Here is a 106,557-nt window from a genome sequence, read left to right as displayed (position 1 = left end):
CTCGACGGGGCGGAGTTCGGCACCTTCGACGCGCTGCTCGCGGCGCTCGCGTTCAACTACTCGCGGAAGATCTACGAGGGGAAGCGCCTCCTGTACGGGACCGGCGACCGCCTCCCCGAGCCCGCCCGCGAGGAGCTGGACGAGCTGGTGACGCTCCTCGAGCTGTTCGGCCCCGCCCGCGAGCACGTCAAGACGCTCTACTTCCAGTGGGAGCTGTCGAACCTCTCGCGCGTGCTGCTGGCGGCTTCGGTCCCGGCGCTGTCGGTCGCCATCGCGACGCTGGCGTTCGTCGACCCGGGGGACTTCACCGCGACGACGCTCGGGGTCTCCGACGCGCTGTGGCTCGTCGCGGGCGCCGCGACGGTCTCGATCGCGCCGTTCGCGCTGCTTCTGTCCTACATCCTCCGGATCGTCACCGTGACGAAGCGCACGCTCTCCATCGGCCCGTTCGTGTTGCGGGAGACCGACGGTGAATCGGAGTAGGTCGGCGGTGACCTACTCCGACCGGCGCCGCGCCCCGGTCCCGGGCGCGGCCCGGTCCGCGAGCCGAATCGTCCCCCCCGAGAGGTCCACGCCCTCGTAGGGGTCCTCGGCGAGCAGCAGCGAGCCGTCCAGGTCCGCGTAGTCGAGCAGGGGCGAGAGCTGCGCGCCCGCCGCGATGGCCGCGTTCGACTCGATCATGCAGCCGAGCATGACCTCCAGTCCGTGCGCGCGGGCGGTGGCGATCATCCGGCGCGCCTCCAGCAGTCCGCCGGTCTTCATCAGCTTCAGGTTCGCGATGTCGCACCGGTCCGCGATGGCGGGGACGTCCTCGAGCGTCACGCACGACTCGTCGGCCGCGATGGGGAGCGCGGCGCGCTCGTAGGCGAACCGGAGCCCCTCGGGGTCCTCGGCGGGGACGGGCTGTTCGATGAACTCCACGCCGTGGTCGGCGAGCCACTCGCTCTTCCGAACCGTCTCGCGGGGCGTCCACGCCTCGTTGGCGTCCACGCGGAGGCGGGCGTCCGGGGCCGCCTCGCGGACCGCCTCGATCAGCTCGCGGTCGCGGTCGGTGCCGAGCTTGATCTTGAGGACCGGATAGCCCGCCTCGACCGCGGCGGCCGCCTTCTCCCGCACGCGCTCGGTCTCCGCGAGGCCGACCGTGTAGGAGGTCTTCGGCGCCTCGCTCGGGTCCAGTCCCCACATGCGGTGGAGGGGCACCCCGAGGCGCTTGGCCGCGAGGTCGTGGACCGCGATGGAGACCGCCGTGCGGGCCGCGGGGTTCCCGCGGACGACCTCGCGCATGCGCGCCTCGATCTCGTGGAGCGCGTGGGGGTCGCCGACCTCCTCCACGACCGCGAGCAGGTCCGGGAGGACGGCCGCGACCGTGTCGGCGGTCTCGCCGTAGTGGCCCGAGGGCGCGGCCGCGCCGACCCCGGTCATCCCGCCGTCATCCGCGATTCGGACGACCAGGTTCTCGGCCTCGGTCTGGGTCCCTCGCGCGATGGAGAACGGCCGGTCGAGTTCGAGCGTGACGCGCTCGAAGGACGCGTCGAGACCCATCAGTCCAGCACCTCGCGCTCGACCGCGTCGACGATGACGTCCGCGCCGTCGCGGACGGGGTCGGTCGCGGGCACGCCAATGGCGTTCGCGTAGTCGCTCACGCGCTCGGCGGCGGTCCCGTCGTCGGCCACGTCCTTCGTGTTGAGCGCGCCCGCGACGACCGGCGCTTCGTGGACCGGCGCGGCGAGGCGCTCGTAGAGGCCGACGTACTCGTGAAGCGGCGGCAGCGGGAAGGACTCGTACCCGCGGACCGCCTCCCGGCCGTCCTTGTGACACAGCACGAGCCCGTCGGCCATCGCGCCGTGGAGGATGCCGCAGGTGACCGCGGAGTAGGCGGGGTGGACGATGGAGCCCTGCCCCTCGACGACGAGCAGGTCGTGGTCGTCGCCCGTCTCCAGGATCATCTCCTCGACGGCGCCCGCGGTGAAGTCGGAGACGACGCGGTCGATCGGGTTCCCCCAGCCGGCGATCATGATCCCGGTCTGTCCGGTCGGGACGAACGCGGCGTCGATCCCGCGTTCGCGGGCGGCGGCGACGATCTCCAGCGAGGCGGTCATCTTGCCCACGCCGCAGTCGGTGCCGACCGTGAGCAGCACGTCCGCGTCGACCTCGGCCGAGCGCCCCTCGGCGACGGAGATCCCCTCGTGGGGTTCGCGCACGTCACGGAGGTCGACGCCGTGCTCGGCCGCGAGCCGCGCGAACTCCTCGTCCTCGTTGAGGAAGTAGTGGAGGCCGGCGACCACGTCACAGCCCGCCTCGATGGCCGCGCGCACGTCCGGGCGCCACGACTCGTCGAAGCCGCCGCCGATGGGCGCGATGCCGATCAGGAGCGCGTCCACGTCGCCGTCCGCGGCCGCGAGCGCGTCCGCGAACGACTCCACGACCGGCGCGTCGGCCGGGAGCGTGTCGTCGTGGTCGTGGACGCGGCTGCCGGCCTTCTCGCGGTCGAGCACGGCGGCGACCTCCTGGTCGCCGTAGCGCATGACGCCGAGCGCCGTCTTCGCGTGGTCGGGGAACTTCTCGTGGGCGAGGATGACGATGCGGTCGTCGCTCATGATCGGTGGGTGCTCGCCGGCGGGCATAAATGAGGCGGGGACGGCCCGGGCTGCCGGTGGTCGGACGTCGCGGTCGGGGGCGCTGCTCCGACGCCCCTCAGTAGAGCAACTCGTCGTCGTTGTCGATCATGTACAGCGAGCGCGCGGCGATGTTGACCGCGTGGTCGCCCACGCGCTCGAGGTCGCGGATCGTCAACAGGAGCCGCTGGACCTCGCGCATCGTCGTCTCGGCGTTGGCGTCCTCGCCGATCTCCTCCTGCTGGATCAGGTCGCGAACGACGACTTCGCTGGCGGCCGCACAGAGGTCGTCGACCTCGTTGTCGCGCTCGGCGACCGCGTAACAGCGGTCCTCGTCGCGGTCGGCGTACGCCTCCATCGCGGACTCCAGCATCTCCAGCGTCTCGTCGCCGATGCGCTGGACGTCCACGTCCGGGAACAGCTCCCGCTCCGCCTGCCCGGCGTACTCGCCGAGGTTGGTCGCCAGGTCCGCGATGCGTTCGAGGTCCGTGATGATCTTGAACGACGCGGCGATAAAGCGGAGGTCGCCCGCGACCGGCTGCTGGAGCGCGATGAGGTCGGTACACTGCTTCTCAAGCTCGAGGTACATCTCGTTGACCTCGTGGTCGCGGTCGATGACCTCCTGACCGAGGTCGTCGTCCTGTCGTTCGAGTGCGTCGAGCGACATCCGCAGTCGCTCCGCGACGACCTCGCTCATGTAGAGCACGTCGTCGCGCAGTTCGTCGAGTTTGGCCTGATATTCCTTTCGTACCATTGTCAGGGGGATTGTCCGGTCCGGGCCGATGGCCGACTCGGATGCGTCTACCGGAACGACTGAACGGACCGACATAAAGGTAAACCACCTGCGACGGCACGGCGGGCCACGGGTCTCGACGTCCGCACCGACCGTCCGCCACCGCCCGCGTCCGCGGGACGGTCGGCTATCCGAACTTGCCCGTGATGTAGTCCTCGACGCGCTGGTTGTCGGGGTTCTCGAAGATGCGGTCGGTGTCGCCGAACTCCACGAGCTGGCCGCCCGTCAGGAACACGGCGGTCTTGTCCGAGATGCGGGCCGCCTGCTGCATGTTGTGCGTGACGATGACGACGGTGTACTCCTCGGCGAGTTCGTCGATGAGGTCCTCGACCTTCGCGGTCGCGACCGGGTCGAGCGCGGAGGCCGGCTCGTCCATCAGGATGACCTCCGGGTCCGGCGCGATGGCGCGCGCGATACAGAGGCGCTGCTGTTGTCCGCCGGAGAGGTCCAGCCCCGAGGAGTCGAGCTGCTCGTTCACCTCGTCCCACAGCGCCGCGCCCTTCAGCGCGCGCTCGACCGCCTCGTCGGTGACCTCCTTGCCCTGCACCTTCAGCCCGTAGGCGACGTTGTCGTAGATGGACTTCGGGAACGGGTTCGGCTTCTGGAACACCATCCCGATGCGTCGCCGGAGCGCGACCGGGTCCACGTCGTCGTCGTAGACGTTCTTCCCCTGGAACCGGAGTTCGCCGTCGACCCGGCAGCTGTCGATCATGTCGTTCATGCGGTTGATACACCGCAGGAACGTCGACTTGCCACACCCCGAGGGACCGATGATCGCCGTGACCTCGTTCTCGGGGATGCCGACGCTCGTGGGCTGGAGCGCCTGCTCCTCGCCGTAGTGAACGGTGAGTTCGTCGGCGGTCAGCGCGGTTTCGCGCTCGGGGATCCGCTCGACCGACGGGGTCGCCTCCGTCGTCTCGGCCGGCGCGGTCGTCGGCTGGTCGTCGGACTGGTCGTCTGCCGTCGCGTTGTAGCTGTCACTCATGGCGGAAAGGAGACGTCGATGTTCGCGACGAGAGCGGCGCGACCGCGGACGGGCCGGCCTCGCCGCGCGCGCCGGCCGTTGCCCCTTCGGCCCCGGCAGAGCCGACCGGGTCACCTGGGGTCCACTCCTCCGCTACGGAGGCGTCACTGGTCATCAATACGGGATTGAGCGGCAGGGACCTAAATACGCTGCTATCACGTCTATTTATGGATATATATTAATACGTATTTTGATCGGTATCTTGGCCGATATCGAATTCGATCCGAGAGTACCAGGGACGTTGAGATGCTTATACCCCACACAATAGGTGTGTTTGGACCACCGGTGTAGAAAATATATACTTGATCAAGTTTATCAGTAGCGTCGGCGTATGGGATCGCATGGAGACCCGCAAGGTCCAGGTCACCGGGGGGTCGACGTACACCGTCTCGATCCCGAAGGAGTGGGCGACGGAAAACGACGTGAGCGCGGGCACCGAGGTGGAGTTCTATCCCGAGGGCGACTCGCTGTTCCTCACGCCCCACTCGGAGGAGGAGCGCACGCGGGGCACGCTCGACATCACGGATCTGGAGGGGCAGGAACTGACGCGCGCGGTGATGACGATGTACGTCAGCGGCTTCGACGTGATCGCCCTCGAAGGGGGGCGCATCTCCACCGAGCAGCGGGCAACCATCCGCGAGGCCACCCAGAGCCTCGTCGGACTGGAGGTGCTCGAGGAGACCCGCGACCGCGTGGTCGTCCGCGACCTGCTCGACTCCTCGGAGCTGTCGATCCACAACGCCGTCACGCGGATGCGGCTCATCTCCACCTCGATGCTGGAGGACGCGCTCGCCGCGCTGCGGGACCTCGACGCCGACCTCGCGCGGGACGTGATCAACCGCGACGACGACCTCGACCGGCTCTGGATGGTCGTCTCGCGGATCTTCCGGGCCACGCTCCGGACGCCGAAGGCCGCGGAGGAGCTGGGCGTCCCCCGCGAGGTCTGCTTCGACTACCACTCCAGCGCCCGACAGCTGGAGCGGATCGGCGACCACGCGACCAAGATCGCCCACCTCACGCTCAACATCGACGAGGCGATCCCGGAGGAGGTGCTCGACGCCATCGACGAGCTTCACGCCGACGCAGTCGAGGTGATAGACACCGCCATGGACGCGCTGTTCGAGGAGGAGAGCGAGGCGGCGACCCGGAAGGCGAACGACGCGCGCGAGCAGGTCCGCGAGATCGACGAGCGCGTCCGCCAGATCGACGAGCTCCTTCGCGACCTCGACCCCACTCGCGCACAGCTGCTCGGACTCGTCGTGGACTCCGTGCTCCGGAGCGCGGACTACGGCGGCAACGTGGCCGAGACCGCGCTCCAGAAGGCGGCGCCGACGCCGTAGCCGGTACACGCTCCGGCTCCACACCGCCCGGCTCCCGGAGGTTTATGACCCGCGCGTCCGATGTGCGACGCATGGTTACGCTACTCGAAACCGTGCTCACGGTCGTCACCGTGCTCGTCGCGATCGGCGGGCTCGCGGGGGTCGTCGCCCTCTCGACCAACTACGAGGGCATCATGAACCGGACGGACAAGCTCACCGTGGCTGTCGCGGCGGTCCTGATCGCGTTGACGACCTACACCGCGCTGTTCTGATCGCTTCGGTGCGGCACCGATCGGCGACTCCGATCGGCGGGGGGCGGCCGCGAGCCCTCGTCGCCTCGCCACCGGTCGGCGGGACGTTTTTCTTTCGCCCCCGAGACCGACCCGTATGGACGAGGTCGAACTCGGCGTCCCGCGGGGCGTCATCGAGTCGCTGCCGGAGGAGTCCGAATCGGTCGAACAGGACATGCGCCGCGCCATCGTCGGCGTCCAGTCCGGGATCAACGAGGCGGTCGCGGAGGCCGACGACCCTGGCGAGGCGGCCGCGGCCGCGGTCGACGCCATCGAGTACATGGAGGCGCGCATGGAGCGCTTCGACGAGTTCGTCCCCGAGCTCCGGGCGTGGGGGCAGTCGCCCATCTACGCGATCGCGTGGCGCAACCTCTACGCCGAGCTGATCGCCCAGCTGTACGACCACGACTGGCTCGCCGCCGAGTTGGACCGCGAGCGGAACTACCGACTCGTCGAGGACGGGATCCGGTTCGGCGGTCAGTAGCGGCTTGCTTCACGCCTCCCCTCGCCCCCGGCCGCCTGTCCGCGTGCGGCGCGCTCGCGACGCGGGTTTAAGTCGACGCCGGCCGAGGGGCCTCCATGGAGCTGGAACTTCGGTTCTTCGCCACGTTCCGGGAGGCGGCCGGGGGCAAAACGGTCGCCTACGAGGTCGACGACGACGCGACCGTCGGCGACGTGCTCGCGGCGCTGGAGGCCGACTACGAGGGGCTGGCGGGCAACCTGCTCGTCGACGGCGACCTCGCCCCGCAGATAAACGTCCTCAAGAACGGTCGGGAGGTGCTCCACATCGACGGCGTGGACACCGCGCTCTCGGAGGGCGACACGCTCTCCGTGTTCCCGCCGGTCGCGGGTGGCCATGTCTGATCCCGTCCCTGCGGACGGCGAGGAGGAGCGCGAACGGTCGTACCGCGGGATCTCCCGCCGGCTCGCCGCCCACTACCTCCGCAACCTCGGCGGCGACCTCGTGGGGACCGACGACCCCGCGGAGGCGACGCGGGTGGAGGGCGACGGCTGGCGCGTCGAGTTGAGCGCCGCCAAAGTGAACCCCGCCGGCTCGCTGGAGCTGACGGAGGTGACCGTCCGCTTCGTGGGCGACCCCGACGCGCTCGACGAGTTGGTGGACGCCTTCGGGCAGAAGGCGATGCGCGCCGGCGGATGAGGGAGGCGAGCGCGACGTGACTCCCGACCCGGACGAGTCGGCGGCCGAGATTCCCTTCGACGGGACGGTGTTGCTTCAGACGGGCGCGCTCGCGAGCGTCGCGCCGACGCGGCTCGGGCCCCTGCTCCGGCGGGTGCAGTCGGACCTCGCTCCGCGGCTCGGCGACTACCGCCGCGAGTACGAGCGCGCCGTCGCCGAGGCGGACCGCGAGGCGTTCCTCGTCGAGCCGGCCCACTGGGACGCGGTCGCGGAGCGGCTCGGTCTCACGGACCGCGAGCGCGACGCGGTCGAGCGGGCCCACGAGGCGCAACTGGAGCGGCTGGGCAGCGTCCACGGCCGGCGTGCGGAGCTCGAGTCGGCACTGGAGATCCGGAGCGCGGTCGTGATCGCGACGGGCGACTGACAAAACCGGCTTTATCCGGCGCGATCCGGGTTCGGCGTCGCCCCCGTTTTTCTCCGTCGGCTTCCGAGGCGGGAGCGATGGCACCAATCGAGTTCGTCGTCGGCGTGCTGATCGGCGGGGGCGCCCTCGCCGTCGGCGCGCACGTCGGCGCCTATCGGGACCGGGACGGCAGCAGCGATCTGGGTCACGCGGTGGTCACCGCGCTGCTCGGTGCGCTCGTGTGGGCGCTCCTCGCGTGGGTCCCCCTGATCGGGACGCTGCTCGCGCTGCTCGGTTGGCTCGCGGTCGTAAAGCGGCGGTACCCCGTCGGCTGGGTCCGTGCGGCCGTCGTCGGCGCGGTCGCGTGGGCCGTCGCCGTGGTCGCGCTCGCGGCGCTCGAGCTCGTCGGCGTCGGCGGGCTCTCGGCGGTCGGCGTCCCGGGGACCTAATCCGGAAGTCGGCGGGCCGCGGCGCGCCGGTCCGACACCGCTTTCACGGCCGCCGGGGTTCGATCCGGTATGCACGAGGACCTCCGTGCGGGCGTTCGGGACTCGGTCCCCATCCTGCTGGGGATCGCGCCGTTCGCGCTCGTGGCGGGGATCGCCGCGGTCGACGCCGGCCTGACGCCCGCACAGGCGGTCGGGATGTCGGTGTTCGTCTACGCCGGGGCGTCCCAGCTCGCCGCGCTGGAACTGCTCGGGGAGAACGCGCCGCTGGCGGTCGTCGTCGCGACGGCCGTCGTGATCAACCTCCGGATGGTGATGTACTCCGCCTCCATCGCGCCGCACTTCGCGCGGTACCGCCGCCGGACGCGGGCCCTGCTCGCGTACTTCCTGACCGACCAGGCGTACGCGCTGTCGATCGCCGAATACGCGGACGACGAGTCGCGCGAGCGGGACCGCCGCTACTACTACCTCGGCGTCGGCACGCCGATCTGGGTCGTCTGGGTCGTCGGCACGGTGCTCGGGATCGCGCTCGGGGCCGGCATCCCGGACTCGTGGGGGCTCTCCTTCGCCGTCCCGCTGGTGTTTCTGGCACTGCTCGTTCCCGCGATGAAGGACCGCCCGACGACGGTCGCGGGCGGCGTCGGCGGCGCGGCCGCGGTCGTCGCCGCGGGGCTCCCGTTCAACCTCGGGCTGCTCGTCGGGGCGGCCGTGGGCATCCTCGCCGGACTGCTCACCGAGGGGGTGCGAAACCGATGACCGACTACGGCCCGGTCGCGGTCTGGGGCGTCATCGCGGTCATCGGCCTCGCGACCTACGGGCTCCGGCTCTCCGTGATCCACCTGTTCGGGCGCATCGACGAGGTGCCGTCCCGGGCCGAGCAGGTGCTCCGGTTCGTCCCGCCCGCGGTACTGGCGGCGCTGGTCGCCCCCTCGCTGGTGACGGTCGCGCCGACCCTGCCGGAGACGGTCCTCGACGAGCAACTGCTCGCGGGTCTCGCGGCCGGCGTCGTGGCGTGGCGTACCGAGAACGTGTTCGCGACGATCGGCGTCGGGATGGGGGCGCTGTGGCTGCTGCGGTTCGTCGTGTTCGCGTAGCGTACGACGTGTTTGCTGTTGCTCCTGTTGATCGGGATTCCCACACCCAGAAAGCCCCAGCCGGCTTTCCCGCATACTGCTCTGGATCTGCTGTTGATCCTGCTGCTTGGAACAGCAACACCGAGAAAGCCCCAGCCGGCTCGACCGGCCGCGGCACGCGCTGCGCTCCTCGCTCTCCGCAACGCCCGCTGCGGTGCTTGCGGCGCCGGGGCCGGATCGAGCCGGCTGCCCCTTTCAGTCCCGCCCTGCACAGCACCGCCACCGCACCGCGACCGCCCCGCACAGCAGCCTCGCACCTCCCCAGCCTCGGCGGCGGCGCGGCCGCGAAACCGCAGCGCGGGACAACCCGCGTCCCGCTGGCCTCCAGCGTGCAGTAGCGCGCTGGAGACACCGCAATGCGGCCGCGCCGCCGCCTCCACCGAAAATCGGAGATTTTCGAGCAGCCAGCGTGCAGTAGCGCGCTGGCGACCTCGCGCGGTCGCGGCGACACAGGGTCGCCGCGGCGCGCGCCGACCGCACCGCCCCGCACAGCACCGCACCGCCGGCGGACGAACGTTTTTCGCAAATGAGGCGGAACTCCCGCCGTGAGTCCAGCCTGATCAGTCCGGTTACAGTGCATCGCTCTGCTGGCTGTCAAACGTTCGGCGCGCGCGAGAAACGCGCGCGAGGGAGCCCGCAGCGGCGGTCGCGAGCGGTACGTTGCGGTCGCGCGACCGCGGCTGCGGCGAGGATGGGGAGGTCTGAGGCCACGCTTGACTCGACAGCCGGTGTGGAGACTCACCGAGCAACGGGGTACAACGACTTATCGGACAGAAAACGTCCTGGCGGACTGAAAGGGCGAGCCGGTCGCGGGCGCTCAGACGACCCCTATCGGCGCCGGGCTGTGCGGAGAGGCGCCGATATGTCGCTGAGCGCCCGAGGGCTTTCTAGATGTTGGTGACAAACGCAGCAGGGAGCTTGACCACGTGATCCCCAACATCACCACCAACACCCACGCCCACCCACACGTACGGATCGACCGGCAGCGTTTACGCGGTCGCGTTCGAACGGCCGCGCATGCCCAGACCGAAAGCGGAGTTCGCGGAGACGTACCCCTGCGACTTCTACACGGCGGCGGAGCTGCTGGAGTCGGAGCAGATGTACACGGTGCCGGAGATCGCCCGACTGCTACAGGGGCTGGAGCCTGACGCCGAGATCGACGAGGGGACCGAGGCCGTGCTCGTCGACTGGGCGATCCCGTGGGTGATGACCAACGCCGAGGACCTCGTGGTCGCGGAGCCGCCGGAGCCCGACGCGCCGGGGTACTACGGGCTCGCGGAGCACGCGGCGGATACCGCCGACGCGGAGGACGCGACCGGCTCCGACGACGCCTGATCCGAGTTCCGGCGACCGACGGCACACTCCGGGGGGCTTTAGGTGGCCGGCCGCGTTCCCACCGACAGACCACCCGGGCCGGCCGCGGCCGCGGGAACTTCCACCCATGCAACAGTACCTCGACCTCGTCGACGAGACCCTCTCGACGGGCACGTACAAGCCGAACCGCACGGGGGTCGACACCGTCGCGACGTTCAACGGCGGCTACACGATCGACCTCTCGGAGGGTTTCCCCCTGCTGACGACCAAGAAACTCGACGGCTACCGTTGGAACTCGCTGATCCACGAGGTGCTGTGGTACCTCTCCGGCGAGGAGCACGTCCGGAACCTCCGCGAACACACGAAGATCTGGGACGCCTGGGCCGACGAGGAGGGCCGGCTCGACACCGCTTACGGGCGCTTCTGGCGCCGCTACCCCGTCCCCGAGGGCGGGCTGGAGGGCGAGACGTGGCCCGATGAGAGCCAGCGCTGGGTCACCGTCGAGGAGGACGCGGAGGGGAAGCAGGTCCGCACGTTCGACCAGATACAGTACGTCCTCGACACCCTCGAGGAGAACCCGCACTCGCGGCGCATGGTCGTGAACGCGTGGCACCCCGCGAACGCGGCCGTCTCGACGCTCCCCCCCTGTCACTACACGTTCGTCGTCAACGTGCAGGGCGGCAAGCTCAACCTGCACCTCACGCAGCGCTCCGGCGACGTGGCCCTCGGCGTCCCCTTCAACATCGCGGCGTACGCGCTGCTGGCGAAGGCCATCGCGCAGCGCACGGAGTTCGAGGTCGGCGAGTTCGGCCACACCATTGTCGACGCGCACGTCTACTGCGGCACCGGCGACCGCGGGGCGTGGTACGGCGACAACCTCGACCGCCTGCAGGACCGGCTCGCGGGCGTCGAGGAGAAAGCCGGCTACCGCGACGTGCGCGCGTGGCTGGAGGACGAGGCGCCCGCGGAGGCGGCGGGCGAGGAGAACTACGACCACGTCCCCGGCCTGCTCGAACAGCTCTCCCGCGAGCCCCGCGAGCGCCCCCGGATCGAGATCGCCGACAAGCCGCTCGACGAGTTGACCTACGACGACGTCGAACTGGTCGACTACGACTCCGCGGAGGGGCTCTCCTTCGCGGTCGCGGAGTGAGGACATGGGCGAGGTGAACGAGGGAGGAGACCCGGGCACGCCGCCGGAGCCGCCAGCGGACCTCACTCTCACGCTGATCGCCGCGGTGGCGGAGAACGGCGTCATCGGCGCGGACGGCGGGATGCCGTGGCACTACCCGGCCGACCTCGCGCACTTCAAGGAGACCACGACGGGCCACCCCGTGATCCTCGGCCGGGCGACCTACGAGAGCATCGCGGGCCAGATCGGCGGGCCGCTGCCGGACCGGACGAACGTGGTCCTCTCGCGGCGCGACCTCGACCTCCCCGAGGGCGCGGTGCAGGCCGGGAGCCTCGACGAGGCGCTCGCCGTCGCCGCGGCGGACGCCCGCGAGCGCGGCGTCGACGAGGTGTTCGTCGCCGGCGGCGCCCGCGTCTACGAGCAGTTCCTCCCGGTCGCGGACCGACTCCGGATCACGGAGATCGAGGACGCTCACGAGGGCGACACGCGGTTCCCGGAGCGGGACCCCGCGGCGTGGACCGAAGTTTCCCGCGACGAACGCGAGGACCTCGCGTTCGTCGTTTACGAGCGCCGGGGCGAGTCCGGGAATCCCCCCGCCGAGTGAGAGGGAAGGGCCCCTACGGTTCGTCGAGCCACGGGAACGAGAGGTCCTCACGGCGCCCGTTCAGCACCGGGAACCGCTCGCCGCGGCGGCGCTCCAGCCAGCCGAGGAGCCGAGCGGCCCAGTCGAGTTTCCGCGCCTTCGCCTCGGCGACGCGCGGGTCGTCGAACTCCCACCCGACGAACCGGAGTTCCGCGGCGCCGAAGTGGTCGGCGAGGAACGCCGCGCGGTCGCCGTCGGTGAAGCCGCCGAAGTTCTCGACGGCGCCGCGCGGTTCCGCCTGCGTCGTCACGAGCGTCGCGTCGGCTTCGAACGCCGGGAGCCACTCGCGGACCGCGGGGACGTTGTCGCCGTGTGCGTGGGCCGCGACGGGCGTCCCGTCCGCCGTCAGGTCGCGTGCCGTCTCCGGGTTCTTGTCGAGGTCGGTCACCATCAGGTCGACGGTCACGCCCTCCTCCCGGAGCGCGTCCGCGGCCGTCGAGGCGGCGACGACGGCGTCCGCGGCCCTCGCCGCGGCAATGTCGCTCCGCGTGGTCAGCGACGGCGCGGCGCCCGCGACCGCGACCGTCGCGTCCTCCAGGAACGCGAGCCGGCCGTGGTCGAACGGGGTCGCCAGTTCCGCCGCCACGTCGCGGGCGCGCTCGTCGGCCGCCCGGTCGTACCCGAAGTCGGCGAGCACGGCCTCGTAGGCGGGTTCCCACTCGGTGAAGTTCACGCGGCATCCCCCCCTGATCCGGTCGCGTCGCCGGCCGCAGAACCACGCCGGACCAACGGACGGCGCCGCCGCTGGCGAGCGTAACTGTATGGGCCGGAGTGGCACAGAGTACCCCTACCCACGTGCCCTTCCGGCGTCCGGTCGAACCGTTGTTGGCAAAGGGGCATAAACTTTCTCTTAGCTGAAGGACCGCCTTATTCTCCGCAGAACATCGCCGAGAGCATCCGACTGGCCGGAATACCCCTCCTCGACCGCGGCGAGCGCGGCGGGGGTGCCGATGAGCAGCCCGCTGGCCGGTTCGGGGGCGGGATCCCCGCCGTCGGTCGAGGGCGACGCCGTCGATGCTCCCTCGGTCTCGGTCGCGGCTGCTCCGGCGGGCGCGAAGGCGGCGTCGGTCTCAGCGACGGCCGCCCGCAGGGCCCCGCGCTCCTCCGGCGAAAGCCCCCCGAGTTCGTAGGTCCGGACGACGCTCCGGTCGGCGATATCGGGGCCGTCGGGGCTCTCGCGTCCCGCCGTCGCGTTCAGCCTGTCGAGGTGGCGCTCGGCCTCACGCGGCGTCGTCACGTCCAGCTCCTCGACGGTCACCTCGGCGTCCGGGCCCGTCTCGCGGAGGCGGTCGCGGGCGAACTCCTTGCCGATCAGCGCCGCGTCGCGGGTCTCCGCCACGTCGTGGGTCCGGATCACGTGGGCGCCGCGCTCGACCGCCATCGAGGTGGCCGCCAGCGAGACGGGCAGGGCGTCCTCGGTGTCGCGGTCGGCGACGGACCGGAGGAAGTTCTTGCGGTTGATCGAGACCAGCAGGGGGCGGCCGTAGCCGCGGAACTCCCGCAGGCGCCGGAACGTCTCGCGGTCGTGTTCGAGCGTCTTCGCCTCCGACCAGCCGCCGAAGGCCGGGTCGAGGATGGTCTTGTCGGTGAAGCCGTTCTGCGCCAGCGCCTCGTAGATGTCGTCGACCTCCTCGACCGCGCCCGGACGCTCCAGGTCCGGCGGCGAGGCCATCTTCGCCACCGCGGCGTCGCGGGCCGCACAGACCTCGGGCATCTTCGGGTCGGCGAAGCCGCAGATGTCGTTGACCATGTCGAACCCCCGGTCGAGGGCCGCCTCGGCGACCTCGTGGTAGCGCGTCTCGATGGACCACACGGCGTCGCCGGCGGTCGACGCCAGCGTCTCGACCGCGGTGTCGAGCCGGTCCAGTTCCTGTTCCGCGGAGAGCACCTCGAAGCGCTTGTTGGCTGACTCGAGTCCCACGTCGACGATGTCGGCGCCCTCGTCGATCAGCTCCTCGTCCACGTACTCGGCCGCCTCCCCAGGGTCGTCGAAGACGCTCGGCGAGTACGGCGACTCCTTCGAGACGTTGAGCACCCCCATGATGCGCGGGGGGTGATCGTCGCCGATCCCCAACCCCGCGGCGTCCACGTTTCGCATGGGCGGATCGTGGGGCGCGCGGACCATAGGTCGTCCGGAAGCGGCGGGGGAGGTGGCCCCCTCGCGGACCGGCGGGACCGCGACCGCGAACCCCGGAAGGACGCGTTTTTAACCGCCCGCACCCGACGTTCGGACATGTCTAAGGTGAGCGTCGGCCTCCGCGGATGGCGGTTCGAGGAGTCCGAGATATTCACCCCCGAGGGGGAGTTCAAACCCCTCGACGAGATCCCCGAGGAGCCGCGCGAGCGCCTCCTCCGGCTGACGAAGCTCGTCGAGGAGCCCTGTGACGCCTGCTACCTCGAGTACGGCGAAGAGGAGATCCAGAAGGCCCGACAGGCCGAGATCGTCTACGGCGAACCGCTCGGCGAGGTGCTGCTGTGTCCCGCCCACGAGGCGGACTTCCTCTACTGGTTCCGCGAGGCGGGCGGCGACGCCTACCGCGGCGACCCGGAGCTGTCCGACGCCTTCCACGAGTGGTACGCGGCCGGCAACCGCGCGCCGGAGGGCTACGAGGGGATCGATCACGTCGACGACGACCCCGAGGGGGTCCCGGAACCGCCGGACCAGAAAGAGGTACAGCGCCGGCTCGAGGAGGAGTTCGAGGGGCGTCGGATCGACCTCCACGAGTACGGCCCCGACGAGGGCGACGCGGTCGACCCCGAGGACCGGCTGACCGCCGAGGACCTCTCCGAGTCTGACCTGGACCTCTCGACCGACTACCCCTCGGACCAATGAGCGGGGGAGAGAACGCGGCGGCGGACGGCGCCGATGGGCCGACCGCGAACGCCGGCGAGGATGACGCAGCCGCCGACAGCAACGCAGCCGCCGGCAAAAGCGCCGCCGCCGCGGTCGAGCGCGCCGAGGCCGCGGACGCGCCGACGGGCCCCCGCACGCAGAAGCCGGTCGTGGTCGTCGTCGAGCCTGAGACGCCGGGCAACGTCGGCTCCATCGCCCGGGCGATGAAGAACTTCGGGCTCTCGGAGCTGAAGCTGGTGGACCCGCCGGAGATCGACCGCGACAGCGAGGCGTACGGCTTCGCGGGCCACGCCCGCGAGGACGTGCTCCCCAACGCCGAGGAGGTGACCTTCGATGAGGTCGTCGAGAACTACCACACCGTCGGGACCACCGCCATCACCGGCGAGGACTCCCGCAGCGGCGTCCGGTTCCCGTTCAAGACGCCGGTCGAGCTGAAGGAGTCGCTGAAGACCGTCGAGACGCGGACGGCGCTGGTGTTCGGCCGCGAGAGCCGCGGGCTGAACAACGAGGAACTCCGACAGCTCGACGAGGTCTGCTCGATCCCCGCGGATTCGGAGTACCCCGTGCTCAACCTCGCGCAGGCGGCCAACATCGTGTTCTACGAACTCCGCGAGCTGAACGTCGGAGCGTACCAGCTCCCGGACGTGGAGCGCGAGCGCGCCGACGCCGCGGACGTGGAGCGGTTCCATGACTACTTCGCGGAGTTCCTCGACCGGGCGGGCCAGAAGGAGCACCAGCGCGACAAGGCCGCGGTGCTGATGCGCCGCCTGCTCGGGCGCGCGCACCCGACCGACCGCGAGGTCCACACGCTGCTGGGCGCGTTCCGCAAGGCGAACAAGAAGCTCGACCACCTCACGGAGCTGGCCGCGAAGTACGACGAGCCGGTCTACCCCAGCGGCCCCTCGGGCGACGAGGTCGTCGAGGAGTAGCGGTCGAGCGGCGGCGATAGCGGTCGGCCTTTTCGCGTTCCGCTCGCCCGCCACCCAAGAGCGTCGGCTTCAAGCCCCGCCCGGCCGATCCGGGAGTATGTTCGTCGAAGGGACGGTCCTCCGCGGCCGCGATTTCGAACCGGTGGAGGGACGCGTGGTCGTCAGGGACGGCGAGATCGCCGCGATCGAGGAACGGGAGACCGACAGCGACGACCTGATCTGCCCGGCGTTCGTCAATGCCCACACGCACATCGGCGACTCCGTGGCGAAAGAGGCCGGCGGGGGACTCTCGCTGGACGAGCTCGTCGCCCCGCCGGACGGGCTCAAACACCGCATCCTGCGCGCGACCGACCGCGCCGAGAAGGTCGAGGCGATGGCGCGGTCGCTGCGCTACATGGAGGCGACCGGCACCGGGACGTTCCTGGAGTTCCGCGAGGGCGGCGTCGAGGGCGTCGAGGCGCTCCGGGACGCGCTGGCGGGCCGCGACGGCGCCGAGGCGGTCGGGGAGCGCGACGTCGACGCGGTGATCCTCGGTCGCGAGGAGGAAGCGGTCCTGGAGGTGGCCGACGGCTTCGGCGCCTCCGGCGCGCGCGACGCCCACTTCGAGAGCGAGCGAACCGCGACCCGCGAGGCCGACAAGCTGTTCGGCATCCACGCCGGCGAGCGCGACGACCTCGACATCAACCCCGCGATGGACCTCAGGCCCGACTTCCTCGTCCACATGGTCCACGCCGGCGAGGAGCACTTGGACCGGCTCGCCGACCGCGCGACGCCCGTGGTCGTCTGTCCGCGCTCGAACCTCGTCACGAACGTCGGCATGCCGCCGATCCGGGAGCTGGCCGAGCACACGACCGTCGCGCTCGGGACGGACAACGTGATGCTCAACTCGCCGTCGATGTTCCGCGAGATGGAGTTCACGAACAAGCTCGCGGACGTCTCCGCGGCCGAGGTGCTCCGGATGGCGACGGTCAACGGCGCCGAGATCGCAGGCCTGAACAGGGGCGTCATCGAGGAGGGAGCTGACGGCAAACTGCTGGTGCTCGACGGCGACTCCGACAACCTCGCCGGCGCGCGCGACCCCGTGCGGGCGGTCGTCCGCCGCGCGGGCGAGGGCGACGTGAAGCAGGTCGTGCTGTAGCGCCGCGGAGCGCGAAGTCGACCGCGGGACAGTAACCGTTTTGCCGCTCCCCGGTCGCCGATAGTCCATGCACGCGATCACTCGGTCCGGCTGGATCGAGGTCATCTCCGGGTCGATGTTCTCCGGCAAGACGGAGGAGCTCATCCGCCGGCTCCGGCGCTCGGAGATCGCCGACCAGTCGGTTGCGGCGTTCACGCCCGCGATCGACGACCGCTACGGCGAGACGACCATCGGCTCGCACAACGGCCGACAGTGGGCGGCGACCGTGGTGGACAACGAGGGCGAGGGGCCTCGGGAGATCCTCGACCGGTACGACGGCGAGGCCGTGGTCGCGGTCGACGAGGCGAACTTCTTCTCGAACGCGCTGGTCGACGTCTGCTCGGAGTTGGCCGACCGCGGCGCCCGCGTCATCGTCTCCGGCACGGACCAGACGTTCCGCGGCGAGCCGTTCGACCCGCTCCCGCAGCTGATGGCGGTCGCGGAGTACGTCGACAAGCTCCAGGCGATCTGCACGCAGTGCGGCGAGCCCGCCACGCGCAACCAGCGCCTCATCGAGGGCGAGCCGGCCCACGTCGACGACCCGACCATCCTGGTCGGCGCTGAGGAGTCCTACGAGGCGCGCTGCCGGAACTGTCACACCCTGCTGACCGGCGAGCGCCCCGATGGACGCCCGGCCGGTGGCGACTGAGACACGCCAGCCGACGCGGCCGACCCCGATCCGAGCGACAAACGAGACCGATACGGAGTGATGCAGACCGATTCAGGCACCTCGATTTTCTGAAACTCGTGTCGGTGCGGTGCTGTGCGGTCGCGGAGCGGTGCGGTTGCGGTGCGGCGGGCGCGCGCCGCGGCGACCCTGTGTCGCCGCGACCGCGCGAGGGAGGCGGCGGCGCGGCCGCCTGCTGTGCGGTTCCGCGGCCGCGCCGCCGCCGAGGCTGGGGAGGTGCGAGGCCTGCGGTGCGGTCGCGGGGCGGTGGGTGGGACTGAAAGGGGCAGTCGGCTCGGTCCGGCCCCGACGACGTAAGCACCGCAGCGGGCTGTGCGGAGAGCGAGGAGCGCAGCGAGGCGCGGCCGGGCGAGCCGGCTGGGGCTTTCTAGACGTTGCTGTCTAGAGCAGCAGGCTCAACAGCAGTTATGGAAGCATAATCTGACAGAAAAACAGGACAATCACCGTACTCTACTCAGTATCGGGCTGATGTACACCGGTACGGCGCGTCCTTTAACCCGCTCGGCCGAGAAGCACCGGTGCGTGCCTTTAGTCCTCGCCCGAGTACTCCCGGACGGGAGCGATGACGGAGCGACGAACCCGGGCACGCGACACGACCGTCGTCACGTCACGACGACCGCCCGCCACGAGGGTTTCCCGGTCGACACGGCACGCCGCCAGAGATGAGACCGGTCGTTAGTGTCGCGGGCGATATCGATCAATCCCGCAGCCGCGGCTCCAACACGGGCGATGTCCGCCGAGGATCCGCAACGCAGTCGGCAGTCGGCAGTCGCGCCGCCGGAACCGCGCCTGTCTGGTCCCGCCGTGCGGTCGGGTCGAAGCACGCCCCCGGAGTGGCGACCTCGAAACACGAACGGCCGACTCGTCACCGGGTATAAGCCTCGCCCCCCACTTCGTCCGGCCATGTACGTCACGTTTCTGGGTACCGGGAGCGCGATGCCCGTCCCCGGGCGCGCACAGAGCGGGATCCTGCTGGAGACCGGCGACCGTGCGCTGCTCGTCGACTGCGGCAGCGGCGTGCTGGGCCGGCTCACCGGCACCGACGTCGGCTACGAGGGGGTCGGCACCGTCCTGCTCACGCATCACCACCTCGACCACGTCGCGGACCTCCTCCCGCTGCTGAAAGCGCGCTGGCTCGCGGGCGAGGAGCACCTCGAGGTGGTCGGCCCGGCCGGGACGAAGGACCTGCTCGACGACCTGCTGGAGGTGCACGACTACCTCCTGGACCGGATCGACCTTTCGATCCGCGAGGTGAGCGACGACCGACCCTTCGAGGCGGGCGGGTTCGCGGCCGCGGCTCGCGAGACGCGCCACTCCAAGCCGGGGTTCGCGTATCGGTTCGCGCCCGTGGACGCCGACGTGGCGCCGGGGTCTGGCCCGTTCGTCTTCTCCGGCGACACGGAGGCCTTCGAGGGGATGGCGCGGTTCGCGGACGGCGCGCGCGCCCTCGCGCACGACTGTTCGTTCCCGGACGACATCGACGTGTCGAACCACCCGACGCCGACGCAACTCGGCAGCGCACTGGCGGGCGCGGCGGTCGAGCACCTGTTTCTGACGCACCTCTACCCCCACACGCAGGGCAAGGAGGACGAGATGGCGGAGAGCGTCCGCGCGGCCGGGTTCGACGGGGAGATCCGGTTCGCGGAGGACGGACTGCGCCTCGAACTGTAGCTCCGACCGCCGGCGGAGAACCCGACGCCGGAACGGACCGACAGGCTTGTATGACTCGGTTGTATTATCTGGTAATATGGTGTTCAGCGACGAACTCCTCGACGCCGGAAGCGAGCTGTGGGCGGCACAGAAGCGGCACCCCTTCGTGGTCGAACTGGCGGAGGGGACGCTCGACGAGGCCGCGTTCCTGACGTGGGTGCGGCAGGACTACCGCTACCTGCTCGACTACGCGCGGACGTTCGCGGTCGGGGGCGCGGGCGTCCGCGACGAGGAGACGATGGCGCACCTGTTCGGCGTCGCCCACCGCGTGCTCGACGACGAGCTCGACCTCCACCGGTCGTTCGCCGCGGAGTACGGCATCGACCGCGCGGAGCTGGAGCGCGTCGAGAAGGCGCCCACCTGCGTCGCCTACACGAACTACCTGCTGCGGACCGCCGAGTCGCGGTCGGTCCCGGAGTTCGCGGCCGCGATCTACCCCTGCGGACAGGGTTACCTCGACGTGGCCGAGCACATGGCCGAGATCGCCGACGGCGAGCACCGGTACACGCCCTTCATCGAGAAGTACACGAGCGACGCCTTCCGCGAGGCCGTCGACTGGATGCGCGCGTTCGTCGACCGCTGCGGCGCGGCCTACCCCGGCTATCACGACGCGATGCGCGAGGCGTTCCTGACGAGCGCACGGCTCGAACACGCGTTCTGGGAGATGGCCTACACCGAGGAGGACTGGGGGACGCCGAGGCCCGCGGCCGTCGACGCCGGCACGCCGGGATCGACGTAACCCTCGGCGGTTGCGCGAGCGCCGCCGCGACCCCGTTGCTTAAGCGCACCTGGACACACCCTCCCTACATGAGCGGCCCACTCGCGGACGAGTTCGGGCGGGAGGTCACCGGGGTGCGGGTATCGCTGACCGACCGCTGTAACTTCGACTGCGTCTACTGTCACAACGAGGGGCTCGGGGACACGCGGGGTCCGATGGAGCCGAGCGAGGACGAGATGAGCGCCGACGACGTGGTGCGTTTCCTCGAGGTCGTCGAGGAGTACGGCGTCGACTCGGTGAAGTTCACCGGCGGCGAGCCCATGCTTCGGCAGGACTTGGAGGAGATCATCCGCCGCACGCCCGACTCGATGGAGGTCTCGATGACCACCAACGGCACCTTCCTCCCCGGACGCGCCGAGGCGCTGAAGGAGGCGGGCCTCGACCGCGTCAACGTCTCGCAGGACGCGCTCGACCCCGAGGAGTTCGCGGCCGTCACCAAGTCCGGTGCCTACGAGCAGGTGCTGGAGGGCGTCGAGGCCGCCCTCGACGCCGGGCTCGCGCCCGTGAAGCTCAACATGGTCGTCTTCGAGCACACCGCGGGCTACGTCGAGGGCATGGTCGACCACGTCGCGCGGAACGACGGCCTCCAGCTCCAGCTCATCGAGTACATGCCGGAGCTGACCGGCAAGCCGGAGTGGAACATCGACATCCAGCGCGTCCACGACTGGCTCGCCGACATCGCCGACCGCGTCGAGCACCGCGAGATGCACGACCGCAAGCGCTACTTCATCAACGACGCGGCCGCGCCCGAGGTCGACCTCGACGGCGGCGCGGTCGACGCCGACCACCCCGACGCCGCCGGCACCGGCATGGTCGAGATCGTCGACCCGGTCGAGAACGAGTCCTTCTGTGCCAACTGCGGCCGCGTCCGCGTCACCCACGAGGGCTACCTCAAGGGCTGTCTGAACCGCAACGACGACCTCCGGTCGATGGGCGAGATGTCCCGCGCCGAGATCGCCGAGACCTTCGAGGCGGTCGTCGCCAACCGCGTCCCCTACTACGGCGAGTACCTGGTTGAGAACGACGACGGTGAGTACGAGTTCAACGAGAAATACCTCGGCACGACGCCCGCCTCCGACTCCTCCCAGTCGTCCTCATCGTCGTCTTCTTCGTCCCCACAGTCCTCGTCGTCCTCGTCCGCGGACTGACCCTCGACCTTTTTCTGCGTCGGGTTCGCGCGGCGCAAGCGCCGCGCTCACCGCTCCTTGAAAAATGTCGATCAAAAAGGGCCGCGGGCGGCGCTGCGGGCGCTTCGCGCCCTCGCGCCGCCGCGGTCCCACAAACCTCGACAACCGTACCGCCACAAACCTCGACAACCGTACCGCCACAAACCTCGACAACCGTACCGCCACAAACCTCGACAACCGTACCGCCACAAACCTCGACAACCGTACCGCCACAAACCTCGACAACCGTACCGCCACAGCACCGCAACCGCACAACACCGCATCGGTTTCGCGTGAAGTGTTGGACGCTTCGCCACTACCCACGTTCAGTTTCGCCGCGGTGTGACTCCTTATGTATGTGGTGTGAGAACTACCAACAATGCCTGTTCGGGAGTCGGGCCCCGAGCGAGTCAACGCCTTTCTGATCGGCGACCGCTATCTCTTTCGGCATTACTTCGACGGCGACGCGGTCTTCGATCGGCTGAAGCCCTACTACGAACACGACGAGTATCGGTTCGCGGTCCCGCCGCGGCGCTTCGAGCAGATCCAGGCGTTTCTGGCCGACAGGGACTACGACCTGCGTGTCGTCGACGACCCCGCGCCGTTCGTCGTGGTGGTCCGCAAGTACCGCTCCCACCCGGAAAACGTCTTCAAAGCGGCCGTCCACCGATGGTCGACGCCCAACCACAACTGCTTCCTCCTCCGCGACGAGGGGTCGGTCGAGACGGCGGTCCGGTCCGGGGCGACGCGGCTTCCGGAGACATCCCTGTCGGTGTCGTTCGCGGACGGAGGGTGAGCCGGTCGCGGTACGACGCGCCGTGGGAACGCGCGTCACGGGGCGCGGCTTCCGTGATGTTTAAGTGCGGATACCGGGTTGATCGGAACGCACGTACTGTAGGGGCGGCGGGTCCCGAGTCCGAGAGGGCGACGTTACAAACGCGGGTTGCGGTAGCCAAGTCTGGCCCAAGGCGCAGGGTTGCTAACTCTGTGGCGTCTACGCCTCCGGGGTTCGAATCCCCGCCGCAACGCTCGAACCGACCCGAGTCCAGTATCGGACTCACAGACCTCAAGACATGAGTGCAGAAGAACCAGAGGACGACTTGACCGAAGAGGAGGCCGAGAACCTCCAGTACTTCGTTCGGATCGGGGGCGCGGACCTCGACGGGACGAAGACGGTCGAGCGAAGCCTCTCCGAACTCAACGGAATCGGCACGCGGACGGCGCGTCTCGTCGCCGAGAAGGCCGACGTGGACCGCAAGGCCACGTTCGGGCTGCTCGACGAGGACGACATCGACGCCGTCGTCGACGTCGTGGAGAACTTCGAGGACCACGTCCCCGAGTGGATGGTTAACCGGCAGAAGGACTTCTTCACCGGCGAGACCTCCCACAAGATCGGGACGGATCTCTCGGAGCAGCGGCGCCACGACATCAACCGCATGAAACAGATCAGCTCCTACAAGGGGCTCCGACACAAGCGCGGACAGAAGGTCCGCGGACAGCGCACGAAGTCCACCGGTCGTACCGAGGGGACCATCGGCGTCAACGTCGAGGAGATCCGCGAGGAGCAGGCGGAAGAGGAAGCGGCAGGTGAGGAAGAATGAGTACCGGCAAAAACACCAAGGGCTACGAGACCCCGAACCACCCGTTCCAGGGCGAGCGAATCGCCGAGGAGTCCGACCTCGTCGACCGCTACGGCCTGAAGAACAAAGAGGAGTTCTGGCGCGCCCAGTCCGAGCTGCGCAACATGCGCCGCGAGGCGCGGAGCCTGCTCGGCGACGCACAGGGTGACGTCGAGGCGGCCCAGGAGGCCGGCTCGGAGTTCGTCGCGCGACTTCGCCGACTCGACATCCTCGGCGAGAACGACGACATCTCCGCGGTCCTGTCGCTGGACGTGACGGACCTGCTCGAGCGCCGTCTCCAGACGGTCGTCTACCGCGAGGGCCTCGCGTCCTCGACCAGCCAGGCACGGCAGTTCATCGTCCACGGGCACGTCACCGTCGACGGCGCCCGCGTCACGCGGCCGTCGAAGAAGGTCGAGGTGTCCGAGGAGGACGCCGTGGCCTTCGACGAGAACAGCCCGCTGGCAGACGACCTCCACCCCGAGCGGGCGGAGGGTCAGGAGTAACCACCAATGAGCGAGACAGAAGAGAGCAAGTGGGGCATCGCCCACGTGTACGCGTCGTTCAACAACACGCTCATCACGGTCACCGACGAGACCGGCGCCGAGACGATCGCCAAGTCCTCCGGCGGGACCGTCGTGAAGCAGAACCGCGACGAGGCCTCGCCGTACGCGGCCATGCAGATGGCCGAGGTCATCGCGGAGGAGATCAAGGCGGCCGGTCTGGAGGGCGTGCACGTTCGCGTGCGCGGCCCCGGCGGCAACCTGAACAAGTCCTCGGGGCCCGGCGCGCAGGCGACGATCAGCGCGCTGGCGCGGGCCGGCATCGAGATCGGCCGCATCGAGGACGTGACGCCCATCCCGCACGACGGGACGAAGGCGCCGAAGAACAAGCGAGTCTAACATGAGCGACGCCGACTTCGACGTCCAGTACATCGAACGCGACGACCGCAGCGCGCGGGTGCTGATCCGCGGGCTCACGCCGGCGTTCGCGAACGGCATCCGCCGCGCGATGATCGCCGACGTGCCGACGTTCTCGATCGACACCGTTCGGTTCGTCGAGAACTCCTCGGTCATGTTCGACGAGATGATCGGCCTCCGTCTGGGCCTCGTGCCGCTGACGACGCCGCTCGACGAGTTCGAGGTCGGCGACGAGGTCACCCTCGCGCTCGACGTCGAGGGACCGGCGACCGCCTACTCCGGGGACATCGAGACCTCGGAGCCGATGGTGGAGCCGGCCGACGACAACGTTCCGATCATCGAGCTGAAGGAGGGCCAGCGGATCGAGCTGGAAGCCGACGCGGTGCTCGACACCGGCAAGGAGCACGCCAAACATCAGGGCGGCGTCTCCGTCGGCTACCGCCACCTCCAGCGCGTCACGGTCGAGGGCGACCGCGGCGAGTTCGACGAGGACGAGACGAACGTGCTCCGCGGGGTCATCGAGACCGAGGACGGCGACATCGTCCCGACCGCGGCGTTCGACCACGACCTCTCCGAGAAGTACCCCGGAAAGGAACTGACCGTCGAGGACGTCCCCGGCGCGTTCGTCTTCCACATCGAGACCGACGGCTCGCTGTCCGTCGAGGAACTGCTGCTCCGCGCGATCGACACCATCGAGGAGCGCGCGGACGAACTGCACACGAAAGTTAGCGTCTAACGACGTATGACCACCCGAATCACCACTTCCCGACCGACGCTCGCCGCCCCGTCGACCACCGCGGTCGACGGCGGCGGCACCGCCGCGAGCGGCGCCGACGGTACGTGCCGTCAGCCGTTCGCACGCGTGCGTCGGACCGAAAGTGGTTTTACGGGTGGTCGACTACCGTGGAGTGCACGCAGGGATAGCCAAGTCAGGCCAACGGCGCAGCGTTCAGGGCGCTGTCCTGTAGAGGTCCGCAGGTTCAAATCCTGCTCCCTGCACTCCACTTCTTTCAGACCCTCACACACGGAGGGACACCTATGAGTAGCAAGACGAACCCGAGACTACAGAACCTCATCGCCGAGCTGAAGTCGGTCTCGCGCGAGTCCGGAGCCAACGTTTGGCAGGACATCGCGGACCGGCTGGAGAAGCCCCGGCGCACGCACGCGGAGGTCAACCTGGGCCGCATCGAGCGGTACGCCCAGGAAGACGAGACCGTGATCGTTCCCGGCAAGGTGCTGGGAAGCGGTGCGCTGGAGAAGAACGTCACCGTCGCGGCCGTCGACTTCTCCGGGAGCGCCCGGACGAAGATCGAGCAGGCCGGCGAGACGCTGACGCTCGAACAGGCTGTCGAACAGAACCCCGACGGAAACAACGTGAGGATCCTCCGATGAGTCTGGCAGAGTTCAACGCCGACCTCGTCGTGGACGCCCGCGACTGCATCCTCGGACGCGTCTCCTCGAACGTGGCACAGGCCGCGCTCGACGGCGACCGCGTCGCCGTGGTGAACGCCGAGCACGCGGTCATCACCGGCAACACCGAGGACACGATGGACACCTACGAGACCCGGGCCGACCTCGGCTCGGACAGCGGGCCGTACTTCCCGAAGCGCCCGGACCGCATCTTCAAGCGAACGATCCGCGGCATGGTCCCGTACAAGACGGACCGTGGCCGCGAGGCGTTCTCGAACGTGCGCGTCTACGTGGGCAACCCCTACGAGCGCGACGACGACCACGAGGCGGTCGTCCTCGACGGCACCTCGCTGGACCGACTGTCCAACATCAAGTTCACCACGCTCGGAGAGGTCTCCGAGAAACTGGGAGCTAACGTCACATGGTAACGAACACTTCAGGCAAGAAGAAGACGGCCGTCGCCCGCGCCACCGTGAGCGACGGTGACGGCCGCGTTCGCATCGACTCCCAGCCCGTCGAGCTGGTCGAACCCGAGCAGGCGCGCCTCAAGATGCTGGAGCCGTTCCGCATCGCGGGCGAGGACCTCCGCGAGGACGTCGACATCGACATCGACGTCTCCGGCGGCGGCTTCAGCGGGCAGGCCGACGCGGCCCGCACCGCCATCGCCCGCGGCCTCGTGCAGCACTTCGGCGACGCCGAACTGCGCGACGCCTACATGGACTTCGACCGCACGCTGCTGGTCAACGACGTGCGCCAGGCCGAGCCCAAGAAGTGGGGCGGTCCCGGTGCCCGCGCGCGCTACCAGAAGTCCTACCGCTAGGTGATCCATCCATGATGATTCCCGTCCGGTGTTTCACGTGCGGCAACGTCATCGGCGAACACTGGGAGGAGTTCAAGGCCCGCGCCCGCGAGGGTGACGAGGACCCCGGCGAGGTGCTCGACGAGCTGGGCGTCGACCGGCACTGCTGTCGCCGGATGATGGTCAGCCACCGCGACCTCGTCGACGTGGTCTCCCCCTACCAGTAACCATGACGACACAACACCACAATCGGTACGAGAAGGCCCGCATCCTCGGCGCGCGAGCGCTGCAGGTGTCACACGGCGCGCCCGTGTTGACGGAGACCGACCGGACCGAACCGATCCTCGTCGCGGCCGAGGAGTACGACGCGGGCGTCCTGCCCTTCACGGTGCGCCGGGAGGAGCAGTAGTGACCCGCATCCAGTCGGTGTCGCTCCGGCGCGTGCTCGACTCTCGTGGCAACCCCACGGTCGAGGCGGACGTGCTGACGGAGTCCGGCGGCTTCGGCCGCGCCGCGGCGCCCTCCGGGGCGTCGACCGGCGAGTACGAGGCCATCGAACTCCCGCCGCAGGAGGCCATCGCGTCGGCCCGAGAGCTGGCGGTCCCCCGACTGACGGGGCTGTACGCCGGCGACCAGCGAGAGGTCGACGCCGCGCTGCGCGGCGCCGACGGCACCGAGGACTTCTCGGAGATCGGCGCCAACAGCGCGGTCGCGATCTCGATGGCGGCCGCGAAGGCCGCCGCCGACGTGCTCGGTGCGCCGCTGTACCAGCACCTCGGCGGCGCGTTCCGCGGCGACAACTTCCCGGTTCCGCTCGGCAACGTCGTCGGCGGCGGGGAACACGCCAAGGAGGCGACCCACATCCAGGAGTTCCTCGCGGCCCCCGTCGGCGCGCCGAGCGTCGAGGAGGCCGTCTTCGCCAACGCGGCGGTCCACGCGGCCGTCGGCGACGTGCTCGACGAGCGCGGCGTTCCCGCGGCGAAGGGCGACGAGGGCGCGTGGGCGCCCGCGGTCACGGACGCGGAGGCGTTCGAGATCGTCGACGAGGCGACCGACCGCGTCGAGTCGGAGGTCGGCTTCGAGATCCGCTTCGGCCTCGATATGGCCGCCGCGGAGCTGTACGACGCCGACGCCGGTTCGGACGGCGCCTACGTCTACGGCGACGAGGAGAAGTCGCCGGCCGAGCAGGTCGACTACGTGGCCGACCTCGTCGACGAGTACGACCTCGCCTACGTCGAGGACCCGCTCGACGAGAACGACTACGAGCGGTTCGCCGAGCTGACCGACCGGGTCGGCGACCGCACGCTGGTCTGCGGTGACGACCTATTCGTCACGAACGTCGACCGGCTCCGGACGGGCATCGAGCAGGGCGCAGCCAACAGCATCCTGATCAAGCCCAACCAGATCGGCACGCTCTCGGACACCGTCGACGCCGTCGAGCTTGCGGCGCGCAACGGCTACGAGACCGTCATCTCCCACCGTTCGGGGGAGACGGAGGACACCACCATCGCACACCTCGCCGTGGCGACCGACGCCGGCTACATCAAGACCGGCACGGTCGGGGGCGAGCGAACCGCCAAGCTCAACGAACTGATCCGCATCGCGGACGACGCAGTATGACCGAGGACAACGACGCGGTCGAACTCGAGGAGGATGCCGAGCCCGAGGAGGCCGGCGAGCCCGTCGAGGAGGAGACCGCCACGACAGACGAACAGCCCGCCGAGGCGGCCGACGAGGCCGCCGCGGAGGAAGACGACGCGTCCCCGTTCGACGAGGACGTCATGCCCGACGAGGAGGCCGACCTCCTCATCCCCGTCGAGGACTACCTCGGTGCCGGTGTCCACATCGGTACCCAGCAGAAGACGAAGGACATGGCGCGGTTCATCCACCGCGTCCGTGACGACGGGCTCTACGTGCTCGACGTGAGCCAGACGGACGGCCGCATCCGCACGGCCGCCGACTTCCTGGCCAACTACAACCCCGAGCAGATCCTCGTCACCAGCTCCCGGCAGTACGGCCGCTTCCCGGCCGAGAAGTTCGCGGACGCCATCGGCGCCCGCGCCCGCACCGGGCGGTTCATCCCGGGCACGCTGACGAACCCCGACTACGCCGGCTACATCGAGCCGGACGTGCTCGTGGTGACTGACCCCATCGGCGACGCGCAGGCGGTCAAGGAGGCCATCACGGTCGGCATCCCCGTCATCGCCATGTGCGACTCGAACAACCAGGTCTCGAACGTCGACCTCGTCATCCCGACGAACAACAAGGGCCGTCGCGCCCTGTCGGTCGTCTACTGGCTGCTCGCCAACGAGACGCTCGACCGCCGCGGCGCCGACACGGTCTACGCCCTCGAGGACTTCGAGGCCGAGCTGTAAGCCGGTTTTCCTCCTTCGATCCGACCTTCAGTTTCCGCTTTCCGTTCCCGCCAGCGGCCGCTCCCGGTCGCGAGTGCGTACTGATACCGATACTTAGTGTTGCAGACCGATTCGGAAATCTCGCTTTTCTGAAACTCCCGGCGGTGCGGTGCCGTGCGGTCGGCGCGCGCCGCGGCGACCCTGTGTCGCCGCGACCGCGCGAGGTCGCCAGCGCGCCACTGCACGCTGGCTGCTCGAAAATCTCCGATTTTCGGTGGAGGCGGTGGCGCGGCCGCATTGCGGTGTCTCCGGCGCGCCACTGCACGCCGGAGGCCAGCGGGACGCGGTTTGTCCCGCGCTGCGGTTCCGCGGCCGCGCCGCCGCCGAGGCTGGGGAGGTGTGAGGCCGCCGTGCGGTTGCGGGGCGGTTGCGGTGGGTGGGGCTGAAAGGGGCAGTCGGCTCGATCCGGCCACGACGACGCAAGCACCGCAGCGGGCTGTGTCTCCAGCGTCGCCGTGAGCGCGGTGCGGAGCGAACGGCGGCTCGAAAATCTCCGATTTTCGGCGCGCCACTGCACGCTGGAGGCTAGCGAGACGCGGGTTGTCTCGCCAAGCGGAGAGCGAGGAGCGCAGCGAGGGTCCCGCGAGGAACGAGCGGGACGACGGCAGTCGCAGCCCGGACCCGTCCGTCGGGTGGTGCTGAGAGACGCAACGGAACGCCCGGACCGCCTGCCGGAACGCGGCCGGATCGAGCCGACTGGGGCTTTCTGGGTGGTGCCGTCCCGATCAGCAGGACCTGCAACAGACACAGAAACACCATCTTCTGACAGAAAAACAGAACAACTACCGTACTCTACTCAGTATCGGTCCCTTTCGGGACGCTCACACGCTTCGTCCGGCGCGAGGTCGGGCGCCTACTCCGCGAAGTCGCGCCGCATCGCGATCTCGAACCACGGGCAGAGTCGGAGCTGGCGGTACCACTCGGGGTGTTCGTGGAGGTGCTCGTAGTCGACCCACAGCATGCCGGCGATCTCGTCCTCGTCAGGGTCCAGCGAGGCGTCGTCGAGGGTGACCTTCAGCACCGCACAGACCTCCCACTCCAGCCCGGCGTTCTCGTAGTAGCGCTTGTACTCGAACTTGTCCGTCACGCGGAGGTCGTTGTACTGGTCGGGGGTGATCCCGAGTTCCTCCTCCAGTCGCTGGCGGGTCGCCTCCTTCTGTGACTGCCCTTCGACGGGGTGGGAGGCGACCGTCCCGTCCCAGTGGGTGTCCCACAGGCGCTTGTCGGGCGCGCGCTGGGCCAGCAGGAGGTGGCCGTCGCCGTCGAAGATCAGGCAGGTGAACGCGCGGTGGCGGATCCCGTCGCCCGTGTGAGCGTCGAGGCGGTTCGCGAGCCCCTGCTCGTTGTCCTCGGCGTCGACTCGGATAACGTCCTGCGCGGCGTTCTCGTGCTCGAGGTCCCCCTCGTCGGCGGCGCCCGACGCGTCCACGTCGGTTCCCTCGGCGGCGTCCGTGGTGCTCATACGGGGAGTCACGGAGACCGGGACTAATAAGCGTTCGATAGTGCGCGGTCCGCGCGGCCCGCGCGGCTCGCGCGCTCCACGGGGCGTGTGCGCCCGACCCCGGTCCCGCCGTCCCGACGCTCCCGTCGGAGCACGGGCAGGAACGGCCGCGACTGCAACGTATATCCGTGGTAGTTCCTACCGTGACGTATGAGGGATACTCACAAGACATCGAGCGGTGGCGGCGACCCCGACGGCGTCGGGAGGCGGCGGTTCCTCGCGTACGCGGGCAGCGGCGCGACCGCGACGCTTCTGGCCGGCTGTTCCGGCGAGGACATCGACGACATCACGCCGACCGAGGGCGGTGACGGCACCGACTCCGGTGGCGGGAGCGGCACCGACGACGACGCGGACGGCGACGGCGAGAACGCGAACGCCATCACCATCGTGCAGGACTCGCTGCCGACGACGCTCGACCCACACGACCACCGCGAGGCGGTGACGACGCGGTCGCTCGCACAGGCGTACGAGGGGCTCATCAGGCGGAACGCGGACACCGAGATAATCGCCCAGCTCGCGACCGACTACGAGCGCCTGGACGACGAAACCGTTCGGTTCCACCTCCGGGAGGGCGTGCAGTTCCACAGCGGCAACGAGATGACCGCCGAGGACGTGGCCTACAGCATCAACCGCACGGTCGACCCCGACGTGGGGATCGCCAGTCCGCAGGCCGACCAGCTGACCGGCGTGGCGGGCGCGGAGCCGTCGATGGACGGCGCGGCCGTGGACGTGAACCTCACCAGCGTCAACCCCGCGGTGTTCGCGCTGTTCGCGGCGTACCTCACCGTGATGGAGCGGGAGTGGACCGAGAGCCGCGATGACGGCGAAGTCGGCCGGCAGATGAACGGCACCGGTCCCTACGAGGTCGGGGCGTACGAGGAGGACGTGGAGCTCGTCTACGAGCGCTTCGACGACTACTGGGGCGATCAGCCGGACGTGGCGCAGGCGACGTTCCGGGGGTCGACGGAGTCCAGCTCCCGGTGGAGCGCGCTGGCCTCGGGCGAGGCGGACCTGATCACCGACCTCAACCCTAACGACGCGCCGCAGGTCGAGGAGAACGAGGACACGCGCATCGACTCCTCGCCCGCGACGCGGCTCGTCTTCGTCGCGATGAAGTACAACGTCGAGCCGTTCGACTCGGTGCCGTTCCGGCAGGCGATGAACTACGCCATCGACCTCGACGCGATCATCGAGAACGTGCTGTCGGGGTTCGGCATCGCGCTCGGTCAGCCCACGCTCCCGGACTTCTTCGGCTACAACCCGGACGTGGACCCGTACCCGTACGACCCCGAACGGGCTCAGGAGCTCGTCGACGAGAGCCCGTACGACGACGTGAGCCTGACGCTCGACTCGCCGGTCGGCGACGTGTTCGGCGACGTGCAGGTCGCGCAGGCGGTCGCGGGCTACATCAGCGACCTCGACGGGGTCTCCTGTCAGGTGCAACAGCGCGAGTTCGCGTCGCTCGCGAGCGAGCTGACCGACGGGAACATGGAGACCTCGCCGGACATGTACCTCATCAGCTGGGGGAACGCCTCCTTCGACACCAGCGCCATCGCCATCCCGGTGCTGGCGAGCTACGGGTCGCTCACGACCTACGCCAACGACGACCTCGACGAGCTGTTCCGCGCCGCGGAGGACGAGCCGGACGTGGAGGCCCGCCGCGACCTCTATCACGAGGCGATGGCGCTGGCTCACGACGAGGCGCCGTGGATCTACCTGCACCAGCACCACAACCTCTACGGGATCAGCGAACGCCTCGACTGGGAGGCGCGCGCTGACGAGCAGATCTACGTGAAGGACATCGGGCTGTAGACCCCCCGAACGCGATTTTTGGTCCCGATCCCCGAGATGCCGACCGCGCTCAGGGATGCCGCTGGAGGTCCATCTTCCGGAACCCGTCGTCCCACTCCTCGCCCTGTTCTTTCGCCACCTCGTAGACACGCCGGAGCTCCGGGACGGGGTCCTCGTGGTCGTCGACGCGCACGTCGTGTTCGAGCCGCGGCTCGTCGGGGTCATAAACCCGCAGCGCGGCGCTCTGGGCGTTCTCCGCGCGCTTGTCGCCGCCCGCGTCCTCGCCGGCGGTGACGGCGGCGAGCAGCCGCTCGGGCAGCGGCTCGTCCGCGGCCGCCTCGTACGCCTCCGCGGCCGCCTCCACCACGTGCTCGCCGTCGAGCATGTTGCCCGCGACGGTGTAGCCGTCCCCCTCGATCCCGCCGAACCAGTCGACGCAGTTCTCGCCGGAGTGGTGGAACGTCGTTCCGTGGACGTCGACGCCGTGGACCTGGCGCTCGTCGGCGTGCTCGTCGCGGTCGATCAGCGTCCGGACCGCGGCCGCCACGTCCGCGCCCTCGTCCATCAGTCGGGCGGCGCGTCTGCCGAGCGGGATCGAGACGGTCGCCTGCGAGGAGAGCGCGCCGTGGTACGAGAGGTTGGGCGCGAGCGATCCAACCGTGGGCGCCTTCGTCGCGATGACCACGCCGTGTCGAGTGCCGTCCGTCGCGCAGATCGAGTACGTCATGCGATCCGATCGCACACGGTAGATAAAGGAATGCCGGAGACGGCAGCCCGCACCGGGGACGGCGCTCCGTCGGGGACCGAAGTCCGCTCGCTACTCCAGGACGACAAGCACGTCGCCCATGTCGACGCTGTCGCCCTCACCGACGTGAACGCTCGCCACGGTGCCCCCGCGCTCGGCGACGACGTCGTTCTCCATCTTCATCGCCTCCAGCACGCAGACCACGTCACCGGCGCCCACCTCGTCGCCCTCCTCGACGTCGACCGAGAGGATGGTTCCCTGCATCTCCGCCTCGATGGCCTCGCCGCCCTCCGCGACCTCGACCGCGGCGCCGTCGTCGTCGCCCTCCTGCGCCTGCGGCGGCCGTTCCGCACCGCCGGTGCCGCCCGCCTCCGGCGTCGGGATGGCGGGGGCACCGCGCTCCTCCAGCGAGACGTCGAAGCGCTTGCCGTTCACCTCGACGGTGAAGTCGCGCTCGGTGACCTCCTCGTCGCCGTCCTCGTCCGCGGTCGCGTCGCCGGTGCCCCACTTCTCCTGGGCCTCCGTGACGCGGTCGCGGTCGAGCTCCTCGTCGAGGTACTTCGTCGTGTGCGTGCCGCCGACGAAGCGGTCGTCCTCCAGCATGAGGCGGTGGAACGGGACGATGGTGACGACGCCCTCGATGTCGTACTCGGCGAGCGCGCGCCGGGAGCGGGCCAGACACTCCTCGCGGTCCTCGCCCCAGACGATCAGCTTCGCGATCATCGAGTCGTAGTCGGTCACCAGTTCGTCGCCCTGCCGGAGCGCGTCGTCGAGGCGGACGCCGATACCGCCCGGCGGGTCGTACGTCTCGAGGCTGCCCTCGTTGGCCGGCTGGAACTCCTGAGCGGCGTTCTCCGCGTTGATGCGGAACTCGATGGCGTGGCCGTCAAGCGTCACGTCGGACTGCTCGACCGAAAGCGCCTCGCCGGCCGCGACCCGGAGCTGCTCTTTCACGATGTCGATGCCGGTGAGCTCCTCCGTGACGGTGTGCTCGACCTGAATGCGGGTGTTCACCTCGAGGAAGTAGAAGTTCGCGTCCGGGCCGAGGAGCTCGCCCGGCTCGCGGTCGCCGTCCTCCTCGACGAGGAACTCGACCGTGCCGGCGTTGTAGTAGTCGGCCGCGGCGACGCCGCGGCGGGCCGCCTCGCCGATCTGCTCGCGGAGCTCCTCGGAGAGCGCGGGGGACGGCCCCTCCTCGATGACCTTCTGATGACGGCGCTGGAGCGAGCAGTCGCGCTCGCCGAGGTGGACGACGTTGCCGTGTTCGTCGCCGACGATCTGCACCTCGATGTGGCGGGGGTTCTCGAGGTAGCGCTCGAGGTAGACGGAGTCGTTCGAGAAGTACGCCTCGCCCTCCCGCTTGGCCGACTCCAGCTGGTCGGCCGCCTCGTCCGCGCTCTCGACGACCTTCATGCCGCGGCCGCCGCCGCCGCCTTCCGCCTTGATCGCCACGGGATAGCCGTGTTCGTCGCCGAACGCCGTGACCGCCTCGACGTCGTCGACCGGTTCGGTCGTGCCGGGGACGATGGGCACGTCCGCCTCCTCCATCACGCGGCGGGCGTGGGTCTTCTCGCCCAGCCGCTCCATCGCCTCGCTGGAGGGGCCGACCCAGGCGATCCCCTCGGCGTCCTCGACGCGAGCGGCGAACTCGGCGTTCTCCGCGAGGAAGCCGTATCCTGGATGGATCGCGTCCGCGTCCGCCTTGCGCGCGGCCTCGACGATCGCCTCCTGGTCGAGGTAGGAGTCGGCCGCGCGCGCCGGGCCGACGTTGTACGCCTCGTCCGCGTACCGGACGTGCCCGCCGTGCTTGTCCGCCTCGCTGTAGACGGCGACGGTGTCGATCCCCAGCTCCGCGCAGGCGCGCATCACGCGCACCGCGATCTCGCCTCGGTTGGCGACCAGAACCTTGTCGAACATTCTTGCAGGGTCTTCCACGAACGACCACCTCATTCTGTCGGTCTTTCCCGAGCGAGTCAACGGAGCGCATCGCCCCGGTCGACCGAGAATTGGTGTCGATGCGCAGCCGCCGACAGCGCCCGCGGACGCGCCGCGTTCTCACCGGGGATATTCCGGGGGATAGACATTTATACTCCCGCTCGAAAGGAACGCTGTCACCGGGATTCGGGGGAAGACCGGGGTCACATCCGGGGCGCGACCGACACAAGGGAAGTCGGGGGAATGCGCCGCCGGCCGACGAACATCGGCCGTTCGTTTCGTCCGCACACGCAGACGACGCCGAGCGCCGGCGCCATTTCTCACCGCCGTCAGACCCTCCCGCCGTCAAACCCCACCGCCGTCAGAACCGGTCCGCGCGCCCGGCCGCGCTCCACGCGTCCCGCGGGGCGTCGCGAGGGACGCGGACGGTCCGCCGGCTCGTCGACTCCAGCCGGCCCGCGAACGTCCAGCGGTCGCCGTCCCACGTCTCCTCGGCTCCGTCGGCTGCCGCGGCCGCGGCGGCCGCCTCCTGGTCGCGAAGGTGGGCCGCGACCGCCGCGACGATGGCCGCCGCTTCGCCCTCGTCGGCGTCGTCCGGGATCGCGAGCGCGGCGGGATCGAGCGCCGGCGCGGCGTCGCGTTCGCCCTCTCCCTCCCGCGGACCCGTGCCGTCCGGCGCGGTGTCGTCGGTCGCCATCAGATCGGGATGTTGCCGTGTTTCTTGTCCGGGAGGCTCTCGCGCTTGCCGGTGAGCATCTCCAGGTCGTCGATGAGGCGCGCGCGGGTCTCCTGCGGCTCGATCACGTCGTCGATGAAGCCGCGGTCCGCGGCCGTGTAGGGGTTCGCGAACTCCTCGCGGTACTCGTCGATGAGCTCCTGTCTGCGCGCGTCGGGGTCGTCCGCGGCCGCCAGCTCCTCGCGGTAGAGCACGTTGACGGCGCCCTTCGGGCCCATCACCGCGATCTCCGCGGTCGGCCACGCGTAGTTCACGTCGCCGCCGATGTGCTTCGAGGACATCACGCAGTAGGCGCCGCCGTACGCCTTCCGGGTGATGACCGTCAGCAGGGGGACGGTCGCCTCGGAGAAGGCGTACAGCAGCTTCGCGCCGTGGCGGATGATGCCGTTGTGCTCCTGGTCGGTGCCGGGCATGAACCCGGGCACGTCCTCGAAGGTGACGATCGGGACGTTGAACGCGTCACAGAAGCGGACGAACCGGGCGCCCTTCTGACTCGACTCGATGTCGAGCGTCCCCGCGTTGACGCGGGGGTTGTTCGCCACGATCCCGACGGAGCGGCCGTCGAGGCGGGCGAAGCCGACGACGATGTTCTTCGCGAAGTTCTCCTGGACCTCGAAGAAGGAGCCCTCGTCGACGACGCGGCCGATCACGTCCTTCATGTCGTAGGGCTTGCGCGGCGCGTCCGGAACGATGTCGTTGAGCTCGTCGTCCGCTCGCTCGGGGTCGTCCCACGGCTCGACGCGCGGCGGGTCCTCGACGTTGTTCTGCGGGAGGTACGACAGCAGTCGGGCGATGTCGTCGAGGGCGTCCTCCTCGCTCTCCTCCGCGAAGTGCGCGACGCCGGAGGTGGAGGTGTGGGTCACCGCCCCGCCGAGTTCCTCGAAGGTGACCTCCTCGCCGGTCACCGTCTCGATCACGTCCGGTCCGGTGATGAACATGTGCGACGTGTCCTTCACCATGAAGGTGAAGTCCGTGATGGCGGGGGAGTAGACCGCGCCGCCCGCGCACGGGCCCATGATCGCCGAGATCTGCGGGATGACGCCGGAGGCCTCGGTGTTGCGGCGGAAGATCTCCGCGAAGCCGCCGAGCGAGGCGACGCCCTCCTGGATGCGGGCGCCCGCGGAGTCGTTGAGCCCGATGACGGGCGCGCCCACGTCCATCGCCTTGTCCATCACCTTACAGACCTTCTCGGCGAAGACCTCGCCGAGCGACCCGCCGAAGACGGTGAAGTCGTGCGCGAAGACGAACGTCTTCCGACCGTTCACCTCGCCGTAGCCCGTCACCACGCCGTCGCCCGGGATCTGGTTCTCCTCCATCCCGAACGTGTGGTTCCGGTGCGTCCGGAACTGGTCGAACTCGTGGAAGGTGCCGTCGTCGAGGAAGTAGTCGATCCGCTCGCGCGCGGTCATCTTCCCCTTCTCGTGTTGGGACTCGATGCGGTCCTCGCCGCCGCCCTTCTCGGCCTCGGCGCGGCGTTCTCGCAGGTCCTCGATACGGTCGTCCATCGTCACGCGGGACCACCTTCAGTCATTACGTCGTGAGTCTCCGAGCGTCGGCAAAAGGGTTCTGCTACACGACGATATTGTGGTTCGACGTCCGTCGTACCCGCTCGTGTCCCGTCCCCCGTCTCGGTGACGATAGCCGAAACACGCGGGATAGCGATACTTAGTGGAGCACGGTAGTTGTTCTGTTTTTCTGTCAGCTAGTGGTTTTTCTGTTTCTGTTGCAGATCCTGCTGCGCTCGACAACAACGCCCAGAAAGCCCCAGTCGGCTCGACCAGCCGCGTTCCGGCAGGCGGTCCGGGCGTTCCGTTGCGTCTCTCAGCACCACCCGACGGACGGGTCCGGGCTGCGACTGCCGTCGTCCCGCTCGTTCCTCGCGGGACCCTCGCTGCGCTCCTCGCTCTCCGCTTGGCGAGACAACCCGCGTCTCGCTAGCCTCCAGCGTGCGGTAGCGCGCCGAAAATCGGAGATTTTCGAGCCGCCGTTCGCTCCGCACCGCGCTCACGGCGACGCTGGAGACACAGCCCGCTGCGGTGCTTGCGTCGTCGTGGCCGGATCGAGCCGACTGCCCCTTTCAGCCCCACCCACCGCAACCGCCCCGCAACCGCACGGCGGCCTCACACCTCCCCAGCCTCGGCGGCGGCGCGGCCGCGGAACCGCAGCGCGGGACAAACCGCGTCCCGCTGGCCTCCGGCGTGCAGTGGCGCGCCGGAGACACCGCAATGCGGCCGCGCCACCGCCTCCACCGAAAATCGGAGATTTTCGAGCAGCCAGCGTGCAGTGGCGCGCTGGCGACCTCGCGCGGTCGCGGCGACACAGGGTCGCCGCGGCGCGCGCCGACCGCACGGCACCGCACCGCCGGGAGTTTCAGAAAATCGAGGTGTCTGAATCGGTCTGCAACAGTAAGTATCGCGGTTCGGTAGTTCGGCTTATCCGCCGTGCGTGTAGCCCCGGTCGGGAAGGGGCTCGCCGTCGGCGGTCACGCCGGCTTCGGCCGGCTCGACCGTCCCGATCCGGGCGATCCGGGTCGGTGAGCGCTCTCGGATCGCGTCGAGCGCGCGCTCGGGTGCGGTGAAGACGAGTTCGAAGTCCTCGCCGAAGTGGGCCGCGAGTTCGAAGCGTTCCGTCGCGTCCGAGGCGACCTCCTCCACCGCGGAGTGGACCGGGACCCTCTCGCGGTCGACCGCGAACCCAACGTCGCTCGCCGCTGCGATCTGGTGGAGCGAGCGGGCCAGTCCGTCGGAGGAGTCCATCATCGCGCTCGCGCGGCCGGCGAGCACGCGACCGGCCGCCACGCGCGGGGCGAACCGGAACAGGTCGTTCGCGCGCTCCGTCTCCCCGGCTTCGAACAGCCGGAGGGCGGCCGCGGTCCGGCCCCACTCGCCCGTGACACAGACCGCCTCGCCGGGTTCGGCGCCGGTGCGGCGGACCGGCCCCGCACGCTCGTCCACCTCGCCGAACGCGGTCGTGGCGACGGTGAACTCCGAGTGTTCGTCGAGGTCGCCGCCGACGTATTCGGCCTCGACGGCCGCGCACACGTCCCGGGCGCCCTCGAGGAACGCCGTCAGCTCCTCCGGATCGAAGCGCTCGTCGGCGTACACCGCGACCGCGGCGGTCGCGGCCGCGCCCATCGCCGCCACGTCCGACAGCGAGGCGCCGACCGCGCGCCAGCCCGCGGTGTAGCGCGTCGTCCCGGCCGGGAAGTCCGTGCGCTCGTGGAGCATGTCGGTGGTGACGACGGTGTCGCCCACGACCGCCGCGTCGTCGCCCGCGTGTGGGAGGGTGGCGCCGATCCGCGCCAGCGCCTCGCGTTCGTCCATCGGGCCGGGGTTCGGCGGCGGCGGACTAAAAGGGGTCGGCACGCGGCCGGAATCCCGACGCTCCGGCCCTGTAAACCGTTCCCACGGTGCCTCCCGAATACGATGACTTTAAACGGCATGCGACGGAATTTGGCCTCAATGGTAACCATCTACGACGTCCCGGCGGAGGACCTCATCGAGGAGGCCGCCGCGCGACTGGAGGACCGCATCGAGGAGCCCGCGTGGGCCGAGTTCGCGAAGGCCGGCACCGCCAACGAACTCCCCCCCGAGCAGGAGGACTTCTGGTACGTCCGCTCCGCGAGCCTGCTCCGCAAGATCTCCAAGAGCGGCCCGGTCGGCGTCGAGCGCCTCGCCACCGAGTACGGCGGCAAGAAGCGCGGCTCCAACCGCTACATCGTCCGCCCCGGCGAGCACGCGGCCGGCTCCCGCAACGTCATCCGCACCGCGCTCCAGCAGCTCGAGGAGGAGGGCCTCGTCGAGACCGCGCAGGGCGAGGGCCGCCGCCTCACCGGCGAGGGCACCGCCTTCCTCGCCGAGGTCGCCGAGGACGTCTTCGAGGACCTCGACCGCCCCGAACTCGAACGCTACGCGTAGAGCGTTTTTCGCTTTTTCCGCAGGCTCGCAGTCGTGAGCGGCAGCGCCGTGTCGCGGTCGGGCCCGCACCGGCGTGGCCACTGGGAGTGGGAGCGCGTACAGAACCGTCGCGGTGACCGGTGCCCGGGCCGGGTCGTTACGAACCCGCGCGGAACTCGCCGTGCTTCATCCCGAGCAGGAAGGCGACGACGGAGAAGACGACCATCGAGGGCAGGACCATCATGAACACCGTCGAGGGCATCATCACGGCCGTGAGCGCGACGGACGCGACCGCGACGATCACGACGAGCGGAGCCACCGAGCGGGTGAAGTCGAACTCCATGGTCGCCGTTGGAACCGGACGGACAAAAACGGTCGAGTGGGTGACGGGCTCGAGAAGAATTGTTCTCGACTACTTCCCTCAGAAGCCAACGAACCGTGTATACAAACGTCAACACAACTAACGGGGGGGGGGGGGATAGCAAGGCGGTGGCAGGAGGTCAAAGCGCCGTGGAGCGGGCGCGCGGATTTTGCTGGCAAACGAGGTGGGGCCACGAATAGGGGGATCATCTCAGTTTATCCCGTCAAAACTGAGGTTTTGAGGACTCAGACGCCCGAATCGGCGTAACAGTATTAAGTGGCTCTGTTGAAATCCTATCTTCTCGACACCTTTCTTGCCAGAATAGTCCTTAGGCAGGTGGGACTGGTAGTTAGAGAAATCATCAGTTTCGATGGACAATTTATTCGAGCGTGCTGCATACAGGGCGCGAGTCGGTCAGGGTTGAGTGTGCGAACCAGGCGGTAGTCACACCCCTAATTATCCTTTTGGACGGTAGAACCGGAGCTGTTGGCTCTGATTGACCGATTAGCCAACGAGTTCTATATAGGGTTCTGAGCAACTTTTACACTCGGTGCGCGATCAGCGAAACCTAATGAGGTCTTCCTCGACGCCCTCCGTTTCGCGTCGGAACACGCTCGCCGCTAGTACCGCCCTCCTCGCGTCGCTTGCCGGCTGTGCGTCACTCTTCGATGATAGCTCATCGACAACGCCTGACGACTCACCGACAGCGGGGACGGTCACAATGAATGCACGAGACGAAGCGACCACCACGCCGCTGCACGTCCAGTCAGGATCGGAGTTCCACCGAGTGCTGCATGAAGCGGCTATCACGTGGAATCTGAACCCGAAAGTGTCGGACAGAAGTTGGGTAGCAGAACTCGACATCGCCTCGGACATACGACTAGCTGACTATTTCTGTCGACAGGAGGGACTGGAACCCACCGGTGAGCGGTCAACTCCACCGGTTCCGACTGTCATATCTCATTCTGATCCAACGGCTGTGGTCCGAGACCTCGCTGCTGACCGGGTTGATCTCGGTGCCACTGGGTACAAAACGACCGGAGCAATCAGCGAATCGCTTGCAATCGAGGACCAGTCGGTCAGTCATCCGGTTGCAACCGCCGGGAGTGCGTTCGTCGTCAGCCCTCCGATCATCGACAGCGGCGTGACATCGTTGCGGGCAGAGGAGTTGCGGGACATCTACGCGGGCAAGATAACGAACTGGAAGGAGGTGGGCGGTCCAGACAGAGAAATCAGGGTCATTGCTGGTCCCGATGCGAACCCCCCGCGCTGGCTTATGGACACGTTTTTTAACGGCGTTCCCGAGGCTGGCGTTGACGAACGCAGGGGGAGGGAGGCCACGCGGGTCAACAGAATAGAATCCCGGAACGACGCAGTCGGTGAGGTCCCCGTCGGTTTCGCCGTCTACGACACTCCCGTTTTGGACATCAGTGTTGATGGCACGCGTTTCAGCGTGAACGAGACGGGATATCCGGCGACGGTTGACCTCGCGTGTTATTCGTGGGGGGAGCCGAACCCGCAAGAGCGTGCGTTCGTCTCGTACCTCCAGTCGCCCGCCGGACAACGGTACGTCGACAGGTACAGGGACTTTCTCCCGCTCAATTGGCAAGCCGACTCTTGACTGATCCTGCCAATTTGACGATCGCTGTAACGTTGGACTCGACCCTGGCCATAGAACGAAAACTCAGAAGATAATCGCTAGAGTGGTTGCTGCATATCCCCTCTGAGCCGGTCACGACTCTTTTGACGAGAATCAGAAGGGTTCGACCCACTTGCTGTCTTGTTCATCGATATCCGCTGTTCAGAGTGACTTGTCGATGTTGTGAGTGAGACAGCCGACAACGAGTTCACGGAACTGCTTCCACCAGTATCGTGAGCGGACGAATGCGCCATATTTCCGTTTGAGGCTGGAGTTCACTGTCTCGTTCTGACTCCGTTGGCCGTAGAGGTCGGCGTCCAGCCGTGCATTCCACGCCTTGTGGAGCGACGAAAACTCTCGGTGCTTGATGAGGGGGCGAACATCAGCGTCACGGGCGAACGCGCGAACCTTCTGGTCGTCGTATCCCTTGTCACCGAGGAGAATCGCTACTTCATCGGTATTCCGCTTGATGAGCGACGGTGCAATTTGTGAGTCGTGTTTTCGTGTCGTCGTCACGTGTAAGTCGATTATGGCGTTTACTCTCGTGTCCACGAGAAGCGTAACTTTCAACTGCTGAATTGTCAACTTAGTTCGCTTCGTGTAGTGCTTCGAGGCATGACTGCGGTCGAACCCGGAAGCGTCTATCCCGACGACGCCGTTAGTAGGGAGAAGCGTGACCGAGAGGTTGAGAAGAACCCGCCACACAGCCATTTCAAGGCGGTTGAACGCCTTACACAACGTCGAAGGAGACGGGATTTCCTGAAGATTGAGGACGCTCCGAACCCGAGGCATTTCAATAAGTTCGTCAAGGAGCGTCCGGTACGTCGTATTCTTCCGAACCTTGAGACAGAGGAGGACGATGTGTTGATGAAGTGTGTACCGCCGTTTCGAGAATTTCGATGAGTAACGAGCGATAGCTCGCCGAGCCACGTGCATCGCTTGCTCAACGAACCGGAGTAACTGTGACTTCGGGAGGGCTTCCATGCGGTCAGACTACCGGGCGAACCTGTAACTCTCTGAGGATTTCAACAGAGCCTATTAAGTCATCACCCGCTCATACCAAGTGTATGACAGTACATTGGGGGAAGATAGCTGCGTTCGGGTCATTGCTCACAGTCCTTGCCGTGGCTCCGTTCCTGCTCGAGATGGGGAGTATACTGTCTAACGCGAGTATTCAGAGCGAAGATATTGAGAGTACGTATCGGATGATGAATCTCGCAGTGGGCGCGCTCAAGGCGTTGGTCCCGCTCACCCTTGGGGGCGTTCTCGTGTTCGCCTTCTTTTAATTTGCAGGGGAGATGGCATAGATGTCAGACTGGAACGACGCAGACGACTTGGTGACTGCCGTAGCCGTCTTAGTTGTGGGAGGCCCACTTCTCTATCTCACTCTGAATATTGGCGAATTGTCTTTCTCTGAAGCGTGGGCGGTAGGCGAGTACGTGATTCGGACGATCGCGGTCCCCACCTTCGGTTTGATTATCCTATTCTGGGCTCTTCTCAAGATGGGTCCGCTGGTGGATGTTTTCGCAGATTGGTGATGGTTCGCAACGATTAGTCGGCTCCACTTCCACCCCGCTAAGTCAAGATTTTTGAATTATCAATTTGTCGTTTGGAACATGGGAGGACTTGATATTGGGGGTGTGGCAAGTTGGTTACTTGCCGCAGGATTAGGATTAGGAATCCTGTGGGCAGTTAATGAGGGTATGCTGAGAACTCAATACAGTTTGGGGTCCACGTCGGTCCCGATGGAGAACCTTGGACTGATTATTTTCCTCGCGGCGATTGGACTGGGAGCGTTCTATTTCCTGAAAGACGTTGGGCGGAAATTGTAGCGACGTTTCGTCCGCGCATATTCACTCCTACCCCTACGCGAGTAGGGACCCGTCCGCTCTGTGATCTTGACGGGGGACCTTTTGGGGTGGTGTCGATCGGGTTCGATTGACGCGCAAGAAGTGGCGAAGCGGCTACCTATCAGGTTGGTAGAGTAGTCTGGCGGGTTTGACACCAACTATCGGCTAAAGCGCCCGAATCTGTGTAGACTACACAAAATCTCTACTTCCCCCAGAAGGGGTCCCGCTTGCGCCGCGTGTCGAGGTAGCTCGTCAGTGCCTCCAACTCGTCGGCGGTAATCTCGTCTTTCAGCTCCTGTTCGAGGATCTTCGCGTGCTTCTCGGGGACCTCGGTCCAGAGGGTGTCGCCCTCCTCGATGCCGCGGCCGACGGTCGGGCCGTCGATGGCGACGCTGACGCGCTCGCCCGCGCGGGCTTCGTCGACGTCCTCGCCCTGCTTCTGGATGCCGGAGAGCTGGCCGACGCGGTCGAACTCGTTGCCCTCGAACTTCCCAACGTTGCGGTTGTTCTGGAGGGTGCCCGAGAGGACCTCGACGCCGACGACCGCGGGGTCGTTCTGCCGGAAGGTGTGGTCCGGGAGGATCCGGACGCGCGCGGGGCGGACGATCTTGTCGAGGACCGTCTCCTGCTGGGCGCGCTTGCGCTCCTCGACGAACGTCTCGTAGTCCTCGATCAGCTGGTAGATCACGTCGTCGGTGAACAGCTTCACGTCCGCGGCCTCCAACTCGTCGCGGGCGTTCGACAGCAGGTCGACGTTGAACCCGAGGATGGCCTTGTGCTCGTCCTGGTTGGCGGTCTCCGCGATGGCCACGTCCCGCGGCGCGATGTCGCCGACCTCCGCGCGGAGGATGGGGACCTCGGCCTCCTCGAGGGCGTTCGCCATCGCCTCGAGGCTGCCGAGCGTGTCGGCCTTCACGACGACGCCGTCCTCCTCGGTCTCGACCTCGATCTCCGCGAGCTCGGCTTTCACCTCCTTGATCACCTCGGCCTCGGTGCGGTCGCGGACGACGCGGACGGGCGCGCCCGCCATCGCGTCGTCGAGGTCCGGCGCGGCGATCTTCACGCCGGCCGCGGCGCCGACCTCCTCGACCGTCTCGAACTGCTTCTCCGTGCGGATCTCCGCGAGCGGCTGGGGCTGGAGCAGCGCGCGCACCTCCGTCACGATGGGGTCGCCCTGCCCGCCGACGACGACCGTGTCGCCGGTGCGGATCACGCCGTCGTACATCACGGCGTCGACGGTGGCGCCGAAGCCGCGCTCGTCTTTCACCTCCAGGACGGTCCCCTTGCCGGGACCCGCCACGTCGATGGCCATCTCCTCCTTCATGAACCGCTGGGAGAGGCCCATCAGGACGGTCAGCAGGTCCGGGACGCCCTCGCCGGTGATCGCGGAGACCGGGACGACGCCGATGTTCTTCTGGAAGTCCTGCACGCGCCAGTAGAGGTCCGCGGAGAAGCCGTTGTCCGACAGCTGGCCGATGATCTGGTAGAGGTTCTCGTCGAGCATCGACTGCGCGCGGTCGGACTGGGCCTCGTAGGTGGGCTGGATCGGCTCGCCCTCGTTGGGGTTCCAGCCGGGCGTGGTGTCGATCTTGTTGGCGGCGACGACGAAGGGGGTCCCCGTCCGCCGGAGGATGTCCAGCGCCTCTTCGGTCTGGGGCTGGAAGCCGTCGTTGACGTCGACGACGAGCACCGCGATGTCCGCGAGCGCGCCGCCGCGGGCCCGCAGCGTGGAGAAGGAGTGGTGGCCCGGCGTATCGATGAACAGCAGGCCGGGGAGGTCGAAGTCCTCCGGCTGGACGAGTTCGCCCGCCATCGAAGAGATGGTCGCGAGGGGGATGTCCGTCGCCCCGATGTGCTGCGTGATCGCGCCCGCCTCGCCCTCCGAGACGGCGGAGCCGCGTATCTTGTCGAGTAGACTGGTCTTGCCGTGGTCGACGTGCCCGAGCACGGCGACGATTGGCGTTCGTAGCGTGTCCGCGTGTGTGTCTGCCATCGAAGGTCACCCCGAGAAATCGGTCGTTACCGGGAGGAATCGCGGGCGGCAGTTAAGCCTTTCAGAACGGCGGTCGCGCAGCGATCGGACCGATCCCGGGTGCGGCGGCCGGCTTCCGCGCTCCCGGTCGGTCCGCCCCCGCGCGGCGTGTGCCGCCCGTCGGACGCCCCCGTGGCGTTTAAGACGGTCGGCCGGGTTCGTTCGGACATGGCAGACATCCTCGCGGAGAACCTCTCCGGCAAGGCCGTGATGGGCGCGGACGGTACCGAACTCGGCGACCTGTACAACATCACGATGAACCTCAAGTCGGGCGAGCTCCACCACCTGCTCGTCACCCCGAACGACCAGTTCGACCCCGCGCGGTCGAGCTTTCAGGTCGACGAGCGGGGGCGGATGCTCGTCCCCGTCGGCAACGTGCAGGCGGTGAAGGACTACATCGTCGTCGGCCGCTGATGCGGGTCCTCGACGCCTCCGCGTTCATCCACGGCCACGACCCGGACGGACCGACGGCCTCCATCCCGGCGGTGAAGGAGGAACTGGAGGGGGGGCACGCGCTGCGGTTCGACGCCATGGAGGGGGGCGGCATGACCGTCCACATCCCCGACGAGGCCTCGCTCCGCCGGATCACCCGCGCCGCCGAGGAGTCCGGCGACGCGGACGTGCTCTCGGAGACGGACCGCCGCCTCGTCGCCGCCGCCTTCGAGCTCGACGCGACGCTCGTCACGGACGACTACGCGATGCAGAACGTCGCGGAGCGGCTCGACCTCGACGTGGAAGTGATCGCCCGCGACGGCATCACGGAGGAGCGCGAGTGGCAGTGGCAGTGTTTCGGCTGCGGTCGCGTCTTCGACGAGGAGAAGGACCGGTGTCCGATCTGCGGCAGCGAACTTACGCGCAAGAACCCCTCGTGAGCGGCGCGGTTCCCGGCCCTCGTCCGCGGACCTTTTTCTGACCCCTGAGGGCTCGGTCGCGGACCGCGGACGACGGGTTGAAGCGGCCGGCGCGCGGACGTGCGGACGAACATGGGCTACGCGTGTCCGGTCTGTGACCTGCCGCAGCGCGACGGCGAGCACCTCGCGCACCACCTCGCGTTCACGGCGATGCTGCACGGCGACGACCACGAGACGTGGCTCGACGAGCACGCCGACGCGTGGAGCGACAGCACCCCGGCCGAACTCGCGGGCGAAGTGACGCCGCACGCCGAGGAGGTCGAGACCGAGGACGGGGACGGTCACGACCATCAGCACGGCCACGGGCAGGGTCACGGGCAGGAACCGGGTCGCCCCGACGTCGGCCCCCTCGGCGGCGGAGCGGGCGGGCTCGGCGCCGGCGGCACCGGGCGCGGCGCGGGGGCCGCGTCGGGGGGCCCCGGCCGCGACGACCCCGAGGTCCAGCAGGTCCTGCGGGAAGCGCGCGAGTTGACCGAGCGGATGCTCGACGACGGCGACGGGGCGGACGACGACGCTTCCGGGAGCGAAGACGACGCCTGACTGTCCGCTTCGGAGCGGAAACCCCTTCCCGCCGCCGGTCGGATCCGGGGACATGGAGACGAATGGTTCGTTCGCTCCGGCGACCGTGGAGGAGGCGCGCGACCGCTACGCGGAGGCCGGCGAGGCGGCGCAGGTGGTCGTCCGAGAGACGGCGAAGGCGATGGGCTTCGACGGCGAGGAGTACGACGAGCGCGTCACCGGCGAGGTTATCGAGACCGCCCGCGACGCGCTGTTCGCGTCGCTTCTGACCGTCCACGTCGCCGACCGCGAGACGTTCGAGGCGTGGCTCGACGAGCGGCCGTTCACCGAGGGGGACGTGACGGTGCTCGGCTCCGAACACGTCGACAACGTGGTCTGGCACGCCGCGCCGTTCGCCGACGCGGTCGTCGCCGCCACCTTCCAGAACGAACCGGACGCGGCCGCCGGTACGCTCCGGCGGAACGCCTTCGGGCGGATCTACCGGGACGCGCTGTAGCGCTCGGTCGGCGGACTGACGGCCCGTCGGACGACGCGTTTCGACGCACTTCGACGACGGGGACGGCGTCTCGGCGGGACGCTTACGGCGCTTCGCCCCCAACGGAGACCGTGCTCTCGAACGAGCGGGTGGTCGTGGGGCTCGCGGCGACGTTCGCGGGGCTGACGGCGGTGCTTCTGGTCGGCGGGCTCGCGATCAGCCCGGTGATGCTGGCGGTCGCGGTCCCGTTCGCGCTCGCGACCTACTTCCTCTGGTACCACGCCAGCGGCCGGCTTCGGGCCCGGGTCCGGCGGCAGGCGACGGGCGCATCCGCGCGGGATCGCGCGCGAGCCCGGCAGCGAGCCAGGGCCGCCGAGAACCGTCGCGCGGCGTTCACCGGCAGCCGGGCGGACCCGCGCGGGCGACAGTCCCGCGAGCGCCGACGGGACGGGCAACGCCGGAGCGGCCGTCGCGACGGACGCCGCGACCGGGCCCCGCCGGCCGACGGCGGTCCGACGGTCCGCGAGGCGTACGCCACGCTCGACCTCTCGGCCGACGCGGACGAGGCGGCCGTCAAGCGCGCGTACCGCGAGAAGGCGAAGGAGCTGCACCCCGACGCCGCGGGCGGCGACGAGGAGGCGTTCAAGGAGCTCAACGCCGCCTACGAGCGCTTACAGGAACGGTCGCGGGCGTAGCGCGGTCAGGGCGTCCTCCGGGAACACGCCCGACGCGAGAGCGCTCCCTGCCGCTCCCGATCGGTCCGGAGCGTTCCTCACCACTTTCGACCGATCCGGACTGCCCCCGTGCCGTGGGGACACACCCCACGAAAACCGTTATACGTGGTCCTCGCCTACGAGCGCCCATGAGCGCTGACCGGTCCGCCATACGGGGGGCCATCGAGCGCGGGGAGCAGGACGGCGGCGCCGTCGAGTTCAAGGAGCGGCTCTCCCGCGAGGTTCACCTCGCGGACGGGCGGATGGAGTCGCTCGTGGCACAACTCCGCCACCGCGTCCTCTCCGGGGACGGGGAGGCGACGTACGTGCTCGGCGTCACCGACGACGGCGGGATCGCCGGCGTCCCGCCGGAGACCTTCTCGGAGACGATGGACGTGCTCTCGGTGCTGGCCGAGGAGGCCGACGCGCACATCCACGACGTCGACACGTGGAGCGTCGGCGACGTGCGCGAGGGCGGTGACGGCGGCGAGAGCCCGACGGAGGGGATCGTCGGGCTCGCCACGGTTCGCGAGGGCGGCGTGCTGGAGACGGACGAGGACCACCTCGTCGTCGGCACCGCTGGCCACGTCGACCACGGCAAGTCGACGCTCGTGGGGTCGCTCGTCACCGGAGACGCGGACGACGGCGACGGCGCGACGCGCGGCTTCCTCGACGTGCAGCCCCACGAGATCGAGCGCGGGCTCTCCGCGGACCTGTCGTACGCCGTCTACGGCTTCGAGGACGGCGAGGACGGCGGGAACGCGGAGTCTGCGGGGGAGTCCGCGGGGGTGCCCGCCGCTGACCCCGTGCCGGTCCGCATGGACAACCCGCACCGCAAGACCGACCGCGCGGGCGTCGTCGAGCGGGCCGACCGGCTCGTCTCGTTCGTGGACACCGTGGGCCACGAACCGTGGCTCCGCACGACGATCCGCGGGCTGGTAGGCCAGAAGCTCGACTACGGCCTGCTGGTCGTCGCGGCCGACGACGGGCCCACCAAGACGACGCGCGAGCACCTCGGCATCCTGCTGGCGACCGAGCTTCCGACCGTGGTCGCGGTCACCAAGACCGACGCCGTGAGCGGCGAGCGCGTCGACGCGGTCGAGCGTGAGGTCGAGTCGATGCTACGGGAGGTCGGGCGCACGCCGCTCCCGGTCGAGCGCCACGGCGTCGCGGCCGCGGCCGACGAGATCGGTGAGTCGGTGGTCCCCGTCTTCCGGACGAGCGCGGTGACCCGGGAGGGACTGGACGACCTCGACCGGCTGTTCGCGGCGCTCCCCAAGCGCGCGACGCCCGAGCGCGCGTCGTTCCGGATGTACATCGACCGGACCTACAGCGTGACCGGCGTCGGCGCGGTCGCGTCTGGCACCGTGAACTCCGGCGCCGTCGAGGCGGGCGACGAACTGCTGTGCGGCCCCATGCCCGACGGGAGCTTCCGGGAGGTGGAGGTCCGCTCGATCGAGATGCACTACCACCGCGTCGACCGCGCGGCGGCCGGCCGGATCGTCGGGATCGCGCTGAAGGGCGTCGACGAGGCGGAACTGGAGCGCGGCATGGTGCTCGTCCCGCGGGAGGAGAACCCGCCCGCAGTCCGGGAGTTCGAGGCCGAGGTGATGGTGCTCAACCATCCGACCCGGATCCGCGACGGCTACGAGCCGGTGGTCCACCTGGAGACGATGAGCGAAGCGGCCGAGTTCTCCCCCGAAGGCGGTCGACTGCTGCCGGGCGACACCGGCCAGGCCACGGTCCGGTTCAAGTTCCGACCCTACCTCGTGGAGGAGGGACAGCGGTTCGTCTTCCGTGAGGGGTCGAGCAAGGGCGTCGGCACCGTCACGTCCGTCACTCCGCGGTCCGGTCCCGTGAACGCGGACGACTGAGGGGGCGGCCCGTCCCGCGACGGCCCCACGGCGATCGACAGGAGTGTACATTTCTGATCTTTTTCCACCGTTAGATCGCCGACCTCGGATGGAGATCCATGAACGATTTGCGAAATCCTTATTATATAGAAAGGAAACCGGCATAACATGCGGAAGTCACGCATGGACAACGTTACGAGGCGGAAGTTGCTCGCGAGCGGAGCCGCGCTGTCGTCGACGGCGCTGCTTGCGGGTTGTACCGGTGGAGACGACGGCGGTTCCGGCGGCGGAACCGGCACCGAGGACGGCTCGGGCGGCGGGAACGGCGGGAGCGACCTGCCCCAGCAGGAGCTCTACTTCGGTCAGGTGAAGGGCGCGCTGGACATGGACCCCATCGTCATCAACGACGTGCCGTCCGCGCAGATCGCGGGCCAGATCTTCGACGGCCTCTACGAGTACGGCGAGGGCGTCAACATCGAGCCGAAGATCGCGGCCGAGCAGCCGACCGTCGAGCGCGACGGGACGCGATACATCGTTCCGCTCCGCGAGAACGCGGAGTTCCAGAACGGTGACGCGGTCACCGCGGAAGACGTCATCCACACGATGACGGCACCGGTCGAGGAGGAGACCGAGAACGCCTCCGAGGTCGACATGATCGACACCGCGGAGGCCGTCGACGAGCACACGGTCCAGTTCGACCTCAAGTACCCCTACGGCGCGTTCAACACCGCGATGGTCCGGAACGTCGTCAACGCCTCCGTCCGGCAGGAGGACACCGAGGCGTACAACCAGGACCCCGTCGGCTCCGGCCCCTTCGACCTCGTCGAGTGGGAGCCCGAGAACTTCGCGACCGTCGAGCGGTGGAACGACTACTGGGACGAGGAGGCGGGCGTTCCGAACATCAAGACCATCGAGTTCGACCCGGTCGAGGAGCAGACGACCCGCGTCACCGAACTCGAGACGGGGAACCTCGACATCATCGAGACGATCCCGCCCCAGCTGTACGAGACGGTTCGGAACAACGAGAACGCGAGCATCTCGGAGGCGCCGGGCGTCGGCTACTTCTACCTCGCGTTCAACTGCGGCGAGGGTCCGACGACCGACCCCGTCGTTCGCGAGGCGGTCGACTACTGCTTCTCGATGGACCAGGCCATCGAGAACTTCGTGAAGCCCTCGGGCGTCCGGCAGGTCAGCCCGTACCCGGCCTCCATCTCCGAGGAATGGGACTTCCCGGTCGACGAGTGGGGCGAGATCAGCCACGACCAGGACATCGAGCAGGCACAGAGCCTGTTCGAGGAAGCCGGCGTCAGCTGGGACTACGACTGGCGCATTATCGTCCCGCCGGACGACATGCGCGAGCAGATCGGCATCTCCCTCGGGGACGGCCTGCAGAACGCCGGCTTCGAGAACGTCCAGGTCCAGCGGCTCGACTGGGGGACCTTCACGGACGCGTACACCAGCGGGAACGAGGAGGACTTCAACATGTACACCCTCGGCTGGTCCGGCTCCCCGGACCCGGACGCGTTCGCGTACCACCTGCTGAGCCAGGAGACCGAGGGCGTGACGAACGGCACCTTCCACAACTACGACGAGGCGTCCGCGAAGCTCACGCAGGCGCGTGAGTCGGCCGACCGCGAGGAGCGGCGCCAGCTCTACATCGAGGCGACGACGACGCTTCTGGAGGGCCGCGTCCACATCCCGGCGTACAACCTGAACAACTCCTACGGCGTCCGTAACAGCGTCGAAGGCTTCAGCTCGCACCCGATCTCGACGCAGGTCCAGATCTTCACGGACCACAACAACGTCTCCGTCCAGTAGTCGCGACGGCGACGTTTCCCGGTTTCCGGCTCTTTCCCGCCGATTTCGCGGGAACCGAAAAGCAACCTATTTATTTGCGGATTTGCGACAGTCCGACAGCCGCAGCGACTTCAACGACTATGATACATGTTCACAATGGGGTGGTCTAGATGAGCCTCCTCCGATACAGCCTGTGGCGACTCACGCAGGCCGTCCCCGTGCTCATCGGGATCATCACGATCACGTTCTTCCTCGCGAACCAGATTCCCGGCGACCCGGTCGAGATCATGCTCGGCCCCACGCCGGCGCAGGAACAGGTCGAGGCGATACGGGCGAAATACGGGCTCGACCGGCCGGCCCACGAGCGGTTCATCGCGTACCTCTCGGGCGTCGCGACCGGCGACCTCGGCACGAGCATCTACTACGACCGCCCGGTGCTGGAGATGATCCTTCTCCGGCTCCCGGTCACTATGCTGCTCATGCTGTCGGCGTTCGCGTTCGCCGTCGTCACGGCGATCCCGCTCGGCGTCATCTCCGCGAAGCGCCGCAACGAGCCGGCCGACCACATCTCCCGGTTCGTCTCGCTCATCGGCGTCTCGACGCCCTCGTTCTGGATCGGGCTGGTGCTGATCATCGTGTTCGCGTTCCACCTCGGGTGGTTCCCCGCTCGGGGGCTGGTGCTCCCGTGGGCGAACCCGGTGGACGTCCGCGGCGCCGCGACGCGGGTGGAGGTGCTCCGGCAGTCGGCCCACCACCTCTTCCTGCCGATGATCGCGCTCGGAACGCTCCAGATGGCGCAGATCACCCGGATCGAGCGCTCCTCGATGGTCGACTCGCTGCAGGGCGAGTACGTGAAGCTCGCGCGGGCGTACGGCGTCCCCGAGTCGACCATCGTGCGCAAGCACGCCTTCCAGGTGGCACAGCTCCCCGTGATCACCATCGTCGGCCTCGGCCTCTCGACGGCGCTCGGTGGCGCGGTGCTGACCGAGACGGTCTTCGAGATCCAGGGCATGGGCCGGCTGATCATCACGGCGATCAACAACCAGGACTACGAGCTGATCATGGGGACGACGTTCATGTTCGGCGTCGCGTACGTGGTGGGGGTCATCATCACGGACATCGCGTACGCCTACCTCGATCCCCGCGTGACTTACGGTGACGACTGATGGGTGCCACGAATCCAGACACGGACGACGCCAGCGCGGAGGGCGCCGACGAGCCCGCGGAGGGTGCCGGCGAGGTCGAGGCCCGCGTCGGGCTCAGATACACGCTCGCACAGGTCAAACGCGACACGACCGCCCGGATCGGGATCTACATCGTCGGCTTCATGACGGTCGTGGCGGCGTACGCCGCGGTCGACTACTACATCTTCGACTACGCGATCGCGGAGGCGATCATGTACAACCCCGAGACGGACCCCGAGGAGGTCCGCCGGCTCCTCCCGCCCATCGGCATGGAGAACCAGTTCGGGCAGGGCGTGCTCGAACACCCGCTCGGGACGGACCACCGCGGCCGCGACCTGCTGACTCGGCTGGTGTACGGCACTCGCGTGGCGATGACCGTCGGCTTCATGGCGACGAGCATCGGGCTCGTCGGCGGCACCCTCATCGGCGCGGTCTCCGGCTACTACGGCGGCTGGATCGACGACGTGCTCCAGCGCGTCACGGAGACCGTCTACGCCATCCCGTTCCTCGTGCTGGTCATCGCGTTCATGACCGCGTTCGGGCGCGACCTCCGGTTCGCGATGATCGGCGTCGGGATCACGGCGATCCCGGTGTTCAACCGCCTCATCCGGTCGCGGGTCGTCTCGATCCGCGAGGAGGACTACATCGAGGCCGCCCGCGCCGCGGGCGTGAAGGACCGCAACATCATCCTGCGCCACATCATCCCGAACAGCTTCGCGCCGGTGCTGGTGCAGGCGACCCTGCAGGTCGGCGTGAGCATCCTCATCGTCGCCGGCCTCTCGTTCCTCGGCTTCGGCGCGCAGCCGCCCACCCCCTCGTGGGGACAGATGCTGTCGGTGTCGCGGGGGTACATGCTCCCCGCACCGACGTTCAGCGTCTGGCCGGGGCTGGCCATTCTGATCACCGTCGTCGGCTTCAACATCCTCGGCGACGGCCTGCAGGACGCACTCGACCCACGGATCAACAACTGACATGACCGAACCACTACTCAGCGTCGAGAACCTCAAGACGCAGTTCTTCACGGAGGACGGCACGGTGCGTGCCGTCGACGGCATCTCCTTCGACGTCCACGAGGGCGAGATCGTCGGGCTCGTCGGCGAGTCCGGCGCGGGGAAGTCCGTCGCCACCTCCAGTATCCTGCGGCTCGTCGAGAGCCCGGGCGAGGTCGTCGACGGCGAGATCACCTTCAAGGGCGAGACCCTGTTCGGGCTCGAGGAAGGCCCGGACGGCGAGCCACAGCCCAGCGAGGAGATGCTCTCCGAGGAGGAGATGCGCGACGACATCCGCGGCAACGAGATCGCCATCATCTTCCAGGACCCCATGGAGTCGCTCAACCCCGTCTTCACCGTCGGGGGCCAGCTCCGGGAGTTCATCGAGCTGAACCGGGACCTCTCGACGAAGGAGGCCGAGCAGGAGGCGATCGACATGCTCCGGGAGGTCGGCATCCCGGACCCCGAGAACCGCTACGACGAGTACCCCCACCAGTTCTCCGGCGGGATGCGCCAGCGCGTGCTGATCGCGATGGCGCTCGCCTGCCAGCCGGACCTGATCATAGCGGACGAGCCGACGACCGCGCTCGACGTGACCGTCGAGGGGCAGATCCTCGAACTCGTCGAGGAGCTCCAGGAGAAGTACGGCACCTCCTTCATCTGGGTGACCCACGACATGAGCGTCGTCGCGGAGATCTGCGACCGCGTCAACGTCATGTACCTCGGGGAGATCATCGAGCAGGCGGACGTGGACGACCTGTTCTACGACACCAAACACCCGTACACGCAGGCGCTGCTCGACTCGATGCCCCGACCCGACGAGACGGTCGAGGAGCTGAACCCGATCAAGGGCGTCATGCCCGAAGCGATCAACCCGCCCTCCGGCTGTCGGTTCCACTCGCGGTGTCCGGAGGCGCGCGAGGTCTGTACGCGCGTCCACCCGGAGCCGCGGACCGTCGCCGAGGACGCGGTCGCGGACGCGGACGCGCCCACCGAGGCGGCGGTCGCGGACGCCGCCACCGAGGAGGGCGAGCGCCCGCACACGGTCGCGTGCGTGAAGTACGACGCCTTCGACGTGGGATACGACTCGAGCGAGCCCCTCGAGACGGAGGCGACCGGCGGCTTCAGCGCCGGCCTGACGGACACCGGAGGTGAGGCGGATGACTGACGAGCTGGCGTCGGCCGGCGACGTGGCCGAGGGCGAGCCGCTGGTCGAGGTGCGCAACCTCAAGAAGTACTTCGACAACGACAGCGGGCTCCTCGGCGGGGTCGACGTCTCGACGGAGTTCCCGTTCGTCGAGCGCAACCCCACCCACGTCCAGGCCGTCGAGGACGTGAGCTTCGACATCAAGAAGGGCGAGACGCTCGGGCTCGTCGGCGAGTCCGGCTGCGGGAAGTCCACGCTCGCGCGGACCGTCCTCCAGCTGCTGGAGTCGACCGACGGGGACATCTACTTCAAGGGCGAGGACCTCACCGAGCTGAGCGGCGAGGAGCTGCGGACCAAGCGGAAGGACATGCAGATGATCTTCCAGGACCCGCAGTCGTCGCTGGACCCGCGGATGAAGGTGGGCCCCATCGTCGAGGAGCCGATGAAGGCTCACGACATGCTCGACGAGGAGGGGCGCGAGGAGCGCGCCAAGGAACTGCTGGAGAAGGTCGGGCTCGACCCCCAGCACTACAACCGCTACCCGCACGCGTTCTCGGGCGGGCAGCGCCAGCGCGTCAACCTCGCGCGTGCGCTATCGGTCAACCCGGACTTCATCGTCTGCGACGAACCGGTCTCCGCGCTCGACGTCTCCATCCAGGCGCAGGTGCTCAACACGATGCGGGACCTGCAGGAGGAGTTCGACCTCACCTACCTGTTCATCGCGCACGACCTGAGCGTCATCCGCCACATCTCCGACCGCGTGGCCGTGATGTACCTCGGGCAGATGGTCGAACTCGCGGACAAGGAGGAGCTGTTCGAGAACCCCAGCCATCCCTACACGCAGGCGCTCCTCGACGCCATCCCCGCGCCGGATCCGCGGGCGGGCGGCCGCACGGCCGTGCTGAAAGGCGACGTGCCCTCGCCTATCGACCCGCCGTCCGGCTGTCGGTTCCGGACGCGGTGCCCGTCGCTGATCCAGCCCGAGGAGTACGACGTGGACGACGCGACGTGGCGCGACCTCGTCGAGTTCCAGCGCGCAGTGAAGCGCCGCGCGTTCGAGACGACGAACCGCGAGGAGCTCCGCCGGCGCTACTTCGACGGGGACGAGCCGGGCGGCGAGGCGGGCGACGTGCTCGCGGAGGCGCTCGGCCACATCTCCGTCGAGGAGTGGGACGAGGCCGAGGCCCTCCTCACCGAGTCGTTCGCGGAACAGAGCGTCTGCGCGACGGAGGAGCCGGCCTACGAGATCGATGCGGAGTACGGTGACAGCCGCCACTACGCGGCGTGTCACCTCCACCGCGACGACGCGACCGCCTCCGGCGGCGACGCCGGCGTCGGCGAGGGCGTCACGAGCGACGCGGCCGTCGACGAGACGGCCGAGCCGGCCGACTGAGTCGCCCTCGAGGGGGTTCCTGTCGCCAAGCCTTCGTCACTCGATCCGCACGGTCGTCGAGTCCTCGATCCGCGCTCGGCCGCCGTCGACCGACAGGAACGCGGTGACGGTGTGGTCACCCGGTGCGACCGGCTCGGCGCGGTCCAGCCCGGTAGCTTCGCTCCGCCGGATCGTCCCGTTCCACACGGCGGTCGCGGTCTTCGACTCGCCGGCGCGGAACGGGAACGTGAGCGGCGACGCGGAGACGTAGCGACGCTCGTCGGTCGCCTCCAGGAGTCCGTCGACCTCCCAGCCCCACCGCCGGCTGGTGGGCGTGGGGACCTCGACAGGCACCGGGAGCCGGTTCCGGAAGGTGACCGTGATCTCGACCGGGTCGCCGACCGCGTACGTGTCGCGGTCCGTCTCGACGGAGACGACGACCGCGCGCCGTGCGAGGCCGGTCGGGACGACCTTCGCGAGCGTCCGCGTCAGGTAGTTGGTCGTCTCGTCGAACCCGGTCCTGTCCGTCTCGTCGGTGTGGCGTTGCTGGACCATGGTCGGGAGTGCGGGTCGCCGGTCGACCGCGCGATGGTTGTTCCAGCTACCGGCTCCGAGGACTTTCGTCTGTCGGTTTTCGGGGCGGCGGTCGGGATCGGAACTCGGGGGCCTGACTCGGAAGGAGCGGACTCAGAGAGGACCGACGCCTCACGTCCCGCTTCGCCGTCGCCAGACGGTCTTCGCGTAGCCGACCCCGCCCCCGACGAACAGGCCGAAGAAGACGAACGCGGGCAGCAGCATGATCGCCTGCGTGATCGCGGTCGCGACGTAGCCGGCGAAGACCCACGTCGCGGCGACGAACTCGAACTGCGCCGAGACGGCGGCGGCGTACGTCAGGAACGACAGCAGGTAGACGCAGCCGCCGAGGACGCCCGCGAGCGGCGCGTCGACCCAGCCGGCGTCCGGTGCGGTTAGCACGGCCGCGACCGCGGGGCCGGCCATCCCGACCACGAAGACGGCGGGCCGCATTCCCGACGCGAAGCCGACGAACGCGAGCAGCGCGACCGCCTGCACCACCGCACCGTAGATCACGGGACGCCGAACGTGGTCGCGCAGCCGGCTACTCGCCGCGCGGCTGCGAACGACCGCAGGGAGGGTACTCACGGGCGTTTGTCTCGATGGAACGACAAAACGATTGCGGAGATGTGAGGCGGCGTTTAGCCGAGCCGACGTCGCGCAAAGACGAGCCCCTACGACCGACCTTCAGCGGTACTCGGCTCGGCGTGACGGGCGCATTCGCGACCTGGGTTAGGTGGCTTCCGAGAGGTGCTCGCGGATCGTCTCCTCGTCCAGCGCGTCGAGCACGCGGTCGGTGCCGACCGTCTCCACGAAGCGTTCGAGGCCGCGCTCGGCCAGTTCCTCGACCTCCTCGGGCGTCCGCCGCGTCTCGAACGCGCGGTCGATGTAGCGCTCGCGGCGCTCGCGGTGTTCGGGGGTGTCCGTCTCGCCCTCGGTCTCGTTGTCGAACCACTCGCGCCAGCGGTCGCGATCGGCCCACTCGCCCGAGAACTCCGCGTCCTGACGGAGCCAGTCGTAGTGGTCGACCACCTCGCCGGAGAATCCCGCCTCGCGCCGGCGGTCCGCGATCAGGCCGCGCGCGACGTGCGCGCCGTTGCCGGCGGCGACGACCGCCTGCGCGCTCCGGGCGTCCGCGGGCGAGGCGACGTAGAGCCCCGCCACGTCCGTCCGGCCGTCCGCGTCCGGGTAGGTCGGGTCGAAGCGCTCCTCCACCTCGCCGTGATGCTCCTGTTCCGTGAACATGTCGCCCTCGTCGAGCGGGCGCAGGTAGGAGCCGTCGTACCACGAGGCGGCCACGACGCTCTCGGCCGTGACGGTCGTGCCCGCGTCGGTCTCGACGGCGAACCCCTCCTCGGTCCGGTCGACGCGCTCCACCAGTTCCGCCTCGATGGTCGCGCCGGCCTCGCGGACGTGCTCGTCGAGGAGGTCGCGGAAGGCGTCGACCGGGATCCCGCCCGGGAAGCCGGGGTAGTTCTCCAGGTACGCACAGCGCGGGAGCGCCGCGTTGCCGCGGTCGAACACCAGCGTGTCGAGGCCGTACCGCGCGGTGAAGATGGCGGCCGCGCTGCCGGCCGGTCCGCCGCCAACGATCACCACGTCACGGTCGGCGGCGGACCCCTCCCGATCGCTCTCGGCTTCGGCGTCGCTCACGTCAGAACTCCCCGTTGACGATGGCGGCGACGCGGTCGCGGTCGAACAGTTCCTCGCCCCCGAACGCGTCGGGGTACAGCGCCTGCGCGGCGCGTTCGAGTTGGAACAGGTGGACGATCGGCCCCTGGTAGGTGACGCCGCCGTAGATGACGCGGTCGTTCTGTACCGCGGTCAGCTCGCTGGCCACGTCGTGCGACTCCAGGTGCGAGCGGATCTGCTCGTCGAAGTACTCCGGGGTGATCTCGCCCTGCAGGCGCACGGCGAGCGCGTCGGGATCGATCTCCAGCAGGGTCTCGTAGTCGATCGTCGCGCCGCCGGCCTGCGCGTCGGTGATCCCGTGGACCGCGAGCGCGTCGTCGACGCCGAGGTCGCGCCAGTGCTTGGACTGGGTCCCCTCGCCGATCAGGTACGGGTAGTACGACTCCGGCGGGACCTGCTCGGGGTAGACGACCGCCACGTCCGGGCGGTCCTCGGGGAGCCGCGACTCCACGTCCGCGATGACCTCGTCGTGGTAGGACGCGAACGCCTCGTACCGCTCGCGCTCCTGAAAGACTTCCGCGAGCTTCTCGAAGGCCTCGTAGAGGTCGTAGTACGGGTAGTCGTGCCAGTCGTAGACGTGGGAGAATATCGTGTTGCCGAGGAACGGCCCGACGTTCTCGTCGATCTCGGCGACCTCGTCGCGGCTCCACTGCAGCCGGTTGACCATGAAGTTCGGGTCGATGACGTGGACGTCCGCGTCGAGCTCGTAGAACGCCTCCTTGTCGGTGCCGTTCTGCCACAGCTCCACGAGCGACTCCTCGTCGACGGAGACGCCCGGCAGCTCCTCGTAGAGGTGCGACGCGAACCGCGCCTTCACGCCGACCGCCGCGAGCCCGTCCGCCTGCCCGAGCGCGACGCCCATGTCGGCGTAGTCGCCCGTGTACGGGAACCACGTCTCCGGGACCGACTCGAACGACACGGTCCCGACCGGCTCCATCGTCACGTCGTAGGCGGCCTCGTCTCCCCCCTCGCCGTCGGCCTCGGTCGCCGTCTGCGGCGTCTCGGTAGCGTCGGTCGCGGTCGGGTCCGCGGACTCCGTCCCCGCCGGTCCGTCACTGTCACCGGTGCAGCCCGCGAGTCCGCCGGTCGCGATGGCCCCGCCGTAGGCGAGGTACCGTCTGCGCGTCGGTCCGTCGGTGCTGTCGTCTGACGACATATGTTTTAGGCTTGCCTAAACGCCTATATCGGTTCCGATTCACGGAGAACCGTGGCGGAGCGCGGCCGGGAATCGGGCGCGCCGCCCGCGGGGCCGTCTCAGTCCTGCCAGTCCGGGTTCAGCCGCGGCGGCGAGAAGATGTCGTAGCCCTCGACGGGGACCTCCGTGTCGTTGCGCGCGGCGTGCGGCTCGCCGCCCGGGATGACGTAGGAGTCGCCCTCGTGGACCAGCAGTTCCTCGCCGTCGACGAGGAACGTGAGCGTGCTCTGCGTGATGACGCCCGCCTGCTCGTGCTCGTGGCTGTGGACGGGCACCTCCGCGCCGGGCGCGATCGTGAACCCCTGCACGCTCGTCTCCTCGCCGGCCGCCTCCTGCGTGAGGTGGACGCCAGGGACCGCCTCCACCGGCTCCGTCTCGTCCTCATGTACGATGTCCATACGGGTGGAGGGAGGCGGGACGTCATAAAGCTCCGGGCGCGAACGGGGACCCTACTGGTCCGGACCGCGCCAGTCGGAACGTCCCGGCAGCCTCTCTATGTAGCCTTTTTCTGTAACTGCCGTTGATCCTGCTGGTCTGGTCAGCAACGCCCGGAAAGCCCCAGTCGTCTCTCCCTACTACTGATCGGGATCTGGTGCAGGTGCTGCTGATCTTGACAGCAACATCCAGAAAGCCCCAGCCGGATCGATCAGGCTGCCCCTTTCAGTCCCACCCACCGCACCGCGACCGCACCGCAACCGCCCCGCGACCGCACAGCAGCCTCGCACCTCCCCAACCTCGGCCGCGGGCCGGCCGCGGAACAGCACCGCACCGCAGGCGGCCGGCCCGCGACCTCCCTCGCGCGGTCGCGGCGACACGCTCCGCGGTCGCCGCGGCGCGCGCCAACAGCACAGCACCGCGACCGCACCAGCACCGCGGCCGCACCAGCACCACCCTGCACACCGCCGCCGGCCCGCGAGGGCAGACCCACCGTAAGGTTCCGGTCCCGTGCACCGCGACCACCGGGGCTTTATCGGCGCGCGCCGAAGCCCGATCCGAACCGTGGCCTTCCTCGAGAACCTCCTGCTGGTGACGCTCGCGGGGCTCGTCACCGCGCTCGCGACCGGTCTCGGCGCGATCCCGTTCTTCTTCGTCCGGGACGTGAACAACCGGCTGAACGTCGTGCTCTGGGGGTTCTCCTCCGGGATCATGATCTCCGCGTCGCTGTTCGGCCTGATCCGGGAGGGGCTCGCGGAGGGGACGCCCGCGGAGATCGCCGTCGGCATGGCCGCGGGCGTCCTGCTCGTCGTGCTGGCCCACAACGTCATCACGAACGCGGAGGTCGACCCGCGTCAGTACGAGGAAGCGGACTTCAAGAAGCTGCTCCTGATCCTCGGCGTGCTCACGGTCCACAGCTTCCCGGAGGGGATCGCGGTCGGCGTCTCGTTCGCGGACCTGGGCATCGAGGGCGGGACCCCCATCGTCGGGTTCACCGTCCCGGTGCTCGCGGTGTTCATGACCGTCGCCATCTCGATCCACAACGTCCCGGAGGGGACCGCGATCTCCATCCCGCTGCGGGCGATGGGCGTCCCGCGCTGGAAGATGGTCTGGTGGGCGGTCTTCTCCAGCCTGCCTCAGCCGATCGGCGCGGCGATCGCGTTCACCTTCGTCCGCCTCGCGCGGGAAGTCCTCCCGTACGGCTTCGGGTTCGCCGCGGGCGCGATGATCTACCTCGTGCTCACGGAGTTCGTCCCGGAGGCGATGGAGCGCGGCGCGGAGCTTTCGAGCGGCGGCAAGCCCGAGTTCGTCGGCGGCGCGGTCGCCGGCGCGCTGCTGATGGTCCCGCTGAACTTCGTCTGACTCCGCCGACCACCGCCGGCCGACGGGACCACCGCCGAGCCGTCGGCCGGCGAGACAACCGTCGCCGCCCTCCCGAGGGTTGAAAGCCGTTGCCGCGAAACGTCCGTCCATGTACGCGGTCGTCGGCTGCAACGAGTGTGCGACCATGTGGCTCGTGACGGACCCCGAGACGAGCGAGACGGCCCAGTGCCCCCGATGCGGGAAGACCCACCGGACGGCGAAACTGAAGCGGTTCTTCGAGTCCGAGGACCGGACGGCCGCCCAGCAGGCCCGGTCGGCGCTGCTGGCCAAGAAACACGACGCCAGCGAGGCGTTCGCGGAGGTCGACCACGTCGCGGACCTGGAGGAGCGCGTCGACGAGGCGGGCGTCGGCGACGAGGAGTACCTGGAGGCGTCGGGGCTCGACACGGACGCGGTCGCGGCGGCCGGCGAGCGCGCGGAGCGCGGCGAGGGACGGTCGAGCGGTGACTCGCGCTCGCGGACGGAGATCGTCCGGAACGCCGTCGAGGAGGCCGAGGATCCGACCGCGGAGGCGGTCGTGGACCGCGCGAGCGAGCACGGCGTTCCCCCCGAGCGCGCTCGCGAGATCCTGGATCGACTCACGCGACGGGGCGAGCTCTCGGAGTCGCGCGGCCGCTACCGGGTGCTGTAGCAGGGGCGACGCTTCCGGACGGAGCGGTCGGCGGAGCCGCCCTGGACGAATCGGTCGGCGGCCCGGCTCCGAACAGACGCGCGGCACGCGTGCGTCTGACTCACGTTTATGCTCTGTCCGTGTGTATCGTTACCACGATGATCGGCGGGCGTCGGGCGCTGGCGCTTGCGGGCGCGGTCCTCGGAGCGGCGCTGCTCGGCGGGAGCGCGGCCGCGTTTTTGGATCCGGCGCCGACCGCGGTTTCGCTCGTCCGGTGGGCGCTCGCCGTCTGCGGCGTCGCCTTCCTCGCCGCGGCCGCCGCGTACGCGCGGGACGGGTACGGGATACAGGCCGGAACGCATCTGCTCGCCGGGGTGGGATTCGTCGTCGTCGCCGCCGTCCCGGAGGGCCTCGGCGCGCTGATCGGCCTGTCGTGTCTGGGGACGGGCGGGGTCCTGCTGGTGCGCGACGTGATCGGGCGGCGCATCCCCCGGTCGCGCACCGGACCGTCGGGTCGACGGTGAGGAACGCCGGCGCCGTCAGCGCCCGAGGTCCGCGTGCGCGGAGGAGAGGTGCCGCGAGCCGAGCGCCGACAGCAGGGAGAGTTCGCCCGCGAGCGCGCCGGTCGCGATTGCCTCCGCGAGCGCGTCCGCGTTCGCACCCGCCGGGTCGCCGCCGCCGCGGACGCCCAGGACCTCCAGCCCCTCGGCCTGCGTGGGGAGTTTCGTCCCCCCGCCGACGGTCCCGACCTCGAGGCTGGCCAGCGAGACGGAGACGTAGAGGTCGCCGTCGTCGGTCACCTCCGCCGTGGTGATGGCGTTCGCCCCCTCGACGACCTGCGCCTCGTCCTGGCCCGTCGCGAGGAACATCGCCGCCACCGCGTTGGCGACGTGCGCGTTGAAGCCGAGCGACCCGGCCTTCGCGGAGCCGACGAGGTTCTTCCGGGTGTTGATCTCCGCGACCGCGCCGGGCGTCGTGTGGAGTCGCTCCTCGACGACCTCTCGGGAGATCGTGGCGTCCGCGGTGACCGAGCGCCCCCGTCCCTCGACCGCGTTGACCGCGGCGGGCTTCTTGTCCGAACAGAGGTTGCCCGAGAGCGCGACCAGCGAGGCGCCGGTCTCCGCCTCCACCACGTCGCAGGCCTCGCCCGTGGCGATGGTGGCCATGTTCATCCCCATCGCGTCCTTCGTGTCGTAGCGGAACCGCAGGTAGACGTTGTTGCCGACGACGTACGGCGTCACGTCGAGCAGCTCGCCGTGGCTCGTGGTCGCCTCCGCCGCCTCGCGCAGGGCCGCCTCGTTGTCGCGGACCCACGAGACGAGCGCCTCGGCCTCGGCCACGTCCGCGACGCGGAAGACCGGCGCGCGCGTCATCCCCGACTTGGTGACGCGCGCGGTCGCGCCGCCGGCGGCGTTGATGACGGAGCAGCCGCGGTTGATCGAGGCGACCAGGGCCCCCTCGGTGGTCGCCATCGGGAGGTATCGCTCGCCCGAGAGCGCGCCGCCGTCGATCCGCACCGGCCCCGCGACGCCCAGCGGTACCTGCACCGCACCGACCATGTTCTCGATGTTGGGGTCGGCGTCGGCGGCGTCGAAGGCGTACGCGCCCGCCGTCTCGAGGTCGGCGCCGGACTGCTCGGCGACGATCAGGCGGCGGGCCGCGGTCGCGGTGTCGGCGTCCGCGTGCTCCTCCAGTTCGTGCAGGCGCAGGTCGCCCTCGCGCACGCGAGCGGCCAGGTCCTCGGCGGTGGTCATGCGCGAGTGTGGTTCCGGCGACCGTTAAGGCGTGTCGGTTCGCGGGACCGGTGCGGTGGCCCCTCCCGGTGTCGGTCCGGGTCGCTACCTTCAAGGTCTCCCTGGGGGACTCAAGGGGTATGGTGCTCGACTTCCTCGGCGACGAAGACGCGCTCACGTGGCGGCGGGCGGCGATCATCGGCTTCACCTTCATCGCGCTCGTGGTGCTGGCGGGCGTGGGACTCGTGGTCTTCCGCGGCGCGTTCGAGGGCGGACTCTTCTGAGGGCGGCCCGACCTCGCGGCGCGGTCCGGCAACGGCCGCCCGCTTCCCGAACCGCCCGCTTCCCGAACCGTTAACCTCCGTGGCCTCCGCCCCGGAGGTATGAGCGCATCCGCAGACCGGGTCTTTCTCGACGGCGAGGTCCACACCCTCGCCGACCCCGACGAGACGCACGAAGCGGTCGCCGTCCGCGACGGCGCGGTCGTCCGCGTCGGCGACAGCTACGACGTGCGGTTCCTCGCCGGCGCCGAGACCGACGTGGTGGACCTCGACGGCCGCGTCCTGCTCCCGGGGTTCGTCGACGCGCACACGCACCTCACCACGGTCGGGCGCTACCTCGTCCACGCCGACCTCTCCGGGGCCGACTCGCCGAGCGACGCGGTCGACCTGCTGGCGGAACGGGCGGCCGACTGCGGTCCCGACGAGTGGGTGCTCGGTTACGGCTACGACGAGTCGACGTGGGAGGAGGAGCGCTACCTCACGCGCGCGGACCTCGACGCCGTCGACGACGAGCGCCCGGTGGTCGCCTTCCGCGAGGACATGCACGTCGCCTCCGCGAACTCCGTCGTGCTGGACCGCTTCGCGGACGAGGTGCCAGCCGACTGTCTCCCCACGGAGAACGGCGAGCCGACCGGCGTCCTGCTCGAGGAGGGGATCGACCCCGTCTACGAGGCGGTCGAACCGGGCCCGGCGGAGACGCGCGACATCGTGGAGGCCGCGCTCGCGGACTGCGCGGCGAAGGGGATCACGGGCTTTCACGACATGGTCCGCAACTCCCACGCCCCCCGCGTCTACCGCGAACTCGACGCGGCGGACGCGCTGACCGCCCGCGTCCGGATCAACTACTGGACCGACCACCTCGACGCGCTCGCGGAGACGGGGCTGACGACGAACGCCGGCTCCGCGTTCGTGCAGGTCGGCGCGGTGAAGTCGTACACCGACGGGAGCTTCGGCGGCCGGACCGCGAAGCTCTCCGAGCCGTACGAGGACGCCCCTCCAGACGCGGCGGACGCCACCGGCCAGTGGGTCGTCGACCCCGAGGAACTGGCCGAGCACGTCGCGGCCGCGACCGCCGAGGGGTTCCAGTTCACCGCCCACGCCATCGGCGACGTGGCCATCGACGCGGTGCTGGACGCCTACGAGACGGCCGCCGAGCCACCGGTCGCGGACCCCGGCGAGGCTCGCCACCGCGTCGAGCACGTCGAACTCGCGAGCGACGAGGCCATCGAGCGCCTCGCGGCGACCGGCGCGGTCGCGAGCGTCCAGCCGAACTTCCTCAAGTGGGCGGACGCGGGCGGGCTCTACGAGTCGCGCATCGGCGACCGGACCGCGGAGACGAACCGCTACCGCGACCTGCTCGACGCGGGCGTGCATCTCGCGTTCGGGTCCGACGGCATGCCGATGGACCCGCTTCTCGGCGTCCACTGGGCGGTCAACGCGCCCGCGGCGGCGCAGCGGCTGTCGGTAACCGAGGCCCTGCGCGCGTACACCAGCGGCGCCGCCTACGCCGGGTTCGACGAACACCGACTCGGGACGGTCGAGCCGGGTAAGCGGGCCGATTTCGCGGTGTTGGAGGAGTCCCCCTGGGAGAACCCCGAGGGGATCCGGGAGATAGACGTGACGATGACGGTCGTGGACGGCGAGGTCGTCTACGAGCGATAATCGCGGTCGGTCGCCCCGACGACCCGTCGCGAGTCAGAAGTCGGTCGTTCGCTCGCCGGCGCGGATCTCCGTCTCCAGCCAGTTCTCCTCCGGCGGGAGCGGACAGGAGAACGTCTCGCTGTACGCACAGAAGGGGTTGTACGCGAGGTTGAAGTCCAGCGTCACGGGGTCGCCGTCGGAGAGCTCACCCTCCGGCTCCAGCTCCATGTACCGGCCGTGGCGGTACGTCTCTTGGCCGGTCGTCTTGTCGCGGAAGGGGACGAAGAGCCCCTCGCCGTCGTCGCTCTCTTGTCTGTATCCGGCAAGCTCGTACGTCTCGCCGTCCAGTTCGAACGTGAACGTCACGACGCGGAGGTAGCGGACGGGCGCGCCCGCGGTCGTCTCCATCTCGACCGGCTCGGGGTCGTCGTGGACCGTCGCGACCGCCGCGACGCGGTACGTCTCGTCGGGATCGAAGTAGTTCAGCCCCGAGAAGTCGTCCCGGTGCTCGGGCGGGATCGGCGACTGGGGGTGCTCCGCGAAGAAGTCGTCCTTCTCCGCGCGGTTCGCGACCAGTTCGTCGGCGTACTCGCTCATACTCCTCGATCCGGTCGCCAGCGGTTTCAGACGTGTGGTCCGCGTCGGAGCGACGCCGGCAGCCGGTGCCGCCGACTCAACGCCTTTCCCTCCGAGGCCGGTGGCGGACGTATGAGCGACACATTCGACGACGGCGATTCGGCCGACGATCCGGGCGACGATCCGAACGACGCCCCGGGCGACGGTCACCCCACCGTGGCGGTGCTGGCCTGCGGCGGAACGATCGCCTCGGAACCGGACGACGACGGGGCGGCCCCGGCGAAGGCGGGCGAGGAACTGGTCGAGGCGGTGCCCGCACTCGCGGACCACGCGCGGGTCGAGGCCCGCGAGGTGTGCGGCCAGCCCGGGTTCGACATGCGCTGGCGCGACGTGCTCGCGACCGCGGACGCGGCGCGCGAGGCGGTCGCGGACGACGGATCTGCGGGGGAGACCGGCGCCGACGGCGTCGTCGTCACCCACGGCACCGACACGCTCGCGGACACGGCGTTCGCGCTCGACCTGTTGACCGACCTCCCGGTCCCGGTGGTCGTGACCGGGGCGCAGCGACGGCTCGACGAGCCTTCCAGCGACGTGCCCGCGAACCTGACGACCGCGGTCCGGGCCGCCGCGGACGAGCGGTTCGCGCCGGGCGTCCACGTCGCGTTCGACGACGAACTCCACGCCGCACGCGAGGCGATCAAGGGCCACACGAACGCGCTCTCGACGTTCCGGTCGCCGAACGGCGGCCCGGTCGCGGAGTTCACCCGCGCCGCGGTCCGGGTCCACCGCGAACCCGCGCGGCGCGTCGACGCGCCGCCGCTCGACCTCGGGGCGGCGGACGCCGACGCCGTCCCGGAGGTGCCCGTCGTCCAGTCCGGCACCGGCGTCGGCGCGGCGGGGCTGGAGCGCGCGCTCGCCGCGGAGTCCGTCGAGGCGGTCGTGATCGAGGGCACCGGGCTCGGCAACGCCACCGGGGCGCTCGGCGACGCGGTCGGCGAGGCGCTCGGGTCTGAGAACCCCGTCCCCGTGGTCGTTTCCTCGCGCTCTCCGGCGGGGCCGACGGAGCCGGTCTACGGCACCCCCGGCGGCGCCGTCACGCTCGCGGACCACGGTGTCACGTTCGCGGACGACCTCCCGGCCGCGAAGGCGCGAATCGCGGTCGCGCTCGGCCGCGCGGCCGGTCGGTCCGGCGACGCACTCGCCGACCTGCTGACCGCGCCGCCGCGCGTCTGAGTCCGCGCCCGAACGCCGCGCTTTACTCGCCGCGCCGCGTCGTCGGGGGCATGGCAGACCTCCACCCGGTCGCGAAGCGCATCCACAACGTCCAGCCCGACCCGGTCCGACTGACCGTGGAAGGCAGCGGCGAGGGCGGCGGCGACGAGGGCGACGAAGGCGCCGCGTCGGGCGTCTACCGGTTCGACTCGACCGAGTTCTTCCAGCGCGAGTTCCGCGGCGAGGGCACGCGCGTCGACGCGGACACGGACGCGGCGTTCAGGCTCATAAGCTCCGAAGACTACGAGCGAATTCTGCTCGGTCGGCAGGGCCCCGAGGAGGAGGGGTGGAGGATGGTCGGCGAGGTCGTCGCCGCGGAGCGCGCTGACGGCGAGTAGGGACGGTCCACGGACGCTTCGGGCTCACCTCTCGACCACCGCCCGCCGCCCTCAGCGCCGCCACGCCTCGCGCAGGAACACCAGCGCGCCGCCGATCATCGCGAGGTTGCCGAAGAACGCGAGCCGTTCGCCGTCGCGGTCGTCGGGGTCGGCGTTCCAGAAGTCGTGCATCGTCGCCGTCACGACCGTCAGGAAGGTGACGGCCGCGCCGGTGGCGACCCGCGGGAGCCGCCAGAGCGCGATTCCCAGTCCGGCGACCATCATCATCCCCGAGGCGAACGGCGCTGCGAGGTCGGGCAGCGGGACGCCCGCGGACTCCGCGTACTCCACGGTGTCGTCCATGTCGCGGAAGTCCTCGGAGGCCTGCAGCGCCAGCCCGAGCCCGAGCAGGACGCGGCCGAGCCGGGAGGGGGAGTGCTCCGTCGTTCCATCACGTCCCTCGTCGTCGTTGTCCATGGGCGTCGTTCGGGCGCTCGCCGCATAAATCGGGTGGCGATCCGGGGGCGTCGAACCGGGTGTGACGGGGCTCGACGGGCTTCGCTCCCGGCCCAGTGTCAGTGAGTATTTATGTTTCGTTCGGTACGTACGACTCGGCTATGAACGACAAGTCGCGACCGAACGGCGGCGACGCCGAGCGGTCGCTCGTCGTCAGGGCGGTCTGGTTCGTGTTCGTCGGCTGGTGGGCGACCGGGATCTGGCTCGGCGTGGCGTGGTTTCTGAACGTGACGGTCGTCGGCATCCCGCTCGGGATCAAGATGATCAACGCGGTGCCGAAGGTCCTCTCGCTCAAGGAGCGGGACCTCGTCGACGCCGAGGGTAGGGGCGGCGAGCAGCCGTACGGCCTCGCCGTCCGCGCCGTCTACTTCGTCTTCGTCGGCTGGTGGGCCAGCGGCGTCTGGATGTCGGTCGCGTACCTGTTCACGCTCAGTGTCGTCGGGCTTCCGGTCGCGGTGCTGATGTACAACAAGCTCCCGTTCGTGGTCTCGCTGTACGAGTACTGACGGGGGCAGTTCCGCTCCCGCACCGCTCCGCAACCACTAAACGCCGTTCGCACCTTCCCCCGGTAATGGCTGATTGGACGGAGCGCTACCGGCCGAGCACCCTCTCGGAGCTCCGCGGCAACGACAAGGCCGCGAAGAAGCTCCAGGAGTGGGCCGACACGTGGGACGACCACCGCGAGGCGGTGGTGCTCCACGGCAGTCCCGGCGTCGGGAAGACGAGCGCGGCCCACGCGCTCGCCAGCGACATGGGCTGGGAGACATTGGAGTTGAACGCCTCCGACAAGCGCACGGGCGACGTGATCGAGCAGTTCGCGGGGCGGGCGGCGCGCAACGCCACGCTCGCGGGGTCGGCCGCGGGCGGCGGCGCTGCCGGGGGCGACACCGAGAGCCGCCAACTCGTCATCCTCGACGAGGCCGACAACATCCACGGCAACTACGACCGCGGCGGCAAGTCCGCGATCACGAAACTGGTCAAGGAGTCGGGCCAGCCGATCGTGCTCATCGCTAACGACTACTACGACATGTCCCGCGGGCTCCGCAACGCCTGTCAGGAGATCGAGTTCCGGGACGTGGGCGCGCGCTCCATCGTGCCCGTCCTCCGCGACATCTGCCGACGCGAGGAGATCGAGTTCGAGTCCGACGCGCTCCAGCGCATCGCGGAGCGCAACAAGGGGGACCTCCGCGGCGCGGTCAACGACCTGCAGGCCATCGCGGAGGGGCGGGACGCGGTCACCCTCGACGACGTGGTGACCGGCGACCGCGACTCGTCGATGGGCATCTTCCCGTTCCTCGACGCGGTCCTCAAAGAGCAGGGCGCCGAGGAGGCGCTCCAGTCCGCGTACAGCGTCGACGAGACGCCCGACGACCTCACGAAGTGGGTCGAGGACAACATGCTGACGGTGTACGACGCCGACGAGGCCACGCGCGCGTACGACTTCCTCGCGAACGCCGACGTGTGGCTCGGCCGCGTCCGCGCCTCGCAGAACTACTCCTACTGGCGCTACGCGACGGACAACGCGGCCGCGGGCGTCGCGGCCGCCCGCGACGGCGAGAAGGGCGGCTGGACGCGCTGGGGCCGGCCGCAGTTCTGGCCCTCCTCGGACAAGACCGCCGACGAGGTGGTCAGGAAGGTCGCCGCCGCGGAGGGGTGCAGCATGGACATCGCGCGCCGCCGCGTCCTCCCCTTCCTCGCGACGATGACCCACCACTGCAAGCCGAAGGAGCTCACGATCCGGATGGCGGCCGCCTACGACATGGACGAGGCGGAGGTGGCGTTCGTCACCGGCTCCGGCGAGTCGACCAACAAGGTTCAGGGCATCGTCGAGGAAGCGCAGGCCCGACGCGAGGAGGCGATGGAGGAGCACGCCGAGGGCGCCTTCGCAGGCGTTCCGACGCGGGAGAGCGACGATGCGGGAGCGGACGAGGAGGCCGGCGGCGACGAGCGGGACGCCGCGGCGCCGACCGCGGCGGACGACGACGCGGGAGCGGACGGGAGTTCGGACGCGACGGACGACGCCGACGACGCCGACAGCGACGACGGCCAGTCCGGGCTCGGCGACTTCGTCTGACCGCGGCCGGCGCAATCGGTCGGCGAGGTCCGACCGATCGGCGAGGCCCGACCGATCGGCGCAACCGGCCGGGGCAGCCGCCGCACGCGTTTTAAGCACCCGCCGACCGACACGGCGACCATGCGCGCAGCCGTGCTGGAGGCGTACGGGGAACCGCTCGACGTGCGCGAGGTGCCGGACCCGGAGCCGGGACCGGACGGCGCCGTCGTGGAGGTGGAGGCGTGCGGGGTCTGCCGGAGCGACTGGCACGCCTGGAAGGGCCACGGCGAGTGGGCCGACGACCGGGTCCCGCTCGGGCTGACGCTCGGGCACGAGCCGGCGGGGACCGTCCTGGAGACGGGCGCGAACGTCGAGCGCGTTCGCGAGGGCGACCGCGTGGTCGTCCCGTTCTCGCTCGGCGACGGTACCTGTCCGGCCTGCCGGACCGGCCACGGCAACGTCTGTGCCGACGGCGCGGCGCTCGGGTTCGAGGCGGCCGCGCCCGGCGCGTTCGCGGAGTACGTCCGCGTACCGAACGCCGACTACAACGCCGTCGAACTCCCGGGGTTTCTGTCACCGCGGGACGCCGCGGCGCTCGGCTGTCGCTACATGACCGCCTACCACGCGCTGGCCGACCGCGCGGGGCTCTCCGGCGGCGAGTGGCTCGCGGTACACGGCTGCGGGGGCGTCGGGCTCTCGGCGGTCCAGATCGGGAGCGCACTCGGCGCGCGGGTCGTGGCCGTAGACCTCGACGACGACGCGCTGGACCGGGCGGTCGATCTGGGCGCCGACGCGACCGTCAACGCCGCCCGAACGGACGCCGTCGTCGACGCGGTCGGGAGCACGACCGGGGGCGGCGCCGCGGTCTCGATGGACGCGCTCGGCGTCGCGGAGACGTGTCGCAACTCGGTGCGGTGTCTGGAGCCCCGCGGCACCCACGTGCAGGTGGGTCTCACGACGGACGCCGAGCAGGGCGAGGTGTCGCTCCCGACGGACTGGATGACGCGCTGGGAGATCGACTTCGTCGGCTCCCGGGGGATGCCGCCGACCGACTACGGGCGCCTGTTCGACCTCGTGGAGGCGGCCGACCTCGACCCCGGCACGCTGGTGACGCGGGAGGTCGCGCTCTCGGAGGTCTCGGACCGGCTGGCCGCGATGGACGACTACGGCACCGCCGGCGTCGAGGTCGTCACCGACTTCTCGGGATAGGTAACCGGGCGGTAGTTGCCGCCGCCGGCGCGGCGCTACTGCTCGGCGCGGCCGAGGTCGAGTTCCGCGCCGGCCTTCTCGCCGCGGCCGTTCTCCAGCGCGGAGTGGGAGGCCGAAAGCGGCGAGACGCTCACCTCGCCGTCGACGGTCGCGCGGCGGTCGGAGCCGAGGTCGTCGGTTACCTCGCCGCTGAGGAACTCGCGCCAGAAGCGGTCGCGGAGCTCCATCCCCGCCTCGCCGCGCCGCTCCGCGAAGCCGCCCTCCGCGGGTTCGTCGTCGCCGGGGTGGAACTCCATCACGTCGAAGCCGCGCGCGGGCTCGGTGACGCGGTAGGTCGGGTCCGCGGCCGCCTCGTCGTCCGCGCTCGGGACGTTGACGTTGAGGAGCTCGGCGCCGAGCGGGAGGCCGTCGCGCTCGAAGCGCGCGACGAGGTCGGCGGTCACCTCGCCGGCGAGCGCGAAGTCCTCGGCGTCCGGCGTCGGCGAGATGGGGAGGTTCCCGCGGTCGTACATCGAGACCGCGACCGCGGGGACGTCGAGGAACGCCGCCTCCATCGCCGCGCCGACGGTCCCGGACTGGACGATGATGTGCGCGCCGATGTTCGGCCCGTGGTTACAGCCCGCGACTACCAGATCCGGGTCCAACTCCAGCGCGACGGACGCGACCGCGACGCAGTCCGCGGGCGTCCCCTCGACGGCGTAGCCGAGTTTGTGCTCCTCGTAAGTGATGGTCGTGTCCCACCAGGAGCGCTCGCCGCCGACCCCCGACTGGTTGGTCGCCGGCGCGACGACGGTCACGTCGTGCTCGTCCGCGAGCGCCTCGTAGAGCGCGCGGAGCCCGAGCGCGTCGATGCCGTCGTCGTTGGTGAGGAGGATGTCGGTCATGCGCGACCGTAGTGCGGACGAGGGGAAAACGCCGCCGGTACCGTCTTCCCCCGTTTCCGGGATGCCGATACTGCGTGTTACAGACCGACCCAGAACTCCCACATTTCTGAAACTCGCGGCGGTGCTGTGCGGTCAGCGCGCGCCGCGGCGACCGCGGAGCGTGTCGCCGCGACCGCGCGAGGGAGGCGGCGGCGCGGCCGCATTGTGGTGCGGTTCCGCGGCCGCGCCGCCGCCGAGGCTGGGGAGGTGCGAGGCCCGCAGTGCGGTCGCGGGGCGGTGCGGTGGGTGGGGCTGAAAGGGGCAGCCGGCTCGATCCGGCCCCGAGGCCTCAAGCACCGCAGCGGGCTGTGCGGAGAGCGAGGAGCGCAGGGCGTCTCGCGGCCGGTCGAGCCGGCTGGGGCTTTCTGGGTGTTACTGCCCCGATCAGCTAGATCAACGACAGAGACAGAAACAGCACCACCACCTAACAAAAACAGAGCATATCCACTTCGCTATACCCAGTATCGGTGTGGGGGATCAGTCATGCTGCTCACGTCGCTGGGGGACAGGAGTAGAAACGCGACCCGCGGACGTCGTCCGCGACGAAACGTGGAACTACGGCCGCGCAGTTACGCTTCGAGGACGTCGTCGTACTCGCCGGCGTCGACGCGGTCGTCGAACGTCCGGGCGTCCTCGCCCTCGATGGTGACGCCAAGGGAGGCGCAGGTGCCGCCAACCTCCTTGGCGGCGTTCTTCGTGTCGTAGGCGAGCAGGTCCGAAGACTTCTGCTCGGCGACCTTCTTGACCTGTTCGATGGTCATGTCGGCGACGAAGTTCTCCTGCGGCTCGCCGGAGCCGGTGTCGAAGCCGGCTTCGTCCTTGATCAGCTCCGCGGTCGGCGGGACGCCGACCTCGATGCTGAAGGAGCCGTCGTCGTCGTACTCGACGGTGACGGGAACCTCCATTCCGTCGAACGCGGCGGTCTCCTCGTTGATCTGGTTGACGACGTCCTGCACGTCCACGGGGGTCGGGCCGAGCTCGGGACCGAGCGGCGGGCCCGGGTCGGCCTGCCCGCCGGGAACGAGCACTTCGATAGTTCCAGCCATACTCGTAGCAACCCGGGCGCGACTTTTAACGGTTGTTCTTCGGCGCGCGGTGCGCGAGCGGTTCGCACGCCGGCGGGAGCGGCCGCGGGGCGCGACTCCGACCGGTGTCCCGCCGGCCCTTCAGCGACGGACGAAATCGGAGAGCCGTTCGCGCAACGAGTCCTCGCCGAGCTTGAGGTAGTAGGCGTCGCCGCCGTCCTCGTAGTAGTTCTCGATGTGCCGTTTCACCTCGAAGCCGAGGTGCTCGTAGAAGCCGAGCGCCTCCGCGTTCGTCGTCCGTGCGTGGCAGGTGACCGAGCGGTTGTCCTCCGCCACCTCCGCGACGAGGCGCTCGCCGTAGCCGTGTCCGCGCGCCGTCGGCGCCACCGCGAGAAAGAGGATGTAGCCGTCGCGCCGCACCGAGGCGAACGCGACGAGTTCGTCGTCCTCGAAGAGAAGGTGCGTCGTCGACCGCCGGTAGGCGTCGGTGAAGAAGCCGCGTCGCTGTCGGAGCACGCCCTCGGCCTCGCGGATCCGCTCCTTGAGGTCCCACGCGGCCGCGACGTGGTCCGCGTCCCCCGGTCGGTCGACACGCTTCCGCACGTTGACGCTCACTGGGACAACGTAACACGCCCACGAGATATAACTCCTCCGTCCGGCGCGATCCGAGGGGGGAACAATTAACTCGGGGTCGGGCGTCGATGAGGGCGATGGCAGACGAGTCGCCGCGCGCTCGCGACGAACTACGAAACGGGTTCCTCACGGGCGTCGCGGTCATCGTGCCGCTTCTGATCACGCTGATCGTCCTCGCGATCGCGTTCAACTACATCTACACGTACCTCGACCTCTTCTCGGACGTCATCCTCCCGTTCGAGGCGCAGGTGTCCGTCCCCGGAGTCGGGCTGATCCAGCAGGAGGTCCTGGTCGAACTCGCCACGCCGGTGGTCCTCCTGCTGCTCATCCTCGTCGTCGGGCTGACCGCGAACTCCTCGCGGTACGGCCAGCGCGCGGTCGACTACTTCGACTACGTCATCGAGCGCATCCCGGGCGTCGGCTCCGTCTACGAGAGCTTCAGACAGATGTCGGACGTGATGTTGGAGTCGGACGACCAGAACTTCCAGGAGGTCGTCCTCGTCGAGTTCCCGACGGAGGGCGTCTACACGACCGCGTTCGTCACGAGCGAAACGCCCGAGACCATCTCCGACCCCGTCGGCCGCGGCGACATGACGACGCTGTTCATGCCGATGGCTCCCAACCCGGTGATGGGCGGCCACGTCGTTTTCGTTCCGAACGACCGCATCGTCGAGGTCGACATGACCGTCGAGGAGGGGATCCGCGCGCTCGTGACGAGCGGCGTCGCCGTCAGCGAGGCGACCGGCGACGAGGCCGGGATCCCCGCCAGCCGACTCCGCGGCCTCTCGACGTTCGAAGAGGTCGACGGATGGTTCGACCCGGGCGACGTCGCCGACGAGGAACGCCCGGTCGACACGACCGCTACCGAGCGCACGAGCTACTACGACCGCGCCGTCGACCCCGAGCAGGCGCGGACGCCCGACTCCATCGCGGAGCGGGAGCGCCCGGACGAGCCCACGGACGCTACGGACGAGTCCGGAACCGGCGAAGCGGGGGTCTACGACCGGGAGGAGACGACGGTCACCCCGGCCGAGCGTGCCGGGCGCTACGAGGCCGAACAGGCCGGAACGGAGGAGCAGCCCTCGGAGGCGGCCGACCGCCCGGCGGAACAGCGCGAGGCGACGGAGCGGAAGCCCTCCGAAATCGCCAGGGAAAGCGCAGGTGAGGAGGCCTCCGAGGAGGACGACGACCGGGTCGACGCCGACGACGAGGGGGACGACCGGTGACCTTCGAGCTGCGCGACCACACCGCCGACGTGGCGGTGGCGGCGACCGCGAACACCCTCGACGGCGTGTTCGCGGACGTGGCCGCCGGACTGACCGCCGCGATGTGCGAGTCGTGGCCGGCCGACGGGGAGCGGTTCGAGATGGAAGAGCGAGCGGAGGGGCGGGAGGCGCTGCTGTTCGACTATCTCGACCGGCTGATCTACGAGCGCGACGTGCGCGGAGTGCTCCCCGTCGACCACGAGTGTGCGGTCCGTCGCGAGGGCGAGGAGTGGGTGGCCGAGGCGACCGCCCGCGGCGTCCCCCTCGCGGCGGTGCAGGCCCGCGACGTGAAGGCCGTCACCTACTCGGAGATGCTGCTGGAGCGGCGGGACGGGGGCTGGGAGGCGTACGTCGTCTTCGACGTGTGAGCGCGGCCGAACGCCGTCGGAGGTGCCGATACGGGCGGGGTCCGGCGTGAGAGGTCGTCACACCGCCGCGCTCGGGAACGAACCCTTTTAGTTCGGCCCGCAGGTACCACCCCCTATGGCTATCAAACCCAAGTACATCAAGCAGCTGGGGAACGCGCTGCTGGAGCGGTATCCGCAGTCGTTCAACACGGACTTCGAGACGAACAAGGAGAGCGTCGACGAGCTGACGACCGTCGAGTCGAAGGGCGTCCGGAACCGCATCGCCGGCTACGTCACCCGCAAGAAGTCGCAGGCCGGCGCGGCCTAATTCTCCGACGACACCCGCGAGACCCAACACGCACCTCCCGTAGCTTTACACCGGAAGCCGCGGCCAACCCCGCCGGATGGACCCCGGTTTCCGCCTCGTCGTCGACCCCGCGCTCGCGGCCTCCCTGCTCGCGTTTCTGACGGGCGGGATCGCGCTCGGGACCGCGAGCGGGCTGGTTCCGGGGCTCCACGCCAACAACTTCGCGCTGCTTCTGGCCGGCGTCGCGGTCGGGAGCGACGTCGACCCGCTCCTGCTCGGCGTGGCGATGCTGGCCGCGGGCGTCGTCCACACCTTCCTCGACATCGTCCCGGCGCTCGCGCTCGGGGTCCCCGACGCCTCGATGGCGGTCGCTTCCCTGCCGGGTCACCGCCTCGTGATCGCCGGCCGCGGCCGCGAAGCGCTGCGGCTCTCGGCGGTCGGCTCGGCGGTGGCCGTCGCGCTCGCGCTCCCCCTGGCGGTTCCGGTGACGTGGGTGATGTCACGCGTCTACCCGACCCTCCGTGCGCACCTGTGGATCGTTCTCGGCGGCGTCGTCGCGTTCCTCCTCGTGACCGAGTCCTCGCGGCGAGCCGCGGCCGGCGGCGCGGTGGCGTTCCTGTCGAGTGCCGCCCTCGGTGCCCTGACGCTGGACGTGGAGCCGGCCGCGCCGCTCGAGGCCGGCGGGATGCTCGCTCCGCTGTTCACGGGTCTGTTCGGCGCGCCGGTGTTGATCGAGGCGCTGCGGGGGTCGGGCGTCCCGCCGCAGGCGGACGCGCGGCTGGCGATGCCTCCGCGCTCGCTCGGGCGGGCCGCGGGCGCCGGCTCCCTCGCGGGCGCGGTGGTCGGCTACCTGCCGGGGATCTCGGCGGCCATCGCGTCGGTGTTGGCGCTGCCGGCGGTGCCGGCCGAGGACGCCGACCGGGGTTTCGTCGTCGCCACCTCCGGCGCTGGGACCTCGAACACAGTGTTCGCGCTGTTCGCGCTCGTCGCACTCGGGACGCCGCGGACGGGCGTGATGGTCGCGCTCGAGCGCGCGGCGGTCCCGTTCGCGCTCCCGGTGCTTTTGGCGACGACCGTCGCCGCTGCCCTCGCGGGTTTCTCGCTCGTCCTCCTGGTCGGAGACGCCTACCTCCGCGTGGTCGGGAGCGCGGACTACACGCGGCTCAGCCTCTGCGTGTTGGCGTTTCTGTCCGCGCTGTCGTTCCTGTTCGCCGGTCCGGTCGGCGTGGGCGTCTTCGCGGTCGCGGCCGCGCTCGGACTGGTACCGCCGCGGCTCGGCGCCCGGCGGGTCCACCTGATGGGCGTCCTGATCGGTCCGCTGCTGATCGGGTGAGAGCGGAAGGCGCTCTCGAGTCCCGGAGGCGCCGAAAACCCGGGTTGCGTCGGCTGAGGAGCCATCCATGCGATGCTGACACGGGGCGGCGCCAAAGAACAACGGTTAAAAGTCGTGCGCCGGTTCTTCAGTGTATGAGCGAGAGCCGGCAGCAGGCGGCGCGCAAGTGCGTCTCCTGTGGCATCAAGGTGTCCGGGAAGAACGCGGCGGAGTTCGCGTGCCCCGACTGCGGCACGACGATCTACCGCTGCGCGACGTGCCGCAAGCAGAGCAACCTCTACGAGTGTCCCGACTGCGGCTTCCGGGGGCCCTGACCATGGGTGACGTCGCCGCTCAGATCAAGGTCATGCCGCAGAGCCCCGAGATCGACCTCGACGACCTCGAGGAGCGTCTCGAGGAGTCGCTGCCGAAGGGCGCGAAGATCCGCGGCTTCCAGCGCGACGAGGTCGCGTTCGGGCTGGTCGCCCTGCTCCCGACCGTCATCGTCCCCGACGACGCCGGCGGTACCGAGGCCGTCGAGGAGGCGTTCGCCGACGTCGAAGGCGTCGAGTCGATCTCCGTCGAGAACGTCGGCCGGCTGTAAGCTGACGACCGCTTTCTCGCGTTTTCGCTCCTCCTGAGCGGACGCGCCGTCGGCCGCCCGGTTTCACCGGAACCGCGGTATCTCCCCGGCCCGCGGTGTCCCTCCGCGTTCCCAGCCGCCGGCCGGGCGTCGCTCAGTAGAGGTCCTCGAGCGTCTCCTCGACGTGGCTGTGCTCCTCCTCCGGGAACTCCCCGGCTTCTACCGCGTCGCGGTATCCCTCGACCGCGCGCGCCATCTCCGCGCGGACGTCGCCGAACTGCTTCGAGAACGGCGGCGACCAGTCGTCGAGCCCAAGCACGTCGTTGATCACGAGGACTTGGCCGTCGCAGTCCGGGCCTGCGCCGATGCCGATCGTCGGGATCTCCAGCGCCTCCGTCACCGCGCCCGCGAGGTTCGCGGGGACGTGCTCCAGCACGAGCGAGAAGGCGCCGGCGTCGGCGTGCGCGCCCGCGAGTTCGACGATCTCCTCGGCGGCCTCGCGGTCGGTTCCTTGTCGCCCGTAGCCGAGGCGGTTGACGTGCTGGGGGGTCAGTCCGAGGTGTGCCATCACCGGGATCCCCAGGTCGGTGAGCCGCGCCGTCAGGTCGACGGTGTGCGGCCCGGACTCGATCTTCACGGCGTCCGCGTTCGCCTCCTTCAGCATCCGCCCCGCGTTGTGTAGCGACTCGGCCTCGTCGACGCCGAACGAGAGGAACGGCATGTCGGCGACCACCAGCGCGTCCTCCGTCGCGCGCGCGACCGCGGCCGTTCGGCTTTCGATCTCCTCGATCGTCACCGGGAGGGTCGTGTCGTACCCGAGCACGGCGTTCCCCATGCTGTCGCCGACGAGGATGACGTCGATACCCGCCTCGTCGACGACCGCCGCCGTCGGCGCGTCGTAAGCGGTCAGCATCGTGATCGGCTCCTCGCCAGCCTTCGACCGCAACCCCCGCGTCGTGGTCATACCCGTTCGGTTCGGTGCCCGGCGGATAAAGTGGTCGGGGTCGCGGTCGGTTCGGCCGGGTCGATCTCCCCGACCCCTCGCGGCGGGCGGACCGGCAGCGATTTGGGCGCGCGCACCGCAGGTCCGCGCGTGCAACCCGTCGAGCGCACCGAGGTCGAGGGGATCGACTACGGCTGGGTGATGCAGATGACCTTCGTCGTCACCATCCTCGTGGGGGCGCCCGTCGTCGCGCTGCTGTCGACCGTCGTGACGCTCGACACCTGGGGCGCCCGCGCCGCGTTCGCGGTCCGCGTCGGCGCCCCCATCTGGTTCGTCACCGCCGTCTCGCTGGCCGTCTACGCGAAGCGGACGGAGGCAGGCGACGTGCGAGAGTCGACGGACGAGGAGTAGGGCGGGGCGGTCAGGGCGACGCTTGCCGCGACGCGTCTGATCGTTCCGCTTCTGTCGCAAACGCTGCTGATCGGGACGGGAACGGTTAGGGGTCTCCAGCCGGTTCGACCGCGCCGGGTTCCGGCAGACGGGTCGGGCAGGTTCGAGCCGGCTGCCCCGTTCAGTCCCGCACCGCGACCGCCCCGCACCGCGACCACGCCGCACCGCGACCACCCCGTACCGCGACCGGCACAGTACCACAGGCCTCACACCTCCCCAGCCTCGGGCTGGACGCGGCCGCGGAACGGCACTGCACCGCATCGCGGCCGCGTCCAGCCCTCCCTCGCGCGCGTTCCTCGCGCGCGCCGACAGCACAGCACCGCGGTCGCTTCGTCAGGAGTGTCGCCGAATCGGCAGGAGTTTCGGAAATCGAGGTGTGCCGTGGTGCGAGGATGCACCGAGTCACGGGATGGACCCGCCGACGCGCTCCCGGCCGTCGTCGAACTACTCGAGTAGGCTCTCGCCGGTCATCGCGGCCGGCTGCTCGACGCCCATCAGCTCCAGAAGCGTCGGCGCCACGTCGCACAGCGAGCCGCCGTCGCGGACCGCGTGGCCGCCGTCGTCGCCGTCGGGCGTGAGGTAGACGAACGGGACCGGATTGAACGTGTGTGCCGTGTGCGGCTCGGTCTCCGTTCCCATGTCGTCGGCGTTGCCGTGGTCCGCGGTGACGACCGCGTGCCCGCCCGCGTCCGCGACCGCGTCGAGCAGGCGCCCGAGCTGCGCGTCGACCGCCTCGACGGCCTCGACCGCGGCGTCGAAGTCGCCGGTGTGGCCCACCATGTCCGGGTTCGCGTAGTTGAGGACCAGAAGCTCGGGGTCCTCCCGCTCGACGAACCCGACCGCCTCGTCGGTCAGCTCCGGTGCGGACATCTCCGGCTGGAGGTCGTAGGTCGGCACGTCCGGGCTGTCGACGATGACCCGCTCCTCGCCGCCGAAGGCCACCTCGCGGCCGCCGTTGAGGAAGTAGGTGACGTGCGGGTACTTCTCCGACTCGGCGATGCGAAGCTGCTCGAAGCCCGCGTCCGCGGTCACCTCGCCGAGCGTGTCCTCGGGGATCGTCGGCGGGAACGCGACCGGGAACTCGTAGGTCTCGTCGTACTCGGTGAGCGTGACGAGTTCGACCTCGGGCTGGTCGAGGTCGTCCTCCCACGTCGGCACGGTGCCGGTGAGCATCCGGACGAGCTGGCGGGCGCGGTCCGCGCGGAAGTTGAAGAAGACGACCGCGTCGCCGTCCGAGAGGGCCGGCCCGTCCGCGACCAGCGTCGGCTCGACGAACTCGTCGGTCTCGCCGCGGGCGTGGGCCGCCTCGACGGCCTCGATCCCGGAGGCGGCCTCGTGGGGGGCCTCGCGGTTCACGATGGCGTCGTAGGCGCGCTTCGTGCGCTCCCAGTTCTCGTCGCGGTCCATCGCGAAGTAGCGACCCGTCACGGTCGTCACCTCGCCCGTGCCGGCTTTCTCGGCGTGGGCCGCCACCTCCGCGAGGAACTCGTCGCCGATCTCCGGGGCGGTGTCGCGGCCGTCCGTGAACGCGTGCGTCGTCGCGGGAACGCCGTGGGCGACCGCGCCGTCGATCAGCGCCTTCAGGTGGACGACGTCGGAGTGGACCCCGCCGTCGGAGACGAGGCCCATGAAGTGGACGCGGCCGCCGGTCTCGGCGACGTGCGAGAAGGCCGACGCGATGGCCTCGTTCTCCGCGAAGGTGCCGTCCGCGATGGCGTCGGAGATCCGGGTGTACGCCTGCTTGACGACCCGCCCCGCGCCGATGTTGAGGTGGCCGACCTCGGAGTTGCCCATCTGAGCGTCCGGGAGGCCGACGCGCCGACCGTGAACCTCCAGCCGGCCGGACGCTCCGCGGCTCGCGGCGTCGTCGAAGGTGGGCGTGTCCGCGGCCGCCACCGCGTCGCGGCCGGCGTCGCGGCTCGGATCGGGCCCCGGGTCGCCGCCGTCGCTGCCGGCGCCGAGACCCCAGCCGTCGAGGATCACGAGGGCTGCGTGCATGGTCGTGGCGTGGGTGGCTGCCCGTAACTACGCTTCGCTTCGCGCGAACCCCGCCGCTCGGCGAAAATCGGACGACTGCGGCGGGATCTACCGGACCGTTCGCCCCTGCGAACGAAACGAACGGATGTGCCTATTTATGAGTCGAGGGCCGCTTCGATCGGGTATGAACGCGACGCCCCTGATCGCAGTCCTGCTGGCAGGGTGTTGTCTCGTGGGAGGCGTCGGCGGCGTCGGTGCGGCGCCGACAGCACCGATCGACGGCGCGCAGGTCGAAACTCCTGCCGACACGCCCGACGGAACCTCGGAGGCCGACGGAACGGCCGACTCCGAGGAGAACGACACGGCGAACGCGTCGGACGACGGCCCCGGGTTCGGGAGCGCCGTCTCCTCGTTCGTCCAGTCGACGACTGCCGAGACGAGCGGCGAGGTCGACCAGGGGATGTGGGAAGCGCGCGTCGAGGGCAACGTCAGCGCCGAGGCGGTCGAGAACCGCTCCGCGGAGCTGGCCGACCGCGTCGCCGACTTGCGGGAGCGCCGCGCCGCGCTCGCGGCCCGTTACGAGAACGGCAGCCTCACGCCCGGCGAATACCGGGCGAAGGATGCCCGGCTCCGCGCGGAGCTCCGGTCGATCGGCACCGCGGCCGACGAGACGAGCGCCGTCGCGGAGCGCTCCGGCGTTCCGGAGGCGGCTGCCGCACGTGCAAAGGAGGTCGCGGCCGCGGCCAGCGAGGCGAGCGGACGCCCCGCGACCCCCGGCGGCGGACCGCCAGACGGCGTCCCCGGCGAGGGCGCGAACCGATCAGGCAACGGTTCGGGACCGCCCGGCGCGGGGGACGGTCCCGGTACCGGCGCGGGCGACGGCGCTGGGAACGGCGCCGGGAACGGCACAGGCAACGGCGCGGGTGCCGGTGCGGGCGCCGGAGGACCGCCGGACGACGCGGGTAGCGAGGGGAACGGTACCGGAGCCGAGGGCGACGGCGGGGACGGAACGGGTGCGGCCTCGGATCCCGGAAACGGCGACCGCGGTGCCGGCGAGGGGAACGGCCCGGCGTCCGATCGGAGCCCGCCGAACGGGACGGAGGCCGAGCGGACTTCGGAGCCGACCGGCACCCCGGAGTGAGACGACGCCGTCCGGGGCTCGTGGCCCGCGGTCGGTGGGTGGTCGCCGGAGCGCCGTCGGCGTGTTAGACAGCCTTTTAGCTACTCGTCGCTAACCACACGTTAATGGACTCCGCGGTACTGCTCGATCTCCTCGGCAACGAGAACCGCCGGCGCATCCTCCGGCTCCTCTCACACAAGCCGTGTTACGTCACCGAGATCTCCGAGTACCTCGGGGTGAGCCCGAAGGCCGTCATCGACCATCTGCGCAAGCTGGAGGAGGCCGGCCTCATCGAGTCGCGGACGGACGACAAGCGCCGCAAGTACTTCCACATCTCCCGGAGCCTCCGGCTGGAGGTGAACGTCTCGCCGCACGGGTTCGGCGCCAAGAGCGCCTATCCGGCGAGTGCGAACCTCGACATGAACGGGCGCTGTTCGCTGCTCTCGCTCGAGTTGGACCTGGAACCGGAGTGCAACGACATGGCGGAGCTGGCCGCGGAGTTCGGACGGCTCCGCTCGCTCGACCGCGAGCTCTCGCTGGCCCAGCGGTGGGTCCACGGCCGGCTCGAGGAGACGCTCTCCCGGATCGACGAACGGCTCGGCACCGAGGCCGACAGCCAGTTCTACGCCGAGGTACTGGCCGCGGTCGTGGAGACGGACGGCTCCGCGGACGCGGTCGCGGCCGAAGTGAGCGCGCCCGGCGACGCGGTTCGGGACGCGCTCGACAGGCTCGCGGACGTGGGCGTTCTCACGCGCGAGGAGAACGGCTTCGCGGTCCGGTAACCTCCGGCGTCGGCGTCCCGTGGGTCACTCCACGGTCGCGGTCAGTCCCGCGCGGAGGTCGCGTCCGAAGTAGGTGCCGAGGAGCGCGACGACCGCCCCGAGCGCGGTGCCGACGCCGACGAGGCCGACGCCGTACTCCTGCAGGAACTGGACGCCGACCGGGAGGAACCCGACCGACAGGGCGCTCAGGAGTGCGCTCGCCGCGCCGATGCCGGCGCCCGCCAGCGCCGTCTCCGCGTAGCGGCGACGCGAGGCGAGTGCACCGATCAGGAACGCGCCCGCGGCGACGCCGGCGAGTCGCCCGATGCTGCCGCCGACTATCGGGACGAACCCGCCGAGCACCGAACCCGCACCGAGCGTGAGCAGCGCGACGCCGAGCGCCCTGAGCGAGAACGCGCGGCCGCGGACGCCGACGAGCGACACCTGGCCCCCGTCGGTTCCGGCGTCGTCCGCGGACGCGGCGGTGTCGCGCGCTCCGGCGTCGGACCGGTCGATGGAGGGCGTCATACCCGACGGTTCGGCCGCGCGGCCTTTGTTCTTGCGCCGGGCGGAACGACGCGGGTCGGTCCGACGCACCGAGGACAGCACTCAAGCCGGCGGCCCGCGAAGCCCGAGACATGACCGACATCCTCTCCCGACCGCTGGTTCCGGTCGCGAGCGTCGAGGACGCGGAGTCGACCTACGAGGCGCTCCGCGAGTACGTGGACGCTGACGCCGAGATCCACGTCGTCAACGTGATCGAGAAGGCCGGCGGCGCGCCCGACAAAGCGGGCGTCGAACAGCGCGAACTGGCGGCCGAGGAGGCGTTCTCCCTGTTTCGGGACCGCGCCGCGGCGGACGGGCTGACCGTCGAGACGGATCTGTTGTACGGAACCGACGTGGCGGCGGCGATCCGCGAGGCGGCCGCGGAGAGGAGCGCCACGTCGATCGCCTTCCGGTCGCGCGGCGGCGGCCGGATCGTCGACTTCCTCTCCGGAAGCGTCCGGACGAAGCTCGTGACGGAGGTTGACCGGCCGGTCGTCGTACTGCCCCGAGACGAGTAGCTGACGGTGCGGCGACGGCGCGTCTGACGCCCGGCGGACGGGGATTTAACCCGACACGGCGACAACGCCGTGCGAATGAGTCCCGTGCCCGCGTCGATCGCCTGGCTGCTCGTCGGCATCGTGGCCGGACTGATCGGCGCCGCGGTGATGAGCTACCCGATGTCCCGGTCCGCGACCGGGTTCGTCCCCGCGCGCGTCGCCACGGCGCTCGTGACGCGGCGCCGACCCGCCGACGTGCCCCTCCCGCAGGCGCTGGCGTTCCACGGCGTCGCCGGCGCGGGCGCGGGGGCGGTCTACGCCGTGCTGGCGGCCGGACTCGACAGGGTCCTGCCGGCGCTCGGCACGCTTCCCGGTGGAGTCGGGCTCCCCGCACATCTGCTGGCGGCCGCGCTCGTGGCCGGTGCGGTGTACCTCGTGTTCGCGGTCATCGTGTTCCCGCACGCCGGCGGGCGCGCCTACGAGGAGCGCGACACGGAGGTGCAGGGTCGGTGGCTCCGCGCGAGTCTCGCGTTCGGCGCCGCGCTCGCGGTCACGGCGCCGGCGCTCGCGTCCCTGCTGGGGTGACGGAAGGCGCCCGCGGTGGCACACCGGACACCGCCGCGGACCGTATCGCTTTTGCCGCGTCTCGGGGAGGGTTCCACATGGCGAAACAGCCGCACCTGCTCGTCGAGGAGGGCGACGTTCACGAGATCGCGATCATTCCGGGGGACCCGGGCCGCGTCGACCGCATCGCGGACCAGTGTGACGACAGCGAGGTCGTCGCACAGAACCGCGAGTACAAGGTCGTCAACGCGGAGTACGAGGGCTGCGAGCTGACGATCTGCTCGACCGGGATCGGCTGCCCCTCCGCGGCCATCGCCGTCGAGGAGCTGTCGCGCGTCGGCGTCGAGACGTTCCTCCGCTGTGGCACCTGCGGCGGGCTGCAGTCGGACATCGAGATCGGGGACATGATCGTCGCCTCCGGCGCCGCCAAGGAGGAGGGGACCTCCAAGCGCTACGAGTCCGCGAACTACCCCGCGGTGCCGGACTACGACGCACTGACGGAACTCGTCGGCGCGGCCGAGCGCAACGGCGAGGAGGTTCACGTCGGCCCCATCGTCTCCGACGACGCCTTCTACAACGAGTCCGAGGACTTCGTCGACGACTGGGAGGACGCGAACCTGCTGGCCATCGAGATGGAGGCCGCGACGGTCTTCTCGCTGGCGCGCCGGAAGGGCCTTCGCGCGGGCGCCATCTGCACCGTGGACGGCAACCTCGTCGAGGGTACCCAGAAGGGCGCCGACTCGGACGACGAACTGCCCGAGAAGGCCAAGAACAACGTCGAACGGGCGATCAAGATCACGCTGGAAGCCGTCACCGCGCTGTAGGTCGCGAACGCACCGAGGCGGGACCCGGTACCGCGCCCCGCGTCACTCGGGGCGGTCGACGCCGGTGATCTCGAAGCGCGCGCCGCCCGTCGCGCCGTCTGCCACGGCGATTTCCCACCCGTGGGCGGTCGCGATCTGCTTGACGACCCGGAGTCCGATCCCGGTCCCGCTCTCCTTGGTCGTGGACCCGGTCTCGAAGAGGGTCGCGCGGACCTCCTCGGAGATGCCGACGCCCGTGTCCTCGACGAAGAAGCCGTTCGGGAGGTCGCCGATTCGGACGGTGATGTCGTTGTCCCCGTGTTCGACGGCGTTCCGGATCAGGTTCTCGAGTAGCTGGACGACCCGGCTCTCGTCGGCGACGATCCGGCCCTCCGCGGTCACGTCGAGCGCTGTCTCGCCGGTCGTGACGTTCGACCACGCCTCCTCGGCGACGGCCCGGACGCCGACGTGAGTCAGCTCCCCGATCACCTCGCCCTCACGGGCCAGCGTCAGGATGTCCTCGATCAGGTCGTTCATCCGCTCGTGTGCCCCCGCGATCTTCGCGAGGTGGTCGCTGTCAGACTCCTCCATCGCGAGGTCGAGGTAGCCGTCCGCGACCGACAGCGGGTTCCGCAGGTCGTGGGAGACGATGCTCGCGAACTCCGATAACTGCGCGTTCTTCGCCTCCAGTTGCGACTGTTGCTCGCGGTGTTCCAGTTCGTAGGAGAGCCAGCGCGTCAGTAGCTCGACGAACGTCCGCTCCATCTCGGTGAACTCCCGGTCCCGCGGCGCCGTGGCGGCGAAGCAGACCGTGCCGTACAACCGGCCGTTGACCACGATCTTCCCCCCGATGTACGTGCCGAGGTCGAAGCGGTCGAAGGCCGGGCCGTCCGCCCACCCCTCCGCGACCGCGTTCCGTACTGCGAGCAGTCCCGTGTCGGCGGAGACGGTCCTGCGGCAGTACGACTCCCCGAGCGGGCACGTCTCCCCCGGCTGGAGCAGGTCGTGGTCACCGGTCGAGGCGACGACCGTCTGTGTGGTCTCGGTGAGCTCCGTCACGAACCCGTACGGAAGGTCGAGGTACTCACCGCCGATGCGGAGGATCGCCTGCTGTTTCTCCTCGAACGGCGTGGCCGTGTCCGACGCGGTCTCGTAGAGTTCGTGGATCGTGTCGACCGTCTCCTGGAGCTCCGACCGCGTCCGCCGCTGTTCGGTGATGTCGCGGAAGTAGACCGTGAGTCCGGTCTCCGACGGGAACGCGCGAATCTCCAGGTCGGCGTCCAGCGGCTCGTAGTAGGTCTCGAAGGACACCGGCTCCCCGGACGCCACGGCCTCGTGGTACTCCTCGTAGATGTGCGTGTCGACGGCCTCGGGGAACTCCGCCCAGACGTTCCGCCCGAGCAGTTCGTCGGCGTCGCGCCGGAGTACACGCTCAGCCTGCTCGTTGAGGAACGTGAACGTCCAGTCCTCGTCGACCGCGAAGACCGCGTCGGTCATGCGGTCGAACGCCTCCTGTTGGGCGCGTTCAAGCCGTTTGAGCTCCGTTATGTCGCGGTAGAACCAGACGAAGCCGAGTCGGTCGCCGTCATCGGTGCGCGCGACCGCCGAGTACTGGTCGAGAACCGTCCCGTCGGCGAGACGGATCTGCTCGTGTCGAGCCCGTCCGGGGTCGCGATACTGGGCCTCGATGCTCTCCCGGAACGCGTCGGGATCGACGACGCGCTCCGCCGCCGTCTCCAGCGCGAGGTCGGCGTCGCCGGACGCGAGCACGTCCTCGGGAAGGTCCCAGACGTCGAGGAACCGGTCGTTGTACGTGATGACGTTCCGGTCGACGTCGGTGACGAGGATGCCGTCGGGGCTCCCCTCGAACGTCGAACTCAGGAGAGACCGACGGTACTCCAGTTCACGCTCGTACGCGACACGCTCCGAGACGTCCCGCAGGATGTAGACGACCGCCGCCGACCCGTCCCACGTGATCGCGCGTGCGGACCCCTCCACCGGGATCTCCCCCTTCTCCGAGGCGGCGGTCAGACGGTCGTGCTCGAAGGCGGTCCCGTCCTCGGCGGCCACACCGAGCGGCGGCCCCGCGCCGTCGTGTGAGAACAACTCCGAAACGGACGTGTCGTGCAGCTCCGCGGCCGACGCAGTGCCGAACAGCTCCACCGCCGCCGGGTTCGCGTAGACACAGCGTCCCTCGATGCCCACGAGGATCGCGTTCGGCGACGCTTCGAGGATCGCCTCCGCGTGTTCGCGGGCGGTCGTCGCCTCCTCGCTCAGCCGTCGTCGCTCCACGGCGTTCGTGAGGCGCTGGGCGAGGACGCGGTACTGGTCGGTTCCGGACTCCTTCCGCATGTAGTCGGTCACTCCGGCGCTTATCGCGTCGCTGGCGATCTCCTCGGAGCCGCGGCCGGTGAACAGCAGGAATGGCACGTCAGGGTCCTCGGCGCGCACCGTCTCCAGAAACACCAGTCCGTCGGCCTCGGGCATGTCGTAGTCGCTCACGATGCAGTCGAACGTCCGGTCGTCGACGAGCGCGAGTGCCTCGCCGACCGTCGTCGCGGCCGTCACCGCGATCCGGTCGTCGAAGCGTTCGAGGTACGTCCCGATGAGTTCCGCCATCCCCGGCTCGTCGTCGACGCAGAGCACCGAGATCGGAGCGGAGTCCTGCGGCATACCACACACACTCGTCCGAGCGGGAAAAGATCGCCGGGCCCTACTCGTCCTCCTCGCCCATAATCTCGTCCGCGACCTCCTCGCTGTCGCCGCCGAACGCGGAGTCGACGAGGAGATGGCCACCGAGCGTCGACGGCGAGATGACGTGGTCCGCGCCGGCGCGGCGGAGTTTGTCGACGTTCTCGCGCTGTGTCGCGGCCGCGACGATCCGGATCGAGGGGTTGAGTTGGCGTGCGGTGAGGATCGCCAGCGCGTCCTTCGCGTCGTCGTTGGTGGCGACGACGACCGCGCGGGCGTCCTCGATCCGCGCGCGCTCGAGCGGTCCCACGTCGCTCGGGTCGGCGGTGAGCGTCGGGACTTCGTCCTGGCCGAACAGGCGAGCGGTCCGGTCATCCTCGGTGATGACCGCGAACGGGACGCCTCTGTCCGCAAGTTCTTCCAGTATCGGTTCCGTCAGGTCCCCGGAGCCGAGCACGAGGACGTGGCTTTCGAGTAGGTCGAGCTGTCTGTCTGTCATTTTTCCGAGTGCCTTCGAGAGCTGCGCCTCGATCGCGGGCGTGAGCAGGACCCCGAGCGCCACCGCGAACGCGGCCACGTTGATCACGAGCACCGAGATGCCGAACATCCGGCCGATGTCGGTCGACGGCGAGATGTCGCCGTAGCCCACGGTCGAGGCGGTGACGACCGTGAAGTAGAACGCGTCGACGACCGTCTCGATCCCCGAGAACTCATCGCGGAGCGCGAAGGAGCCGAAGGTTCCGTATCCCATCGCCGTCACGAGCGCGGTTCCGGCCGCCAGTTGCGTCGGCGACGGGCGGTACGTCCGCGTGAACCGGCCGCGGTTGATGAGGAGCCCCGGCAGCGAGAGCAACGACAGGGCGACGAGCGGATACGCGAACGCCGACGTCTGCAGGAGCCCCTGTACCGCGGTCAGCGGAAGCAGCACCGCCGTCGAGTACCAGCCGACGCGGTAGCCACGCTTGAGCGCGTAGCCGCTGCCGAGCATCGCGAACCCCGTCAGCGTCCCCGTGAAGCCGACGGTCTGTTTCACCCAGTCCGGGACGTGCGGCGCGAGCGGGCCGGCGACCCCGCCGGTCGAGATGTGGATGAGCCCGACGAGGATCGACAGCACCGCGACGGCGAACGTCAACACGATCGACGCCCGCACGGTGACCCACTCCCGGCTCAGACCCATACCCGCTCGTCGCGGACTGCGAACTTAAACGCCACGCGACGGGCGCGCCGCGGTGCCGACCCTATGCGGCGTTCGGTCCGGCTCCGGTCCGCGTGGCCGCTGTGGACCGCCGCGAACCGGCGTGGACTGCCGCGGACCGGTGTGGAACGCCGCGAACCGCCGACGGCGGTAAGCGTTTAGGTGTGCCGGGAAAGAGGGAGAGCATGACGCTCCCGGTCGAGATCCTCTACGGGATCTACCTCGGCGTGCTGACGGGGATCGTGCCGGCGCTGGTGGCCGGCGTCCTCGGATTCGTGTTCAAGTACTTCACGGGGGTGACGATCCCCGGTTTCGGTGTCGTCGTCCTCGCGCTCGCTATTGCAGGGGTCAACGGCGGCCTGCTCGCGCTCAACGACCCGACCGTGCGCAACTCCGAGCGCGCTCCCGCGGTGCTGACCGCGATTTTGGTCGTGTTGATGCTCTCGCTGTACGCCCACGCGCAGGGTGACAAGCTCGGCGCGACGGCGCCGCGCCGAATGTCCCTGCGCACGATCCGCGACCGCACCCTCTCCGCGGACGTCATCGAGCGCGTCGGCGGCCGTGGACAGGTCCGGATCGACATCGCCGGATCGGTCGGCGACATGGAGGGCTACCCGCCGCTCCCGGCGGCGATCCGAGCCGAGATCACCGACGGCGAGTGGAAGTTCCCGGCGGACGTGCCGCTTTCGGAGCTGGAAACGCGACTCGCCGACCGTCTCAAAACCGAGTACGACCTCCCGGACGTGGCCGTCACCATCGACGAGCGGGCGCGAGCGACGGTCAGCGCCGCGCCGCCGATGGGCGGACTCTCGAAGCGCGTCCCGCCCGGCCAGCGTGCGGTCTCGGTCTCTGCGCTCGTTCCGACGGGGATCGCCCGCGGCGACGAGGTCCGCGTGTTCACCGACGACGGGGCCGTCGAGGGAACAGTGCTCTCCGCGAAGTCCGGCGGACCGGCCGCAAAGCCGAACCCGGCGTCCGCCTCGCCGGGGACTGCAGCCGGCGGTGATGGGGTACCGCGGACCGACGGCGGCGAGGGTGCAGCGGCGGAGGCCCCGCCACCGAGTGCGCCGACGACCACGGGCGGAGAGGGCCGCGTCACGCTCGCCGTCGACCGCGCGGAGGCGAGCACACTGCTGTCGGTCGACCGCGGGCGGGTGCTGGTGGCCTCGCGTGGCACGCACCGGGAGTTCGAGCTGACGACGCTGCTGCGCCGGGCCGGCAAGCGGTTCCGGCGGATGACGGTTCGGGCCGACGGCCCGCTCGACGGGCACTCGCTCGCGGACGCCGCGGTCCGTGAAACGTACGACGTGGTCGTCGTCGCCGCGAAGGCGGAAACGTGGACGGTCGCCCCGCGGGGCGGCGCGACGCTGTCCGCGGGCGACGAGCTCTTCGTCGTCGGGACGCGCGAGGCGCTCGACGGCTTCACGGAGGTGGCGACGTGACCCCCGCGCTCGTCCCCGCGGACCTCGTGAGCAGTATCGCCACCGACGCGAGCGGAGCGGTCCTGCAGGCTTCCGGCGGCGTCACGTTCAACGAGCCGATGCGGGCGGCGGCGACGTTGGTCACGTTCGCGGTCGTGGCCGCGGTCGCAGCGGGGAGCGCCGCCGTCGCGTACCGGTGGTACTTCCGCGAGCGCGTGGGGGAGGGCATCGCCGCGCTGGTCGGCGTCGCGGTCGTCGCGCTCTACCTCAACACGGCGTCGCTCGGGGCGGTCATCGGCGGCACCGAGTACGAACTCCTCCGGCTCGACGCGGTGTTCTTCAACGTCGTCGCCATCGGCGTCGCGGCCGCCGCGGCGCCCGTCGGACTCCACCTCGGCGACGGGCTCGCGACGAACTTCTTCGCGGTCACCGGCGGGAAGCGGCTCGAGGGGGAGGTGAGCGACGTGGTCCGGACCATCGGCCGCGTGACGCCGGTGACGCTCCCCGCGGTCGACGACATCGGCGACATGGACGCCTACGAGCCGGTCGACCCCGAGACGAAGACGGAGATGGCCGACAAGACGCTGCTGTTCCCGCGCCGGCTCACTGTCGAGGAGCTCCGCGACCGGCTCGTGACCCGGATCAAGGAGGACTACGGCGTCGGCTACGTCGACGTCGACGTGACCGCCGAGGGCGAGGTGGAGTTCCTCGCGCTCGGCTCTCGGGCCGCCGGCATCGGCCCGACGCTCGCGCCCGGCACCGCCGCGGTCGCGGTGACCGCCGACCCCGCCAACGCCGCGACGCCGGGCGACGTGGTGCAGGTCTGGAAGCCGGGGGGCACACCGGACGAAGCGGAAGCGGCGGGTGCGGGAGAGTCCGGCGAGGCGGATCAGCGCCCGAAGCGCGTCGCCACCGCGGAGCTCCGTGCGACCGCCGGCGACGTGGCGACGCTGGCGCTGGACGAGGCGGACGCGTCCGCGCTCGACGACCGGACGGTCTACCGGCTGGCCACCCTGCCCGCGGAGCAGCGGGCCGACCGCGAGTTCGCGACCGTCCTGCGGAGTGCCGACGAGACGATGAGCGCGGTCCGCGTCGAGCCGGGGAGTTCCCTCGTCGGGACCACCGTCGCGGACGTGGCGGCGGTCGTCGCCGCGGTCCGTCCCCCGGAGGGGAGCGTTCAGGCCATCCCGCCGCGCGCCTACGCCTTCGCCGCGGGCGATACGGTCTACCTGGTGGGGCGGCCGGACGAGCTCCGCCGCTTCGAGACGCTCGCCGCGGACGGCGAAGATGGGGAGAGCGACGCTGACGCCGTCACCGGGTCCGACGACGTGGACGACGGTGACGGCGTCGATGACGGCGAGTGAGGCCGGTCGGCGGGCGACGCGATCCGTCCTACCGGCACGGAGCCGGGGCGGACGCAATCCTCTTACGCGCGGCCGTGGGCTGTCCGGTATGGAGTGGAAACTGTTCGCCGACCTCTCGGAGATCGCCGGCGGACGCACGGTGACCGTCGACGCCGAACCGGGCGACACGGTCGAGGAGGCGCTCGACGCCCTGCTGGCCGCACATCCCGATCTACGCGACCGGATCATGGAGGGGGACGAACTCGCGGACCACATCAACGTCCTCGTGAACGGTTCGAACGTCGCTCACGAGGAGGGGCTGGAGACGGAGCTCTCGCCCGGCGACGAACTGGCGCTGTTCCCGCCGGTCAGCGGCGGGTAACCGTGGACGGCCGGTCTCCGGTCCCCTGCCGCCCGCGTGGCGCGTAACCGGACTTTTCAAACGCGCCCGTCGCGGAGTGGGACTATGAGCGACGACGAGGGTCACGACGAGGACCACGCGGACGGCCACGACGAGGACCACGCGGGCCACCACGCGCCCCACCGCGAGGAGTTCTCCGAGGACCCGCTCGGACACACGCGCGTAGCGGGGGGAATGACCGTCTCGGAACTGGTCGAGCAGTACGGCCACGCCGGCATCGGCGCGGCGTCGGTCCACGAGGCGGGCGACGTGCTCGCGGAGATGCTCGGCAACGACGACTGCACCGTCTTCCTGTCGCTGGCGGGCGCGATGATTCCGACCGGGATGCGCGCGGTCGTCGCCGACCTGATCCGCGACGGCTACGTCGACGCGCTGGTGACGACGGGCGCGAACCTCACCCACGACGCCATCGAGGCCATCGGCGGGAAGCACCACCACGGCCGCGAGGGGGACCCCGAGAAGTCCGCCCGCGAGCACGACGAGACGCTCCGCGACGAGGAGGTCGACCGCATCTACAACGTCTACCTCCCGCAGGAGCACTTCGCGCTGTTCGAGTCGCACCTCCGCGAGGAGGTGTTCCCGCCGCTGGAGGCGGAGGGGACCGTCTCCATCGAGCGCCTCTGCCGCGAACTCGGGCGCGCAAACGCCGAGGTCAACGAGCGCGAGGACGTGGCCGAGGCGCCGGGCGTCGCCGCGGCGGCTTACGAGAACGACGTGCCGATCTACTGCCCGGCCGTTCAGGACTCGGTGCTGGGCCTGCAGGCGTGGATGTACGCACAGACCGGTGACCTCACGCTGGACGCGCTCGCGGACATGACCGCGCTGACGGACCTGGCGTTCGACGCCGACGACGCCGGCTGCCTGCTGGTCGGCGGCGGCGTCCCGAAGAACTTCACCCTCCAGACGATGCTCGTCACGCCGCGTGCGTACGACTACGCGGTCCAGATCACGATGGACCCCGAGGCGACCGGCGGCCTCTCGGGCGCGAGCCTGGAGGAAGCGCGCTCGTGGGGGAAACTGGAGCGGGACGCACGCAACGCCTCCGTCCACGGCGACGCGACCGTGATGCTCCCGCTGCTGGTCGCGGCCGCCCGCGAGCGGATCGAGTAGTTCCGGCTCCGCCGGCGGTCCGTGTCCGCGGTCGCCCGGCAAGGACCGATTCTTCACGAACGTTTATGACTGTAGAGGGCGCAGGGTAGCGTGATGGCACCCGTAGTACACGAGTAGTCGGGCGGCGACGACGGAATCGGACGGACCGAACGGACCCACTGCCACGCGGTCGACGGACGCCCGGTGGCGCGACGAGACCGCGCCACCCGGTGCGGACACCCCGGCCGAGAGCGAGGCACCGAGCGACGACCGCCCGACGACCGGCGCGGAGGCCGTGGCGCGCGCCCCGGCGACGTTCGACGCGGGCGACACGCGGCGGCTCCGCAACCTGGTGGACGCCGCCAACGGCGTCGTGCGCTGACGCGCCGCTTGCGGTGCTTTTCTGAAGAACGAGCGCCGTCGCGCCGCAGTCAGAAGAGGTCGTCGACGCGATCGCGGGTCGCCGCCTCGGCGCCCGAGTTGTCCACGACCGCGTGCTCGCTCTCGACGGGGTCGTACTCATCGCGGAACATGAGGTGGACCTCGAAGTCGGCGTCCGAGAGCCCGTCGCGCGCCGCGATGCGCTCTTCGACCACGTCCACCTCGCACTCGACCTTGACGAGCCGGAAGGGGACCCCGTGCTCGGCGGCGGCCGCGCGCACGTCCTCGCGGAAGCGGGCCTGCGCGAACGTGGCGTCGAGGACGACGCTCTCGCCGTCCGCGACCTCCTCCGCGGCGCGGTCGATCAGTTCGCCGTACACCCGCTCGGTCTCCGCGTCGGTGTAGTCCGGGTCCGGGAACAGCTGCTTGCGTATCGCGTCCGTCCGCAGGACCTCGCCGTCGACGTGCTCGGCGACGCGGCGCGCGACGGTCGTCTTGCCGACGCCCGGCAGGCCGCAGACGACGACCAGCGCCGGCCCGTCGTCGGTCACGGCGGCCGCGGTCGCGTCGGGGTCCGCCGCGGCGGCGTCGTCGGAGTCGGCGTCCGTCTCGTCCCCCGCGACCCCCGACCGCGGTCGCCCGCTCTCAGCCATCCGACTCGCTCCCCCGGATTCGCCCTCGCCCCGGCGCGGTACTCATTCGGAACCGATCACTGCCGTGGAGTAAATGAAGGTTCCCCTCGCGCGTGCGCTCGCGACGCGGTGGCACGGGGCGGGGAGATCTCGGCGGGACGGGCGACGACGGCCCGGCCCGCCCCCGGAGCCGCGGACTTAACCCGACCGCGGGCGTACGACCGCGCGGCCGATGACGACGCACCGCTCCGAGCCGCCTCGGCACCGGCGATGACGAGCCCTATGAGTGCCGAGGCCAGCTTTTAACGAGAAGCGGATCACGGAGGAGCACGACTGCTGCCACGGTAGGCACGAGCCCCGGCCAATCGCTCACCGGTGAGGCGGACACGGATTTCAGAAAGTCGCCGAGTAACCGATCGGTATGGCGGCCGAGAGCTCCGACAGAGTTCGAGAAATCGCTGAGGTCCGCAGCCTTGCGGAGTCCGAACTGTCCGAGCAGGCGCTCGAACGTGGTCTCGACGACCTGTGGGAGGGCATCGTTCTCGCTCGGTACCTCGACGGCGAAATCGACCGGGGCCTGAACGCGTGACGCTCGCGCCGTCTCGGACGCGGATCGACCGTTCACTCCGTCGAGACTCTCTCTACGACCTCTCTGCTTCGGTACTGCTGTTCGTACAGGTCTTCCCAGGCGGCCTCGTCGAACCCGTTCGATCCGACCGGTTCGAACTGGGTGACTACCACCTGCAACGCGCACTCGGTGCACTGAGCTATCCCGTCGACCGCGAACACTTCGATACCGACGTCGGGGTGGTCTGCGATTCTGGAAACGTCGCCCTCCTGTGCTCGGAACGTCTCATCGCTTCCACAGCCCGGACAGGTATACTCGGTCGCGATCAGGACGTCACCGGAGCTGGGATCCACGGTCTGACGGTAATACTCGAGCGCCGCCATCAGGTGGTCCAGTTCGTTCTCCGCTATCCTGAGTTCGATCGGATCGTCGTTCTTCTGCTCGACGACCTTGTTCATCAACCGGCACGCCGTCTCGAAACACGCCTCCCGATCTACCGTCGTCCGTGAGTCACGGTCGTCCATAGTTGTCTGAACGTGTCGCCCGACGTATCGCGAGTTCGGTCTGGGTCACTGAAAGAGCTCTCCCGTCGGGGCTCGTCCCGACCCTCGATCGAGAGTCGCCGCCTCAGATCCCCGTCTCCAGCGCCGTCTCGGCCCGCTCCAGCACCGTCAGCAGGCGCGGTTCGAGCGCCATGATCTCGTCGGTGCCGTAGACCTCCTGTTGGTCGCTCCAGAGCGACTCGCGCGCCTCGTCGAGCAGGTCGCGGACGGTCGCGAGGCGGTCGTTCGCGGTCTCGGCGTCCCCCTCCGCGGCGGCGTCCGCGGCCGCGGTCGCCTCCTCGGCGGCCTGAGAGAGGCGGTTCAGAACCGTGTTCTCGCGGGTTCGCTCGCGGTCCGCGTCCCCGTCGTCGGACCCACTCCCGTCCGCGAGGTCTCGGGCGAGGTCGCGCACCGCGGCGACCTCCTCGCGGAGCGTGGTCGCGAGGGGCGCCTTCCCGGTTTCGACGCGCTCGCGGACCGCCTCGGTGCCGTCGCCGAACGTCTCGGGCGTGACGCGGTAGGCGCCGGGGCGACCGTCGGCGTCGACGACCTCGACCGTGTAGCGCCCCTCGCGGTGGACCGCGACCGCGAAGCGGTCCGGTTCGGACGGTCGGCCCTCGTAGACGACGCCGGCGTAGTCCTCGACGACCCGCACCGACTCGATGCCGGTCGCGTCGCGGCCGTCGCCGCGGATCCAGCCCGCGTCCTCGTTGGCTACGACCGTCAGCTCCCCGCCCGCGCCGGCGCGGAGGGTGCCGCCCTCGTGGACGAACCCCTGCGCGAGCGGCGCGACGCCGGGCGCGTTGACCGTCAGGTGGTGGTCGCCCGGCTCGACGTGCAGGTAGCCGAAGGTGCCGCCGCGGGTGACCGTCACTTCCGGCCCCTCGCTCGCGAGTCGCACCGCCGCCTCCACCGGGAGTGCGAACAGGGAGACGGTCGCGGCGTCCCCGAGCGCGTCCGACCCGCTGCCGAGCGTGCCGTCGAGCGCCCCCTCCGCGCCCGCCCGGAGCTGCCGGACGCGACCGACCACGCGGTTCCGCAGCCCCGCTGGCTCGGCGCCGTCGATCCGCCGGCGGTGCGCGGGGTCCGTCACGTCCGCGAGGGGGTCCGCGTACCGCTCCTGCTCCCACGGGATGCCGACAGAGGTGATATGGCTCGCGAGGCGGTCCTCCGCGAATCCGGGGACCGCGAACTCGAAGCTGAGTTGCGGACCGACGAAGTCGTCGACCGCCTCGCGGACGGCGTCGAGCGGCTCCAGCGCGTACGTCGCGTCCGCGTCCGTCGGGCTGTCCGGCGGGGCGAGCACGAGCCCCGGCTCCCGCAGGGGGATCTCCGCGGGCGGTCGCGGGAGCCCGCGCCAGTCGCCCACCGTGACGCGCTCGTCGACGAAGTCGTCCCGCCCGACGGACAGGTCGGGATGTTCGTCGAGCCGGTGGCCGTCCAACTCGGGCATCACGAACGGGAGCCGCGCCCCCTCGCCGCGCGGGAGGCCGTAGGCGAACGGGGCCGCGAGCCCCTCCGTCACCTCGATCGCGTCGTTGGTCACGTCCGAGACCCAGTCGTCGGTCGGGAGGCGCTCGAAGCTCGGAACCACGTCGTTCACCTCGCTGGCGCTGGAGTGGGAGCCGACCTCCGAGAGGACGCCGACTCGTCGGCCGTCGCTGACGTCCGGGTCCAGAAACTCGTTGTTCGGCGTCCCCCTCGCGTGCGCGCTCGCGGACACCAGCAGCGGGTCGTCGGTCTCGCGGTCGAGAAACACCTGCAGGAGCTCCCAGTCGTGCCAGTGGAAGTTGACCGTGAACTGGTCGAACGCCGAGTAGAACCAGTACTGAATCGCGTCGACGCCCGGGGCCGCCTCGACGACGTTGTAGAACGCCACCGGTGCCGGCGGAGAGCCGGTCTCCGCGAACGCGGCACTGTACCCGTCGAGCGCCGCGAAGCCGTCCACTTCGCGCCTCTCCCCGGCTTGGACGACGTACGGACGCGGGTCCGTCGGGAACCACTTCTCGAGCGCCCCGAAGTAGAGGTCCGGGGCGTACCGACGGACGCGCTCGGGAACGTCCGCGTTCGGCTCGGCGTCCGTCACGGGGTCCGGATCGGAGGTCGGCGTCCCCTCCGGCGTACCCGCGTCCGGTTGCTCGTCGCCCCGCGAGACCGTCCACGCGCCCGCGACCCCGACGCCGCCGAGCGCCGCCAGTCCGGCGTACGCGAGGAGGCGCCGGCGGCGCTCGTCGGGGCGGTCGGTGTCCGGTTCGTCCGGTTCAGTCATGTGTGTTCGTTGTTACCAAGGGCTGGTAGCTATATCCCTGTTCCCCCGAGCGCCGGGGCGCACGACGGCCGTGCCGTCATACGCAAGCTTTTGACCCCCGAGGAAAAACGCGGAGGCGAACCCGGTTCCGCGTATCATGGCTCCCGACCCCTCCATCTCCGTCCTCTACGTCGACGACGACCCGGCGCTGCTCGACTTGACGGAGCAGTTTCTGGAGTCCGAGAACGACGCGCTCGCGGTCACGACCGCGAAGGGCGCTCCCGCCGCGCTGGACCTGCTCGAGGAGCGCTCCTTCGACGCGGTCGTCTCGGACTACCAGATGCCCGAGATGGACGGGCTCGAACTCCTCCGCACGCTGCGGGAGCAGCGCGACTCGGACGTGACGTTCATCATCTTCACCGGCCGCGGGCGCGAGGAGGTGGCGGTCGAGGCGCTGAACCTCGGCGCCGACCGCTACCTCCAGAAGGGGGGCGACCCGACGGCCCAATACGGGGTGTTGGTGCAGGCCATCGAACAGGAGGTCGCGCACCACCGGACGCGGACCGCGCTGGAGCGCCGCGAGCAGAACCTGCGGATCACGCTGGAGTCCATCGGCGACGCGGTGATCGCCACCGACGAGACCGGAGCGATCGAGCGCATGAACGGCGTCGCCGAGGACCTGACCGGTTGGGAGCGCGAGGACGCCGTCGGGCGCCCGCTCCCGGAGGTGTTCGACATCGCCAGTCAGGAGACCGGCGAGCCGATGGAGAGCCCGGTCGAGGAGGTGCTCGAACACGGCCGGACCGTGGGGCTCGCGAACGGGACGGTGCTGCGGACCCGCGAGGGCGACGAGCGGATCATCGCCGACAGCGCCTCGCCCATCACCGACGAGGACGACGCCGTCGTCGGCGTCGTCCTGATCTTCCGGGACGTGACGGAGACGTACCGCGAGCGTGACCGGCGGCGCCGCCAGCGTGAGGCGGTCGTCGACCTCTCGACGCACGAGGCGGTCGTGGAGGGGCGCGTGGACGAGGCGGCGGCGCTGATCGCCGAGACGATGGTCTCGGTCCTCGGGGTCGCACGCGCGTCGGTGTGGCTGTTCGGCGACGACCGCGAGACGATGACGTGTCTGGACCTGTTCGAGCGGGACGAGGGCGTTCACGAGTCCGGCATGACGCTGTCTGCCGAGGCGTACCCGAACTACTTCGAGGCGCTGATCAACCGCCGGGCGGTCGCCGCCGCGGACGCCGCCGCGGACCCGCGGACCGCGGGGCTGACCGAGTCGTACCTCGATCCGGAGGGGATCGAGTCGATGCTCGACGCGACGGTGCGCCGCGGCGGCGAGGTCGTCGGCGTGCTGTGTGCGGAGACCGTCGGCGACTACCGCGAGTGGACCGAGGACGAGCGCCGGTTCGCGGGCGAGTTGGCCGACCAGTTCGTCCTGGCGCTCACGAACCGCACGCGGCGCCGGCGCGAGACCGAACTCCGACGAAAGACGCGAAGCGCGCGGACGTTGTTCGAGCAGTCGCCGACGGCGGTCCTGGAGCTGTCGCCCGACCTCGAGATCCGGCGCTGGAACGACCGCGCGTCGGCGCTGTTCGGCTACGACGCCGCCGAGGCGGTCGGCCGACACGTCGCCGCGCTCGTCCCCGACGCGGACGAGGCGGAGGTGACGGCCTCGTGGGCCGAGCGCGTCCCGCGCGACGAGCCGACCTCGTTCGTCCGACGGAGCGTGACCGCGGACGGGACGGTGTGCCGCTTCGAGTGGCACGTACGGACCGTCGTCGGGGACGACGGCGACCCGCGGAGCGTCCTCGCGTTCGTGACGCCGGTCGACGACGCATAGGTCCCGTCTCAACCTCGGCCGGTTCGGCGGTCCGAAGCGACGACCTTCGACACCGACCGCGCCCGAAAGCGGTAAGCCGGGGGACGCGCAACTCCGCCCATGGAAGCGTACATCCTCGACGAGGACGAGGAGAAGCTCGCCCCGGCCGTGGTCGTCGCGACGATCGCCTTGCTCGGGCTGTTCGCGTTCGGGTTCCTCTTCCTCCTCGTTCGATCGGTCCTGTGAACCGCCGCGGTGGCGCTCCCGGCGCCGTGAGCGGGGGCGTCGGCGCGGTCGTCAGGCTGCTTGACCGACGCCTCCGAAGAGCCGGGGATCCGCAGCGTCCGGCGCGTTCCAAACCGTTTATACCCGGCCGACGGGAATCGGTGTGTATGCCGCGAGAGCAGAAGCAGGTTCGCGAACTCCAGGAGGGGAGCTACGTCATGATGGACAGCTCGCCCTGCAAGATCAACCACTACAGCACCGCGAAGCCGGGGAAGCACGGCAGCGCGAAGGCTCGCATCGAGGGGAAGGGCGTCTTCGACGACAAGAAGCGCTCGCTCTCGCAGCCGGTCGACGCGAAGGTGTGGGTCCCGATAATCGAGCGGAAGCAGGGTCAGGTCGTCTCCGTCTCCGGCGACGACGCGCAGGTCATGGACCTCGACACCTACGAGACGTTCACGATGCGCATCCCGGAGGACGAGGACTTCACCTCCGACGACAACATCGAGTACCTCGAGTACGAGGGCCAGCGGAAAGTCGTCGGGTAGTCGCAATGTTCCCCGGCGCGACCGCCGACCGCGAAGCTGCTTCCTACGTGGTCGTCGGCGCGCCCCTCGACGCGACGACCACGTTTCAGCCGGGCACCCGGTTCGGACCGGACCGGATCCGGCGCTTCTCCGAAACCTTCGACGACTACGACCGCCGCACCGACAGCCGCTTCTCCGCGCTCGGCGTCCACGACGCGGGCGACGTGGCGCCGTGGGACGACGTGGAGAGCTACCTCGACCATCTCGCCGGCGAGCTCCGGGCAGCGGTCATCGACGACGCCGTTCCGCTCGCGCTCGGCGGCGAGCATACCGTCACCCACGCGGGCGTCGACGCCGTGGAACCTGACGCGCTCGTCGTGCTCGACGCGCACCTCGACCTGCGGGACGCCTACGACGGCAACCCGCTGAACCACGCCTGCGTCACGCGCCGCGCGCTCGACGACCTCGGCGTCGACCGAGTCACCGTCGTCGGCGCACGCACCGGGTCGCCCGAGGAGTGGGACCGCGCCGCCGAACCCGACGTGGAGGTCGTCGCGCCCGAGGACGCCCGCGCGTGGATCGACGGCCTCGGTCCCGACGCGTTCGCCGGCGAATCCGTCTACCTCTCCGTCGACATCGACGGCGCCGACCCGGGGTTCGCCCCCGGAACGGGGACGATGGAGCCGTTCGGGCTCTCGCCCCGCGAGATGCGCGACGCGGTGCGAGCGGTCGCGCCCGCGGCCACGGGGTTCGACGTGGTCGAGGTGAACGACCGCGACGACGGACAGGCCGCGGCGCTCGGCGGGAAGCTCCTGCGGGAGTTCGTCCACGCCCACGCCGCGGCGGACCGGTAGCGCCCACGCCGCGGCGGGCGAGCGGACCGCCGCCGGAGCCGCCGCTCGAACCGCGGCCGGCGGGACCGCGTCCGTCGTGCGGTCCCGCAACCTCTTTCCCGACTCTCCGCCAACCGCGAGCCATGAGTCACGGACCCCTCGACGACGACGCGGTCGAGAGCTATCGGGAGGCCGGCGCGGTCCTCGTGGAGACGATGAACGAGGCCCGGGAGATGGTCGAGCCGGGCGTCACCCACCTCGAAGTCGCGGAGTGGGCCGAAGACCACGTCCGCGACCAGGGGGCCGGACTGGCGTTCCCGGTCAACATCAGCGTCGACGAGGAGGCGTCCCACGCGACGCCGGGCCGCGGGGACGACACCGAGTTCGGCGACGGCGACATGGTCTGTCTGGACGTCGGCGTCCACGTCGACGGCTACATCGCCGACGCGGCCGTCACGGTCGACCTCTCGGGGACCGACGAACTCGTCGAGGCCTCGGAGATGGCGCTGGAGGCGGCGCTCGAGGAGGCCGGTCCCGGCGTGCCGGTCGGCGAGATCGGCGCGGCCATCGAGGACGTGATCCGCGGCTACGGCTACACGCCCGTCCTCAACCTCTCCGGGCACGGCGTACAGAAGTACGACGCACACACGGGACCAAACGTCCCGAACCGCGGCGTCGACCGCTCCGTGGAGCTCGAACCGGGGCAGGCGGTCGCCATCGAGCCGTTCGCGACCGACGGCCGCGGCAAGGTCGGCGAGGGGACGACCGAGGAGATCTACGAGCAGGTGAGCGACCGGAGCGTCCGCGACCGGCGCGCCCGAAAGGCGTTAGAGCAGATCGAGGCGTTCGACGACCTCCCGTTCGCCGCGCGGTGGCTGGAGGGCGCGGGCACCGAGATGGCCCTCAAGCGCCTGAAACAGAAGAACGTGGTCAAGGGGTACCCGGTGTTGAAGGAGGAGGCGGGACAGCTCGTCAGTCAGGCGGAACACACGCTGCTCGTGACCGAGGACGGTATCGAGGTCACGACCGCAGGCATCCACTCGTTCGACTAACCCCGCCGGCCGCGGTCGAGGCGACTCGTCGTCGAGGCCCTCGAGGCCGAGGGCCCCCGCGGCCGACGCGGTCCGCGAGCGGTTCACAAAAGACGGTCAGGCGTTGTTCATCCGCGTCGCGGTTTCGGTGCCACACTCCGTACAGGTCGCGATCCGGTACGGCTCGCGCGAGAACTGCGCGTTCTCGTCCTTCTCGCTCTCCGTCCGGATCTCGACGCTCACGTCGTGGACCGTCTCCCGGCCGCACTCCGAACAGGCCTCACGAACGACGTCCGGGTCGGAGGGTTGTGTCGCCATGTGGACTCCGTTATTCGGGAAGCCCGGATAAAGACTCTTGAAGGAATATTGAAACTAACGGAGTGGATCCGGTGGCCGATTCCGGCGGGAGCAGCCCGCACCCGCCGGAGTCACCGACGACGCGGCGTGGCGAGCGTCGGTGCTGCAGGCCGCCACAGACGCCCCGGCCCGGACGCGGTCGAGGTGTCGTGCGTCGGGACGGCGGGTCCGACCGGGAAGGTTGAAGGCGCGCCCCCTCTCCCTGTCGGCATGGAACGGCTCTACGCACCGTGGCGCATCGAGTGGGTCGAGCGCGAGGCGGACCCGATCGACGGCTGTCCCTTCTGCGTGCTGCCGGAGCGGGCCGACGACCGTGACTCCCGGATCGTCGCGCGCGGCGACCACAACTTCCTCCTCCTGAACAACGCGCCGTATAACCCCGGCCACGCGATGGTGATCCCCTACGACCACCTCGACGCGTGGGGCGCCCTGTCGGACGCCGCGATGCTCGAGCACGGGCAGCTGAAGGCGGCGACGATCGCCGCGATGGAGGACGCGATGGGCCCGGACGGCGTCAACACGGGGATGAACCTCGGGGGCGGCGCGGCCGGCGGCTCCATCGACGAGCACGTCCACACGCACGTCGTTCCTCGGTGGAGCGGCGACACGAACTTCATGCCGGTCGTGAGCGACACGAAGGTGATCGTCGAGGCCGTCGACCGGACGTGGGCGCACCTGCGCGAGGCGTTCGCGGACCTCGACTGCGCGGTCGACGGAGACGCCGCGGGCGCGCCGGCGGACGACGCGGACGAGGGAGCGAGCGACCCGACCGACGCGGTCCGCGTCTCCTTTTAGGCGGCCGCCCGAACGCCCGTCCATGAGCGACGGCGACCTCGGTACCCCGGTGTTGGACAACCACCTCCACCTCGACCCGCGGCACGCCCGCGGCGTCGAGGCGGTGAAGGACTTCGCGCGCGTCGGGGGCACCCACCTGCTCGTGGTCAACAAGCCCTCCTGGCACCTCGGCGTCGAGGCCGACGAGCCCGAGGACTTCCGGGCGGTGTTCGCGGAGACGCTCGACGCGGTCGCGGACGCCACCGAGGTCCTCCCCGGCCGCGCGTGGCCGGTCCTCGGCGTCCACCCCGGCCTGATCAGCCGGCTCGTCGACGAGCGCGGCTTCTCACCCGAGGCGGCCAGGGACCTGATGTGCGGCGGGCTGGAGGTGGCCGCGGAGTTCGTCGCGGACGGGCGCGCGCTCGCGCTCAAGTCCGGCCGGCCGCACTACGACGTGAGCGACGCGGTCTGGGAGGCCTCGAACGCCGTCACGAAGCGCGCGTTCGAGCTCGGCGCGGAACGCGACTGCGCGGTCCAGCTCCACACCGAGGCCAGCGAGGACCTCACGGAGCTGGCCGAGTGGGCCGAGGCGCGCGGCCTCCCGGCACAGAAGGTCGTCAAGCACTACGCGGGCGGGCGGCTCCGCGGCCCGACGCCGAGCGTGATGAGCGAGAAGGACCGCCTCCTGACCGCGGCCGAGGCCGGCGAGCCGTTCCTGATGGAGACGGACTTCGTGGACGACCCCGACAAGCCGGGGATGGTGCTCGGTCCGAAGACGGTCCCGCGCCGGACGCGCTGGCTCCTGGAAGAGGGGTACGGGGCGGCCATGCGGACCGCGCACGTCGAGACGCCGCGCGAGGTGTACGGGATCGACACCGAGGCGACGCTGGACCGCTGAATCCTCTCACGGCCGCCGTTTCGAGCAGTCCGTGTCACGCCGGGACGCGGAGCCGAGGGATCGGAAAGGCCTTTGAGTGGTGCGGGCGACGTTCGGGACATGACTGACGAGGAGGAGGGAATAGAGACCTTCTACTCCGCCGAACGCTGGCAGAACTGGCTCGACCGCGTCGAAGAGGAGGACCTCGATCCCGAGAACGAGGACTCCGCTCGACTCCTGTTGAACCTGCAGGACGACGCCGCAATCGCGGTCGCGAAGATCCTCGCCGCCTACGAGGAGGGGCGGGTCGACGAGGACCGCGCGGTCGAGGAACTCGGCGACGTCCGCGACATCGTGCTCTCGGAGGTCGACTTCGACGACGAGGACAAGCTGATGCTGATCGACGGCGTCCAGACCTCGCTCGTCCCCGTCTTCTACGCCGCCGAGGAGTACATCGTCGCCGGCCCCACCGAGGGCGACGTCGACGAGTTCGTCCGCGCCGCGGCCGGCGCGGAGGCCGACGAGGACCTCGACGCCGCGCTGGGCTACGTCGTGCAGGCCGGCACGCGCGTCATCGACGGCGACACGCTGGACGTGGACCTCCTGGAGGAGTTCGAGTACGGCCTCGTCTCCGAGTGGGTCAACGGGCTCGACTCGCTCCAGTCCGCGCTGGAGGACCCGGAAGTCGTCGAAGAAGAGGGCTGAGACCGCCGCGGTTCCTCAGAAGACGAACACCGTCGCGGTCGTCTCGTCCTGCGTGCCGTCCTCCGTCTCGAAGAAGATCGTGAACCGCAGGTACTGGCCGTCCATGGAGATCGGCTCGATGTTTTGGCCCTGCCCCTGAATTCCCCGGAACTCGTACAGGTATATCTCTCCGCGTTCGTCGACGCGGATCGTGGCTTCGTTGTCCAGACTCACCTGCGTTCCGAACGCGAGGTTGCTGTTACCGCGGTCCCCCGCCTCGTAATTGCCGTCGTTCGCGTCCCGAGCATCCGGGTCGGAGTCTGCGACGTTGATGAACACCTCTCTGTTCCAACCGCCGTCGCCGCCACTATCCTCCTTGAGCCGGTTCGCGCCAGTGCTCGTCTTGTCGATCCGGATGCCGGTTATCGTGATGTTCTCAGTTCCCCTGTTTCGGAGGTCGACGATCACTCCCGTGTCTCCCCCGCTTGGTCCGTCCGGAACGGCATCGAGGATCTGCAGATCGGCGAAGGAAGGGCCCGTCCCGGCGCCGGTCGACGTCACGCCGATGTCGATCGTCGCGGTCTCTGCGGGGTTCCCGCCGCCGTCGACGGTCGCGTCGACCGCGTCCGCGCCGGCCGCGAGCGCGTTACCGCCGTCGGTCGCCGAGTAGACGACGGTCGCCGCGCCGTCCTCGTTCGTGGTGACCGTCGTCGCGTTGGTCGGCGTTCCGTTGACGAGGAACTCTCCGCGGTCCGCCGCGAGTTCGACGGTCGCGCCGGAGACGGGGTTGTTGAAGCGGTCGCGCACCTCGAAGGCGAGTTCCGTCCGGGCGCCGGTCTGTAGCGACCGCGTCGCGGACCCTTTCGGGATGACGTACGAAGCGCCCGGCTCGCCGACCGCGCTCGCGTCGTTGCGCTCGCGGACCTCCAGTTGCGCCATGCGGAGTTCGTAGGTCCGGGTGCCGTTCAGCGTCACCTCGACGCGGCCGCCCGCGGTCGCGCTCACGTCGTCGACGCGGGGGTTCGCGAGCAGCGACTGGCCCGTCCGGTTCACCCACTCGGAGGCGGAGATCCCCGGCGGCGCGTCGAGCCGGAGCCTGATCGGGTCGTCGTTCTCGCCCGTAATCGTCACCGTCCGCTCGGTCGCGCTCACGGGGTCGGTCGTCAGCGCGACCGCGTCGCCGCCGGCCGAGACGTC

The 106,557-nt window shown here is 69.9% G+C and carries 118 protein-coding genes, 2 tRNA genes and 2 pseudogenes (2 of these 122 running past the window's edge); 86 read left to right on the top strand and 36 right to left on the bottom strand.

The features are described 5' to 3' along the window. On the top strand, positions 1–483 hold the 3' end of the coding sequence (locus tag ACZ432_RS03255; RefSeq protein ID WP_464378857.1) for a DUF7972 family membrane protein. 681 nt of this gene lie to the left of the window's left edge; only the last 483 of its 1,164 coding nucleotides appear in the window; its start codon lies beyond the left edge, outside the window; it ends in the stop codon at positions 481–483. A gap of 12 nt (positions 484–495) precedes the next feature. Here the strand turns inward: ACZ432_RS03255 and ACZ432_RS03250 are convergent, their stop codons facing one another. From ACZ432_RS03250 to pstB, 4 genes are all read right to left on the bottom strand, one after another. Beyond that, positions 496–1,542, bottom strand: coding sequence for a dipeptide epimerase (locus ACZ432_RS03250; protein WP_426963671.1), 1,047 nt, complete (start codon positions 1,540–1,542; stop codon positions 496–498). After that, positions 1,542–2,597, bottom strand: a complete 1,056-nt coding sequence (locus tag ACZ432_RS03245) for a DUF1611 domain-containing protein (protein ID WP_426963672.1) — start codon at positions 2,595–2,597, stop codon at positions 1,542–1,544. The genes ACZ432_RS03250 and ACZ432_RS03245 overlap by 1 nt, the downstream gene beginning before the upstream one ends. Before the next feature lie 97 nt (positions 2,598–2,694). Then, positions 2,695–3,369, bottom strand: a complete 675-nt coding sequence (phoU, locus tag ACZ432_RS03240) for a phosphate signaling complex protein PhoU (protein WP_426963673.1) — start codon at positions 3,367–3,369, stop codon at positions 2,695–2,697. 166 nt (positions 3,370–3,535) lie between these two features. Further along, on the bottom strand, positions 3,536–4,393 hold the full coding sequence (gene pstB / locus ACZ432_RS03235; RefSeq protein WP_426963675.1) for a phosphate ABC transporter ATP-binding protein PstB: 858 nt from the start codon (positions 4,391–4,393) through the stop codon (positions 3,536–3,538). 380 nt (positions 4,394–4,773) lie between these two features. On the opposite strand from pstB, the gene ACZ432_RS03230 reads away from it, so the two are divergent. The 12 genes from ACZ432_RS03230 to ACZ432_RS03175 all read left to right on the top strand — a co-directional run bounded on the left by ACZ432_RS03230 (position 4,774) and on the right by ACZ432_RS03175 (position 12,208). Beyond that, the gene (locus ACZ432_RS03230; RefSeq protein ID WP_426963676.1) at positions 4,774–5,772 is read left to right on the top strand and encodes a PhoU domain-containing protein; all 999 of its coding nucleotides are present in this window, start codon (positions 4,774–4,776) and stop codon (positions 5,770–5,772) included. A gap of 71 nt (positions 5,773–5,843) precedes the next feature. Next, the gene (locus ACZ432_RS03225) at positions 5,844–6,023 is read left to right on the top strand and encodes a hypothetical protein (protein WP_426963677.1); all 180 of its coding nucleotides are present in this window, start codon (positions 5,844–5,846) and stop codon (positions 6,021–6,023) included. 115 nt (positions 6,024–6,138) lie between these two features. After that, positions 6,139–6,525, top strand: a complete 387-nt coding sequence (locus tag ACZ432_RS03220; RefSeq protein ID WP_058366627.1) for a hypothetical protein — start codon at positions 6,139–6,141, stop codon at positions 6,523–6,525. Positions 6,526–6,620: 95 nt separating this feature from the next. Then, positions 6,621–6,905: a ubiquitin-like small modifier protein 1 gene (locus tag ACZ432_RS03215; protein WP_426963678.1), complete on the top strand. Its 285-nt coding sequence runs from the start codon at positions 6,621–6,623 to the stop codon at positions 6,903–6,905. Next, positions 6,898–7,200, top strand: coding sequence for a hypothetical protein (locus tag ACZ432_RS03210; RefSeq protein ID WP_426963679.1), 303 nt, complete (start codon positions 6,898–6,900; stop codon positions 7,198–7,200). The genes ACZ432_RS03215 and ACZ432_RS03210 overlap by 8 nt, the downstream gene beginning before the upstream one ends. Positions 7,201–7,216: 16 nt before the next feature. After that, on the top strand, positions 7,217–7,603 hold the full coding sequence (locus tag ACZ432_RS03205; RefSeq protein WP_426963680.1) for a hypothetical protein: 387 nt from the start codon (positions 7,217–7,219) through the stop codon (positions 7,601–7,603). A 77-nt stretch (positions 7,604–7,680) separates the two neighbouring features. After that, positions 7,681–8,031 carry a hypothetical protein gene (locus tag ACZ432_RS03200; protein WP_426963681.1) on the top strand — a complete coding sequence of 117 codons (351 nt, stop codon included), beginning with the start codon at positions 7,681–7,683 and terminating at the stop codon, positions 8,029–8,031. 69 nt (positions 8,032–8,100) lie between these two features. Then, positions 8,101–8,784, top strand: coding sequence for an AzlC family ABC transporter permease (locus ACZ432_RS03195; RefSeq protein ID WP_426963682.1), 684 nt, complete (start codon positions 8,101–8,103; stop codon positions 8,782–8,784). After that, on the top strand, positions 8,781–9,122 hold the full coding sequence (locus ACZ432_RS03190; RefSeq protein ID WP_426963683.1) for an AzlD domain-containing protein: 342 nt from the start codon (positions 8,781–8,783) through the stop codon (positions 9,120–9,122). The genes ACZ432_RS03195 and ACZ432_RS03190 overlap by 4 nt, the downstream gene beginning before the upstream one ends. A gap of 1,056 nt (positions 9,123–10,178) precedes the next feature. After that, positions 10,179–10,496, top strand: coding sequence for a DUF5827 family protein (locus tag ACZ432_RS03185; RefSeq protein WP_426964718.1), 318 nt, complete (start codon positions 10,179–10,181; stop codon positions 10,494–10,496). A 106-nt stretch (positions 10,497–10,602) separates the two neighbouring features. Beyond that, positions 10,603–11,625: a thymidylate synthase gene (gene thyA, locus ACZ432_RS03180; protein ID WP_426964717.1), complete on the top strand. Its 1,023-nt coding sequence runs from the start codon at positions 10,603–10,605 to the stop codon at positions 11,623–11,625. A gap of 4 nt (positions 11,626–11,629) precedes the next feature. Further along, positions 11,630–12,208, top strand: a complete 579-nt coding sequence (locus tag ACZ432_RS03175; protein ID WP_426964716.1) for a dihydrofolate reductase — start codon at positions 11,630–11,632, stop codon at positions 12,206–12,208. 13 nt (positions 12,209–12,221) lie between these two features. Here the strand turns inward: ACZ432_RS03175 and ACZ432_RS03170 are convergent, their stop codons facing one another. Then, positions 12,222–12,920 (bottom strand): 6-hydroxymethylpterin diphosphokinase MptE-like protein, encoded by a 699-nt coding sequence (locus tag ACZ432_RS03170; protein ID WP_426964715.1) that lies wholly within the window; start codon positions 12,918–12,920, stop codon positions 12,222–12,224. A gap of 177 nt (positions 12,921–13,097) precedes the next feature. Continuing rightward, on the bottom strand, positions 13,098–14,345 hold the full coding sequence (gene folP, locus ACZ432_RS03165; RefSeq protein WP_426964714.1) for a dihydropteroate synthase: 1,248 nt from the start codon (positions 14,343–14,345) through the stop codon (positions 13,098–13,100). Between the two features lie 135 nt (positions 14,346–14,480). On the opposite strand from folP, the gene ACZ432_RS03160 reads away from it, so the two are divergent. The 21 genes and pseudogenes from ACZ432_RS03160 to rpsB all read left to right on the top strand — a co-directional run bounded on the left by ACZ432_RS03160 (position 14,481) and on the right by rpsB (position 28,672). Continuing rightward, positions 14,481–15,080 (top strand): NADH-ubiquinone oxidoreductase chain 4L, encoded by a 600-nt coding sequence (locus ACZ432_RS03160; RefSeq protein ID WP_426964713.1) that lies wholly within the window; start codon positions 14,481–14,483, stop codon positions 15,078–15,080. After that, complete coding sequence (locus ACZ432_RS03155) at positions 15,077–16,030, top strand: RNA methyltransferase (protein WP_426964712.1); 954 nt, start codon at positions 15,077–15,079, stop codon at positions 16,028–16,030. Before ACZ432_RS03160 ends, ACZ432_RS03155 begins: the two co-directional genes overlap by 4 nt. A gap of 97 nt (positions 16,031–16,127) precedes the next feature. After that, positions 16,128–17,168: an amidohydrolase family protein gene (locus tag ACZ432_RS03150; protein WP_426964711.1), complete on the top strand. Its 1,041-nt coding sequence runs from the start codon at positions 16,128–16,130 to the stop codon at positions 17,166–17,168. Between the two features lie 67 nt (positions 17,169–17,235). Further along, positions 17,236–17,856, top strand: a complete 621-nt coding sequence (locus tag ACZ432_RS03145; protein WP_426964710.1) for a thymidine kinase — start codon at positions 17,236–17,238, stop codon at positions 17,854–17,856. 942 nt (positions 17,857–18,798) lie between these two features. Next, positions 18,799–19,566, top strand: a complete 768-nt coding sequence (locus ACZ432_RS03140) for an MBL fold metallo-hydrolase (protein WP_426964709.1) — start codon at positions 18,799–18,801, stop codon at positions 19,564–19,566. Between the two features lie 76 nt (positions 19,567–19,642). Further along, on the top strand, positions 19,643–20,344 hold the full coding sequence (gene tenA, locus ACZ432_RS03135) for a thiaminase II (RefSeq protein ID WP_426964708.1): 702 nt from the start codon (positions 19,643–19,645) through the stop codon (positions 20,342–20,344). Positions 20,345–20,412: 68 nt separating this feature from the next. After that, positions 20,413–21,462 (top strand): annotated as a pseudogene (gene moaA, locus ACZ432_RS03130) (GTP 3',8-cyclase MoaA); the annotation flags it as partial. A gap of 466 nt (positions 21,463–21,928) precedes the next feature. Continuing rightward, on the top strand, positions 21,929–22,345 hold the full coding sequence (locus tag ACZ432_RS03125; RefSeq protein ID WP_426964707.1) for a hypothetical protein: 417 nt from the start codon (positions 21,929–21,931) through the stop codon (positions 22,343–22,345). Positions 22,346–22,491: 146 nt separating this feature from the next. Then, positions 22,492–22,577: transfer RNA gene (locus ACZ432_RS03120), tRNA-Ser, on the top strand. A 45-nt stretch (positions 22,578–22,622) separates the two neighbouring features. Then, positions 22,623–23,150 (top strand): 30S ribosomal protein S13, encoded by a 528-nt coding sequence (locus ACZ432_RS03115; RefSeq protein ID WP_426964706.1) that lies wholly within the window; start codon positions 22,623–22,625, stop codon positions 23,148–23,150. Then, positions 23,147–23,674: a 30S ribosomal protein S4 gene (locus tag ACZ432_RS03110; RefSeq protein WP_426964705.1), complete on the top strand. Its 528-nt coding sequence runs from the start codon at positions 23,147–23,149 to the stop codon at positions 23,672–23,674. The genes ACZ432_RS03115 and ACZ432_RS03110 overlap by 4 nt, the downstream gene beginning before the upstream one ends. Before the next feature lie 6 nt (positions 23,675–23,680). Then, positions 23,681–24,070 carry a 30S ribosomal protein S11 gene (locus ACZ432_RS03105; protein ID WP_426964704.1) on the top strand — a complete coding sequence of 130 codons (390 nt, stop codon included), beginning with the start codon at positions 23,681–23,683 and terminating at the stop codon, positions 24,068–24,070. A 1-nt stretch (position 24,071) separates the two neighbouring features. Continuing rightward, positions 24,072–24,824, top strand: a complete 753-nt coding sequence (locus ACZ432_RS03100; protein ID WP_426964703.1) for a DNA-directed RNA polymerase subunit D — start codon at positions 24,072–24,074, stop codon at positions 24,822–24,824. Between the two features lie 178 nt (positions 24,825–25,002). Continuing rightward, positions 25,003–25,087, top strand: a tRNA-Leu gene (locus ACZ432_RS03095). Positions 25,088–25,126: 39 nt separating this feature from the next. Further along, the gene (locus ACZ432_RS03090; protein ID WP_426964702.1) at positions 25,127–25,480 is read left to right on the top strand and encodes a 50S ribosomal protein L18e; all 354 of its coding nucleotides are present in this window, start codon (positions 25,127–25,129) and stop codon (positions 25,478–25,480) included. After that, entirely contained in the window at positions 25,477–25,926 is a 450-nt protein-coding gene (locus ACZ432_RS03085) for a 50S ribosomal protein L13 (RefSeq protein WP_426964701.1), read from the top strand. The genes ACZ432_RS03090 and ACZ432_RS03085 overlap by 4 nt, the downstream gene beginning before the upstream one ends. Continuing rightward, a complete protein-coding gene (locus ACZ432_RS03080; RefSeq protein WP_426964700.1) occupies positions 25,920–26,318 on the top strand; it encodes a 30S ribosomal protein S9 in 399 nt (132 codons plus the stop codon). Before ACZ432_RS03085 ends, ACZ432_RS03080 begins: the two co-directional genes overlap by 7 nt. A gap of 11 nt (positions 26,319–26,329) precedes the next feature. Further along, positions 26,330–26,524 carry a DNA-directed RNA polymerase subunit N gene (locus ACZ432_RS03075; protein WP_426964699.1) on the top strand — a complete coding sequence of 65 codons (195 nt, stop codon included), beginning with the start codon at positions 26,330–26,332 and terminating at the stop codon, positions 26,522–26,524. A 2-nt stretch (positions 26,525–26,526) separates the two neighbouring features. After that, a complete protein-coding gene (locus ACZ432_RS03070) occupies positions 26,527–26,706 on the top strand; it encodes a DNA-directed RNA polymerase subunit K (RefSeq protein ID WP_058365788.1) in 180 nt (59 codons plus the stop codon). Next, the gene (eno, locus tag ACZ432_RS03065) at positions 26,706–27,917 is read left to right on the top strand and encodes a phosphopyruvate hydratase (protein ID WP_426964698.1); all 1,212 of its coding nucleotides are present in this window, start codon (positions 26,706–26,708) and stop codon (positions 27,915–27,917) included. The genes ACZ432_RS03070 and eno overlap by 1 nt, the downstream gene beginning before the upstream one ends. Continuing rightward, positions 27,914–28,672: a 30S ribosomal protein S2 gene (gene rpsB, locus ACZ432_RS03060; RefSeq protein ID WP_426964697.1), complete on the top strand. Its 759-nt coding sequence runs from the start codon at positions 27,914–27,916 to the stop codon at positions 28,670–28,672. The genes eno and rpsB overlap by 4 nt, the downstream gene beginning before the upstream one ends. A gap of 892 nt (positions 28,673–29,564) precedes the next feature. On the opposite strand, the gene ACZ432_RS03055 is transcribed toward rpsB, so the two are convergent. After that, positions 29,565–30,173, bottom strand: a complete 609-nt coding sequence (locus tag ACZ432_RS03055) for an NUDIX hydrolase (RefSeq protein ID WP_058366885.1) — start codon at positions 30,171–30,173, stop codon at positions 29,565–29,567. Between the two features lie 189 nt (positions 30,174–30,362). Here ACZ432_RS03055 and ACZ432_RS03050 point away from each other — a divergent pair, with 189 nt between their 5' ends. Next, a complete protein-coding gene (locus tag ACZ432_RS03050) occupies positions 30,363–32,024 on the top strand; it encodes an ABC transporter substrate-binding protein (protein WP_426964736.1) in 1,662 nt (553 codons plus the stop codon). A gap of 49 nt (positions 32,025–32,073) precedes the next feature. Here ACZ432_RS03050 and ACZ432_RS03045 read toward each other — a convergent pair whose 3' ends face one another. From ACZ432_RS03045 to thiL, 5 genes are all read right to left on the bottom strand, one after another. Then, positions 32,074–32,730, bottom strand: a complete 657-nt coding sequence (locus tag ACZ432_RS03045) for a DUF1028 domain-containing protein (RefSeq protein WP_426964737.1) — start codon at positions 32,728–32,730, stop codon at positions 32,074–32,076. Between the two features lie 90 nt (positions 32,731–32,820). After that, the gene (locus tag ACZ432_RS03040; protein ID WP_426964738.1) at positions 32,821–34,665 is read right to left on the bottom strand and encodes an acetyl-CoA carboxylase biotin carboxylase subunit; all 1,845 of its coding nucleotides are present in this window, start codon (positions 34,663–34,665) and stop codon (positions 32,821–32,823) included. A gap of 379 nt (positions 34,666–35,044) precedes the next feature. Further along, a complete protein-coding gene (locus ACZ432_RS03035; RefSeq protein ID WP_426964739.1) occupies positions 35,045–35,380 on the bottom strand; it encodes a hypothetical protein in 336 nt (111 codons plus the stop codon). Then, positions 35,380–36,924: an acyl-CoA carboxylase subunit beta gene (locus tag ACZ432_RS03030; RefSeq protein WP_426964740.1), complete on the bottom strand. Its 1,545-nt coding sequence runs from the start codon at positions 36,922–36,924 to the stop codon at positions 35,380–35,382. The genes ACZ432_RS03035 and ACZ432_RS03030 overlap by 1 nt, the downstream gene beginning before the upstream one ends. 927 nt (positions 36,925–37,851) lie before the next feature. Continuing rightward, positions 37,852–38,742: a thiamine-phosphate kinase gene (gene thiL / locus ACZ432_RS03025; RefSeq protein WP_426963102.1), complete on the bottom strand. Its 891-nt coding sequence runs from the start codon at positions 38,740–38,742 to the stop codon at positions 37,852–37,854. Positions 38,743–38,880: 138 nt separating this feature from the next. On the opposite strand from thiL, the gene ACZ432_RS03020 reads away from it, so the two are divergent. Further along, on the top strand, positions 38,881–39,336 hold the full coding sequence (locus tag ACZ432_RS03020; RefSeq protein ID WP_058366072.1) for a 30S ribosomal protein S19e: 456 nt from the start codon (positions 38,881–38,883) through the stop codon (positions 39,334–39,336). A 136-nt stretch (positions 39,337–39,472) separates the two neighbouring features. On the opposite strand, the gene ACZ432_RS03015 is transcribed toward ACZ432_RS03020, so the two are convergent. Beyond that, positions 39,473–39,658: a DUF7333 family protein gene (locus ACZ432_RS03015; RefSeq protein ID WP_426963101.1), complete on the bottom strand. Its 186-nt coding sequence runs from the start codon at positions 39,656–39,658 to the stop codon at positions 39,473–39,475. A 739-nt stretch (positions 39,659–40,397) separates the two neighbouring features. Between ACZ432_RS03015 and ACZ432_RS03010 the strand changes: the two genes are divergently transcribed. After that, on the top strand, positions 40,398–41,297 hold the full coding sequence (locus ACZ432_RS03010; protein WP_426963100.1) for a substrate-binding domain-containing protein: 900 nt from the start codon (positions 40,398–40,400) through the stop codon (positions 41,295–41,297). 180 nt (positions 41,298–41,477) lie between these two features. On the opposite strand, the gene ACZ432_RS03005 is transcribed toward ACZ432_RS03010, so the two are convergent. Beyond that, entirely contained in the window at positions 41,478–42,299 is an 822-nt protein-coding gene (locus ACZ432_RS03005; protein WP_426963099.1) for an IS5 family transposase, read from the bottom strand. A gap of 83 nt (positions 42,300–42,382) precedes the next feature. On the opposite strand from ACZ432_RS03005, the gene ACZ432_RS03000 reads away from it, so the two are divergent. From ACZ432_RS03000 to ACZ432_RS02990, 3 genes are all read left to right on the top strand, one after another. After that, positions 42,383–42,601, top strand: a complete 219-nt coding sequence (locus tag ACZ432_RS03000) for a hypothetical protein (RefSeq protein ID WP_426963098.1) — start codon at positions 42,383–42,385, stop codon at positions 42,599–42,601. 21 nt (positions 42,602–42,622) lie between these two features. Further along, positions 42,623–42,853 carry a hypothetical protein gene (locus ACZ432_RS02995; protein ID WP_426963097.1) on the top strand — a complete coding sequence of 77 codons (231 nt, stop codon included), beginning with the start codon at positions 42,623–42,625 and terminating at the stop codon, positions 42,851–42,853. 78 nt (positions 42,854–42,931) lie between these two features. Continuing rightward, complete coding sequence (locus tag ACZ432_RS02990; RefSeq protein ID WP_426963096.1) at positions 42,932–43,147, top strand: hypothetical protein; 216 nt, start codon at positions 42,932–42,934, stop codon at positions 43,145–43,147. Between the two features lie 220 nt (positions 43,148–43,367). Here the strand turns inward: ACZ432_RS02990 and infB are convergent, their stop codons facing one another. Then, positions 43,368–45,158 carry a translation initiation factor IF-2 gene (gene infB, locus ACZ432_RS02985; protein ID WP_426963095.1) on the bottom strand — a complete coding sequence of 597 codons (1,791 nt, stop codon included), beginning with the start codon at positions 45,156–45,158 and terminating at the stop codon, positions 43,368–43,370. 207 nt (positions 45,159–45,365) lie between these two features. Between infB and ACZ432_RS02980 the strand changes: the two genes are divergently transcribed. The 11 genes from ACZ432_RS02980 (at position 45,366) to ACZ432_RS02930 (ending at position 56,178) form a co-directional block, all read left to right on the top strand. After that, positions 45,366–45,611 (top strand): PRC-barrel domain-containing protein, encoded by a 246-nt coding sequence (locus tag ACZ432_RS02980; protein ID WP_058366070.1) that lies wholly within the window; start codon positions 45,366–45,368, stop codon positions 45,609–45,611. Further along, entirely contained in the window at positions 45,611–46,069 is a 459-nt protein-coding gene (locus tag ACZ432_RS02975) for an NOB1 family endonuclease (protein WP_058366069.1), read from the top strand. The genes ACZ432_RS02980 and ACZ432_RS02975 overlap by 1 nt, the downstream gene beginning before the upstream one ends. A 111-nt stretch (positions 46,070–46,180) precedes the next feature. Next, a complete protein-coding gene (locus ACZ432_RS02970) occupies positions 46,181–46,648 on the top strand; it encodes a DUF5810 domain-containing protein (protein ID WP_426963094.1) in 468 nt (155 codons plus the stop codon). Between the two features lie 52 nt (positions 46,649–46,700). After that, complete coding sequence (locus tag ACZ432_RS02965; RefSeq protein ID WP_426963093.1) at positions 46,701–47,123, top strand: DUF5809 family protein; 423 nt, start codon at positions 46,701–46,703, stop codon at positions 47,121–47,123. 110 nt (positions 47,124–47,233) lie between these two features. Next, a complete protein-coding gene (locus ACZ432_RS02960; RefSeq protein WP_426963092.1) occupies positions 47,234–47,797 on the top strand; it encodes a J domain-containing protein in 564 nt (187 codons plus the stop codon). A gap of 167 nt (positions 47,798–47,964) precedes the next feature. Then, complete coding sequence (locus ACZ432_RS02955; protein WP_426963091.1) at positions 47,965–49,689, top strand: GTPBP1 family GTP-binding protein; 1,725 nt, start codon at positions 47,965–47,967, stop codon at positions 49,687–49,689. Positions 49,690–49,836: 147 nt separating this feature from the next. Continuing rightward, the gene (locus ACZ432_RS02950; RefSeq protein ID WP_426963090.1) at positions 49,837–51,486 is read left to right on the top strand and encodes an ABC transporter substrate-binding protein; all 1,650 of its coding nucleotides are present in this window, start codon (positions 49,837–49,839) and stop codon (positions 51,484–51,486) included. A 212-nt stretch (positions 51,487–51,698) separates the two neighbouring features. Continuing rightward, the gene (locus ACZ432_RS02945) at positions 51,699–52,631 is read left to right on the top strand and encodes an ABC transporter permease (RefSeq protein ID WP_464378871.1); all 933 of its coding nucleotides are present in this window, start codon (positions 51,699–51,701) and stop codon (positions 52,629–52,631) included. Further along, on the top strand, positions 52,631–53,620 hold the full coding sequence (locus ACZ432_RS02940) for an ABC transporter permease (RefSeq protein ID WP_426963088.1): 990 nt from the start codon (positions 52,631–52,633) through the stop codon (positions 53,618–53,620). The genes ACZ432_RS02945 and ACZ432_RS02940 overlap by 1 nt, the downstream gene beginning before the upstream one ends. A 1-nt stretch (position 53,621) precedes the next feature. Beyond that, complete coding sequence (locus ACZ432_RS02935; RefSeq protein WP_426963087.1) at positions 53,622–54,806, top strand: ABC transporter ATP-binding protein; 1,185 nt, start codon at positions 53,622–53,624, stop codon at positions 54,804–54,806. Then, positions 54,799–56,178: an ABC transporter ATP-binding protein gene (locus ACZ432_RS02930; protein WP_426963086.1), complete on the top strand. Its 1,380-nt coding sequence runs from the start codon at positions 54,799–54,801 to the stop codon at positions 56,176–56,178. Before ACZ432_RS02935 ends, ACZ432_RS02930 begins: the two co-directional genes overlap by 8 nt. Positions 56,179–56,214: 36 nt before the next feature. Here the strand turns inward: ACZ432_RS02930 and ACZ432_RS02925 are convergent, their stop codons facing one another. From ACZ432_RS02925 to ACZ432_RS02905, 5 genes are all read right to left on the bottom strand, one after another. Further along, positions 56,215–56,712, bottom strand: coding sequence for a hypothetical protein (locus tag ACZ432_RS02925; RefSeq protein ID WP_426963085.1), 498 nt, complete (start codon positions 56,710–56,712; stop codon positions 56,215–56,217). Positions 56,713–56,862: 150 nt separating this feature from the next. Then, positions 56,863–57,318, bottom strand: coding sequence for a hypothetical protein (locus tag ACZ432_RS02920; protein ID WP_426963083.1), 456 nt, complete (start codon positions 57,316–57,318; stop codon positions 56,863–56,865). 144 nt (positions 57,319–57,462) lie between these two features. Next, positions 57,463–58,383 (bottom strand): FAD-dependent oxidoreductase, encoded by a 921-nt coding sequence (locus ACZ432_RS02915; protein WP_426963082.1) that lies wholly within the window; start codon positions 58,381–58,383, stop codon positions 57,463–57,465. A gap of 1 nt (position 58,384) precedes the next feature. Next, positions 58,385–59,578: an ABC transporter substrate-binding protein gene (locus ACZ432_RS02910; protein WP_426963081.1), complete on the bottom strand. Its 1,194-nt coding sequence runs from the start codon at positions 59,576–59,578 to the stop codon at positions 58,385–58,387. A 98-nt stretch (positions 59,579–59,676) separates the two neighbouring features. Continuing rightward, complete coding sequence (locus ACZ432_RS02905) at positions 59,677–60,015, bottom strand: cupin domain-containing protein (protein ID WP_426963080.1); 339 nt, start codon at positions 60,013–60,015, stop codon at positions 59,677–59,679. Between the two features lie 601 nt (positions 60,016–60,616). Between ACZ432_RS02905 and ACZ432_RS02900 the strand changes: the two genes are divergently transcribed. From ACZ432_RS02900 to ACZ432_RS02890, 3 genes are all read left to right on the top strand, one after another. Beyond that, entirely contained in the window at positions 60,617–61,414 is a 798-nt protein-coding gene (locus ACZ432_RS02900; RefSeq protein ID WP_426963079.1) for a ZIP family metal transporter, read from the top strand. 109 nt (positions 61,415–61,523) lie between these two features. After that, entirely contained in the window at positions 61,524–62,066 is a 543-nt protein-coding gene (locus ACZ432_RS02895; RefSeq protein WP_426963078.1) for a DUF5817 domain-containing protein, read from the top strand. Between the two features lie 137 nt (positions 62,067–62,203). Then, a complete protein-coding gene (locus ACZ432_RS02890) occupies positions 62,204–62,569 on the top strand; it encodes a hypothetical protein (RefSeq protein ID WP_426963077.1) in 366 nt (121 codons plus the stop codon). Positions 62,570–62,584: 15 nt separating this feature from the next. Here ACZ432_RS02890 and hmgA read toward each other — a convergent pair whose 3' ends face one another. Next, complete coding sequence (gene hmgA, locus ACZ432_RS02885; RefSeq protein WP_426963076.1) at positions 62,585–63,799, bottom strand: hydroxymethylglutaryl-CoA reductase (NADPH); 1,215 nt, start codon at positions 63,797–63,799, stop codon at positions 62,585–62,587. A gap of 119 nt (positions 63,800–63,918) precedes the next feature. Here hmgA and ACZ432_RS02880 point away from each other — a divergent pair, with 119 nt between their 5' ends. Both ACZ432_RS02880 and ACZ432_RS02875 read left to right on the top strand, forming a co-directional pair. Then, positions 63,919–64,062, top strand: a complete 144-nt coding sequence (locus ACZ432_RS02880) for a hypothetical protein (RefSeq protein WP_426963075.1) — start codon at positions 63,919–63,921, stop codon at positions 64,060–64,062. A 99-nt stretch (positions 64,063–64,161) separates the two neighbouring features. Beyond that, positions 64,162–65,721: an amidohydrolase gene (locus tag ACZ432_RS02875; RefSeq protein ID WP_426963073.1), complete on the top strand. Its 1,560-nt coding sequence runs from the start codon at positions 64,162–64,164 to the stop codon at positions 65,719–65,721. 33 nt (positions 65,722–65,754) lie between these two features. On the opposite strand, the gene ACZ432_RS02870 is transcribed toward ACZ432_RS02875, so the two are convergent. Next, positions 65,755–66,297 carry a DUF1684 domain-containing protein gene (locus ACZ432_RS02870; protein ID WP_426963072.1) on the bottom strand — a complete coding sequence of 181 codons (543 nt, stop codon included), beginning with the start codon at positions 66,295–66,297 and terminating at the stop codon, positions 65,755–65,757. A gap of 111 nt (positions 66,298–66,408) precedes the next feature. On the opposite strand from ACZ432_RS02870, the gene ACZ432_RS02865 reads away from it, so the two are divergent. Beyond that, entirely contained in the window at positions 66,409–67,509 is a 1,101-nt protein-coding gene (locus tag ACZ432_RS02865) for an asparaginase (protein ID WP_426963071.1), read from the top strand. Positions 67,510–67,559: 50 nt separating this feature from the next. Beyond that, entirely contained in the window at positions 67,560–67,886 is a 327-nt protein-coding gene (locus ACZ432_RS02860; RefSeq protein WP_426963070.1) for a transcriptional regulator, read from the top strand. A gap of 51 nt (positions 67,887–67,937) precedes the next feature. On the opposite strand, the gene ACZ432_RS02855 is transcribed toward ACZ432_RS02860, so the two are convergent. Beyond that, positions 67,938–68,342 carry a DoxX family protein gene (locus ACZ432_RS02855; protein ID WP_426963069.1) on the bottom strand — a complete coding sequence of 135 codons (405 nt, stop codon included), beginning with the start codon at positions 68,340–68,342 and terminating at the stop codon, positions 67,938–67,940. A 140-nt stretch (positions 68,343–68,482) separates the two neighbouring features. Here ACZ432_RS02855 and ACZ432_RS02850 point away from each other — a divergent pair, with 140 nt between their 5' ends. The 3 genes from ACZ432_RS02850 (at position 68,483) to ACZ432_RS02840 (ending at position 71,643) form a co-directional block, all read left to right on the top strand. After that, a complete protein-coding gene (locus tag ACZ432_RS02850) occupies positions 68,483–68,887 on the top strand; it encodes a YccF domain-containing protein (RefSeq protein WP_426963068.1) in 405 nt (134 codons plus the stop codon). Positions 68,888–68,952: 65 nt separating this feature from the next. Next, positions 68,953–70,455: a replication factor C large subunit gene (locus ACZ432_RS02845; protein ID WP_426963067.1), complete on the top strand. Its 1,503-nt coding sequence runs from the start codon at positions 68,953–68,955 to the stop codon at positions 70,453–70,455. 120 nt (positions 70,456–70,575) lie between these two features. Further along, positions 70,576–71,643, top strand: a complete 1,068-nt coding sequence (locus ACZ432_RS02840; RefSeq protein ID WP_426963066.1) for a zinc-dependent alcohol dehydrogenase family protein — start codon at positions 70,576–70,578, stop codon at positions 71,641–71,643. Between the two features lie 35 nt (positions 71,644–71,678). Here ACZ432_RS02840 and surE read toward each other — a convergent pair whose 3' ends face one another. The 3 genes from surE to ACZ432_RS02825 all read right to left on the bottom strand — a co-directional run bounded on the left by surE (position 71,679) and on the right by ACZ432_RS02825 (position 74,206). Continuing rightward, a complete protein-coding gene (gene surE / locus ACZ432_RS02835) occupies positions 71,679–72,527 on the bottom strand; it encodes a 5'/3'-nucleotidase SurE (RefSeq protein WP_426963065.1) in 849 nt (282 codons plus the stop codon). A gap of 608 nt (positions 72,528–73,135) precedes the next feature. Next, the gene (locus ACZ432_RS02830; RefSeq protein WP_426964283.1) at positions 73,136–73,612 is read right to left on the bottom strand and encodes a 50S ribosomal protein L11; all 477 of its coding nucleotides are present in this window, start codon (positions 73,610–73,612) and stop codon (positions 73,136–73,138) included. 120 nt (positions 73,613–73,732) lie between these two features. Next, complete coding sequence (locus ACZ432_RS02825) at positions 73,733–74,206, bottom strand: GNAT family N-acetyltransferase (protein ID WP_058366484.1); 474 nt, start codon at positions 74,204–74,206, stop codon at positions 73,733–73,735. A 95-nt stretch (positions 74,207–74,301) separates the two neighbouring features. Between ACZ432_RS02825 and ACZ432_RS02820 the strand changes: the two genes are divergently transcribed. The 6 genes from ACZ432_RS02820 to ACZ432_RS02795 all read left to right on the top strand — a co-directional run bounded on the left by ACZ432_RS02820 (position 74,302) and on the right by ACZ432_RS02795 (position 78,059). Then, positions 74,302–75,450, top strand: coding sequence for a DUF502 domain-containing protein (locus ACZ432_RS02820; RefSeq protein WP_426964284.1), 1,149 nt, complete (start codon positions 74,302–74,304; stop codon positions 75,448–75,450). After that, positions 75,447–75,857: an archease gene (locus ACZ432_RS02815; protein WP_426964286.1), complete on the top strand. Its 411-nt coding sequence runs from the start codon at positions 75,447–75,449 to the stop codon at positions 75,855–75,857. Before ACZ432_RS02820 ends, ACZ432_RS02815 begins: the two co-directional genes overlap by 4 nt. A 115-nt stretch (positions 75,858–75,972) precedes the next feature. Further along, entirely contained in the window at positions 75,973–76,164 is a 192-nt protein-coding gene (locus tag ACZ432_RS02810; protein WP_058366481.1) for a 30S ribosomal protein S17e, read from the top strand. Positions 76,165–76,240: 76 nt separating this feature from the next. After that, positions 76,241–77,476 carry a tripartite tricarboxylate transporter permease gene (locus tag ACZ432_RS02805; protein ID WP_426964288.1) on the top strand — a complete coding sequence of 412 codons (1,236 nt, stop codon included), beginning with the start codon at positions 76,241–76,243 and terminating at the stop codon, positions 77,474–77,476. 134 nt (positions 77,477–77,610) lie between these two features. Further along, positions 77,611–77,790 (top strand): HVO_2753 family zinc finger protein, encoded by a 180-nt coding sequence (locus tag ACZ432_RS02800; protein ID WP_058366479.1) that lies wholly within the window; start codon positions 77,611–77,613, stop codon positions 77,788–77,790. 2 nt (positions 77,791–77,792) lie between these two features. Beyond that, complete coding sequence (locus ACZ432_RS02795; RefSeq protein WP_426964289.1) at positions 77,793–78,059, top strand: elongation factor 1-beta; 267 nt, start codon at positions 77,793–77,795, stop codon at positions 78,057–78,059. Positions 78,060–78,192: 133 nt separating this feature from the next. Here ACZ432_RS02795 and panB read toward each other — a convergent pair whose 3' ends face one another. Then, positions 78,193–79,002, bottom strand: a complete 810-nt coding sequence (panB, locus tag ACZ432_RS02790) for a 3-methyl-2-oxobutanoate hydroxymethyltransferase (protein ID WP_426964290.1) — start codon at positions 79,000–79,002, stop codon at positions 78,193–78,195. Positions 79,003–79,131: 129 nt separating this feature from the next. Here panB and ACZ432_RS02785 point away from each other — a divergent pair. Continuing rightward, positions 79,132–79,389: pseudogene (locus tag ACZ432_RS02785) on the top strand (DUF5822 domain-containing protein); the annotation flags it as partial. Positions 79,390–79,875: 486 nt separating this feature from the next. Here the strand turns inward: ACZ432_RS02785 and gpmI are convergent. Next, a complete protein-coding gene (gene gpmI, locus ACZ432_RS02780; protein ID WP_426964292.1) occupies positions 79,876–81,429 on the bottom strand; it encodes a 2,3-bisphosphoglycerate-independent phosphoglycerate mutase in 1,554 nt (517 codons plus the stop codon). A 163-nt stretch (positions 81,430–81,592) separates the two neighbouring features. Between gpmI and ACZ432_RS02775 the strand changes: the two genes are divergently transcribed. Both ACZ432_RS02775 and ACZ432_RS02770 read left to right on the top strand, forming a co-directional pair. After that, positions 81,593–82,549, top strand: coding sequence for a hypothetical protein (locus ACZ432_RS02775; protein ID WP_426964293.1), 957 nt, complete (start codon positions 81,593–81,595; stop codon positions 82,547–82,549). A 104-nt stretch (positions 82,550–82,653) separates the two neighbouring features. After that, positions 82,654–83,310: an ArsR/SmtB family transcription factor gene (locus ACZ432_RS02770; protein ID WP_426964294.1), complete on the top strand. Its 657-nt coding sequence runs from the start codon at positions 82,654–82,656 to the stop codon at positions 83,308–83,310. A gap of 24 nt (positions 83,311–83,334) precedes the next feature. Here the strand turns inward: ACZ432_RS02770 and ACZ432_RS02765 are convergent, their stop codons facing one another. Further along, on the bottom strand, positions 83,335–83,817 hold the full coding sequence (locus ACZ432_RS02765) for a COX20 family protein (protein WP_426964296.1): 483 nt from the start codon (positions 83,815–83,817) through the stop codon (positions 83,335–83,337). Between the two features lie 110 nt (positions 83,818–83,927). Between ACZ432_RS02765 and ACZ432_RS02760 the strand changes: the two genes are divergently transcribed. The 3 genes from ACZ432_RS02760 (at position 83,928) to ACZ432_RS02750 (ending at position 85,720) form a co-directional block, all read left to right on the top strand. Further along, the gene (locus ACZ432_RS02760) at positions 83,928–84,353 is read left to right on the top strand and encodes a universal stress protein (protein WP_426964298.1); all 426 of its coding nucleotides are present in this window, start codon (positions 83,928–83,930) and stop codon (positions 84,351–84,353) included. Between the two features lie 75 nt (positions 84,354–84,428). Further along, complete coding sequence (locus tag ACZ432_RS02755) at positions 84,429–84,917, top strand: hypothetical protein (RefSeq protein ID WP_426964300.1); 489 nt, start codon at positions 84,429–84,431, stop codon at positions 84,915–84,917. Positions 84,918–84,994: 77 nt separating this feature from the next. Continuing rightward, positions 84,995–85,720, top strand: a complete 726-nt coding sequence (locus ACZ432_RS02750; RefSeq protein ID WP_426964302.1) for a nucleoside phosphorylase — start codon at positions 84,995–84,997, stop codon at positions 85,718–85,720. Between the two features lie 42 nt (positions 85,721–85,762). On the opposite strand, the gene ACZ432_RS02745 is transcribed toward ACZ432_RS02750, so the two are convergent. Together ACZ432_RS02745 and ACZ432_RS02740 are read right to left on the bottom strand one after the other, a co-directional pair. Then, complete coding sequence (locus ACZ432_RS02745; RefSeq protein ID WP_426964303.1) at positions 85,763–88,372, bottom strand: PAS domain-containing sensor histidine kinase; 2,610 nt, start codon at positions 88,370–88,372, stop codon at positions 85,763–85,765. Positions 88,373–88,412: 40 nt separating this feature from the next. Beyond that, positions 88,413–89,567: an NAD-binding protein gene (locus ACZ432_RS02740; RefSeq protein WP_426964304.1), complete on the bottom strand. Its 1,155-nt coding sequence runs from the start codon at positions 89,565–89,567 to the stop codon at positions 88,413–88,415. Positions 89,568–89,770: 203 nt separating this feature from the next. Here ACZ432_RS02740 and ACZ432_RS02735 point away from each other — a divergent pair, with 203 nt between their 5' ends. From ACZ432_RS02735 to ACZ432_RS02720, 4 genes are all read left to right on the top strand, one after another. Next, a complete protein-coding gene (locus ACZ432_RS02735; RefSeq protein WP_426964305.1) occupies positions 89,771–91,027 on the top strand; it encodes a potassium channel family protein in 1,257 nt (418 codons plus the stop codon). Beyond that, positions 91,024–92,370, top strand: coding sequence for a TrkA C-terminal domain-containing protein (locus ACZ432_RS02730; protein ID WP_426964306.1), 1,347 nt, complete (start codon positions 91,024–91,026; stop codon positions 92,368–92,370). Before ACZ432_RS02735 ends, ACZ432_RS02730 begins: the two co-directional genes overlap by 4 nt. 88 nt (positions 92,371–92,458) lie before the next feature. Continuing rightward, entirely contained in the window at positions 92,459–92,731 is a 273-nt protein-coding gene (locus tag ACZ432_RS02725; protein ID WP_426964307.1) for a ubiquitin-like small modifier protein 1, read from the top strand. Positions 92,732–92,815: 84 nt separating this feature from the next. Further along, positions 92,816–93,880, top strand: a complete 1,065-nt coding sequence (locus ACZ432_RS02720; protein WP_426964308.1) for a deoxyhypusine synthase — start codon at positions 92,816–92,818, stop codon at positions 93,878–93,880. Positions 93,881–94,290: 410 nt separating this feature from the next. On the opposite strand, the gene ACZ432_RS02715 is transcribed toward ACZ432_RS02720, so the two are convergent. Further along, a complete protein-coding gene (locus ACZ432_RS02715) occupies positions 94,291–94,893 on the bottom strand; it encodes a P-loop nucleotide/nucleoside kinase family protein (RefSeq protein WP_426964309.1) in 603 nt (200 codons plus the stop codon). 400 nt (positions 94,894–95,293) lie between these two features. On the opposite strand from ACZ432_RS02715, the gene ACZ432_RS02710 reads away from it, so the two are divergent. Further along, entirely contained in the window at positions 95,294–95,461 is a 168-nt protein-coding gene (locus tag ACZ432_RS02710; RefSeq protein ID WP_426964310.1) for a hypothetical protein, read from the top strand. Between the two features lie 32 nt (positions 95,462–95,493). Here the strand turns inward: ACZ432_RS02710 and ACZ432_RS02705 are convergent, their stop codons facing one another. Together ACZ432_RS02705 and ACZ432_RS02700 are read right to left on the bottom strand one after the other, a co-directional pair. Beyond that, a complete protein-coding gene (locus ACZ432_RS02705; protein WP_426964311.1) occupies positions 95,494–95,964 on the bottom strand; it encodes a hypothetical protein in 471 nt (156 codons plus the stop codon). Positions 95,965–96,067: 103 nt separating this feature from the next. After that, positions 96,068–98,251 (bottom strand): hypothetical protein, encoded by a 2,184-nt coding sequence (locus ACZ432_RS02700; protein WP_426964312.1) that lies wholly within the window; start codon positions 98,249–98,251, stop codon positions 96,068–96,070. Between the two features lie 136 nt (positions 98,252–98,387). Between ACZ432_RS02700 and ACZ432_RS02695 the strand changes: the two genes are divergently transcribed. The 5 genes from ACZ432_RS02695 (at position 98,388) to map (ending at position 102,689) form a co-directional block, all read left to right on the top strand. Then, complete coding sequence (locus tag ACZ432_RS02695; protein ID WP_426964313.1) at positions 98,388–100,076, top strand: PAS domain S-box protein; 1,689 nt, start codon at positions 98,388–98,390, stop codon at positions 100,074–100,076. Positions 100,077–100,175: 99 nt separating this feature from the next. Continuing rightward, entirely contained in the window at positions 100,176–100,301 is a 126-nt protein-coding gene (locus ACZ432_RS02690) for a hypothetical protein (RefSeq protein WP_281176549.1), read from the top strand. A gap of 146 nt (positions 100,302–100,447) precedes the next feature. Continuing rightward, positions 100,448–100,825, top strand: coding sequence for a translation initiation factor IF-5A (locus ACZ432_RS02685; RefSeq protein ID WP_058366500.1), 378 nt, complete (start codon positions 100,448–100,450; stop codon positions 100,823–100,825). Positions 100,826–100,830: 5 nt separating this feature from the next. Further along, positions 100,831–101,658, top strand: a complete 828-nt coding sequence (gene speB, locus ACZ432_RS02680) for an agmatinase (protein WP_426964314.1) — start codon at positions 100,831–100,833, stop codon at positions 101,656–101,658. A 122-nt stretch (positions 101,659–101,780) separates the two neighbouring features. After that, positions 101,781–102,689, top strand: coding sequence for a type II methionyl aminopeptidase (gene map, locus ACZ432_RS02675; protein WP_426964315.1), 909 nt, complete (start codon positions 101,781–101,783; stop codon positions 102,687–102,689). A gap of 96 nt (positions 102,690–102,785) precedes the next feature. Here map and ACZ432_RS02670 read toward each other — a convergent pair whose 3' ends face one another. After that, on the bottom strand, positions 102,786–102,986 hold the full coding sequence (locus ACZ432_RS02670) for a DUF7835 family putative zinc beta-ribbon protein (RefSeq protein WP_426964316.1): 201 nt from the start codon (positions 102,984–102,986) through the stop codon (positions 102,786–102,788). 249 nt (positions 102,987–103,235) lie between these two features. On the opposite strand from ACZ432_RS02670, the gene ACZ432_RS02665 reads away from it, so the two are divergent. From ACZ432_RS02665 to ACZ432_RS02655, 3 genes are all read left to right on the top strand, one after another. Next, positions 103,236–103,820, top strand: coding sequence for an HIT family protein (locus ACZ432_RS02665; RefSeq protein WP_426964317.1), 585 nt, complete (start codon positions 103,236–103,238; stop codon positions 103,818–103,820). Positions 103,821–103,842: 22 nt separating this feature from the next. Further along, positions 103,843–104,697: a TatD family hydrolase gene (locus ACZ432_RS02660; protein WP_426964318.1), complete on the top strand. Its 855-nt coding sequence runs from the start codon at positions 103,843–103,845 to the stop codon at positions 104,695–104,697. Between the two features lie 99 nt (positions 104,698–104,796). Further along, positions 104,797–105,381, top strand: coding sequence for a DUF2150 family protein (locus ACZ432_RS02655; protein ID WP_426964319.1), 585 nt, complete (start codon positions 104,797–104,799; stop codon positions 105,379–105,381). Positions 105,382–105,396: 15 nt separating this feature from the next. On the opposite strand, the gene ACZ432_RS02650 is transcribed toward ACZ432_RS02655, so the two are convergent. After that, positions 105,397–106,557: the 3' portion of a hypothetical protein gene (locus tag ACZ432_RS02650; RefSeq protein ID WP_426964320.1), read on the bottom strand. Its footprint extends 564 nt past the window's final position; 1,161 of the gene's 1,725 nt are visible here — the last part of the coding sequence; its start codon lies beyond the right edge, outside the window — the gene reads right to left on this strand; the stop codon is at positions 105,397–105,399.

This window comes from Haloparvum alkalitolerans (assembly GCF_055381565.1).
This window is presented reverse-complemented; position numbering and strand designations above follow the sequence as displayed.

Excerpts from the sequence above, each read along its gene's own strand:
- ACZ432_RS03250 (WP_426963671.1), bottom strand. The coding sequence starts at position 1,542 with ATGGGTCTCGACGCGTCCTTCGAGCGCGTCACGCTCGAACTCGACCGG.
- ACZ432_RS03245 (WP_426963672.1), bottom strand. The coding sequence starts at position 2,597 with ATGAGCGACGACCGCATCGTCATCCTCGCCCACGAGAAGTTCCCCGAC.
- phoU (WP_426963673.1), bottom strand. The coding sequence starts at position 3,369 with ATGGTACGAAAGGAATATCAGGCCAAACTCGACGAACTGCGCGACGAC.
- pstB (WP_426963675.1), bottom strand. The coding sequence starts at position 4,393 with ATGAGTGACAGCTACAACGCGACGGCAGACGACCAGTCCGACGACCAG.
- ACZ432_RS03230 (WP_426963676.1), top strand. The coding sequence starts at position 4,774 with ATGGAGACCCGCAAGGTCCAGGTCACCGGGGGGTCGACGTACACCGTC.
- ACZ432_RS03225 (WP_426963677.1), top strand. The coding sequence starts at position 5,844 with ATGGTTACGCTACTCGAAACCGTGCTCACGGTCGTCACCGTGCTCGTC.
- ACZ432_RS03220 (WP_058366627.1), top strand. The coding sequence starts at position 6,139 with ATGGACGAGGTCGAACTCGGCGTCCCGCGGGGCGTCATCGAGTCGCTG.
- ACZ432_RS03215 (WP_426963678.1), top strand. The coding sequence starts at position 6,621 with ATGGAGCTGGAACTTCGGTTCTTCGCCACGTTCCGGGAGGCGGCCGGG.
- ACZ432_RS03210 (WP_426963679.1), top strand. The coding sequence starts at position 6,898 with ATGTCTGATCCCGTCCCTGCGGACGGCGAGGAGGAGCGCGAACGGTCG.
- ACZ432_RS03200 (WP_426963681.1), top strand. The coding sequence starts at position 7,681 with ATGGCACCAATCGAGTTCGTCGTCGGCGTGCTGATCGGCGGGGGCGCC.
- ACZ432_RS03195 (WP_426963682.1), top strand. The coding sequence starts at position 8,101 with ATGCACGAGGACCTCCGTGCGGGCGTTCGGGACTCGGTCCCCATCCTG.
- ACZ432_RS03190 (WP_426963683.1), top strand. The coding sequence starts at position 8,781 with ATGACCGACTACGGCCCGGTCGCGGTCTGGGGCGTCATCGCGGTCATC.
- ACZ432_RS03185 (WP_426964718.1), top strand. The coding sequence starts at position 10,179 with ATGCCCAGACCGAAAGCGGAGTTCGCGGAGACGTACCCCTGCGACTTC.
- thyA (WP_426964717.1), top strand. The coding sequence starts at position 10,603 with ATGCAACAGTACCTCGACCTCGTCGACGAGACCCTCTCGACGGGCACG.
- ACZ432_RS03175 (WP_426964716.1), top strand. The coding sequence starts at position 11,630 with ATGGGCGAGGTGAACGAGGGAGGAGACCCGGGCACGCCGCCGGAGCCG.
- folP (WP_426964714.1), bottom strand. The coding sequence starts at position 14,345 with ATGCGAAACGTGGACGCCGCGGGGTTGGGGATCGGCGACGATCACCCC.
- ACZ432_RS03160 (WP_426964713.1), top strand. The coding sequence starts at position 14,481 with ATGTCTAAGGTGAGCGTCGGCCTCCGCGGATGGCGGTTCGAGGAGTCC.
- ACZ432_RS03155 (WP_426964712.1), top strand. The coding sequence starts at position 15,077 with ATGAGCGGGGGAGAGAACGCGGCGGCGGACGGCGCCGATGGGCCGACC.
- ACZ432_RS03150 (WP_426964711.1), top strand. The coding sequence starts at position 16,128 with ATGTTCGTCGAAGGGACGGTCCTCCGCGGCCGCGATTTCGAACCGGTG.
- ACZ432_RS03145 (WP_426964710.1), top strand. The coding sequence starts at position 17,236 with ATGCACGCGATCACTCGGTCCGGCTGGATCGAGGTCATCTCCGGGTCG.
- ACZ432_RS03140 (WP_426964709.1), top strand. The coding sequence starts at position 18,799 with ATGTACGTCACGTTTCTGGGTACCGGGAGCGCGATGCCCGTCCCCGGG.
- tenA (WP_426964708.1), top strand. The coding sequence starts at position 19,643 with ATGGTGTTCAGCGACGAACTCCTCGACGCCGGAAGCGAGCTGTGGGCG.
- ACZ432_RS03125 (WP_426964707.1), top strand. The coding sequence starts at position 21,929 with ATGCCTGTTCGGGAGTCGGGCCCCGAGCGAGTCAACGCCTTTCTGATC.
- ACZ432_RS03115 (WP_426964706.1), top strand. The coding sequence starts at position 22,623 with ATGAGTGCAGAAGAACCAGAGGACGACTTGACCGAAGAGGAGGCCGAG.
- ACZ432_RS03110 (WP_426964705.1), top strand. The coding sequence starts at position 23,147 with ATGAGTACCGGCAAAAACACCAAGGGCTACGAGACCCCGAACCACCCG.
- ACZ432_RS03105 (WP_426964704.1), top strand. The coding sequence starts at position 23,681 with ATGAGCGAGACAGAAGAGAGCAAGTGGGGCATCGCCCACGTGTACGCG.
- ACZ432_RS03100 (WP_426964703.1), top strand. The coding sequence starts at position 24,072 with ATGAGCGACGCCGACTTCGACGTCCAGTACATCGAACGCGACGACCGC.
- ACZ432_RS03090 (WP_426964702.1), top strand. The coding sequence starts at position 25,127 with ATGAGTAGCAAGACGAACCCGAGACTACAGAACCTCATCGCCGAGCTG.
- ACZ432_RS03085 (WP_426964701.1), top strand. The coding sequence starts at position 25,477 with ATGAGTCTGGCAGAGTTCAACGCCGACCTCGTCGTGGACGCCCGCGAC.
- ACZ432_RS03080 (WP_426964700.1), top strand. The coding sequence starts at position 25,920 with ATGGTAACGAACACTTCAGGCAAGAAGAAGACGGCCGTCGCCCGCGCC.
- ACZ432_RS03075 (WP_426964699.1), top strand. The coding sequence starts at position 26,330 with ATGATGATTCCCGTCCGGTGTTTCACGTGCGGCAACGTCATCGGCGAA.
- ACZ432_RS03070 (WP_058365788.1), top strand. The coding sequence starts at position 26,527 with ATGACGACACAACACCACAATCGGTACGAGAAGGCCCGCATCCTCGGC.
- rpsB (WP_426964697.1), top strand. The coding sequence starts at position 27,914 with ATGACCGAGGACAACGACGCGGTCGAACTCGAGGAGGATGCCGAGCCC.
- ACZ432_RS03055 (WP_058366885.1), bottom strand. The coding sequence starts at position 30,173 with ATGAGCACCACGGACGCCGCCGAGGGAACCGACGTGGACGCGTCGGGC.
- ACZ432_RS03050 (WP_426964736.1), top strand. The coding sequence starts at position 30,363 with ATGAGGGATACTCACAAGACATCGAGCGGTGGCGGCGACCCCGACGGC.
- ACZ432_RS03045 (WP_426964737.1), bottom strand. The coding sequence starts at position 32,730 with ATGACGTACTCGATCTGCGCGACGGACGGCACTCGACACGGCGTGGTC.
- ACZ432_RS03040 (WP_426964738.1), bottom strand. The coding sequence starts at position 34,665 with ATGTTCGACAAGGTTCTGGTCGCCAACCGAGGCGAGATCGCGGTGCGC.
- ACZ432_RS03035 (WP_426964739.1), bottom strand. The coding sequence starts at position 35,380 with ATGGCGACCGACGACACCGCGCCGGACGGCACGGGTCCGCGGGAGGGA.
- ACZ432_RS03030 (WP_426964740.1), bottom strand. The coding sequence starts at position 36,924 with ATGGACGACCGTATCGAGGACCTGCGAGAACGCCGCGCCGAGGCCGAG.
- thiL (WP_426963102.1), bottom strand. The coding sequence starts at position 38,742 with ATGGACGAACGCGAGGCGCTGGCGCGGATCGGCGCCACCCTCCCACAC.
- ACZ432_RS03020 (WP_058366072.1), top strand. The coding sequence starts at position 38,881 with ATGGTAACCATCTACGACGTCCCGGCGGAGGACCTCATCGAGGAGGCC.
- ACZ432_RS03015 (WP_426963101.1), bottom strand. The coding sequence starts at position 39,658 with ATGGAGTTCGACTTCACCCGCTCGGTGGCTCCGCTCGTCGTGATCGTC.
- ACZ432_RS03010 (WP_426963100.1), top strand. The coding sequence starts at position 40,398 with ATGAATGCACGAGACGAAGCGACCACCACGCCGCTGCACGTCCAGTCA.
- ACZ432_RS03005 (WP_426963099.1), bottom strand. The coding sequence starts at position 42,299 with ATGGAAGCCCTCCCGAAGTCACAGTTACTCCGGTTCGTTGAGCAAGCG.
- ACZ432_RS03000 (WP_426963098.1), top strand. The coding sequence starts at position 42,383 with ATGACAGTACATTGGGGGAAGATAGCTGCGTTCGGGTCATTGCTCACA.
- ACZ432_RS02995 (WP_426963097.1), top strand. The coding sequence starts at position 42,623 with ATGTCAGACTGGAACGACGCAGACGACTTGGTGACTGCCGTAGCCGTC.
- ACZ432_RS02990 (WP_426963096.1), top strand. The coding sequence starts at position 42,932 with ATGGGAGGACTTGATATTGGGGGTGTGGCAAGTTGGTTACTTGCCGCA.
- infB (WP_426963095.1), bottom strand. The coding sequence starts at position 45,158 with ATGGCAGACACACACGCGGACACGCTACGAACGCCAATCGTCGCCGTG.
- ACZ432_RS02980 (WP_058366070.1), top strand. The coding sequence starts at position 45,366 with ATGGCAGACATCCTCGCGGAGAACCTCTCCGGCAAGGCCGTGATGGGC.
- ACZ432_RS02975 (WP_058366069.1), top strand. The coding sequence starts at position 45,611 with ATGCGGGTCCTCGACGCCTCCGCGTTCATCCACGGCCACGACCCGGAC.
- ACZ432_RS02970 (WP_426963094.1), top strand. The coding sequence starts at position 46,181 with ATGGGCTACGCGTGTCCGGTCTGTGACCTGCCGCAGCGCGACGGCGAG.
- ACZ432_RS02965 (WP_426963093.1), top strand. The coding sequence starts at position 46,701 with ATGGAGACGAATGGTTCGTTCGCTCCGGCGACCGTGGAGGAGGCGCGC.
- ACZ432_RS02955 (WP_426963091.1), top strand. The coding sequence starts at position 47,965 with ATGAGCGCTGACCGGTCCGCCATACGGGGGGCCATCGAGCGCGGGGAG.
- ACZ432_RS02950 (WP_426963090.1), top strand. The coding sequence starts at position 49,837 with ATGCGGAAGTCACGCATGGACAACGTTACGAGGCGGAAGTTGCTCGCG.
- ACZ432_RS02940 (WP_426963088.1), top strand. The coding sequence starts at position 52,631 with ATGGGTGCCACGAATCCAGACACGGACGACGCCAGCGCGGAGGGCGCC.
- ACZ432_RS02935 (WP_426963087.1), top strand. The coding sequence starts at position 53,622 with ATGACCGAACCACTACTCAGCGTCGAGAACCTCAAGACGCAGTTCTTC.
- ACZ432_RS02930 (WP_426963086.1), top strand. The coding sequence starts at position 54,799 with ATGACTGACGAGCTGGCGTCGGCCGGCGACGTGGCCGAGGGCGAGCCG.
- ACZ432_RS02925 (WP_426963085.1), bottom strand. The coding sequence starts at position 56,712 with ATGGTCCAGCAACGCCACACCGACGAGACGGACAGGACCGGGTTCGAC.
- ACZ432_RS02910 (WP_426963081.1), bottom strand. The coding sequence starts at position 59,578 with ATGTCGTCAGACGACAGCACCGACGGACCGACGCGCAGACGGTACCTC.
- ACZ432_RS02905 (WP_426963080.1), bottom strand. The coding sequence starts at position 60,015 with ATGGACATCGTACATGAGGACGAGACGGAGCCGGTGGAGGCGGTCCCT.
- ACZ432_RS02895 (WP_426963078.1), top strand. The coding sequence starts at position 61,524 with ATGTACGCGGTCGTCGGCTGCAACGAGTGTGCGACCATGTGGCTCGTG.
- ACZ432_RS02890 (WP_426963077.1), top strand. The coding sequence starts at position 62,204 with ATGATCGGCGGGCGTCGGGCGCTGGCGCTTGCGGGCGCGGTCCTCGGA.
- hmgA (WP_426963076.1), bottom strand. The coding sequence starts at position 63,799 with ATGACCACCGCCGAGGACCTGGCCGCTCGCGTGCGCGAGGGCGACCTG.
- ACZ432_RS02880 (WP_426963075.1), top strand. The coding sequence starts at position 63,919 with ATGGTGCTCGACTTCCTCGGCGACGAAGACGCGCTCACGTGGCGGCGG.
- ACZ432_RS02875 (WP_426963073.1), top strand. The coding sequence starts at position 64,162 with ATGAGCGCATCCGCAGACCGGGTCTTTCTCGACGGCGAGGTCCACACC.
- ACZ432_RS02870 (WP_426963072.1), bottom strand. The coding sequence starts at position 66,297 with ATGAGCGAGTACGCCGACGAACTGGTCGCGAACCGCGCGGAGAAGGAC.
- ACZ432_RS02865 (WP_426963071.1), top strand. The coding sequence starts at position 66,409 with ATGAGCGACACATTCGACGACGGCGATTCGGCCGACGATCCGGGCGAC.
- ACZ432_RS02860 (WP_426963070.1), top strand. The coding sequence starts at position 67,560 with ATGGCAGACCTCCACCCGGTCGCGAAGCGCATCCACAACGTCCAGCCC.
- ACZ432_RS02855 (WP_426963069.1), bottom strand. The coding sequence starts at position 68,342 with ATGGACAACGACGACGAGGGACGTGATGGAACGACGGAGCACTCCCCC.
- ACZ432_RS02850 (WP_426963068.1), top strand. The coding sequence starts at position 68,483 with ATGAACGACAAGTCGCGACCGAACGGCGGCGACGCCGAGCGGTCGCTC.
- ACZ432_RS02845 (WP_426963067.1), top strand. The coding sequence starts at position 68,953 with ATGGCTGATTGGACGGAGCGCTACCGGCCGAGCACCCTCTCGGAGCTC.
- ACZ432_RS02840 (WP_426963066.1), top strand. The coding sequence starts at position 70,576 with ATGCGCGCAGCCGTGCTGGAGGCGTACGGGGAACCGCTCGACGTGCGC.
- surE (WP_426963065.1), bottom strand. The coding sequence starts at position 72,527 with ATGACCGACATCCTCCTCACCAACGACGACGGCATCGACGCGCTCGGG.
- ACZ432_RS02830 (WP_426964283.1), bottom strand. The coding sequence starts at position 73,612 with ATGGCTGGAACTATCGAAGTGCTCGTTCCCGGCGGGCAGGCCGACCCG.
- ACZ432_RS02820 (WP_426964284.1), top strand. The coding sequence starts at position 74,302 with ATGGCAGACGAGTCGCCGCGCGCTCGCGACGAACTACGAAACGGGTTC.
- ACZ432_RS02810 (WP_058366481.1), top strand. The coding sequence starts at position 75,973 with ATGGCTATCAAACCCAAGTACATCAAGCAGCTGGGGAACGCGCTGCTG.
- ACZ432_RS02805 (WP_426964288.1), top strand. The coding sequence starts at position 76,241 with ATGGACCCCGGTTTCCGCCTCGTCGTCGACCCCGCGCTCGCGGCCTCC.
- ACZ432_RS02800 (WP_058366479.1), top strand. The coding sequence starts at position 77,611 with ATGAGCGAGAGCCGGCAGCAGGCGGCGCGCAAGTGCGTCTCCTGTGGC.
- ACZ432_RS02795 (WP_426964289.1), top strand. The coding sequence starts at position 77,793 with ATGGGTGACGTCGCCGCTCAGATCAAGGTCATGCCGCAGAGCCCCGAG.
- panB (WP_426964290.1), bottom strand. The coding sequence starts at position 79,002 with ATGACCACGACGCGGGGGTTGCGGTCGAAGGCTGGCGAGGAGCCGATC.
- gpmI (WP_426964292.1), bottom strand. The coding sequence starts at position 81,429 with ATGCACGCAGCCCTCGTGATCCTCGACGGCTGGGGTCTCGGCGCCGGC.
- ACZ432_RS02775 (WP_426964293.1), top strand. The coding sequence starts at position 81,593 with ATGAACGCGACGCCCCTGATCGCAGTCCTGCTGGCAGGGTGTTGTCTC.
- ACZ432_RS02770 (WP_426964294.1), top strand. The coding sequence starts at position 82,654 with ATGGACTCCGCGGTACTGCTCGATCTCCTCGGCAACGAGAACCGCCGG.
- ACZ432_RS02765 (WP_426964296.1), bottom strand. The coding sequence starts at position 83,817 with ATGACGCCCTCCATCGACCGGTCCGACGCCGGAGCGCGCGACACCGCC.
- ACZ432_RS02760 (WP_426964298.1), top strand. The coding sequence starts at position 83,928 with ATGACCGACATCCTCTCCCGACCGCTGGTTCCGGTCGCGAGCGTCGAG.
- ACZ432_RS02755 (WP_426964300.1), top strand. The coding sequence starts at position 84,429 with ATGAGTCCCGTGCCCGCGTCGATCGCCTGGCTGCTCGTCGGCATCGTG.
- ACZ432_RS02750 (WP_426964302.1), top strand. The coding sequence starts at position 84,995 with ATGGCGAAACAGCCGCACCTGCTCGTCGAGGAGGGCGACGTTCACGAG.
- ACZ432_RS02745 (WP_426964303.1), bottom strand. The coding sequence starts at position 88,372 with ATGCCGCAGGACTCCGCTCCGATCTCGGTGCTCTGCGTCGACGACGAG.
- ACZ432_RS02740 (WP_426964304.1), bottom strand. The coding sequence starts at position 89,567 with ATGGGTCTGAGCCGGGAGTGGGTCACCGTGCGGGCGTCGATCGTGTTG.
- ACZ432_RS02735 (WP_426964305.1), top strand. The coding sequence starts at position 89,771 with ATGACGCTCCCGGTCGAGATCCTCTACGGGATCTACCTCGGCGTGCTG.
- ACZ432_RS02725 (WP_426964307.1), top strand. The coding sequence starts at position 92,459 with ATGGAGTGGAAACTGTTCGCCGACCTCTCGGAGATCGCCGGCGGACGC.
- ACZ432_RS02720 (WP_426964308.1), top strand. The coding sequence starts at position 92,816 with ATGAGCGACGACGAGGGTCACGACGAGGACCACGCGGACGGCCACGAC.
- ACZ432_RS02715 (WP_426964309.1), bottom strand. The coding sequence starts at position 94,893 with ATGGCTGAGAGCGGGCGACCGCGGTCGGGGGTCGCGGGGGACGAGACG.
- ACZ432_RS02710 (WP_426964310.1), top strand. The coding sequence starts at position 95,294 with ATGGCGGCCGAGAGCTCCGACAGAGTTCGAGAAATCGCTGAGGTCCGC.
- ACZ432_RS02705 (WP_426964311.1), bottom strand. The coding sequence starts at position 95,964 with ATGGACGACCGTGACTCACGGACGACGGTAGATCGGGAGGCGTGTTTC.
- ACZ432_RS02700 (WP_426964312.1), bottom strand. The coding sequence starts at position 98,251 with ATGACTGAACCGGACGAACCGGACACCGACCGCCCCGACGAGCGCCGC.
- ACZ432_RS02695 (WP_426964313.1), top strand. The coding sequence starts at position 98,388 with ATGGCTCCCGACCCCTCCATCTCCGTCCTCTACGTCGACGACGACCCG.
- ACZ432_RS02690 (WP_281176549.1), top strand. The coding sequence starts at position 100,176 with ATGGAAGCGTACATCCTCGACGAGGACGAGGAGAAGCTCGCCCCGGCC.
- ACZ432_RS02685 (WP_058366500.1), top strand. The coding sequence starts at position 100,448 with ATGCCGCGAGAGCAGAAGCAGGTTCGCGAACTCCAGGAGGGGAGCTAC.
- speB (WP_426964314.1), top strand. The coding sequence starts at position 100,831 with ATGTTCCCCGGCGCGACCGCCGACCGCGAAGCTGCTTCCTACGTGGTC.
- map (WP_426964315.1), top strand. The coding sequence starts at position 101,781 with ATGAGTCACGGACCCCTCGACGACGACGCGGTCGAGAGCTATCGGGAG.
- ACZ432_RS02670 (WP_426964316.1), bottom strand. The coding sequence starts at position 102,986 with ATGGCGACACAACCCTCCGACCCGGACGTCGTTCGTGAGGCCTGTTCG.
- ACZ432_RS02665 (WP_426964317.1), top strand. The coding sequence starts at position 103,236 with ATGGAACGGCTCTACGCACCGTGGCGCATCGAGTGGGTCGAGCGCGAG.
- ACZ432_RS02660 (WP_426964318.1), top strand. The coding sequence starts at position 103,843 with ATGAGCGACGGCGACCTCGGTACCCCGGTGTTGGACAACCACCTCCAC.
- ACZ432_RS02655 (WP_426964319.1), top strand. The coding sequence starts at position 104,797 with ATGACTGACGAGGAGGAGGGAATAGAGACCTTCTACTCCGCCGAACGC.